The organism is Microbacterium sp. SS28 (assembly GCF_022761035.1).
Lineage (GTDB): Bacteria > Actinomycetota > Actinomycetes > Actinomycetales > Microbacteriaceae > Microbacterium.
Genome location: NZ_JAKWJP010000006.1, coordinates 1 through 113392 on the forward strand (window position 1 = coordinate 1; position 113392 = coordinate 113392).

Here is a 113392-nt window from a genome sequence, read left to right on the forward strand (position 1 = left end):
ACCACGAGGTAATTTGGCATTTGACAAGTGCACGCTGTTGAGTTCTCAAGGATCGGATGCTCCCGCGCCAGCCTCTCGGCCGTCCCGCAGGGCAACTTCTCTATCTTATCCCTTGCCTCGCGCTTGTCAAATCGGCCTCCGTGACGATGTTCCACGTCTACGGCAGCACTCTTCGACAGTTTCGAGGAGGGAAACCTCCATCCGAACCCGAAGGTGTGAACCCTCAAGGAGGATCAGGATGGGGGGTGGTTCTCCACTTGAGGGGGGTGAGGCTCTCGGCCTCTCCGCTTCCCTGTGGGGCGAACAAGTAATAAGTTACGTGGCTCCCCACGGTTCGGCAAATCCTGCCCGCATCCCGGGCGTGTCACGGCGTTGCGAACGCCCACCACACCAGGAATGCCGCGGCCAGAGCGAGCACCCAGCTCACGAGGCTGCCGATCAGGAAGTACTCCGCACGGTTGCCCGCGGCGCTGTCGCGAGAGATCTCGGGAAAGCGCACGATCCCCTTCGCGGCGAGCACGGCAGCGAGGAGCGGATACATGCCGGCGAGCGTGAGCGCGAACACCATGAGTCGCTCGAGCGGGCCGATGAGTCGACCGCCCTTGAGCACCGCGACAGCCTCTGGGTGCTCTCCAGACTCGGCGAGCCCCGCCGATTCGAGTGCACCCCGCGCGGGGTCGGAGGATGCGACGCCTGCGGAATCCACAGCGGCAGCGGAGTCATCGGGGGCAGCGGCATCCGTCCCCTGCTCGTCGACGGCGACGGCAGCGGGAACCTGCACGACCTGTACGTGCTCTTGAGCGAGCGCAGCGCGCACCACGACGTTCGCCGACTCGAGCAGGAAGACCGCGGCGCCCGTCAGGAGCACGACGTGGTCGAACGTGAGCGGGCCGAACGGGCTGTCGAGATTCCAGATCTCGCCGATGAGCCCCGCATCGGGGCGCGGCGGGAAGAAGCCCACGGACAGTGCGCTCACGGCGCCGACGGCGACGACGGGCCAGAAGCCCGCGCGCGGACGACCCGCGACGGGAGTGAGCACCACCCAGCCGGCGGCGACGGCGAGCGCGAGGAGCGCGGCCGGGAGCGCCGCGGCGAAGGCTGCAACGACGAGGAGGACGAGCGCTCCGGCGGCGAAGCCGATCCAGCGGCGCCGCGCGGGAGCGAATTCGCGCACGAGATCGGCCGCGCCGATCGCGAGGAGCAGCAAGCCGGCCGCGATCACGAGGGCTCCCCCGCCCGCAGGAGCGCATAGCCCTCGACGATGGCGGATGCCCCAGCGGTCGCGAGCGACTGCGAGACAGCAGGCTGCGTGATGCCCTCGGCCTGTGCGAGATCGCGCTGCGTGACGCCGAGGCACCGGCCGAGCGTGAGCCGGCGGGTGCGCTCGTTCATCGAGCCCACGATCTGGTCGCGCGCGAGCAGATACGCATTGGCGTGACGGACGGCGATGTGCACTCCTGCATCTTCGCCGGGGGATGCGACAACCCACGTGCGCGCGCTCGGCGCGGCGCGCTGCTGCTTGGCATGGACGTGCTCGATGGCCTCGCGGGCCGCCCACCATCCGGGGCCGTCATGCAGCGCCCCGCCAGCCGACGGGAAGGTGTCGATCGCCCCGACGCCGAGACCGAATCGGCACTCGACGGTGTCTGGGAGCGAGAGCTGCAGCAGCAGCAGCCAGGCGAGCGCGTCATCGAGTGCCTCGAAGACGCCCTGCTGCTCATCGCCGACCGTGGGGCGCAGCGGCTCGCTCGCAAGGGGAAGCGACTGCTCGAGCTGCGCGATCGTCGAATCGAGCAGCTGCTGCGCCTCGGCGCGATCGGAGAGACGACGGGATCCGACGATGTCCGCGATGACGGCGACGACCATTGGATAAGCGTATCACTTATCTCGTGGATGAATAAGCGAAAGCCTTATTTGTTGGATCGATAAGCGGGGGTCACAGGCCCAGCGCGTGCGCCGCGGCCTGTGTGCGCGCCACGAGCTCCGCGCGCTGCTCGGCGACCCGGACCGGCGCGGTGCCCCCGGCACCCGTGCGCGAGCCGACCGATCCCTCGATCGTCAGCACGTCGCGCACCTCGGGCAGAAGAGCCGGCGAGAGGGAGGCGAGATCCTCGTCCGTCGCCTCGTGCAGCTCGATGCCGCGCTCCTCGCACAGTTTGACGAGGGCGCCCGAGATCTCGTGGGCATCGCGGAACGGCACGCCCTGGCGCACGAGCCAGTCCGCGACATCCGTCGCCAGCGAGAAGCCGAGCGGCGCGAGATACGCCATGCGCTCCGTGTCGAAGCGCAGCGTCGCAATCATGCCCGCGAAGGCGGGAAGGACGACCTCGAGGGTCGCGACCGAGTCGAAGACGGGCTCCTTGTCCTCCTGCAGGTCGCGGTTGTACGCGATGGGAAGCCCCTTGAGCGTCGTGAGGAGCCCCGCGAGATTGCCGACGAGGCGGCCCGCCTTGCCGCGCGCGAGCTCGGCGATGTCGGGGTTCTTCTTCTGCGGCATGATGCTCGACCCCGTCGAGAACCCGTCGTCGAGCGTGACGAACCCGAACTCCCGCGTATTCCAGAGGATGACGTCCTCGGCGAAGCGCGAGAGGTCGATGCCGATCTGGGCCGCAATGTAGGCGAACTCCGCGACGACGTCGCGCGCGGACGTGCCGTCGAGCGAGTTCTCGGAGGGACGTGCGAGTCCGAGCTCGCGCGCGACGAGCTCGGGGTCGAGGCCCAGGCTGGATCCCGCGAGCGCTCCCCCGCCGTACGGCGACACCGACGCGCGCACCGACCAGTCCCGGATGCGCTCGAGGTCGCGCACGAGCGGCCACGCGTGCGCCTGGAGGTGGTGCGCGAGCAGGATCGGCTGCGCGTGCTGCAGATGCGTGCGGCCGGGCATGATGGCGTGCGGGTGCGCCTCGGCCTGCGCCGCGATGGCATCGACGAGACGCAGGATGTCGCGCGCGATCGTGCGGGAGTGGTCGAGCAGGTACATCCGCACGAGCGTCGCGATCTGGTCGTTGCGGCTGCGGCCGGCGCGCAGCTTTCCGCCGAGCTCGGGCCCGACGGCGCGCAGCAGCGCGGCCTCGAGGGCACCGTGCACGTCTTCGTCGCCGGGAACGGGACGCAGGGTGCCGTCCTGGATGCCGCGGGCGAGGGTGTCGAGACCCTCGTGCATCGCGCGCTCTTCATCGGCGGTGAGGTACCCGGCCGCGGCGAGCGCCTTGGCGTGCGCGTGCGAGCCCGCGATGTCGTAGAGCGCGAGGCTCCAGTCGAAGTGCGTCGAACGGCTCAGCGCGGCGAGCTCGGGAGACGGCCCCGATGCGAATCGTGCGCCCCAGAGTGCGCCCTCGTTCGTGCCTTCGCCCTTCGCATCGCTCATCGTTCCAGCCTATCGGGGCCGGCCTCGGGCGCCGACGGCGCGGGGGGCGCTGCGGCAGCCGTCGACGGGGCATCCGTCGAGGAAGCGGGCGGGGACGCGAGGCCCGGGCTGCCCGCGGTCCAGAACGACGCCCCGGGCACGATGAACCGGGCGACCTGATCCGTGACCCACTCGAGCGGGCCCCGCCCGAGCGTGAGCGCCCAGATCGTGCACGCGATGAGGATCCCGATCGTGAACGCCGGGAAGGGTTCGAGCGAGCGGAAGGCGAAGAGGCGGCCCGGGTCTCCGAAGACGAGCCACGCCACGACCGCCCACGCGAGGACCTGCGCCACGTAGGCGGTGAGCGGCATCGATCCGACGGCGCGCAGCGGCAGGACGATCCACACGACGAACGTGCGACACACGAGCAGGCAGATCCCGACGGCAGCGAGCGCGAAGCCGCCCGATCCCACGATCTCGAGGATGCCTCCGGTGTGGGCGCCGGCCAGCCAGATCGACTCCCACAGCGTCGCGGACCTCGAGTCGGACTTCGAACCCGTCGCGACGTCGATGACGGCCGAGAGCACGGCGAGGGAACCCCCGGCGACGACGAGCCACACCTGCACGCGCGTGCGACGCACGCCCGCGCGAGCGATGGCGAGGCCCGCGACGACGAACGTGATCCACGACACGAACGGGTAGCGCCATCCGAGTGCCATCTCGACGATCTCACCGACGTCGCCGTCCCAGAAGGGAAGGCGATCGATCGACTCGGCGAGCACGGGCGTCGCGAGCGCGAGCGCCCCCGCGAGGACGAACAGCGTCCGCGCCGTCAGCCGTGTGAGCGGGATCGCGAGCAGGAAGAGGATCGCGTAGGCGGGCAGGATCACGACGATCGGCGTGCCCGTCGCGATGAGGAGGATGCCGAGCACCCACAGGAGCGACGCGCGGACGACGAGGCGCTTGCGCGCCGTCGACATCCGCTCCCCCTCGTACGGCGTCCGCGCACCCGTCACGAGCCCGATCGAGACACCCGCGAGCGTCGCGAACAGGATCGACGAGCGGCCCTGCACGACCCCCGCCCACGTGGACGGGTCGGCCCACACGAGGCGGTCGATCGTGAAGAGGTGCGCCGCGAGCATGCCGATGACGGCGAGACCCCGCGCGAGGTCCACTCCCGGGATGCGCGCGGGACCGTTCAGCCGCTCCCAGCGGGACGCGAGCCACTCCCGCGTCGCCGCCGGGGGCGCCACCTCATCGGCCGGAGTCGAGCGGACCGCGTTCACCGGACGTGCCCGGTCAGGACTGCCGGAGCAGCCAGACCAGGAGCGCCTTCTGCGCGTGCAGCCGGTTCTCGGCCTCGTCCCACACGACGCTCTGCGGCCCGTCGATGACGTCCGCCTCGACTTCGTAGCCGCGATCGGCGGGAAGGCAGTGGATGAAGATCGCCTCGGGCTTCGCGAGAGCCATGAGCTCGCGCGTCACCTTGTAGGCGCCCAGATCGCGCAGGCGCGCGAGCTTCTCCTCTTCCTTGCCCATCGAGACCCACGTGTCGGTCACGATGATGTCGGCGCCCGCCGCGGCCTCGTTGGCGTCCGTGTAGAGCTCCACCGACCCGCCGGTCTCGGCGGCGCGGCGATCCGCGTCGGCCACGACGTCGTCGCGCGGCGCGTAGTCTTCGGGCGAGGCCACGCGCACATGCATGCCCGCCGTGACGCACGCGAGCATGTACGAGTGGGCCATGTTGGAGCGGCCGTCGCCGAAGAACGCCAGCGTGAGCCCCGCGAGGTCGCCCTTGTGCTCGCGGATCGTGAGCAGATCGGCGAGCAGCTGGCACGGGTGGAAGTCGTCGCTCAGGGCGTTGACGACCGGCACCGAGGTGCCCGCCGCCATCTCTTCGAGACCCTTCTGCGCGTAGGTGCGCCACACGATCGCGGCGACCTGGCGCTCGAGCACGCGCGCCGTGTCGGCGGGCGTCTCCTTGCCGCCGAGCTGGCTGTTGGCCGTCGAGATGATGAGGGGCACGCCCCCGAGGTCGGCGATGCCGACCGCGAACGACACGCGCGTGCGCGTCGAGGACTTGTCGAAGATCACGGCGACCGTCTGCGGGCCCTCGAGCGGCTTGAGCTTCCAGCGGTCCTTCTTGAGCGCGATCGCGAGATCGATGATCTCGTCCTGCTCGGCCTTGGTCAGATCGTCGTCGCGCAGCAGGTGGCGGGTCATGCGCGCACCTCCGCACCGGCCTGGGCGGGCTCGTCCTCGAGGACGAGGGCGTGCGCGACGGTCTCCAGCGACGCGGCGAACAGCTGCACGAATTCGTCGATCTCGACGTCTCCGATCGTGAGGGCCGGGACGAGCCGGATGGTCTCGTCGTTGGGCGCGTTGATGATGAGTCCGTGCTCCTGCGCGGCCGCGACGACGGCCTTGGCGACGGGATGCCGCAGCCCCACGCCGACGAGAAGCCCCTTGCCCCGGCATCCACTCACCAACGGCGAGCCGATCGCCTCGATCGCGGCGCGCAGCTGCTCACCGCGCTCCGCGGCGTTCGCGACGAGGTCGGCTCGCTCGATCTCGGCGAGGACCGCACCGGCGACCGCCGTGCCGAGCGCGTTGCCGCCGAACGTCGAGCCGTGCGTGCCGGGGTAGAAGAGCTCGCTCGCGGCGCCGAAGGTGATGAGCGCCCCGATCGGGAAGCCGCCGCCGATGCCCTTCGCGACGGTGATCGCGTCGGGCGTGATGCCGTCGTGCTGGAAGGCGAACCACTCCCCCGTGCGGCCCGCTCCGGTCTGGATCTCGTCGATGATGAGCAGCACGCCGTGCTGCTCCGTGAGCTCGCGCGCGGCGCGGAGGAATCCCTCCGGCAGCTCGACGACGCCCGCCTCGCCCTTGACGGGTTCGACGAACAGCGCCGCGACACGGTCGTCGATCGCGGCCTCGAGGGCCTCGATCGTCGAGTCGATGAACTCGACCCCGCCGGCCATGGGCAGGAACGGCTCCTGCATCCACGGCTTGCCGGTCAGGGCGAGCGTGCCCATCGTGCGGCCGTGGAACGCGTCGCGCAGCGACAGGATCCGCGGCCGGTCGGCGCCGCCGTGGAGCCGCGCGAGCTTGAACGCCGCCTCGTTCGCCTCGGCGCCGGAGTTGCCGAAGTAGACGCGGCCCGAAGGGCCCGTCCCCGCGAGCCGCTTGAGGCGCGAGGCGAGCGCGAGCTGCGGCTCGGTCGCGAAGTAGTTCGAGACGTGCGCGAGCGTCGCAGCCTGTGCGGCGACCGCCTCGACGAAGACGGGGTGCGCGTGGCCGAGCGAGTTGACCGCGATGCCCGCGAGGAAGTCGAGGTAGCGCCGGCCCTTGTCATCCCACAGGTAGGCGCCCTCGCCGCGCGTGAACAGCGCCATCCGCTCGCCGAAGCTCCGCACCAGGTCGCGCCCCGCGTCGTCTTTCCAGGTCGTCGTCATCCGACCACCACCTCCGTTCCGATTCCCTTGCTCGTGAAGATCTCGACCAGCACCGAGTGCGGCACGCGGCCGTCTATGATGGCCGCCGTCTCGACGCCGCCCTCGACGGCGTCGAGGCACGCCTGCATCTTCGGGATCATGCCCGACTCGAGCGACGGCAGCATCGTGCGCAGCTCGCTCGAGGTCAGATGCGAGACGAGCGAGTCGCGGTTCGGCCAGTCCGAGTACAGCCCCGGCACGTCGGTCAGGACGACGAGCTTGGCGGCGTCCAGCGCGACGGCGAGAGCCGCGGCCGCGGCATCCGCATTGACGTTGAGTGAGTTCCCCGGGTGATCGAGGTCGGGCGCGATGCTCGAGACGACCGGGATGCGGCCTGCCGCGAGCTGGTCGAGCACAGGCTGCGGATCGACCTCGACGACGTCGCCGACGCGCCCCAGATCGTGCTCGACGCCCTCGATCGTGACACCACGCCGGCGTCCGCCGAACAGGCCCGCGTCCTCGCCCGAGAGACCGGCTGCGAGGGGACCGTGCGCGTTGATCTTGCCGACGAGCTGAGGATTGATCTGCCCCGTGAGCACCATGCGCACGACCGAGATCGCCTCGGTGCTCGTGACGCGGTAGCCGCCCTTGAACTCGCTCGGGATCGCGAGGCGGTCCAGCATCGACGAGATCTGCGGGCCGCCGCCGTGGACGACGACGGGCTTGACCCCGACGTAGCGGAGGTACGCGATGTCGGCGGCGAAGGCGTCCTGCAACTCGTCGCTGACCATCGCGTTGCCGCCGTACTTGATGACGATGACCTGGTCGCGGAAGCGCCGCAGCCAGGGCAGCGACTCGATGAGCGTCGCGGCCTTGGCGCTCGCCTCTGCGGGGTCGGTGTCCTGCCGTTCGATGTCGCTCATGAGGCGTACGCGCTGTTCTCGTGGACGTAGTCGTGCGTGAGGTCGTTCGTGAGGATCGTCGCCTCGGCGTCGCCGACCTTGAGGTCGATCACGATGCTCGTCGCCCGCGGCGTGAGGTCGACCTCGTCGCGCGGGCGGTCGGGGCCGCCCGCGGAGCAGACGCGCACCCCGTTCATCGACACGTCGACGTCGTACGGATCGAACTCCGCCTGCGTCGTGCCGATCGCCGCGAGCACGCGCCCCCAGTTCGGGTCGTTGCCGAAGATCGCGGCCTTGAACAGGTTGTTGCGCGCGACCGAGCGGCCGACCTCGACGGCGTCCGCCTCGGAGGCGGCGTGCACGACCTGGATCGTGATGTCGTGGCTCGCGCCCTCCGCATCGCCCTGCAGCTGACGTGCCAGGTCGGCCGCGACCTCCGTGAGTGCCGCGCGGAACGCGTCGGGGTCGGGCGTGACGCCGGACGCGCCCGAGACGAGCAGCGACACCTGGTCGTTGGTCGACATGCAGCCGTCCGAGTCGAGGCGGTCGAAGCTCACGTTCGTCGCGGCCCGCAGATGCGCATCGGCCTCGGCGGCGGTGAGCACGGCGTCGGTCGTGAGGACGACGAGCATCGTCGCGAGGCCGGGCGCCAGCATCCCGGCGCCCTTCGCCATGCCGCCGATCGACCAGCCCTCGCCCGCGACGACGGAGCGCTTGGCGCGCGAGTCGGTCGTCATGATGGCTTCGGATGCCGCGTCGCCGCCGTCGGCGCTCAGCTGGGCGATGCCCTGCGTCGTGCCCTCGAGCACCTTGGCACGGAACACGTCGTCGCCCGTGCCGATGAGGCCCGTAGAGCAGACGAGGATGTCGCCCGCCGACACGCCGAGCAGCTCGGCGGCCTTCTCGGCTGTCTCGTGCGTCGTCTGGAATCCGAACGAGCCCGTGAAGCAGTTGGCGCCGCCCGAATTGAGGACGATCGCCTCGACGACGCCGTCCTGGATCGCCTGCTGCGACCAGATGATGGGATTGGCCTTCGCCCGGTTGCTCGTGAAGACGGCGGCGCCGACCTTGAGGGGTCCGCGGTTGACGACGACCGCGACATCCGGCTTTCCGGAGGACTTCAGGCCGACCGCGACTCCGGCGGCCTCGAATCCGAGGGGTGCGGTGACGGTCACGGCGCGACCTCCCCATTCCCGCTCTGCGTGTCCCGATTCGGCCGGACGGAGCGGGCCGGGATCCGGCCCGAGTGGGACACGGAGGAGGTTGTGGGGGTCACGGCGCGACTCCGTTCACAGTGAGGCCACGGCCCTCGGGGAGGCCGAGCGCGAGGTTCATGGATTGCACGGCGGCGCCCGCCGTGCCCTTGACGAGGTTGTCGACGGCGGCGACGACCGTGACGCGGTTCGCGTCGCGGTCGATCGCGAGCCCGAGGAGGGCCGTGTTGGCGCCGACGACGTCGGCCGTGCGCGGGAACTGGCCCGCCGGCAGCAGCTGCACGAAGGTCTCGTCGCCGTACGCGGCCTCCCACGCGCCGCGGATGTCGTCGTCGGTCGTGCCCGGCGCGATGGGCGCCGACGACGTCGCGAGGATGCCGCGCGCCATGGGGACCAGGACGGGAGTGAAGGAGATGCGGATGCTGTCGGCCGGTGCAGCGCCGGACGCGGCGAGCGCCTGCCGGATCTCGGGGATGTGCCGGTGCGTGCCGCCGACCGCGTAGGGGTTGGCGGTGCCGAGGATCTCGCTCGCGAGGAGGTTCGTCTTGAGGCTCTTGCCGGCGCCCGAGGGCCCGACGGCGAGGACCGTGACGATGTCGGACGGGTCGATGACCCCCGCCGCGACACCCGGGGCGAGACTCAGGCTCACGGTCGACGCGTTGCACCCCGGAGCCGCGATGCGCGTCGCGCCGACGAGGTTCTCGCGCTGCTTCGCCCCTGCGACGAGAAGCTCGGGAACGCCGTACGTCCACGGCTCGTGGAAGGCGCCGCCGTAGAAGCGGTCCCAATCGGCCTGCGACGTGAGCCGGTGGTCGGCGCCCGCATCGATGACGAGCGCCGCGTCGGCGAGCGCATCGGTGTACTGGCCGGACTGCCCGTGCGGCAGCGCGAGGAAGACGATGTCGTGGCCCGCGAGCACCTCGGGCGTCGTCTCGGAGAGAATCAGGTGCGCGAGCGATCGCAGGTGCGGCTGGTGCTGGATGAGCGGCTGCCCCGCGTTGGCATGCGCCGTGACGGTGCGCAGCTCGATGTCGGGGTGTGCGGCGAGGATCCGCAGGATCTCGCCGCCCGCATAGCCGGATGCGCCGGAGACGGCGACCGAGTACGTCATGGATTCCACCTTAAGGTCTGGGGGTCTGCGCGAAGTTCATCCGAGGTCCGCAGAGCGGACATCGGGAGAGGCGGCGACGCCGGCTCGGGGTCCACGACAGGACCGCGCGCAGGGTCGCCTAGAGTCGGCGGTCGCCCAGACGTCGGCGCGCGGGAGCGACGCTCGGAACGAGCGTCGTGAGTCCCTGGGTCGCCGAAGGCATGCGCCGACGATATCCGCGGGGACGCGGCATCCGCAAATCGCGTGACGCTCTCGGAGTGCTCCCGTGACCGGCGCGTGCCGCGGTCAGCCCGTCAGCTCGGCGAGCAGCGCGCGCTCCGCGGCGCGTGTGAGCCCCGCACGCCGCTCGCGGTCGAGCCCGCTGCGCGCGATGTGCCCGCTGAGCCAGCCCGTCCCGCCGAGGACGAGGACGGTGGTCATCGCGAGGCGACGTGCTCGTCGAGAAAGTCGAGCGCTCGCGCCCAGGCTTCCATCGAGTGCGCCGGGCTGTACCGCCGCCCTGTGTCATTGAAGAATGCGTGCTCGGCGCCGGGGTAGACGACGGCCTCGAACTCGACGTCCGCGTCCGCCATAGCCTGCCGCACGCCGGGCAGCGCGTCGATGAGAGCGCGGTCCTCGGAGCCGTAGAGGCCGAGGATCGGCGACTCAATCCGACGGATGACCTCGGGCGCGGGCGCCGTCCCGTAGAACGGGATCGCGGCGCGGATGCGGCCGTCCGCCGCGGCGAGCGCGAACGAATACGTGCCTCCGAAGCAGAAGCCCGTCACGGCGAGGCGATCCTCGACACCCGGCTGCGCCTCGAGCCAGTCGACGACGGCGCGGAGCGCGCCGAGGGCCCAGTCCGCGTACTCCGGTGCACGCATGCTCGAGAGCGCGTCGCGCAGGCGCGGCTGCGCCGCCGTGCGCACCTCCTCGTCGGGGTCGTTCATGAGCGCGAAGAGTTCGGCCCCGAGGTGCGGCTCGACCCCCGCGCTGCTCAGGATGTCGGGCGCGGCGACGAGCCAGCCCTCCTCGGCGAACCGGTCCGCGACATCGCGGATGTGGTCGACGAGCCCCCAGATCTCGTGGATCAGGACGAGCCCGCCGATGGGCTCGTCCTCGGGTCGGGCGACGTACACCGGGAAGGGGGCGGCCGCGGCATCCTGGAGCGTCACATCGGGCATGGCGCCACGCTACCGCCTCGTCCGCGTGACTCTTGTGGGGGTTCCCCTGGACGGGTATATCTGGTGCGACCAGGTGGGGGTCTGTCGATCGGGGGGTCGTTCCGAATGCCGAAACCAGGACCGCTGTTCACGTTCCCGTCGATCGGCGGGGTGGAGTCGCCGTTCTACGCGCTCCGCTTCGACAAGTTCGGCGCACTCATCTCGCCCGAGACGACGCAGGACCTCATCGAGAAGCTCGAGAGCGGCGAGTTCACGGACGTCATCGTGTGCGCGCACGGGTGGAACAACATCTGGAAGACGGCGCTCGAGAACTATCGCGGCTTCATCGACAACCTCGGCGTCGTGCACCGGCGGACGGGCGTGAAGCCGAAGCATCCGTATCGTCCGCTCGCCATCGGCATCTTCTGGCCGTCGACGTCGCTCGTGCTCCCGTGGGAGCAGCCGCCGCGGATCGCCGGCGGCGACCCCGCGGAGAGGCCCGCCCTCGACGCGTGGGAGGTCGAGGACCAGCAGACCATCGCCGAGCTCCTCCCCGACGAGCAGCTCGAGGAGTTCTATGCGCTCACCGACGCGGCGGAGCTCGACGCGCAAGAAGCCGAGCGCCTCGCGGAGCTGCTGCTGAGGATCAGCTCTGCCGACGACGAGGATCTGCACGACCCCCACGCGGCGACCGTCGCGGATCTGCTCGCGGCGTGGAAGGCGTACGAGGCTCCCGAGGCCGTCGCCGTCGCGCCGGGCCGAGGCGGAGTGCGCGTCGCCGCCGACGAGGAGGCCGACGAGGAGGACGACGGGGAGGATGCCGCAGCCCCGGCGGCGCCTGTGGCGGCGGGCTCGTTCCCGAGCGATCCGCGGCAGCTGCTGCGGCTCACGACGGTCCGCGTCATGAAGGACCGCGCGGGGAAGGTCGGAGCGAGGGGCGTCGGGAGCGTCCTGCGCCGCGCCATGACGGCGGCCCCGCAGGCGCGCTTCCACCTCGTGGGCCACTCCTACGGCGCGCGGCTGCTGCTCAACGCCGTCTCGCGGCCCGTCGACGGGCCGCTCCCCGGCAGCGTGCGGAGCCTCCTGCTCCTCCAGCCGGCCGTCAACCACCTGTGCTTCGCCGACGCCCTGCCCGGGTTCGAGGGGACTCCCCCCGGCGGCTACCACGAGGCGATCGCGAAGGTCGAGCTGCCCATCCTGACGACGGTCTCGGTACACGACTTCCCGCTGCGCAAGGTGTTCCACCACGCCCTCATCCGGCCCAAGGACATCGGCGAGATCCTGATCGCGGGCGGCGACGACCCGCCGCCCAGCATCTACGCGGCGCTCGGCGGCTATGGCCCCCGCGGCATCGAGCCCGTCGCGAAGGTCGCGAAGGTCGAGATGATGGATCCGGCCGCCGCACCCAGCCCCGGCGACTTCTACGACCTGCGGCGCGACGGTCCCGAGATCATCGTCCTGGACGGCGACGACAAGATCGACGATCACGGCGATGTCGTGACGACGGCGACCGCCTGGGCGCTTCTGAACCTGATCGCGCAGGAGTGAGGACCGGCCGTGGCCGACTATCTGCAGCGGGAGTTCAGCCTTCCCGTCATCCGAGTCGTCACGACCCAGCGGAAGTCCGGTGCACTCGTCTCGGTCACGGCGCTGCTCAACCGGAACGGCCAGCGGTCCGAGGTCGGATCGGTCGAGGTGCCGCTCGCCCGCTTCGGCTATCGCGCCCACGGCAGCCCCGACCTCGCCGTGCCGCGCGAGATCATCGACATGCTCGCGGCCCTCGACCGCGAGGGCACGTGGCCGCAGGCGTCGCCCGAGTGGGAGGCGTGGCTGCACCTCGGGAAGCCGTACGGCACCCTCGGCGCCGTGCCGTGGGAGCGGGACCTCACAGAACCGCTCGGGAGGCCCATCGCGCGCCTGCCCGACGTCCTTCCCGTCCCGCGTCCTCCGCACGAGCGGTTCAACGTCGCGATCCTCGCGGCCGCCCCCCGCGTCGGGCCGGCCGGCATCGCGCGGATCGCCGACATCCTCGCGAAGGGCGTCGGCCCCAGCCTTCGTGTCTCGATCGTGAGCACGACCGAACAGCGGGGCGCCGTCGCCGCGGAGCTCGAGGGCAGCGCCATCGACCACGAGATCGTCCTGCTCCCGACGAGCCGGACCGCCGGATCGGTGCTCGACCGCACGGCGCAGGCCCTCGCAGGACGCCCCCTCGACGCCGTCCACTTCGTCATGCGGGCCGTGAGCATCGGGAGCCAGGGCGTCCTCGTGCCCGAGAAGCTCCCCGGGCCGTCGGCACTCACGACGAGCGACGTGTCGTCGTTCCTCACGAGCATGGGCGCCGGCATCGCGGGCTTCTCCCGGCCGCCCGGTCACTGGTCGGACTTCGGCCTGCGACTGCTCGTGGACGAGCTCGGCAGCACGCGCGCCGGCCCCGTCGTCCTGCACGATCAGCGCGGCGATCGCGACGGCAGCGGACTCGCGGGCGCCTATTCCGTCCTCGCGGCACCCGCCACCGATCGACTCGTCGCCTCGCGCGGTGTGTCGATCTACCTGCAGCCGGCCATGCTCGAGACCGACTACTACTCGACGCGGCGCGTCACCGACAACACGTGGCTGCCCGCTCAGGGGGCGATGTCGGCGCCGCCCGAGTCCTCCGACCTCTACGGCGCGACGCCCGCCTCGCCGGAATCCCCGGCCTCCCCCGCCGATCCCGCCGAGCCGCCCGCCGAGATGCCCCAGTGGGTGGCCGCGGCCCAGCAGTTCTTCGATCAGAAGAACACCGACCTCGCCCGGTTCGAGAGCGCCTCCTCTGCGCGCGACGTCACCGACGTCGAGAAGGCGCGCTTCGCCGGGATCAAGCGCGGCCTGGCCGACGCCGAGGAGATCCTCAAGCGGTACTCGAGGGGCGTCGATCAATGAGCGGCGTCATCATCCGGCTCGAGCCGGCCCAAGCGGAGCGAGGTCTCGCGCGGCTCGGCGGCATCCTGTGCAGTGTCGATGAGTCGCCCTTCCCGGGGATCGCGCGCAAGACGGGCCGATTGCGCGTCATCGCGGCCAAGCGGTCGTCGGGGGGCGTCGCGCCGGTCGAGAAGGAGGGAAAGCGGCTCGCCGAATGGATGCGGCGGGACGACGCCATCCGCAGCGTCATCGACCAGGTCCGCCTGAAGGGCGGTCCGCCGAGTGTGCCGATCCACCTCCTCGTCCTCGACAAGGACGCCCACACCCTCGCGTGGGAGACGCTGTTCGTGGAGGGGTTCCTCGCCCTCAACGAGCTCTCGCCCATCGCGCGCATCCCGCGGAATCTGCGCACCGACGTGCGGGATCCCGTCCGCCCCCTCGCCCTGCCGCTCCGCGTCACGTGCGTCATGTCGGCGACGGGGGTCTCGGCGCTCAAGCAGTGGACGGCCGTCCACGACTCCGTCTCGGCCGTGCGCGACCGTGTCCCCGTGCAGCTGACGATCATCTCGGGCGACAAGGACGTCCTCCAGGCGGCCAAGGAGAAGGCCGCGGCCGATCCGCTCCTGGTCGTGCATCCCGTGCCCGGCCCCAACGCCCCCGTCCCGCTGCTCGAGCTCATCCGCCGGACCGAGCCGCACGTGCTGCACTTCTTCGCGCACGGAGACGTCGACCGCAACAGCGCGCAGCGCATCCTCGTCGCGACCGTGAGCGACGTCGACACCGACTCGGGCATCCTCGACGCGGACGAAGTGGGCCGGATGGCCGCGCAGGTCGGCACGTGGTGCGTCGTGCTCACGATCTGCGGTGGAGCGGATGCCGCGACCACGGCGCAGCTCACCCACGCCGAGACGATCGTCACGCACGGCGTGCCCGCCTCGATCGCGATGCGCACCGAGATCACGAGCGCCGACGCCGACCGGTTCACGCAGTCCTGGTTCCCCGTGGCCCTGGACGCACTCGCGGCCGTCGCCGTCCCCGCCGCGCAGGCGACGGAGCGGCGGCCCCTCCAGTGGGCCGACACCCTCACCCGCGCGCGACGAGATCTGCGCGACCGCAACGGCGCCGATGCGGGCGCCAACGGCGTCTGGTCGCTTCCCGTGCTGTACGCCGTGCCCGGCACGTTCCTGCTCGAGGTGCCGGGCGGCGCGCACGGGGTCATCGCCGAGACCGTGCAGCAGGACCGTCTCGGGTCTCAGGACACGATCGAGCAGCTCATCGCGATCCTCGTGCAGAGGGGAGCTCCGCCGGAGGCCATCGCGCAGCTGCGCGAGCGTCTCGCGCAGGACGGGCCGGTGGCCTGATGAAGGTCCCGGCGACGATCCGCATCAACGCCGTCGACGATCAGGGCAACCTCGGGTCGAGCGACTTCGGCGACGGTGCCTTCGAGTGGGCGAAGCGGCAGGGTCTGCTCGAGGGCCAGGCGGTGCTCAAGCCCGAGGAGCGCGCCAGCCTCAACGACTGGGAGCGACGGGATGTCGGGTGGGGCGTCGTCCTGCCGTGGCGCAAGGGTCTCCGCGGGCGAGAGCTCGCCCGCGCGGACGACGCTCAGCCCGGCATCCGGAAGCTGCTGGAAGCCCGTCCCGACGCACCCGTCCTGCGCTACGTGCGGGAGAAGACCGCCGCGGGCACGCCCCCGCGTCACGACAAGCTCACGCGCTACTACGCGGACGGCACGAAGCAGGTGCTCACGATCGGCAACGGTCCGTTCGGCGTGGAGGACGGGCAGCTGCCCCGCTACCTGCTCATCGTCGGCGGGCCCGACGAGATTCCGTGGGCGGTGCAGTTCGCCGCCAATCGTCGCCACTTCGCCGGCCGCCTCGCCCTCGACGACGCCGCGCTCGAGCGCTACGTCGAGCATCTGATCGCGGAGTGGAAGGGCACCGCGCCCGATACGGCGGCCTCCGTCGTGTGGAACACATCCGACGACCCCATGTCGCTCGCGATGCAGACCGCGATCGCCGAGCCGCTCTCGATCGCGCTGGGCGAGGACGCCGACATGAGGGTGACCCGCGTCACGGGAGCGCACGCCACGGGCGCCCAGCTCGTCCAGACGCTCACGACGTCGCATCCCGGGACGATCGTGACGGTGAGCCACGGCCGGACGGGACCGCTGCACGACGCAGCCGCCATGCGCGCGGCCCTCGGGGTTCCCGTCGGCGCGGACGGCGCCGATCTCGACATGCTCGCCGCGTCCGCCGCGCAGATCTCGGGATCCGTCTGGCTCGCGTACGCGTGCTGCTCGGCCGGCTGCGACGAGGGCAGCCGGTTCTCGGGGCTCCTGCCGGCCGGCTCCTCCGCCGCCGAGATCGTCGCGGGGGTCGCCTCGCTCGGCCCGACGATCGCGCCACTCCCCCAGCGTCTGCTCTCGGCCGAGCACCCCGTCGCGGCGTTCATCGGCAAGATCGAGCCGACCTTCGACTGGACGCTCGCCGAGCCCGACACGGGCGAGAACGTCGTGCTCGACCTCGTCGACGCCGTCTACCCCAACCTGATCCGCGCCGAGACGATCGGCTTCGCCCTCGCCGAGTACTTCAGCGGCGTCGGGCGGCTGTACGGCTCGTTCTCGGACGCCAAGATCGCCGTCGACGCGCTCGAGGAGGGCGCGGAGGACCGCGCCGTCTACTACGCCCTGACGGCGCGCGACCGCGAGAGCCTCGTCATCCTCGGCGACCCGACGGTGCGGCTGCCGGCACTCCCCTGACCGTCCTGCGCGGCTACTCGCGCAGCGTCGCGCCGAACGACCGCGACGCGACCTCGACGCCCGCGAGCTTCGCCTCGGTCGCCTCCGCGGCCGTGAGCGTGCGGTCGCCCGCACGGAAGCGCAGCGCGAACGTCAGGCTCTTGGACCCCTCGGGCAGACCCTGCCCGCGGTAGTCGTCGACGAGTCGCGCGGATTCGAGCAGTGCGCCCGAGCCCTCGACGAGCGCCGCGCGCACGGCGGCCGCGGGGATCGCGGCATCCAGCACGAGCGACACGTCCTGCGTCGCCGCGGGGAAGGTCGACAGCGAGGCCGCCACGACCTTCTCGCCGGCGAGCGACAGGATGAGGTCGAGATCGAGCTCCGCGACGAGAACACGACCGGGAAGATCGGATGCCTCGGCCACGGCGGGCAGCACTTCGCCGACGTAGCCCACCTCGGTGCCGCCGACCGAGAGCACGCCCGTGCGTCCCGGGTGGAGCGCGGCGCGCTCGGCCTGCGCGACGTCGATCGCGACGCCCGCGGCCGAGGCGATGACGCGCACGGCGTCCAGGGCGTCTGCGAGGTCGGCCGCGACGGGCTGCTGGCCCGGCTGCTTCGCCACGACGTTGCCCGTGACGAGGATCGCGACGTGGCGATGCTGCGGCGGGATCGACGCATCGAGCTGCGCGAGGGTCGCGGCATCCGGACGCACGGCGAGCGGCGGGACGAACGACGTGCCGTACTGCACCCCCGGCTCGGGCAGGAAGACGCTGCCGCTCTCGAAGAGCGACAGATCCGTCAGTCCGCGCGACAGGTTGCGGTGCGCGACCTGCAGGAGCCCCGGGACGAGCGAGCGACGCAGGAACGGCGACTGGCCGTCGAGCGGGTTCGCGAGCTTGATGCTCGGCAGGCGCTCACCCGAGGGCGAGCCGTGCAGGTCGTTCTGGTCCTCGGTCGTGAAGCCGAACGACGGGGTCTCGACGAAGCCGGCGGCGGCGAGCGCGTTGGCGACGCGACGGCGGCCCTGCTGCGCGAGCGTCAGACCGCGCCCCGACGGCGGAGTCGGCAGCACCGAGGGGATGCGGTCGTAGCCCTCGATGCGGGCCACCTCCTCGGCGAGCGTCCACTTGTCGGTGAGGTCGGGACGCCAGGTCGGCGGGATCGCGATCCAGCCGCGGGGGTTCTCGCTCACCTCGCAGCCGATCATCTCGAGCGCTGCGACGATCTCGGCGTCGGTGTACGCCACGCCGATGAGCGCGGGCACGAAGGCCCGCGGAAGCTCGATGCCCGCGGTCGAGAACGCGTTCATCAGCGCACCGCCGGCACGCGTGTCGGTTCCGCCGGCATACGTCACCATCAGCTCGGCGACACGGGCGGCGGCGATGAACGGGATCGCCGGGTCGACACCCCGCTCGAAGCGACGGGATGCCTCGGACGGCAGCTTGTGGCGCCGGGCTGTGCGCGCGATCGACACGGTGTCGAAGGTGGCCGCCTCGATGAGCACGTTGCGCGTGGCATCCGTCATCTCGGTGGTGCCACCGCCCATCACGCCGGCCAGGCCGATGGGGCCGGACTCATCGGTGATGAGCAGGTCTTCGGCGCTGAGATCGCGCACCTTGCCGTCGAGGGTCTCGAGCTTCTCGCCCGCCGTCGCGCGGCGCACGGTGATCCCGCCGGTGAGCTTGTCGAGGTCGTAGCCGTGGATGGGCTGGCCGAGCTCGATCATCACGTAGTTGGTGATGTCGATGAGGATGCCGAGCGAGCGGATGCCGGCGAGCGTGAGGCGCGCGATCATCCAGGCGGGCGTCGGCTTGGTGGGGTCGACGTCGCGCACGATGCGCGCGACGAACTCCGAGGCGCCGACGCGGCCGCGGAGAGGTGCCTGATCGTCGACGGTGACGGCGAACGCGCTCTCGTCGTGGAGGTTGACCTCGCCCCAGACCTTCGCACCCGGATCGCGGAACTCGGCGCCGGTGGAGTGGGAGTACTCGCGCGCCACCCCGCGGATCGACAGCGCGTAGCCGCGGTCGGGCGTGACGTTGATGTCGACCGCGACGTCGTCGAGGCCGAGGAGAGCGATCGCGTCGGTGCCGACGGGCGCGTCGAGGCCGAGCTCGACCAGACGCAGGATGCCCGAGTGCTCATCGCCGAGGCCCAGCTCGCGGGCCGAGGCGATCATGCCGTCCGACACGTGTCCGTACGTCTTGCGCGCCGCGATCGGGAACGGCCCGGGGAGCACGGCGCCGGGCAGGGTCACGACGACCTTGTCGCCCGCGAAGAAGTTGCCGGCGCCGCACACGACGCCATGGACCGCGGGGCCGCCATCGGCGGCGACCTCGTCGCCGGGCGCGACGCGCACCTGGCACCAGCGGATCGTCTTGCCGTTGGACTGCGGCTCCTCGACGAACTCGAGGACCTCACCCACGACGATCGGACCCGTGAGGTCGAAGCGGTGGACGTCCTCCTCTTCGAACCCGACCGAGACGAGCGCCGCGAGGACGTCCTCGGGCGAAGCATCCGCCGGCACGTCGACGAACTCACGGAGCCACGAAAGCGGGACGCGCATCAGACCACCATTCCGAACTGCTCGCTGAAGCGGACGTCGCCCTCGGCCATGTCGCGCATGTCCTGCACGTCGGAGCGGAACATGAGCGTGCGCTCGATGCCCATCCCGAACGCGAAGCCCGAGTACTCCTCGGGGTCGATCCCGGCCGCGCGCAGCACGTTGGCGTTGATCATTCCGCAACCGCCCCACTCGATCCAGCGGGCTCCGCCCTTGAAGGTCGGGTGCCACAGGTCGAGCTCGGCGGACGGCTCTGTGAAGGGGAAGTAGTTGGCGCGGAAGCGCGTCTTGGCCTCGGGACCGAACAGCACGCGCGCGGCGTGGTCGAGGGTGCCCTTGAGGTGCGCCATCGTGATGCCCTTGTCGACGACGATGCCCTCGAACTGCGTGAAGACCGGGAGGTGCGTCGCGTCGAACTCGTCAGTGCGGTACACCCGACCCGGGCACAGGACGTAGAGCGGCAGGTCGCGCTCGAGCATCGACCGCACCTGCACGGGCGACGTGTGCGTGCGCATGACGAGGTGGCGCTCGACGGGATCGACGAAGAACGTGTCCTGCATCTGCCGCGCGGGGTGGTCCTCGTCGAAGTTGAGCGCGTCGAAGTTGAACCACTCGTGCTCGAGCTCGGGCCCCTCCGCGATCTCCCAGCCCATGCCGACGAAGATGTCGGCGATCTGCTCCTGCAGGAGCGAGATGGGATGCCGCGCCCCGACCCGCGCACGCTCGGCGAGCGCCGTGACGTCGACGCGCTCGGCCTCGAGGCGCGCCGCGGTCTCGGCCGACGCGACGTCGGCCTCACGGGCGGCGAGCGCCTGGCTCACACGGCCGCGGGCCTGCCCGATGAGCTTGCCGAACTCGGCCTTTCGCTCGGGGGCGACATCGCGCAGACGCGCGTTGAGCTTCGCGAGCGGCGACCCCTCGGCGGTGTGCGCGCTGCGCGCCGCCTTCAGGTCGGCCGTCGTGGCGGCATCCGCGATCGCTGCGAGAGCCGCCGCGACCGCGTCTTCCACCGCCTCAGGGGTGATCTCAAGTACGTCGGACACGAGGACCGAGTCTACCGGCGGCCGGAGGGCAGCCCCGTCTGGCCGCGAGGGGGCACCCGCCGTGGGTCAGGAGCCGCCGGCGTCGCGGTCGCGGATGATGTCGGAGGCGCGCTGCGCCGCGAGCGTCTCGGTCGCGGTCGTGGGGGCGTCGAGCGCTGCGGGAACGCCGGCGACGGCGACGGTGCGGGGCGAGCGGCGCAGGCGCCGCTCGACGACGTACGCGGTGTACGACAGGGCGAGGCACAGGGCGACGTAGATCGTGCCCGCGACGAGGGCCGCGGGGATGAGCGGCGAGCCCAGGACGGCGTTGGAGCCGAGGAGCCGCGCGAAGTAGAGCAGCTCGGGGTAGGTGATGATGAAGCCGAGCGCCGTGTCCTTCAGGCACACGACGAGCTGCGAGATGATGACGGGCATCATGGCGCGGATCGCCTGCGGCAGGAGGATCAGCCGCAGGACGCCGGCCTTGCGCAGCCCCACGGCATAGCCCGCCTCGCGCTGCCCGCGCGGCAGGGATTCGACGCCAGCCCGGATGACCTCCGCGAGCACCGATCCGTTGTACGCGATGAGCGCGATCACGACCGCCCAGTACGACGGCATCTTGATGCCGATGACGGGGAGCCCGTAGTACAGGAAGATCATGAAGATCAGAACGGGGATGGCGCGGAAGACCTCCGTCACGCCCGTGATCGGCATGCGCACCCAGGCGTGATCCGAGAGCCGCCCGATCGCGAGCACGAAGCCGAGAGCGATCGCGCCGACGGCGGCGACGGCGAACGCCGCGAGCGTGCGCAGCGTCGCGAGGCCGAACTGCTCCCAGATGCGCACGAACGTGAAGGCGTACCACTTCTCGGCGCTGAACTGGCCCGTGACCCAGAAGCGGTAGACCACGAAGCCCACCAGCACGAGCACGACGAGGATCGTGACGATGCCCAGGATGCGGTTGCGGACGACGGCGCGGGGCCCGGGGACGTCGTAGAGGACGGAACTCATCGCGCGATCCTCCACTTGTTCTCGAGCACGCGCTGCAGCCACGCGAGCAGGAACACCATGAGCACGAAGGCGGCCATGACCCACAGGATCGTCACGAGCTGGTTCTCCCCGTTCTCGCTCATTTCGGCGCGGATGTTGCCGAGGTTCACGACCGAGAATCCGGCCGCGACAGTCGTGTTCTTCAGGAGCGCGATGAAGACGCTCATCATGGGCGGGATGACGGACCGCGCCGCCTGCGGAAGCACGACGAGCGACATCACCTGGCCGAAGGTGAGGCCGATTGCTCGGGCCGCTTCGGCCTGCCCGACCGGCACCGTGTTGATGCCGGAGCGGAGCGTCTCGGCGACGTACGTGGCGGTGTAGATGCCGAGCGCCCAGATCGCCAGGACGAGGAAGTTCGCCCGCCCCGGCAGGAGGAGCGGCACGCAGAACGCGAAGAAGAACATCACGAGCGTCAGCGGGGTGTTGCGGATCCAGTTGACGTAGACCCCGCCCACCGCCCGCGCGACGGGGATGGGCGAGACGCGCATGGCGCCGACGATGAGGCCCAGCACGAGGGCGATCACGCCGCCCGCGAAGAACAGGATCAGTGTGCCCCACAGCGCGGCGGCCCACACATCGGGATAGTCGGTGATCAGGCCCACCGTGACGTCCTCTCTCGCTCCGGACCGGGGAGCGGCGCCCGCGCGAGGCGGGCGCCGCTCGGAACTCAGCTGACCGGGTCGACCTCGGGCTGCTCGCCCTCGACCCCGGCCGGGCCGAGGTTCTTGTCGAAGATGGCCTGCCAGATGTCGCCGCCGTCGGTGAACATCGTGTTGATGTACTCCTGCAGCGCCGTGTCGCCCTTCGTGAGGCCTACGCCGTAGCGCTCCTCGCTGAAGACGTCGCCGACGACCTTGAGGTTGTCGGGGTCCTGCGCCGCGTAGCCGATGAGGATCGCCTCGTCGGTCGTGACGGCGTCGACCTGTCCGTTCTTGAGCTGCTCGACGCACTGCGAGTACGTGTCGAACTCCGTCGTCGAGGCCTCCGGGTGCTCATCCTTGATCCGCTGGATCGAGGTCGACCCGGTCGCCGAGCAGACGTTCTTGCCCTCGAGATCGTCGACGCTCGCGATGTCGCTGTCCGCGCCGACGAGCAGGCCCTGGCCCGTGATGAAGTACGGCCCTGCGAAGGAGATCTGCTCCTTGCGCTTGTCGGTGATCGAGTACGTGCCGACGTAGTAGTCGATGTCGCCGTTCAGGATCGCCTGCTCGCGGTTGGCCGACGGGATCGCGGTGAACTCGATCTTGTCCTCGTCGTAGCCGAGCGATGCCGCGATCCACCGTGCGATGTCGACGTCGAAGCCCGTGCGGTCGCCCGTCGTCGGGTCGAGGTAGCCGAGGCCCGGCTGGTCCTCCTTGACGCCGACCTTGACGGAGCCGCGGTCGGTGATGGCGTCGAACGTGGGGCTGCCCTCGAGCTGGACGTCTTCGGCGACGGTGAACCAGGTGCCTTCCTCTGCACCGTCTCCCGTCGACTCCCCCGTGGGCGATCCGCCCGGTGTGCCGCTGTTGCACGCCGTGAGCGTAAGGAGGGCGGCGGCGGCGAGGCCGAGCCCTGCGATGATCCGTGACTGTCTCATGTGAACTCCTCGTGGTTGCGCATGTGCCGTGCTGGTACGCATGACGTTCGGGTCCGTCCGTGATGCATCCGGTGGTGTGGGGTCCTTTCTCCAGTGGTGACGGCGAGGGTCAGTGGGTCAGCAGCTTGGAGAGGAAGTCCTTTGCGCGGGCGGACTGCGGGTTCGTGAAGAACTGCTCGGGGCTGGACTCCTCGACGATCTGGCCGTCCGCCATGAAGACGACGCGATCGGCGGCTTTGCGGGCGAATCCCATCTCGTGGGTCACGACGATCATCGTCATGCCCTCCTGGGCGAGGCTCACCATGACGTCGAGGACCTCGTTGATCATCTCGGGATCGAGGGCGCTCGTGGGCTCGTCGAAGAGCATGACCTTGGGGTTCATCGCGAGGGCGCGCGCGATCGCGACGCGCTGCTGCTGACCGCCTGAGAGCTGCGCGGGCAGCTTGTTGGCCTGCTGGGCCACCCCGACGCGCTCGAGCAGCTTGCGGGCCTGGGCCTCGGCATCCGACTTCTTCATCTTGCGGACCTTGATCGGGCCCAGCGTGACGTTGTCGAGGATCGTGAGATGCGCGAAGAGGTTGAACGACTGGAAGACCATGCCGACGTCGGCGCGCAGTTCGGCGAGCCCCCTGCCCTCCTTCGGCAGCTCCTTGCCGTCGATCGTGATGCCGCCGCTCGTGATCGTCTCGAGCCGGTTGATCGTGCGGCACAGCGTCGACTTGCCCGAGCCGGAGGGCCCGATCACGACGACCACCTCACCGCGGTTGACCGTCAGATCGATGTCTTTGAGCGCCTGGAAGTCGCCGTAGTGCTTCTGGAGATCGGTGATGACCACGAGTGGATCACCGCGTCGCACGTTGATGTTCGACGTCGGAGGGGCGGGGCCGTCGAGTGTCGCCATAACGGCACCCTAGAAGCGTCCGGCCTGCGCGGCCAGGCCTTGCGGCGAGCTTTACCGACCTGTAACAGAGCCGGAATGCGTCACGCGGTGCGGCCGGCGCGCTGCGCGAAGGCGCTCTCGTAGAGGCATACGCTCGCGGCGGTCGCAAGATTGAGCGACTCCGCCGAGCCGTAGATGGGCAGACGCAGCGACAGGTCGGCGTGGGCGAGCGCCTCTTCCTCGAGACCGCGCGCCTCGTTGCCGAAGAGCCATGCGGTGGGCTCGGCGAGCAGGTCGCGGTTCGCGAGGAAGTCCCCGCCCCCGACGTCGGCCGCGATGACGCGCAGCCCCGCCGCACGCGCCCGCTCGACCGTCGTGGCAAGGTCCGCGGCGACGGCGACGGGAAGGTGGAAGAGCGAGCCCGTCGTGGCGCGCACGACCTTCGGGTTGTAGGGATCGACCGTGCGGCCCGTCAGGACGACGGCGTCGGCTCCCGCAGCGTCGGCTGCGCGGATGATGGTGCCGAGATTGCCCGGATCGCGCACCTCTTCGCAGATCGCCACGAGCCGCGGTGCATCGGCGAAGACATCGCGGACGGATGTCGGGGTCTGGCGTGCGACGGCGACGATCCCCTGCGGAGTGACGGTGTCGGCCATCGCCTCGAGCACTGCCTCGGTCGTGTACTCGATTTCTATCCCCGCGTCACGCGCGGCGGAGCGCAGATCGGGATGCCGCTCCAGCGCGGTCGGCGTCGCGAACATCTCGACGAGGGTGTCGGGCCGGTAGGCGAGCACTTCGCGCGCCGCCTGCGGACCTTCGAGGAGGAAGAGCCCCGTCTCCTGCCGCGCGCTGCGCTTGACGAGCTTCGCGACGGCGCGGACACGCGGCGATCGCGGATTCTCGAGCACGGATTCAGCATAGGGGCGCGGCATCCCGTTCCCCGGATCGACCCACGCGCCGATCGGCGGGCGCGCGTCGGCCCGCGCGGGGGTTACGGGCACGCGAAAGGGCGCCCTCCCGAAGGAGGACGCCCTTTCCGAACCCGGTCGCGCTTACGCGGACTTGGGTGCGTTGACGTTCTCGGGCAGAGCCTTCTTGGCCGTCTCGATGAGCGACGCGAAGGTCTTCGGCTCGTTGACCGCGAGGTCGGCGAGGATGCGACGGTCGACCTGGACACCCGCGAGGCCGAGGCCCTGGATGAAGCGGTTGTACGTCATGCCGTTCTGGCGGCTCGCAGCGTTGATGCGCTGGATCCACAGGCGGCGGAAGTCGCCCTTGCGCTTGCGACGGTCGCGGTACGCGTAGACGAGCGAGTGGGTGACCTGCTCCTTCGCCTTGCGGTACAGACGCGAACGCTGACCCCGGTAACCGGAGGCGCGCTCGAGGATGACGCGACGCTTCTTGTGGGCGTTGACGGCCCGCTTGACTCTAGCCATTTCGTTTGGTTCCTATTCCTGCGTCGGCGGTCAGATGCCGAGGAGCTTCTTGGCGACCTTCGCGTCACCCGGGGCCAGGACCTGCTCCTGGTTGAGGCGGCGCGTGCGGACCGACGACTTGCCCTCGAGGTTGTGGCGCATACCGGCCTGCTGCTTCATGAGCTTGCCGCTTCCCGTGACCTTGAAGCGCTTCTTGGCACCCGAGTGGGTCTTCTGCTTCGGCATCTTTCTTCCTTCGTTGTGTGTCCCGCCCAAGCGGGAGTCGGTGTCCCGCCGGGGCGGGAGTCTGTGGGGGCCTTACTCGGCCGGAGCCGGTGCGGCCGGAGCCGGTGCGGCGGGAGCCGGTGCGGCCTGGTCCTGCTCGAGGTCTTCCTCGGCGTGTTCGACCGTGGCACCGCCGCTGCGGGCGGAACGCGCTGCCTCTTTGTTGGCGGCGCGCTGAGCGTTCTGCTCGGTCTTCACTTCGGACTTGTTCTTGTGCGGAGCGACGACCATGACCATGTTGCGACCGTCGATCGTGGGGTTGGACTCCACGGTTCCGAACTCGGCGACGTCCTCTGCGAACTTGCGCAGGAGGCGGACGCCCTGCTCGGGACGCGACTGCTCGCGGCCTCGGAACAGGATCATGGCCTTGACCTTGTCACCCGACTGCAGGAAGCCCTCGGCGCGCTTGAGCTTGGTTATGTAGTCGTGAGCCTCGATCTTCAGACGGAAGCGGACCTCTTTGAGGACCGTGTTCGCCTGGTTGCGGCGGGCTTCCTTGGCCTTCTGCGCGGCTTCGTACTTGAACTTGCCGTAGTCCATGATCTTGACCACAGGCGGCTTGGAGTTGGGAGCGACCTCGACGAGGTCGAGGTCCGCTTCCTGAGCGAGGCGCAGCGCCACCTCGATGCGGACGACGCCGACCTGCTCACCCGCGGGCCCGACGAGGCGGACCTCGGGGACGCGGATGCGGTCATTGGTACGGGGATCGCTGATGCGGAACTCCTCTTTCATGCGGGTGGCGGCCACCGCGACACGAGGAGCGTCGCGGGCGAAAGAGGATTCATTCCACCCGGCACGACGCGAGCGCCGGCTCTCATCCGCCCGATCCCCGCAGTTGCTGTGCAATGGGGGCTGCCCCCTCCGCAAGCGGAAGAGGTGGAGCGTGTGGACCCGGTAGCCTTGATCGGCAAGCGCGGGTGGGATGTGATCCTCTTTCGTTCCGGAGCAGAGCGCTCCGGAGCCCGCCAAAGTCTAGCAGAGAGAGCGGCGTGGACACGATTCGAGGCGACCGGGGCGATTCCGACACGGCAGGCGGGGCGGCCGACGCCGAGCGCCTGGCCCGGTGGGAGCAGGAGGAGCAGGCCGCGGCGAGCGCGACGCGCGACATCGCGGACGTCCCCGCCGTCGAGGTGATCACGACCACGGCGGTGCACCTCATGAGCGCAGCCGCCGTCAAGGTCGGGCTCGCGGACGACCCCGAGACGCAGAAGGACCTCGACGAGGCCCGCAAGCTCATCAACGCCCTCGCGGGCCTCATCACGGCCGGCGCCCCCGAGATCAGCGACATGCACGCACGGTCGCTGCGCGACGGCCTGAGGTCATTGCAGCTCGCGTTCCGCGAGGCGTCCGTCATCCCCGACCCGATCGGCAAGGGGCCCGGCGAGAAGTGGACCGGCCCGGTCAACTGACGGATCGGTTCGGGATGCCGCGTCACGCGCGGCCCGAACGGTCAGGTCTGCCGGCTCAGCTCGCCTCAGCCTGAGATGCCGAGCTCCGCGGCGCCGCGGGCGACGGCGTCGACTGTGCGCCGCACGGCCTCGGCGTCCGTTCCGCGGTTGCTGACGGCGAACCGCACGACAGTGCGTCCGCGCCACGACGACGAGGACGCCCACACGGTGCCTTCGGCGCGGAGCCACTCCCCCAGCGCCGCCGTCGTCGGGTCGTCGGGCGCCGCGAGGCACACCTGCGTGAAGACGACGTCGTTGACGACGCTCATCCCGGGGATCGCGCGGAATCCGTCGGCGAGACCCGTCGCGGCATCCACGAGTCCGTCGACGAGCTCCGCGACACCGCGACGGCCCAGGAACCGCAGCGCCGCCCAGACCGGGACGCCGCGCGCGCGGCGCGACATCTCGGGCACGTGGTCGTACGGGTCGGCAACCCCGTCGATCGACGGCAGATACGCGGCGCGCGCGCCGAGGGCAGCCCTCATCGCCGCTTCGTCCCGGACGATGGCGACCCCGCAGTCGTAGGGGACGTTGAGGGTCTTGTGCGCGTCGGTCGCCCACGAGTCCGCGTCGGCGAGACCTGCGACGAGATCCTCGAAGCGCGCACTCGCGGCCGCCCAGAGTCCGAACGCGCCGTCGACATGCACCCACGCGCCCGCGAGATGCGCGACCTCGACGGCCGCCGCGAAGTCGTCGAACGCGCCGGAGTGCACGTCGCCGGCCTGCAGCGCGACGATCGCCGGCTCGTCACCGTGCTCGTGCAGCGCGCGGGCGAGCCCGGCGACGTCGATGCGCCCCTGCTCGTCGGCGCCCACGGTGACGGGAGAGCCGAGCCCCGACATCCGTCCCGCCAGAACGACCGAGGCATGCACGGCGTCACCCGCGAAGAACCGGACGGGCGGCGCGCTGTGCAGCCCGAGCGTCGGGTCGCCGCCGCGCTCGCGGATGACGGCGTCCCGCGCCGCGAGGAGGCACGCGAGGTTCGCGCTCGTCGCGCCGGTCGCGAAGCCGACGCCGCTCTCGGGCGGGAGGTGCAGGAGATCGAGGAGCCAGCGCCCGGCGGTGTCCTCGATGGCGGCGGTCGCCGGCGTCGGCTGGCGGGGTCCCGTGTTCTGGTCCCACGCCGAGACGAGCCAGTCGGCCGCGAGCGCCGACGGATAGGCCCCGCCGATGACGAGACCGAAGAAGCGCGGCGAGCCCATCGCCATGAGACCCGGCTCCGCTGCCGCAGCGAGCTCATCGACGACCTCCGTCGCGTCGCGCCCCTCTTCCGGGAGGTCCTGATCCAGGCGGTCGAGCATCGCACCCGCGTCGAGCTCGGGACGGACGGGCCGCTCGTCGAGTGTGCCGAGCCAGGCCATCGCGTGGCGATGCGCCCTGTGCAGCGGCGATCCGTACTCGCCGTGCGCCGCGGCGGCGGCGTGCGGCGTCTCGGCCTCGTGTCGCGCCCAGTCGTGGGTCGCGTTGTGCTGCCGCGCGTCATCGCGCGTGACGCCGTCGTCCATCGCCCACCTCCCGAGCCGATCGCCGAGGCCGATCCTCCGCTCGTCGGATCGTCGCCGCAAGGGCCCGATCGGCTCACGCAGGGAACGGCGCCGACGGATGCCGCGGCCGGGCTGTTCAGCCGCGGACGAGCTTGACCGTCAGCGAGTCGACGAGCACCGCGATGCGGTCGTCGGCCGCCCAGCGCTTGGCGAGCCGCGCGAGGACCGTGTCGAGCTCGGCGCGGTCGAGGCCCGGCATGAGCTCGAGACGCACGATGAGCTCGGGCCCGCGCAGGCGCCCCGAGGGATCCCCAGGGGCGACGCCGAGGTCGAGCACAGCGAGCTCGCCGCCGACGCTCGCCTGCAGCCCCGCGAAGACCTCGGGCGAGGCATAGCTCGGCTCCCACGGCGTCCCCTGCGCGATCGCCCACACGGCGGGGCGGCGCAGGACGAACTCCGTCTCGGAACCGGGGTCGATCACGATGAGGTCTGTGTCGTCGTCGGCCGCGGCGAGCGCGGTGCGCACGCCGTCCGCGGGGACCGGGCGGGCCGCGGCATCCCACCGCGACAGCGCCTGCACAGAGGTGAAGACCGGCAGCACGCGCCGTCCGTCGGGGGCGGCGACCGTCACGATCGACAGCTCCTGCGTCTTGTCGACGGCGAGCCCGTGCGCGCCGACGCCCTCGTCGCCCTTCTCTGCCACGAGCGGGATCAGGAGCCGCGCCGAACGGTACGCCTCGACGATCGCGACCTGATCCCCGGCGCCGCTGCGGAAGTCCAGCAGCGCGGCGAGCAGACCCGGATCGGCCGATCCGTCATCGCCCGCGTGCGTGTTCGGCTCGAAGCGGCGACCCTCCCACGGCACGCCCGCCGAGTCCGCGGACCGGTCGCCGTGCGCGTGCGGGTGGTCAGTCGCCGGCGACATCCAGAGCCTCGGCGAGCGTGAACGCGCCCGCGTACAGCGCCTTGCCGACGATCGCGCCCTCGACGCCGAGCGGCACGAGATCGCGCAGAGCCGCGATGTCGTCGAGGCTCGAGATGCCGCCGGATGCGACGACGGGCTTGGGTGTGCGCTCGGCGACCTGGCGGAGCAGTTCGACGTTGGGCCCGCGCAGCGTGCCGTCCTTCGTGACGTCGGTCACGACGTAGCGGCTGCAGCCGGCCGCCTCGAGGCGGTCGAGGACCGTCCAGAGGTCGCCGCCCTCCTGCGTCCAGCCGCGCGCGGCGAGCGTCGTGCCGCGCACGTCGAGTCCGACCGCGACGACGTCGCCGTAGCGTCCGATGACGTCGGCCGCCCACTCGGGGTTCTCGAGCGCCGCCGTGCCGAGGTTGATGCGCGCGGCGCCCGACTCGAGCGCCGCTTCGAGCGACGCGTCGTCACGGATGCCGCCCGAGAGCTCGACCTGGACGCCGCGGACCTGCTTGATGACCTTGCGGAGGACGCCGGCGTTGCTGCCGCGCCCGAAGGCGGCGTCGAGGTCGACGAGGTGGATCCACTGCGCACCCTGTCGCGCCCACTCGAGGGCGGCGTCGACGGGGTCGCCGTAGCTGGTCTCGGAGCCGGCTTCGCCCTGCGTCAGACGCACGGCCCTGCCGTCTGCGACGTCGACGGCGGGGAGCAGGATCAGTTCGGGCCGGGAGGCGAAGTCGTTCATGAATCCTCGGTGCGTGTTCGTGATCGCGGGACGGTTCCCCGCGGGGGGCACGAGTTCAGAGGTTAGCCCCGTGGAGCCCGTCGATCCAATTGGACAGGAGCCGGATGCCCGCCTGCCCCGACTTCTCGGGGTGGAACTGCGTGGCTGAGAGGGGTCCGTTCTCGACCGCCGCGAGGAACGGCGAGGCGCCGTACGAGCACCACGTGAGCGTGGGCTCGGGGAACGGCGGCTGCACGTCCAGCTGCCAATGCTGGGCGCCGAAGGAATGGACGAAGTAGAAGCGCTCGTGCTCGAGTCCGCGGAAGAGACGCGAGCCCTCCCCCGACTCGACCGTGTTCCAGCCCATGTGCGGCAGGACGGGCGCGTCGAGCTCGGTGACGGTGCCGGGCCATTCGCCGAGACCCTCGGTGTCGACGCCGCGCTCGACGCCGCGTTCGAACAGCACCTGCATGCCGACGCAGATGCCCAGCACGGGACGACCGCCCGCCAGGCGGCGGTCGATGAGCTCTTCTGCACGGCTTGCGCGCAGGGCGTCCATGACGGCGCGGAAGGCTCCGACGCCCGGGACGACGAGCCCGTCGGCCTCCAGGACGAGGGCGCGGTCGGACGTCAGGCGCGCATCGGCGCCCGCCGCATCGAGCGCCTTGACGGCGGAGTGCACGTTGCCCGAGCCGTAGTCGAGCACCGCGACGAGCGGTCGCGTCACAGCGCGCCCTTCGTGCTCGGAATCCCCTCGACGAGGGGATCGAGCGCCTTCGCCTGCCGGAAGGCGCGCGCGAACGCCTTGTACTCGGCCTCGGCGATGTGGTGCGGGTCGCGCCCTCCGAGGACGCGCACGTGCACCGTGAGGGCCGCGTTGAACGTGATCGCCTCGAACGTGTGGCGGACGAGCGAGCCCGTGAAGTGGCCGCCGATGAGGTGGTGCTCGAATCCGGCGGGCTCGCCCGAGTGGACGAGGTACGGGCGGCCCGAGATGTCGACGACAGCCTGCGCGAGCGCCTCGTCGAGCGGGACGAGCGCGTCGCCGTAGCGCGCGATGCCCGACTTGTCGCCGAGGGCCTGACGGATCGCCTGCCCCAGCACGATCGAGACGTCCTCGGCGGTGTGGTGGGCGTCGATGTCGGTGTCGCCCGACGAGCGGACGGTGAGGTCTGTCAGCGAGTGCTTGGCGAATGCCGTCAGCATGTGGTCGAAGAACGGGACGGTGGTGTCGATGTGGCTGCGGCCCGTGCCGTCCAGGTCGAGTTCGAGCTCGACGGTGGACTCGCTCGTCGCGCGGCGCAGCGACGCGGTGCGTGCGGTCATGTCGCTGATTCTATCGACGCGAGGGCATCCAGGAACGCCGTGGTCTCGGCCTCGGTGCCCGCCGAGACCCGCAGGTGGTGCGGGATCCCGACGTCGCGGATGAGCACCCCGCGGTCGTAGAGCGCGCGCCATGTCGCGGCCGGATCGTCGACGCCGCCGAACAGGACGAAGTTCGCCCACGAGTCGTGCGGCTGGTAGTCGAGAGCGTCGAGCGTCGCCGAGATGCGGTCGCGCTGCATCACGATGTCGTCGACCATCCGCAGCATCGTCGGCGCGTGCCGCAGGGCTGCAGACGCCGCGGCCTGCGTGAGCGAGCTCAGGTGGTACGGCAGCCGGACGAGACGGAGCGCGTCGATGACCGCCGCGTCGGCGGCGAGGTAGCCGACGCGGGCTCCCGCGAAGGCGAAGGCCTTGCTCATGGTGCGCGAGACGACGAGCCGCTCGCGCCCCGGGAGCAGCGACACCGCGGACCGCTCATCGCGCGGCGCGAACTCCTGATAGGCCTCGTCGACGATCACGATCCCATCGGTCGCCTCGTACACGGCTTCGATGACGTCGAGCCCCATCGGCGTGCCGGTCGGGTTGTTGGGCGTGCAGAGGAACACGACGTCGGGGCGGGCGTCCGCGATCTGCGCGGCGGCGCTGCCCGCCTCGAGCGTGTAGTCGTGCTCTCTCGACCCGGCGATCCAGTTCGCGCCGGTGCCGGCGCTCAGGAGCGGGTACATCGAGTAGGTCGGCGCGAACCCGAACGCCGTCCGACCTGGACCCGCGAAGGCCTGCAGGAGGTGCTGGAGCACCTCGTTCGAGCCGTTGGCCGCCCAGATCTGATCCGGCGTCAGACCGTGCCCGAGGTAGTCGGCGAAGCCCTCGCGCAGTGTCGAGAACTCGCGGTCGGGATAGCGGTTGACGTCTCGCAGCGCCTTGGCGATCGAGTCGAGGATGTCGTCCGCGACCTCCTGCGGAACAGGGTGCGTGTTCTCGTTGACGTTCAGCGTCACGGGGAGAGAGGCCTGCGGCGCGCCGTACGGCGTCTTACCCCGGAGGTCGTCACGAAGAGGGAGCTGGTCGAGGCGAACGGTCACCCCTCCCATGGTAGGGCGCGGTCTCACCGACCGGGCGCGTACTCCGCCGGGATCGAGAGCCGCTCGCCGGCCGACACCGTGACGCCCTCGAGCGCGTTGAGCCGGATGAGCGCATCGACGACGTCGCGCGGATCGGCGCCGGGTGCGACCTCCTGAGCGATCGACCAGAGCGAGTCGCCGGGCGCGACCGTCACGGTCTGGAACGTGGCGGGGGCGGCACCGTGCTCGAGGGACGCGAGGGCCGCCGAGGAGCCCCCGATGACGGCGACGCTCAGCGCGACGACGGCCGGAACGGCGGCGATGGCCGCGAGGAGACGGCGGCCGCGCTTGGTCAGTCGCAGGCGAGTCCTCGTCATGACGTGGCTCGTGAGGTCGGGGGTGAAGCCGATCGCGCTCATGCGTCCTCCTGGTGATGAGAGATTCGCATCCGCCCCTCGGCCGGGAGGGGCGGATCCGAATCTGTATTCCGAAGTTATCTTCGATAGAATGGGATGTCAAGATCCGATCGGGGAGGCCGACCGTCGAACGCGACACGCGGCTGGAATGCCGCGGAGCCCGCCTGCGACCGGATACCGTTTCGATGGAGACACCACATCACGGACCTCCGACATTCGAAGACGACTGCTCTTCGGAACCGCGAGACAGGAGCGCACATGAGCGACGCGATGGGCCGCGAGAGGCCCCAGACCCGCCGCCGCAAGAGCCTGAGCGACAAGCAGCTCGCGATCCTCGAGGTGATCCAGCGCTCGATCGCCCGCCACGGCTACCCGCCGAGCATGCGCGAGATCGGCGACGCCGTCGGCCTCAAGTCGCTCTCGAGCGTCACGCACCAGCTCAACCAGCTCGAGCTCAGCGGCTACCTGCGCCGCGATGCCGGCAAGACGCGCGCCATGGAGGTGCTCATCGACCTCCCCGGCACGGCGGCCGAGAACCCCGCCGACACGGCGCCCTCCGTCGGTGACGCGGCGCTCGTCCCCCTCGTCGGCAGGATCGCGGCCGGTGTGCCGATCACGGCCGACCAGCAGGTCGAGGAGATCTTCCCGCTCCCCCGTCAGCTCGTCGGCAAGGGCGATCTCTTCATGCTCAAGGTGTCGGGCGAGTCGATGATCGACGCCGCCATCTGCGACGGCGACTGGGTCGTCGTGCGCACGCAGCCGACGGCCGACAACGGCGACATCGTCGCGGCGATGCTCGACGGCGAGGCGACGGTCAAGACCTTCCGCCAGCGCGACGGCCACACGTGGCTGCTGCCGCGCAACTCCGCGTTCGAGCCGATCCTGGGCGACGACGCCACGGTGCTCGGCAAGGTCGTGGCGGTCCTTCGCGCCGTCTGACCCGCTCACCGCTCCTCGCCCGCGCCGGGCGAGGAGCGCACGCCCTCCATGGCCAAGCCTCGGACCGCCGGGCACAATAGCCGCAGGGCGCGGGGGTGCGCCCATGAGAGGTGACGACATGGCCACGTCCGAGATCGAAGACCTGCGCGCCGAAGTCGATCGGCTCCGCGCCGAGAACGACACGCTCAAGGTGACGGCTCCCGTCGGAGCCGGACCCGCTGCCGCGGCTCCGCGCGCCAAGGGCCGGTGGCGGGCGTTCGTCTCGGCGCTCATCATCGTGATCGCGGCGCTCCTCGTGCCCATCTCCATCGTGAGCGCGTGGGCGCGCGTGCAGCTCGTCGAGGAGGAGCAGTTCGTCAATACGCTGGCTCCGCTCGCCCAGGATCCGGCCGTGCAGGGCATGATCATCGACGAGACGATGGACGCCATCAATGCTCAGGTCGACTTCACCGAGCTCACGACGAACGTGTTCGACGGGATCGCCGATCTGGGAGTGCCCCCTCGTGTCGCACAGGCGCTCGACCTGCTGAAAGCCCCCGCGGCCGACGGCCTCGAGAACCTCGTCAACACGACGGTGACCCGCGTCATCGAGTCGGACGCCTTCGCAGACGTCTGGGCGACGACGACCCGGGCGGCCCACCGGGCCCTCACCGCGGCAGCGACCTCGGACGGCGGCGGGATCGTCGTCATGACCGACGACGGCGTCGGCATCCAGCTCGGCGCGATCGTCGAGCGCGTCAAGGCCAACCTCGTGGACCGCGGCGTCGGCGTCGCGCAGATGATCCCGACGATCGACAAGGTCATCATCATCGGCACGGGCGAGACGCTCGTCACCATCCGCACGACCTACGCCATCGCGTCGACGCTCGGCTTGTGGCTGCCCCTCATCACACTCGCCCTCTTCGCCCTCGGCATCCTCATCGCCCGCAGGCGCAGCGTCGCGGTGCTCGGCACCGGCATCGGCTTCGCCGTGGGCGGCGGGGCGCTCGCCCTCGGCTTCGCGGCGGGCTACCCGGTCATCGGGCAGGTCGCGGTGCAGCTCGACCTCTCGGTCGCGGGCCTCGACGTCGTCTACAGCGCGCTCATCGACTCGATGCGTCAGACCGCGACGATCATCGCGCTCCTCGGCGTCTTCATCGCGGTGCTCGGCTGGTTCCTGGGCCGCTCCTCGGCGGCCGTCCGCTCGCGGGGCTTCATCCGCGGCGTCAACTCCTCGGCACGACGCTGGTTCGCCTCGCGCGGCCTCAACACCGGCGGCTTCGGCGTCGGTCTCGCCCGCTACCGCGTCCTCATCCGGGTCGTCATCGCCGTCCTCGCCGTGATCTGGCTCTACGCCCTGCGCCCCCTCTCGGCGAGCGACGTCTTCCTCGTCATCATCGTCTCGTTCGCGGTCGCCTGGATCCTCGAGCTGCTGCAGAAGCGCCCCGACGAGCTCCCCGCGCCCCGCACGGAGGACTCGGCGCTCGTCGCCGAGGAAGCCGCGCTCGATGCAGAGGAGGCGGCCGCCGACGCCGAGATCGCGGCGGCGCGCGCCGAGGCGGCGGCCGTCTGGACGACCGACGCGACGGACGACGCGACGGCGGCGGCCGACGCGACCGCTGCCGACGCCGAGGCCGAGGCTGACGCCGACGCCGACGCCGACGCCGACGCCGAGGCCGACGCCGAGACGGCGGATGCCCCGGCCGCGGCTTCCGATGAAGCCGCGACCGAGGCATCCGGTCCCGCGAAGAAGCCTCGCGCTAGACGCTGACCGCGATCCCCTCGCGCACGAGACGCGTGGCCTCGACGAGGTTGCGGAGCGAGGCCACCGTCTCGGGGTAGGCACGGGTCTTGAGCCCGCAGTCCGGGTTGACCCACACCTGACGCAACGGCAGCTCCGAGGCGGCACGGCGCAGGAGGTCGGCGACCTCGTTCACGGACGGCACGCGCGGCGAGTGGATGTCGTAGACGCCGGGGCCGATGCCGTGCGCGAAGCCCGACGCGGCGATGTCGGAGATGACCTCGCCGCGACTGCGCGCAGCTTCGATGGAGGTGACGTCGGCGTCGAGCGCCGCGATGGCGTCGATGACCGTGTCGAACTCCGAGTAGCAGAGGTGCGTGTGCACCTGCGTCGCCGCCGCGGCGCGCGCCGTCGCGAGACGGAACGAGCCGACCGACCACTCGAGGTACGCGGGCTGAGCCGCCGACTTGAGCGGCAGCAGCTCCCGCAGCGCCGGCTCGTCGACCTGGACGATGCCGATCCCGGCAGCCTCGAGGTCGGCGATCTCTTCGCGCAGCGCGAGGGCGACCTGCTCCGCCGTCTCGCCGAGCGGCTGGTCGTCGCGGACGAACGACCACGCGAGGATCGTGACGGGGCCCGTCAGCATGCCCTTGACGGGCCGCTGGGTGAGCGACTGCGCGAACTGCGCCCACGACACAGTGATGGGCGCGGGTCGCGAGACGTCTCCCCAGAGGATCGACGGTCGCGTCGCCCGCGAGCCGTAGGACTGCACCCAGCCGTTACGGGTGACGGCGAAGCCGCCGAGGTGCTCGGCGAAGTACTGCACCATGTCGTTGCGCTCAGGCTCGCCGTGGACGAGGACATCGAGCCCGAGTTCCTCCTGGAGCCCCACGACCGAGGTGATCTCGAGGCGCAGCAGCTCCTCGTACTCGGCCGTCGTCAGCTCGCCGCGATCGTGCTGCGCGCGGATGCGGCGGATGTCGCCGGTCTGCGGGAACGACCCGATCGTCGTGGTCGGCAGGACCGGAAGACCGAGCGCCTCCTCCTGCGCCGCGCGCCGCGTCTCGTAGTCGCCGCGCTCGAGGTCGGCGGGGGTGAGCTGAGCAGCACGTGCGCGCACCTCGCCGTCGCGCACGCCGGGCGCGCTGCGGCGGTCCGCGAGGGCGTCGGATGCTGCGTCCAGCGCGGTCTCGATCGCGGCGCGGCCCTCGGAGAGGCCGCGCGCGAGGGCCGCGACCTGCTCGACCTTCTGGTCGGCGAACGCGAGCCACGAGCTCAGCCGCGCTCCCAGGTCGGGGTCGTCGGCGACGTCGTGCGGCACGTGCTGCAGCGACGTCGAGGTGCCGACGGCGATCCGGCGCGCCGGGAGCGCCGCGAGCGCCTCGAGCCGGCTCCATGCCGCCGCGAGGTCGCCTCGCCACACATTGCGTCCGTCGACGACTCCGCCCACGAGGGTCTTGCCCTCGAGGCCCGGCACGACGGCCGGGACGGTGCCGCGGGTGAGGTCGACCGCGATGGCCTCCACCGGCGCAGCGGCGAGGGCCGTCCAGGCCTCGTCCGACAGCTGCGCGTAGGGCGCGGCGACGAGGATCGCGGGACGATCGGCGGCCGCGCCGAGCACGGCGTAGGCGCGCTCCGCTGCCGCGGCGAGCTCGGCGGTCGACAGCGGGAGGCTCTCGCTCACGAGCGCGGGCTCGTCCAGCTGCACCCACTCGGCGCCTGCCGCCCGGAGCGAGGCGAGCAGCTCGACGTACACGGGCACCACGTCGTCGAGGCGGTCGAGCGGCCGGAAGCCGGCGGGAGCTTTATCCGTCGCCTTCGACAGCGCGAGCAGAGTGACGGGGCCCACGACGACGGGGCGCGTCACGAACCCGTCGGCCCGCGCTTCGGCGACCTGTCGCCCGAAGCGGTCGGTCGAGAGCGAGAACCGCGTCTCGGGGCCGATCTCGGGCACGAGGTAGTGGTAGTTCGTGTCGAACCACTTCGTGAGCTCGAGGGGCGCGCGCTCGCCTTCGCCGCGCGCCGCCGTGAACGTCGCGGCGAGCCCGATCGTGCCGTCCGCGTCGCGGAGGTGGGAGAACCGCTCGGGGAGCGCGCCGACGGCGAGCGCCGCGTCGAGCACCTGGTCGTAGTACGAGAACGACTCGGGGATCGACGAGTCGTCGCGTCCCAGACCGAGCGATGCGAGGCGCTCGCGGGTCGTGCGGCGGAGTCCGGCGGCGGTCGCCTCGAGCTCGGCCTCGGTCTGCGAACCCGCCCAGTGGGCCTCGACGGCGCGCTTGAGCTCGCGGCGGCGGCCGATGCGCGGGTAGCCGAGGATCGTGCCGGAGGGGAAGGCTGCGGCGTTGTCGGTCATCGTGTGGGCTCCATTTCGGTCGTCTCGGTGAGGATCCCGGCCTCGCGGAGGACCGCGAGGACGGTGTCGTGATGGTTGAACGCGTAGAGGTGCACGCCGGGCGCGCCGCCCGCGACGACGTCGCGGGCGAGCGCGGAGGCGTGCTCGAGGCCGACGATGCGCTGCGCCTCGGGCGTGGCTGCGGCGTCGAGGGCCGCCGCGAGGTCTGTCGGAAGCTGCTCCCCCGTGAGCTCGAGCACCCGTCGCAGGCGCACGGGCGAGACGATCGGCATGATGCCGGGCAGGATCGGGATGCCGACTCCCGCCGCCCGCGCGCGCTCGACGAACCCCAGGTAGTCGTCGGCGTGGAAGAAGAGCTGCGTGATCGCGAAGGTCGCGCCGGCCGCCTGCTTCGCGAGGAGCGCGTCGATGTCCTCCGTGGCGTGGCGCGAGCGGGGGTGGCCGTTGGGGAACGCCGCGACGGCGATCTCGACCTTGCGGCGGCGGTCGACGCGCGCGGCGCCCGGGACGCCGGGGATCGAGTACTCCGTGTACGGCGCGCGCTCGATCTGGGCGCGCTGGATGAGCTGGACGAGCTGCGCGGCGCTCTCGAGATCGCCGAGGAAGTGGTCGTCCTCCGAGACGCCCTCGGGGGGATCGCCCCGCAGCGCGAGGAAGCTCGTGATGCCGGCATCCAGGAATTCGCGGATGAGCCGTGTCGCGCCCTCGTAGGTCGTCCCGACGCACGTGAGGTGCGCGAGGGCCTCGACGTCCGTCGTCTCCCGGATGTGCCGCACGAGCTCGAGCGAGCGCCCGCCCGTCGAACCGCCCGCCCCGTACGTGACGGAGATGAAGCGCGGACCCGCCGCGGCGAGGTGCCGGATCGTCTCGTGCAGGTTCGCCGTCCCCGCGTCGGTGCGCGGCGGGTACAGCTCGAACGAGAAGGGGACGGCGTCGAGGATGCTCGGAGGCATGGCGCGCATTTCGCTAGAGGGACGAGAGGCCGGTCGGCCGCGGACGGTGCTCCTCGCGGGGAGGGCACTGTGTCATCGCGGGCGGGTGCCGGGCTCGGCTGTCGCTCCACGCCCGGGGTGACCGGGCGTCTTCCTCCACGGTAGAGGACGCCGCCTCGGTGGTCGACGCAATGTGACGATGTGTTTCGCCGCGGCTCGCATGGGGCGGATGTCGAGGCGGCGGCGTCGCGGGCGTAGCGTGGGGGCATGGACCATGCCATTCCCTACGGGTCCTGGCCGTCGCCCGTGACCGCCGCCGCCGTGTCCTCCGCCTCGCCGCGCATCGAGGGCGCCCGCTTCGTCGGCGACGAGATCTGGTGGGGCGAGGGCGTGCCGACAGAGGGTGGACGCACGACGGTGCGGCGCCGACGTCCTGACGGCGTCGTCGAGGACCTCCTGCCGGCGCCGTGGAACGTCCGCTCCCGCGTGCACGAGTACGGCGGCGGGTCGTGGACGACGTCGGACGACGGGACGCTCTACTTCGTGGAGAAGACCGACCAGCGCATATGGGCCCTCGCGCCCGGCGGCGTGCCCATACCGCGCACGCCAGAGAGCGACGGGACGCGGTTCGGCGGCCTCTCCTGGCAGGAGGGGCGGCTGCTCGCGATCCGTGAGATCCACGGCGCGACGCTCGTGCCACGGCGCGACATCGTCTCGATCGCGACGACGGGCGCGTGGAGCGTCGTCGACCTGATCGCGGGCAGCGACTTCGTCGCGCAGCCGGCTCTCTCCCCCGGCGGGCACCACCTCGCGTGGGTCGCGTGGAACCACCCCGACATGCCGTGGGATCGCACGCAGCTGCGCGTGGGCCGCATCGAGGGCGGCGTCGTCGCGGAGTGGACGACCGTCACGAGCGGTGAGACCGCTGCGCTGCAGCCCGTCTGGCTCGACGCCGACGACCTGCTCTACGCCGACGACCCCACGGGTCGCTGGAACATCTGGCGCCTCCGCCTCGACGCGGGCCTCGACCACGAGGACCTCGCGCCCGCCGACGCAGACACGGGCGGCCCGCTGTGGGTGCTCGGCGCCCGCTGGTTCGCCCGGCTCGGCGACGGCCGGCTCGTCGCGGTCCGGACGAACGGCGCAGACGACGTCGTCGTGATCGACCCGACGTCCGGTGAGGCGCGGTCCCTGGGTCTCGAGGCGACGGCAGAGGTCGTCATCGAGCACGTCTCGGGACAGCGTGTGCTCGTCTCGGGCTCGGGTGCGGCATCCACTCCCGGAATCCACCTCGTCGACACGGAGACGGGCACGGCGGAGCGGGTCGTCGGCGGCGGAGCCGATGGGGACGCCGAATGGATGCCGCGTCCTCGCGCCGTCACGTTCGAGGGTCCGCACGGACCTGTGCACGCGTTCGACCATCCGCCGACCAATCCGGGCGCCCACGCTCCCGAGGGTGAGCTGCCGCCCTACGTCGTGCTCGTGCACGGCGGGCCGACGGGACACGTCGCGGGTGCGGCATCCGCCAAGATCGCGTACTTCACGAGCCGTGGCATCGGCGTGCTCGACGTCAACTACGGCGGCTCGAGCGGCTACGGCCGGTCGTATCGCGAGCGCCTGCGCGGGCAGTGGGGCGTCGTCGACGTCGACGACGTCGTCGCCGCAGCGCGCGGACTCGCGGCCGAGGGACGGGCGGATGCCGCGCGCCTCGCGATCGAAGGAGGCTCGGCAGGCGGCTGGACGGTGCTGTCGGCACTCGTCGCGACCGACGTCTTCGCGGCAGGGATCTCACGGTACGGGGTCGGCGACGCGCGGGCCCTCGCAGCCGAGACGCACGACTTCGAGGCGCACTACCTCGACGGCCTCATCGGGCCGCTCCCCCGCGACGAGCACGTGTACCTCGAGCGGTCCCCGCTCACGCGGGCCGACCGGTTCCGCGTGCCGCTCCTGCTGCTGCAGGGCTCGGACGACGAGGTCGTCCCGCCCGCGCAGTCCGAGGCCATCCGCGACGCCCTCGCGGCGCGCGGCGTGCCGCACGCCTACGTGCTGTACGAGGGCGAGGGGCACGGCTTCCGGCGCGCCGAGACGATCATCGACGTGCTCGAGAAGGAGTACGCCTTCCTCGGCGCCGTCTTCGGGTTCGAGACGCCCGGCGTTCCGCCCATCGCGCTCGACTGAAGCGCCCGCCCGGCGCTCCGGCGTCAGTGCGCGCCGCGCACGACGAACGGCGCGAACTCGGCCGCGAGCCGCTCCGAGACGTAGGCGTGCAGCGCCGTGCCCTCGACCTCGTGCGACTGCGAGACGATGTGCCCCGAGTCGTGGGCGGCCGAGATGAGGTCGCCGCGGCCGTAGGGCACGAGCGCGCGCACCTCGACGGCGGGAAGCGGCAGCGCCGCCTCGACGGCGGCCCGCAGCTCCTCGATGCCCTCGCCCGTGCGGGACGAGACGAACAGCGCATCCGGCTCGAGGCCACGCAGCACGAGCCGCTCGTCCTCACCGACGAGGTCGGCCTTGTTGAAGACGACGATCTCGAGAGTGTCGCGGGCCCCGACATCGCCGATGACGTCGCGCACGGTCCGCAGCTGGGCGACGGGGTCGGGGTGCGAGCCGTCGACGACGTGCAGGATGACGTCGGCGTCGCCGACCTCCTCGAGCGTCGAGCGGAATGCCTCCACGAGCTGGTGCGGCAGGTTGCGCACGAACCCGACGGTATCGGTGAGCGTGTAGACGCGGCCGTCCGCGGTCTCCGAGCGTCGCACCGACGTGTCGAGCGTCGCGAAGAGGGCGTTCTCGACGAGGACCCCCGCGCGCGTGAGGCGGTTGAGCAGACTCGACTTGCCGGCGTTCGTGTAGCCCGTGATGGCGACCGCCGGGATCGTGTTGCGCTTGCGCTCGGCGCGCTTGGCGTCGCGCGCGGGTGCGAAGTCGCGGATCTGGCGGCGCAGCTGCGCCATCTTGGTGCGGATGCGACGGCGGTCGAGCTCGATCTTGGTCTCACCGGGACCGCGCGAGCCCATGCCCGCGCCGCCCGCACCGACCTGGCCACCGGCCTGGCGGCTCATCGAGTCACCCCAGCCGCGCAGGCGCGGAAGGAGGTACTCGAGCTGCGCGAGCTCGACCTGCGCCTTGCCTTCGCGGCTCTTGGCGTGCTGGCTGAAGATGTCGAGGATGACGGTCGTCCGGTCGATGACCTTGACCTTGACGACGTCCTCGAGTGCGCGGCGCTGGCTCGGGGCGAGCTCCGTGTCGGCGATGACGGTGTCGGCGCCGACCGAAGCGACGATGTCGCGGAGCTCCTGCGCCTTGCCGCGGCCGACGTAGGTCGCGGGGTCCGGGTGCGGGCGGCGCTGCAGCACGCCGTCGAGCACGACGGCGCCCGCGGTCTCGGCGAGGGCCGACAGCTCCCGCAGCGAGTTCTCGGCGTCCTCGGTCTCGCCCTGCGCGTGCACGCCCACGAGCACGACGTTCTCGAGCCGCAGCTGCCGGTATTCGACCTCGGTGACGTCCTCGAGCTCGGTGGACAGGCCGGGCACGCGACGCAGGGCGGCGCGCTCTTCGCGGTCCCACTGGTCGCCGTCGGTGTCGGCGCGCGAGATCGTCGACTCGTCCTGCAGCGCCTGAGCCGCGCCGAAGACCCGCACTCCCGAGTGCGCGTCCGCGCGCGACAGGACGCGATCCACCGGATCGACCGGCGTCTCGTCCGTGCTCGGAGGTGTCGTGGTGTCTGTCATGTCTTCCTTCCGGGATGCCTCGTGCCCGGTTCCCGCGTCGAACGGGTTGCCAGGCCCCCGAGGCATCCGTAAACAATACGCTTTCTGGACGCGGGGAGGTCCGCGCGTGGACTCGCAGACGCTCGTCGGCGGCTTCGCCGCACCCTGTTCATTCTGATCGCGGGGAGATCCCCGCGAGGACTCGCTGACGCTCGTCGGCGGCTTCGCCGCACCCTGTTCATTTTGATCGCGGGGAGATCCCCGCGAGGACTCGCTGACGCTCGTCGGCGGCTTCGCCGCACCCCCTTACCCTCCCCTGCTGGTGAGGTCCTCCGCTAGGCTTCTCAGCCATGGATGGGGACCACTACTTCAGCGCGTCGCCAGTCAGCGCTGAGAACCTCCGGCGTGTGCGGGTGCGCCTTGCGGGGCGCGATCTCGAGGTCCTGACGGCGGGCGGCGTGTTCAGCCCGGATCACGTGGACTCGGGCACGAGCGTGCTGCTCGCGAACACCCCGCCGCCACCGCCGGGCGGTCACCTGCTCGATCTCGGCTGCGGCTGGGGGCCGGTCGCACTGAGCCTCGCGCTCGAGGCACCGCACGCGACGATCTGGGCGGTCGACGTCAACGAGCGCGCGCTCGATCTCACGCGTCGCAATGCCGCTGCCCTCGGCCTCGTGAATGTCAACGCCGTCCTGCCCGACGGTGTTCCCGACGACGTCTCGTTCCGCACGATCCGCTCCAATCCCCCGATCCGCGTCGGCAAGAACGAGCTGCACGGCCTGCTCGAGCGCTGGATCCCCCGGCTCGACGAGCGCTCCGACGCCTGGCTCGTCGTGCAGCGCAACCTCGGATCCGACTCGCTGCAGCGCTGGCTCGGCGCGACGTTCGACCACGGATACAGCGTGCACCGCGCCGCGACGGGTCGCGGGTTCCGCGTCATCAAGGTGCGCCGTCACGGCACGCCGGAGACCGGATCGATCCCGCTTCCATAACCGCTGGGTCGCGTGGCGGACGGATGCCGCGCTTGAGGCGTCAGGCCAGCGCCACGTCGCCCGAGAACACGAGCGTCGCCGGGCCTGACAGCAGGACCCGGCCTTCGCGCATCCGCACACCCAGGCGGCCGCCCGGCACGTCGACTGTCCAGTCGTCCGGTGCGCCTCGCCCCGCCCAGTGGCGCACCGCGAGCGCCGCGGCCGCGACTCCCGTGCCGCAGCTGAGCGTCTCGCCCACGCCGCGCTCGAAGACGCGCATGCGGATCGACCCCACGCCGCCCTGCACGAGCGGATCGGCCGGCACGACGAACTCGACGTTCGCGCCGTGCGGCGGGACGGGCTCGAGGACGGGCTGCACCGTGAGGTCGAGCCCCTCGAGCTCCGCCGGAGTGAACAGGGCGACGACGACGTGCGGATTGCCGACGTCGATGCCGACTCCGGGGCGCGCGACCCCGAGTCCACGGGCCCGCACGAGCACTTCGGTCTCGTCGACCCGGAACACCCCGAGATCGACTTCGAGGCCGAGGTCGCTGCGCGTGAGGGTCTTGACGCCCGCGCGCGTGCCGATCGCGAGGGGACCCGCGTCGAGCGACGCCAGGCCCGTCTCGTCGAGATACCGCGCGAAGACGCGGATGCCGTTGCCGCACATCTCGGCCTTCGAGCCGTCGGCGTTGCGATAGTCCATGAACCACTCGGCACCGGATGCCGCGGCATCCGCTCCCTCGTCGATCGCCGTCGACCGCACGACCCGGAGGATCCCGTCGCCGCCGATCCCGAATCGACGGTCGCACAGCGCAGCGACCTGATCGTCGGTGAGCGCGAGCGCCCCCTCCGCGTCGGGGAGGATGACGAAGTCGTTGCCCGTGCCGTGTCCCTTGGTGAAGGCGAGGGTCTGCGGCATCCCTCGATTCTACGGACCGTGGGCCGTTGGCGGACTCAGAAGGCGAACGGCTCGTAGCAGTCGAACGTCTCGTGCGCGGCGACCCGTCCGTCGCGCACCGTGACGAACCCCGCCATGTGGGCGACGATCTCGGTCTGTCCGACCACACCCCGCCAGGTCGAGCGGACAGCCGCACGATCGCCGACCACGAGCACCTCGTGGATCTCGATGGACTGGGCGGCGAGCCGCCCCTTGCCCGCCTCGAAACCCGCGACCGTCTCCTCGAGGGTGCGCACGTGCCCGCTCGGCGAGATCGGGTTCGGGCGCTCCGTGAAGACGGCGTCGGGCTGGACGATCGCGCGCAGGTCGTCGGCGCTCGATCCCAGGTCGGCGACGATCCCGAAGTATCGCCGGACGATGTCCTCCGTGGTCGACATGCGTCCGAGCGTATAGCCGCCCCCGGCTCAGCGGCAGGGGATCACGCGGGGCCGTCTGCGATGAGCCGACGCCCCGTCGCCCACGTCTCGAACGGCTCGTACCCGAGCGCGTCGTAGAAGCCGCGCGCCGCCTCGTTGTCGGGACGGACCATGAGCTGCACCTTGGGGCAGCCCATCGCGAGCAGGCGTGCCTCGGCGTCGGCGACGAGCGTCCGCGCGATGCCCTCGCCGCGCCGGTCCGCGGCCGTCGCGAGGTAGTACAGCCAGCCGCGATGTCCGTCGTAGCCCGCCATGACGGTGCCGACGACGTCGTCGCCGTCCGCCGCGACGAGGAACAGCTCGGGCTGCACCGCGAGCTTGCGCTCGATGTCGAGGTGCGGGTCGTTCCACGGGCGCGTGAGCCCCGCCGCGTGCCACAGCGCGACGACGGCCTCCGTCTCGGCGACCCGGAACGGACGGACGGCGATCGTCATGAGGCCTCCTCGATGAGTCGGGATGCCGGCTCCTCCGGTCCCACCCAGTGCACGCCGTCGTAGCGGCGGAACCACGAGACCTGCCGGCGCGCGTAGCGACGCGTCAGCTGCTGCGTCTGGGCGATCGCCTCTGCTTCGTCGATCTCGCCGGTCAGCTCGGCGAGCGCCTGCGCGTACCCGATCGCGCGCCGCGCCGTCACGCCGTCCTCGAGCCCGCGCGGGCGCAGCGCCGCAACCTCGTCGAGGAGCCCGTCGCGCCACATGCCCCCGACTCGCGCGTCGAGGCGCACCACGAGCTCGTCGCGCGGCACCTGCAGGCCGATGATCCGGGTGTCGGGATGCCACAGGACGGGTGCCTCCGGAAGAGCTGCGCCGTGCGTCGCGGCGCCCTGCTCGAGCACCTCCAGCGCACGCGCGATGCGCCGCCCGTTGCGCGGGTCGATGCGCGCGGCGGTCGCGGGATCGGCGTCCTGCAGGCGGGCGAAGAGCACTCCCGGCCCATGCTCGGCGAGCTCCGTCTCGATGCGCGCCCGCACGTCCGCGTCGCGCGGCGGGAAGCGGAAGTCGTAGAGGACGCTCGAGACGTACAGCCCCGAGCCGCCCACGAGCACGGCGTCGGCGCCGCGCCCGTGGATCTGCGTGATCGCGGTGCGCGCGGCATCCTGATACCAGGCGACCGCCGCGTCGTCGGTGACGTCCAGGACGTCGAACAGATGATGCGGGATGCCGCGCCGCTCGCTCTCGGGAAGCTTCGCCGTGCCGATGTCCATGCCGCGGTACAGCTGCATGGCGTCGGCGTTGACGACCTCGGCGGGCCGTCCGCGCGCCGCGAGAGCCTCGGCGAGGTCGAGCGACAGCGCCGTCTTGCCCGTGCCGGTCGCGCCGACGACGGCCCACAGGACCGGACCCGCCGCCACGGGGGTCAGACGCCGATGCGGAGGGTGGGGAGCCCGAGCGAGACGGCGCGCTTCTCGCCCGCTGAGCCTGCCGGATCGCCTGCCGGGGCGGGGACGGCGCACGACTCGGCCAGCGAGCGGTCCCACGCATCGCCCGCACGGGTGCGGCGGATCCGCAGCGGCGCGCCGTCGGTGGAGTCCGCGAGCAGGTGGAAGGGCGCCGCGTGGGTCACCGTGACGCTCACGACATCACCGGGGCGCGGGACGGCCGATCCCACGGGCACCTCGAAGTGCACGAGCCGGTTGTCCTCCGCGCGGCCCGTGAGGCGGTGGGTCTCGGCGTCCTTCTTGCCCTCGCCCATCGAGACGAGCACCTGCAGCTCGCGGCCGAGCTGCCGCTCGTTCTCCTCGAGCGAGATGCGATCCTGGAGCGCCGCGAGGCGCTCGAAGCGCTCCTGCACGACGGCCTTCGGCACCTGGTCGGGCATCGTCGCGGCGGGCGTGCCCTCGCGGATCGAGTACTGGAATGTGAAGGCGCTCGAGAACCGCGACGCCTCGACGACCCGCATCGTCTCCTCGAAGTCCTCGTCGGTCTCGCCGGGGAAGCCCACGATGATGTCGGTCGTGATCGCGGCATCCGGCATCTTCTCCCGCACGCGGTCGAGGATGCCGAGGAATCGGTCGCTCCGGTAGGAGCGGCGCATCGCCTTGAGAATGCGGTCGCTGCCGGACTGCAGCGGCATGTGCAGCTGAGGCATGACGGCGGGCGTCTCGGCCATCGCGTCGATGACGTCGTCGGTGAAGGCCGCGGGGTGCGGGCTCGTGAAGCGGATGCGCTCGAGCCCTGGGATCTCGCCGGCGGCGCGAAGGAGCTTGCCGAACGCCTGCCGGTCGCCGAACTCGACGCCGTACGAGTTGACGTTCTGGCCGAGCAGCGTGACCTCGACGGCGCCGTCTTCGACGAGCAGGCGGATCTCGTTCAGGATGTCGCCGGGGCGGCGGTCCTTCTCCTTGCCGCGCAGGCTCGGGACGATGCAGAACGTGCACGTGTTGTTGCAGCCGACCGAGATCGACACCCAGCCGCTGTAGATCGAGTCGCGCTTGGTGGGCAGCGTCGAGGGGAAGGTCTCGAGCGACTCGAGGATCTCGAGTTCGGCCTCGTCATTGTGGCGCGCCCGCTCGAGCAGGCTCGGCAGCGACCCCATGTTGTGCGTGCCGAAGACGACGTCGACCCAGGGGGCCTTGTCGAGGACGGTCTGCTTGTCCATCTGCGCGAGGCACCCGCCGACGGCGATCTGCATGCCCTCGTGGTGGTCCTTGCGGCCCTTGAGGTGCCCGAGCGTGCCGTAGAGCTTGCCGGCGGCGTTGTCACGTACGGCGCACGTGTTGATGACGACGACGTCGGCCTCTTCGCCGGCCGTCGCGCGCAGGTACCCCGCGCTCTCGAGCGAGCCTGAGAGCCGCTCCGAGTCGTGCACGTTCATCTGACAGCCGAACGTGCGCACTTCGTACGTGCGCGCCCGCCCGTCGCGGCCTGTCGCCGCGGGCGAGAGCGCGATGAGCGTCGGTGAGGAAGAGGGGGAAGACATGATGGGGATATTCTACGAGCCGCGACCCGAGGGGGATCTGTGGACGGTCCCCACGCCCACTCCACGCGGCGCTGACGCGCCGCGCGGAGCCTCGGGGCGCGTGGGCCCGGCCGCTCCGCCGGTCAGCGGGCGGGAGCCGTCGCCTCGAGGATCTGGAGGGCGTGCTCGATGTTCGCGCGCGCTGTCGCCTCGTGCCCCGCCGTCCAGTCGCCTTCGTAGCCGCGGATCGTCGGCTCGCTCGCGAGGATGAGCGAGAAGTAGAGGCGGTACAGCCGCAGGCGGATCTCTCCCGTCGGTGACGAGAGCTCCCGGGCGAGGTCGCCCCTGGCCTCGGCGTCTCCGAAGAGCACGTCCGCGTCAGGCGCGCCCGTCGCGAACTGATCCGTGCCGACGACCTCGAGGATCGGATCGCCCCACACGGTGCGCTCCGTGTCGATGACCCCGACGATCTCGAGGGTCTCGGGGTCGACGAAGATGTTCCCCTCCCACAGATCCGTGTGGACGATGCGAGGATGTGTGACCGCCCCGAGCGCGCCGGAGTGGGTCGCGAGCACCGCGCGAGCGCGGGCCGCGGGGAGTTCCACCTGCCACCGCTCCGCGTCGGCGAGAACGGCTTCGACCATGAGCCGGAACGCCGCGCTCCATGTGTCCGCGGCGAGCCCCGCCTGGGCTGCCGGGTAGCCGAAGGCCGGCGCGGGCTCCTGCGCGATGCACGCCATGACGGCACCCAGGTTGCGCCGCACCGTCGCCGTCGCCGTCTCATCGAGCTCGAGCGAGAGCCACGGCGTTCCCGGGAGGTGGTCCGCGACGACGATGTCCGCGTCGAGGATGCTCCGCGTGAAGTCTGTGTGCAGCACCTCGGGAACGGGCACGCCCGTCGATGCGAGCATCCGGTAGGTCAGCGCTTCGGTGGCGAGCAGTCCCCGCTCGTAGGTGAACAGACGGGTCGCGTCGGCGCCGACGATCTTGGCCACGGCACGCCGACCATCCGTGAACGTCACCCGGTACGCCGTCGCGAACATGCCGCCGGTCAGCGGCTCCAGCGAATCGACGGACCCCAGGGGCTCGAGAACCGAGGAGAGGAGTGTCTCGTCCACGACGAACTTGGTCAGCACCCCGTCACCCTAGGGCACATCGGCGGGCCGGCCGGTGCGGCGCGGCGCTCCTCGACGCGCGCCGCAATCCGGTGCCCCACCTCAGTGCCCGTCGCCGCCCCGCCGCCTGCGCCGAGCCTCCGCACTACTCGAAGCGGACGCCGCTGCTCCCCCGCGCCGTCTCCTCGAGCGCCTGCCGCGCGACGTCGTGGGCGAGCGAGCCGCCGTAACCCCGGCGGGCGAGCTGACCCGCGAGACGGCGGAGGGCGGCATCCCGCTCGACCGACGCGAACGAGCGCGCCTTCGACCGCGCGAACTCGAGAGCCCGCTCCCGATCGTCGTCGGGGAGGGCGAGCAGCGCCGCGTCGGCCACGTCGCGCGGAATGCGCCGTTTGGCCAGGGACTGCGCGATGACACGTCTGCCCTGGCCCTTGCGGTCGAGGCCCACGTGGACGACCTGCTCGGCGAGCGCGGCGTCGTCGAGGTAGCCGCGCTCTTCGAAGCGCGTCAGGATCTCGTCGATCTCGGCGTCGTCGAGCTGCGCGGCCACGAGGACGTCGCGCGCCTCGGCGATCGAGAGCGACCGGCCTCGCAGCTTCTTGAGCAGCGTCTTCTCGGCGAACTCCGATCCCGACGGGGCTTCGGGCTGCTGCCGAGCAGCGCGGCGCTGCTCGGTCTGCTGTGCGACAGTCCGCTCACTGGACTGTTCACTCGAAGCCGGCTCGTCGGCCCACGTCGAGTTCCAGTCCGTCGGGCGCTGCGGCGCGCCTCCGAAGAGAGGGATGACGGGGGCGAGCCCTTCCGCATCACCCGAGGGAGTGCCCCCGGGCTCGCCCTCGTCTTCGCTATGCATAGCTCGCCCCGGTTGTTGAGCGACGTCGAAACATCACGCCGGGCGGCGCTTGGCGAGCTCGTCCTCGGCGGGAGCGGCATCGCGCGGCACGCCGATGCCGAGCTTCGCCTTGATCTTCGATTCGATGTCGGCGGCGACGTCCTCGTTCTTGAGCAGGAAGTTGCGCGCGTTCTCCTTGCCCTGCCCGAGCTGCTCGCCGTCGTAGGTGTACCAGGCGCCGGACTTCTTGACGATGGCGTGCTCGACACCGAAGTCGATGAGGCTGCCCTCGCGGGAGATGCCGACGCCGTAGAGGATGTCGAACTCGGCCTGCTTGAACGGCGGCGCCATCTTGTTCTTGACGACCTTGACGCGCGTGCGGTTTCCGACGGCTTCGGCACCGTCCTTGAGCGTCTCGATGCGGCGGATGTCGAGACGCACCGACGCGTAGAACTTCAGCGCCTTGCCGCCGGCGGTCGTCTCGGGCGAGCCGAAGAACACGCCAATCTTCTCGCGCAGCTGGTTGATGAAGATCATCGTGGTGTTCGTCTGGTTGAGACCACCCGTGAGCTTGCGGAGCGCCTGCGACATGAGTCGGGCCTGCAGACCGACGTGCGAGTCGCCCATCTCACCCTCGATCTCGGCCTTCGGCACGAGAGCCGCGACGGAGTCGATCACGACGAGGTCGATGGCGCCCGAGCGCACGAGCATGTCGGCGATCTCGAGCGCCTGCTCACCCGTGTCGGGCTGCGAGACGAGAAGCTGATCGATGTCGACACCGAGCTTCTGCGCGTAGTCGGGGTCGAGCGCGTGCTCCGCGTCGATGAAGGCGGCGATGCCGCCCGCGCGCTGCACGTTCGCGATCGCGTGCAGCGTCAGGGTCGTCTTGCCCGACGACTCCGGGCCGTAGATCTCGATGATGCGGCCGCGCGGAAGACCGCCGATGCCGAGCGCGACGTCGAGTGCGATGGAGCCGGTCGGGATGACCTCGACGGGAGCGCGCTCGTCGCTGCCGAGGCGCATGACCGAGCCTTTTCCGAACTGCCGGTCGATCTGGGCGAGGGCCGATTCGAGGGCCTTCTCGCGGTCAACGGGTGAGGGCATGGCGTGCTCCTTCTGCACTCTGTCCGCGGTCGGCGCTGCCGCTCACGGAGACTCTGTCGCCTGTAGGCTGTCGGGCTCCGCCCTGGATAGGACGGGTGATGCGACAAGGCGTGAGGTGTCGTTCGACGTGTTCCACGCTAGGGAGGGGCTCCGACATCCGTCATCGCTCCTTCTGCTGCCGTGGACAGACACGTCCTCGATACCTGCTGTGCAGAAGACTATGCGTTCATCGAACACTCATTCGAATGACACGCCGCGAAGCGGCTCCACCAGGTTCCTGAGTAGCGCCGCGAAGCGCCGCGTATCGAAGGGCGATAGGACACGCCGCGAAGCGGCTCCACCCGGTTCCTGAGTAGCGCCGCGCAGCGCCGCGTATCGAAGGGCGATAAGACACGCCGCGAAGCGCCGCGCACCGAAGGGCTGGAAGCACGCCGGCCGCGGCGCGATCGATGCGGGATCAGCTGCGACGCGGCTCGAGGCGTCCTGCGCCGTAGCGGCGGTCCAGCGGGACGTCGGCCTCTGCGCACAGCGCGAGCCACACGTCGCGCGGCGGAACGCCGGCGGCGATCGCCTGCGCCGCCGTCCGATCACCGACCCCGGGCAGCGCGAGGTCTACCAGGAGAGCGCTCGCGCGAGGCCCGAACTCGGCCGCGACGGCACGCTCGAACTCACTGCGACGCATGTGTGAAGGTTCCTCAGCTCCGTCGAAGGCTCAGCGCAGTGAGAGCTCGACCTGAAGATCGGATTCGAGGCCCGCGAGGTCGTCGGGAACGACATCCGGGAACGTCTGCATACCCTCGAGCACGGAGATGCGGTCGCCCACTTCGCGCATGATGGTCGAGATGGGAACGTCGAGCGCATCGGCGACGGAGGCCAGGATCTCGCTCGAGGCCTCCTTCTGCCCGCGCTCGACCTCACTGAGGTAGCCGAGGGCGACACTCGCGCGGCCTGCGACCTGACGCAGCGTGCGGCCCTTCTGGAGGCGGAAGTCACGCAGGACCTCGCCGATCTCGTGCCGAACCAGGATCATGCGAGCCCCCTCTTCCCCTCAGCAGTCGTCCGGGTGGACAACGGTACAACATCGACTACGGCCAATCTAATCCCGCGCGCTGGATAACGGGTGGGAATCGCGGAATGTAACCGTCCCGAAACGGACTTCATTCCCGCCCGACGCATACGTGTCACATTCGGGTCTCAAAGGGCCTCGAGCGCCGTCCGCACGGCCAGCCTGACGGTCTCAGCCCGGATCTGCTCGCGCGTGCCCTTCAGCTCGAGCGACTCGACGCGCGTGCCGAGAGGCGTCGCGACACCGATGTGGACGGTTCCGACCGGCTGCCCGTCGGGTGAGTCGGGGCCCGCGATGCCCGTCGTGGAGATGCCGACGTCGCAGGGGGCGTCATCGTGCCCGAGTCGCACGCGGACTCCCTCGGCCATCTGGCGCGCGACGCGCGGATGCACGGGGCCGTGCGCGTCGAGCAGTGTCACATCGACACCGAGGAGGGTGTGCTTGAGCTCGGTCGCGTAGGCGACGATCCCGCCGCGGACGACCGCGGAGGCCCCCGGCACGCTGACGAGGTCGGCCACGACGAGGCCACCTGTCAGGGACTCCGCGATGCCCACCGTCCAGCCGAGCTCGGAGAGCCGGTCGAGCAGCCGCTCCGAGTCCGTGCGGCGTGCGCGCTGGAGGGTCACCTCCAGCTCGTCGGGGAGGCCGCCTTGCGCGGCCTCGTGATCGCTCACGACGTGCTCCCGCGCTTCTGCGCGCGGGCGGCGCGCCGCTCGCTCACGACCACGTCGATGCCGCTCGTGATCGTGAGGATCACCGCGATCGTCATCGTGATGCCGTTGACCCACCAGATCCACTCGCCCACGAGCGTCCACAGCGGGAGGAGGGCGAGCGAGAGCGCCACGCCCTGCGCGAGGGTCTTGAGCTTGCCCATCCACGCCGCCGCGAGCACGTGGTCGCTCACGACCATGAAGCGGTAGACCGTGATGCCGATCTCGCGGATGAGGACGATGATCGTGACCCACCACGGGAGTTCGCCCAGGATCGAGAGTCCGATGAAGGCGAACCCCGTGAGCACCTTGTCGGCGATCGGGTCGAGGAGCTTGCCGAGGTCCGTGACGATGTCGTTGCGGCGGGCGATCCAGCCGTCGATGCCGTCCGTCGCGATCGCGACGATGAACAGCACCGCCGCCCACCAGCGCAGCGGGCCGTCGGCGCCGCCATCCGCGAGGAGCATCCAGAGGAACACCGGAGCGCACAGGATGCGCACGATCGTGATGGCGTTCGGCAGCTGGCGTGGAATCGCCATGTCAGTCCCGTCCTGTCAGGCCCCAGGCATCCTCATCGCCGTCGCTCTCGACCACCGGATAGCCCTCGTACTGCGACTCTACGGCGTCCGGGTCGTAGTCGATGGGTGCAGGAGGGGACGGGGATGCCGCGGGGGCGGCATCCGGGACATCCTCGCCACGCAGCCGTGCGAGCACCTCGGGGAGCTGCTCGGCGGTCACGAGCACGTCGCGCGCCTTGGATCCCTCGGAGGGCCCGACGATCTCGCGGGACTCGAGCAGGTCCATGAGACGGCCGGCCTTCGCGAAGCCGACGCGGAGCTTGCGCTGGAGCATCGAGGTCGAGCCGAACTGCGTCGAGATGATCTGCTCGGCCGCGGCCAGGAGCAGGTCGAGGTCATCGCCGATGTCAGCGTCGATCTGCTTCTTCTCGGCCTCGGCCGCGACGTCTTCGCGGTACTCGGGGCGCGCCTGCTGCGTGACGTGCTTGACGACCTTCTCGATCTCGACCTCGCTGACCCACGCGCCCTGCACGCGCAGCGCCTTGGACGCGCCCATCGGCAGGAAGAGGCCGTCGCCCTGGCCGATGAGCCGGTCGGCGCCGGGCTGGTCGAGGATGACGCGGGAGTCCGTGACGCTCGTCACGGCGAACGCCAGGCGCGACGGGACGTTGGCCTTGATGAGACCCGTCACGACGTCGACCGACGGACGCTGCGTCGCGAGCACGAGGTGGATGCCGCTCGCGCGGGCGAGCTGAGTGATGCGCACGATCGAGTCCTCGACGTCGCGCGGCGCGACCATCATGAGGTCCGCGAGCTCGTCGACCACGACGAGGAGGTACGGGTAGGGCTTGAGCACGCGCTGGCTGCCGGGCGGCAGGTTGACCTCTCCCGCGACGACAGCGCGGTTGAAGTCGTCGATGTGGCGGAAGCCGAACGACGCGAGGTCGTCGTACCGCATGTCCATCTCCTTCACGACCCACTGGAGCGCCTCGGCGGCCTTCTTGGGGTTCGTGATGATGGGCGTGATCAGGTGCGGCACGCCCGCGTAGGAGGTGAGCTCGACGCGCTTGGGGTCGATGAGCACCATGCGCACGTCGGCGGGCTTCGCGCGCATGAGCAGGCTCGTGATCATCGAGTTGACGAAGCTCGACTTGCCCGAGCCCGTCGAGCCCGCGACCAGGAGGTGCGGCATCTTGGCGAGGTTCGCCACGACGTAGCCGCCGCCGACGTCCTTGCCGACACCGATCGTCATGGGGTGGGTGGCCTGCTGCGCGACGGGCGAGCGGAGGATGTCGCCGAGCGTCACGATCTCGCGGTCGGCGTTGGGGATCTCGACGCCGATGGCGCTCTTGCCCGGGATGGGGGCGAGGATGCGCACCTCGTTGGAGGCGACGGCGTAGGCGATGTTGTTCTGGAGCGCCGTGATCCGCTCGACCTTGACGCCGTGGCCGACCTCGATCTCGTACTGCGTGACTGTCGGACCGCGAGAGAAGCCCGTCACGCGCGCGTCCACCTGGAACTGCGAGAGGACGCTCGTGATGGCGCGCACGACTTCGTCGTTGGCGGCGGAGCGCGCCTTGTGCGGGGTGCCCGCGGCGAGCGCGTTGACCGACGGGAGCCGGTACGGCAGGGCCGGCGCGTCGTGCGGCGCGTCGAACCCGATGCCCGACAGACCGGGAAGCTCGTCGTCCGCTCCCCCGTCGTCGTCGCGCAGCGACGTGTCGGGACGCGCGCCGTGCGGCGTCGCGGCGGCCGGCACGATGATCTCGGTCAGCGCGTCCGGCTCGACGACAGCGGGCGTCGGCGTCGTGAGCGCCTGCTCGAAGCCGCCCTGCGATGACCCGGGTGGAAGCAGCTCGGTGAGGTCCTGCGATCCGATCCCGCCGTCCGGGTCCTCTTCGCGACCCGTCCGGTTGCGTCGCCACCACGGCAGCGAGGGGTCGGCCGTCTCGTCGGTCGAAGGCGCCGCGGCGGCCTTCTCGCCCGGCTCGGCGCGCTCCTCGCCGAACATCCACGCGTACAGATCGCCGAGACGGCGACCGATGCGGTTGGGCGGAGTCTTCGTCAGGATCAGGATGCTGAGCAGCGACAGGATGCCGAGCACGATGCATGCGCCGACCTGTGTCAGGAGCAGCGCGAGGGGCTCGCCGACCATCCAGCCGAGCACGCCGCCGGCCTCGCTCAGCGCAGGAAGGCCCTTACTCGGCTGCGGCCTCCCGCCCAGGACGTGGCAGAAGCCCGCGAGCGTGAGGACGAAGAGCCCGAAGCCGATCCCGATGCGCCCGTTGTCATGGACGGACGACGGATGCCGGAACAGCCACCCAGCGAGCAGCATGAGCAGCACCGGGAGGACGAACGAGACGCGACCGACGAGGCCGCCCGCCGAGTAGGCGCTGATGGTGCCTGCGACCTCGGAGCCGATGAAGAACCACTCGACGACGGCGCCCGCGATCGCGAGCAGGACGAGCAGGAACGGGAAGCCGTCGCGACGCTGCTCCTTCTCGAGCGTCTCGGGCCCGAACGCGCGGAAGAGCCCGCCGGTCGCATGGGCGAGGCCGAGCCACGCGCGGACCGCGACGGGCGGCTTCTGCTGCTCGCCGACGTACTGCTTGGGGGTGGGCGCGGGCTTCCGTGCACGCGACGTAGACCCCTTCGCGGGCGCGCGACCGTTCGCGGTCGGGCTGGAACTCCTGGCCATGCCTTCCACGGTACGGCGAGCCGCCGACTTCCGCTGGGAACGACGCGACCCTCAGCGCAGGCGCTTGACCATCGTGTCGCGCCCGATGCCGCTCTGCGTCACGGCGAATCCTTCGCTGCGGTACAGCGTCGCGGCGAAGTTGTCGCGCTCGACGCTGAGGCTCAGCCTCGCGTAGCCCTGCGCCCGCGCCTCGTCGCACAGGCGCTGCAGCAGCATCCGCCCCACGCCGTGCGCGCGCCAGATGGGCCGCACGCCGATGATGAGCTCAGGCACGCCTGTGCCGACGTAGCCGTGTCCGGGATCGCTGCGGGGCAGCATCCGGTACCAGGCGGCCCCCATCGGCTGGCCGTTCGCGTCCACGGCGATGAATCCCGTGTCGCCCGGGCGCATCCACCCCGCGATGTAGCGACGGTGGTCGTCGCTCGTGAGCACCTCGTGCCGGGGACGCGCTCCTCCACGCCGCCAGTTGGCGGCCTCGACGACCATGTCGCCGAGGAACGCGCCGTCCGCCTGTGTGGCAGGGCGGATCTGGAACGCAGAGGGCATGCTCGGAGTTTACCGAGCGCCCGGAACGCGCCGTGTCGCCGGTGTTACGCCTCGATGACGAGCGGCACGATCATGGGCCGGCGACGCAGCGACTGGTTGACCCAGCGCCCGATGGTGCGGCGCACGATCTGCGACAGCGCGTGCTGGTCGCGCACGCCCGAATGGGCCGCCTCGGCCAGCGCGGCCGCGATCTTGGGCTTGACGCTCTCGAACACCGCGTCGTCCTCGGCGAAGCCGCGCGCGTGGATCTCGGGACCCGAGATGATCTTGCCGGTCGACGCGTCCACGACGACGATGACCGAGATGAAGCCCTCTTCACCGAGGATCCGGCGGTCCTTGAGATCGGCATCCGTGATCTCGCCGACGGTCGATCCGTCGACGTAGACGAAGCCGATGTCGAGCTGGCCGACGACCCGCGCCGTGCCGTCGCGCAGGTCGACGACTGTGCCGTTCTCGGCGATGATCGTGCGGTCCTCCGGGATTCCGGTGTCCTGCGCGAGGCGCGCATTGGCCATGAGGTGGCGGTACTCGCCGTGCACGGGCAGGACGTTGCGCGGCTTGAGGATGTTGTAGCAGTACAGCAGCTCGCCCGCGGCGGCGTGGCCCGAGACGTGCACCTTGGCGTTGCCCTTGTGCACGACGTTCGCGCCGAGCTTGGTGAGCCCGTCGATGACGCGGTAGATGGCGGTCTCATTGCCCGGGATGAGGCTCGACGCGAGGATCACGGTGTCGCCGGGCCCCGGCTCGATCTCGTGGTCGAGGTTGGCCATGCGGCTCAGGACCGCCATCGGCTCGCCCTGCGACCCCGTCGACATGTAGACGATCTGGTCGTCGGGCAGGTCGCGCGCCTTCTTGTAATCGATGAAGACGCCCTCGGGCACGTGCAGGTAGCCGAGGTCTTCGGCGATCGTCATGTTGCGCACCATGCTGCGGCCGAGCAGCGCGACGCGGCGCCCGTGGGCCGCCGCGGCATCCAGCACCTGCTGGACGCGGTGGATGTGACTCGAGAAGCTCGCGACGATGACGCGGCGCGGCGCCTTGCCGATGACCTGGTCGAGTACGGGCCCGATCGAGCGCTCGAGCGGCGTGAAGCCGGGCACGTCGGCGTTCGTCGAGTCGACGAGGAACAGGTCGACCCCCTCTTCGCCGAGGCGTCCGAACGCGCGCAGGTCGGTGAGGCGGCCGTCGAGCGGCAGCTGGTCCATCTTGAAGTCGCCGGTCGCGAGCGCGAGGCCCGCGGGCGTGCGGATCGCGACGGCGAGCGCGTCGGGGATGGAGTGGTTCACGGCGACGAACTCGAGGTCGAAGGGCGCCAGGCGCTCCTGCTGCCCCTCCTTCACCGTGAGGGTGAAGGGCCGGATGCGGTGCTCCTTGAGCTTCGCCTCGACCAGCGCGAGGGTCAGCCCCGAGCCGATGAGCGGGATGTCGGGCTTGAGCCGCAGCAGATACGGAACGGCCCCGATGTGGTCTTCGTGGCCGTGCGTCAGGACGACGCCCACGACGTCGTCGAGCCGCTTCTTGATGGGCTCAAAGTCGGGGAGGATCAGGTCGACGCCGGGCTGGTGCTCCTCGGGGAAGAGGACGCCGCAGTCGACGATGAGCAGCTTGCCCTCGTACTCGAAGACCGTCATGTTGCGACCGACCTCGCCGAGGCCGCCGAGCGGGGTCACCCGCAGGGTGCCCTGCTCGAGTGCGGGCGGGTCGTACAAGGTGCTGGGCATGTCAGCCTTCTTCCGGATGCTGAGGCGCAGGCCTCGCGGATGTCGATGCGGCGCGCCGATCCCTGGGTGCGCCGGCGGATCTCACCTCGTCGTGCCCGAGACCTTGGGCAGCGCGCCGCCGGCGGCGGCGTTGCGGTCGGGGCGGAAGTTCGAGAAGTCGACGCCGGGCACATCGCGCACGAGCGCGAGCTCGTCCTCGATCTTGGCGGCTTCCCACTCCTCCGGCCCGACGAGGGGCAGGCGCACGCGCGGGCTGCCGATGCGGCCGAGCCCGTGCAGGATGTACTTCGCCGAGACCGTGCCGGGGACGTGCGTCATGACGGCGCGGACGAGCGGCTCGAGCTGCTTGTGCGCGGCCGTCGCGGCGGTCAGGTCGCCCTTGTTGACGGCGTCCACGATGACGCGGTACGGCTGCGCCGCGATGTTGGCCGTGACGCCGATGAGCCCCGTCGCGCCGATCGCGAGGTGCGGCAGCACGTTGGCGTCGTCGCCCGAGAAGTACATGAGGTCGGTCTGGTTGAGCACGCGGCTGACCTCGCTGAAGTCGCCCTTGGCGTCCTTGATGGCGAGGATGTTGGGGTGCTTCGCGAGGCGCAGGATCGTCTCGTAGCGGATGGGCACGCCCGTGCGGCCCGGGATGTCGTAGAGGATGACGGGCAGATCGGTCGCGTCGGCGACGAGCCGGAAGTGCGTGAGGATGCCCGCCTGCGTCGGCTTGTTGTAGTACGGCGTGACGATCATGATGCCGTCGGCGCCGACCTTCTCGCTCGCCTTGCAGAGCTCGATCGCGTGCGCCGTCTCGTTCGAGCCGCCGCCCGTGATGATGGCGGCGCGGCCCGCCGCGACATCCTTCCCGACCTCGACCAGCCGGATCTTCTCGGCGTCCGTCAGCGTGCTCGTCTCACCGGTCGTGCCTGTCACGACGATGCCGTCGGCTCCGTCGGTGATGACGTCGTCGATGTGCTTCTCGACCGCGGGCCAATCGACCTCGCCGTCGGCCGTCATGGGAGTGACGAGCGCGACGAGCACCTGACCGAAGGGATTGCCCGAGTGCGTCATGCTCCCAGGCTATCGGCTCGAAGGGCCCGGATTCAGCGGCCCCGCTGGCCCAGCCGCGCCGACACGCGTGCGGGCAGGACCCGCACGACGCGCGTCAGGACCTTGTAGCGGACGGAGGGGATCGAGACGCCCTTGCCGCGGGCGGCGTCGCGCAGCGAATCGGCCACGACGTCCTGAGCCTGCAGCCACAGCCCGTCGGCGATGCCCTCCCTGCCCGGCTCGAGTCCCATCCGCTCGTGGAAGTTCGTGTGGGTGAAGCCGGGGCACACGGCCGTGACCGAGACGCCGCGCGGGCCGTACTCGGCGTTCGCCCAGCGGCTGAAGTCCACGAGCCAGCGCTTGCACGCGCCGTACGTCGAGCGCGGCATGAAGGCGGCGACGGATGCCACGTTGATGATGCGTCCGCGACCGCGCGCGAGCATCGGGGCGAGCGCCGCGTGCGTGAGGCGCATGGGCACCTCGACGTGCAGGGCGAGATGCCGCGCCTCGTCCTCGATGTCGTTGCGCGCGAACGCGAGCGGCAGCCCGAAGCCCGCGTTGTTCACGAGCAGGTCGACGGGACGCTGCGGATCGGCGACGCGCGCCTCGACCTTCTCGCGCTTGCGGGGCCGCAGCAGGTCGGCGGCGAGGACCTCGACCTGCCGTCCGTAGCTCCCGCGCAGCTCGGCCGCGCGCGCCTCGAGCGCCTCGCGGTCGCGCGCGACGAGCACGAGGTCGAAGCCTCGCATCGCGAGCTGGCGTGCGTACTCGGCGCCGAGGCCCGAGCTGGCACCCGTGATGAGGGCCGTCCGCGCCATTGTCAGGGGGCTACGCGCCCGTTGGCGTTGAAGGCGGCGTGGGTCAGCGGCATCCGCTCACGCCAGAACGTCTCCATCTTCTCGGCGCACATCTCGATCTCGCGCTGGGGGAAGGACGGGAAGTGCGTGCCCTCGACCTTCGTGCGCAGCGACAGGAAGTTCATGAGCGCGCGGGCGTTCATCGTGACGTACATCGACGAGTAGATGTTGAGCGGCAGGACGATGCGCGCGACCTCGCGCGCGACGCCGGCGGCCAGCATCCGCTGATATGCCTCGAAGGCGTGGACGGATGCCTCGCGCGTGGCTGCGTCGACGAGGGCGGACTGCTCCTCGGTGCCGGGGAGGAACTCGTACGCGCCCGGCTTGCCCACCTGCACGAGGTTGCGCTCGCGAGCCGGGACGTAGAAGACGGGGCGCAGCTCGCGGTAGCGGCCCGACTCCTCGTTGTAGGACGCGATGCGGTGGCGCATGAACTCGCGGAACACGAAGATCGGCGCCTGGATGTAGAACGTCATCGAGTTGTGCTCGAAGGGCGAGCCGTGGCGGTCGCGCATGAGGTAGTTGATGAGACCGCGGTCCTTGGCGCCTGCCTCGGTGCCCGCTGCCGCGTCGTCGAGCGTCTGCTCGCCCTGCGTCGAGACGCGGGCGGCGAACAGGACGTCCGAATCGGCGGCGCTCGCACGCACCATCTCGACCGTCACGTCGCTGCGGAACTCGATCTGGGGGGTCTCTGCGGCGTCGCTCACGCCTGCCACCCTATCCGTGCGACGTCGGGTGCCTGTCCGTGGATCGGCGCGCGGATTTGTTACGACGGCTGCGTCATACAGAACGCGCACCGGATCCATTCAGTTGAAAAGGGTTAGGCTGATGGGCTATGACTCTCGTCGGCGCCCTGATCGTGCTCGCCGTCCTCCTGACGGCGACGATCGGGCTCGGCGCATACCTGCAGTGGCGGCAGAATCGCCCGCAGCGCGACATCCCGCACGAAGTCGTCCAGCCCGAGCGTCTCGGGGCCGACGGGCTGGGTGCCACGGCGACGCTCCTGCAGTTCAGCACCGAGATGTGCGCACGCTGCCCCGGCGCGCATCGCACACTCGCGTCCGTCGCCGACGCGCACGACGGAGTGCGGCATCTCGACATCGATGTGACGCACCGCCCCGACATCGCGAAGCACTTCCACGTCTTGCAGACGCCCACGACGCTGATCCTCGATCGCGACGGCGTCGTCCAGACGCGGTTCGGCGGTGCCCCGAACCGCGACGTGCTCGAACTCGAGCTGACCAGACTCACCGAGGAGGCGGCCGATGTCCGCTGAGACACTTCACGCAGACGGCCTCGCGACGCCCGCCGGCGGGGTCGACCCGCGCGGCCTCCGCTTCGCGGCAGGGATCACTGCGCTCCTGCTCCTGCTCGATGTCCTCCTGGGGCTCACGGGCCTCTCAACGGCGCAGGCCGCAGACGGCACGTGGCTCATTGCGCAGGCCTCGATCGCCGAGCGCGTCGCCGACCCCGCATTCCTGCTCCTGCTCGTGACGGCTCTCCTGTTCCTGTGGGGCGTCCTCTCGCCGCGGACGGCGCCGTGGGGCGTCCTGTATCGCAAGGCCGTCCAGCCGCGCCTGGCTCCGCCTGCCGAGCTCGAGGACCCCCGGCCGCCGCGCTTCGCGCAGGGCGTCGGACTCTTCGTCGTGGCGATCGGCCTCGTGCTGCAGATCGCGGGCGTGCCGTGGGCCCTGCCCATCGCGGCCGGCGCCGCGTTCGTCGCGGCCTTCCTCAACGCGGCCTTCGGGCTGTGCCTGGGCTGCCAGCTGTACCTCCTGCTGCAGCGCATCGGCCTCGTCGGCCGCCGGCGCCCCCTCGCGGCCTGAAGCTCCCGCCGGACGGTCGCTGCGCCGTTCCGCCATGTCGAGGCGGCCATTAGGCTGACGCGTGGGCCTCGACGGCCCGTCCGCGAGACACGGAGGAACACGATGAGCGTTACGAGCGAAGCAAGCACCTCCTGGAAGGGCAGCCTCACGGAAGGGTCCGGTGAGGTCGCACTCGAGAGCTCGAACCAGGGGCCCTTCGCCGTGAACTGGAAGGCCCGCAGCGAAGGCTCGACCTCGGTCACGACGCCCGAAGAGCTCGTCGCGGCGGCGCACTCGTCGTGCTTCAGCATGGCGCTCTCGAACGAGCTGACCCAGAACGGGACGCCGCCCGAGAGCATCGAGACGACGGCGTCGGTCACCTTCATCCCCGGCACCGGCATCACCGGGAGCCACCTCAACGTCGAAGCCGTCGTGCCGGGCCTGAGCCCCGAGGACTTCGCGACGATCGCCGAGAGCGCGAAGGCGAACTGCCCCGTCTCGAAGGCGCTCGCCGGGGTCGAGATCACCCTCGAGGCCTCGCTTGGCTGACCCCTCGGGGGATGATCGGATGCCGCGTCGCGTCGTCGTCGCGGGAGCGTCGGGCCTCATCGGCTCCGCGCTCGTCGCACGCCTGCGCGCCGACGGCGTGACGGTCACGACCCTCGTGCGGCGGCCCGCGGAGGCCGCCGACGAGGTCTCGTGGCTGCAGGGACCTCTCGACCCTGCTGTGCTCGAGGGGGCGGACGCCGTCGTCGGGCTCAACGGCGCGAGCATCGGCCGCTTCCCCTGGACGGCCGCATACAAGCACACGCTCGTGTGGTCGCGCATCACGCCGACGCAGGTGCTCGCGCGCGCGGTGCGCGAGCTCGGGGCCGATGCGCCCTTGTTCGTCTCGTCGTCGGCGGTCGGCTACTACGGCTCGGCGCCGCGCAGAGTGCTGACCGAGACGTCGCCGCGGGGCGAGACGTTCCTCGCCGATCTGTGCGGCGAGTGGGAGGATGCCGCGCTCGCCGCAGGAGCGCACGCACGCGTCGCACTGCTGCGCACGGCGCCCGTCGTGCACGCGCAGGGCGTCCTCAAACCGCTTCTGCTCCTCACGAAGCTGGGCGTGAGCGGACCCATCGGACGCGGGACCCAGGCGTGGCCGTGGATCTCACTCGAGGACGAGGTCGCCGCGATCCGGCACGTCATCGACCGCGGGCTCGAGGGACCCTTCAACCTCACGGGCCCGACGCGCGCGAGCGCGAACGACCTGGGGTTCGCACTCGCGATGCGGCTCAACCGGCCCTTCCTCGTGCGCGCGCCCGAATGGGGCCTGCGGCTCGTCCTCGGCCCCGACCCCACCGAGGCCCTGCTCACGACTGACGCCCACGTGCGCCCGGCCGCCCTCGAGGCATCCGGATTCCGATTCCGGCATACGACGGTCGAGCAGGCCGTCGAGTCCGCCGTGCCCGCAGCCGAAGCTGCGACCTTCCTGATCGGCGGGTCCGGGAGCGCGCTCGCCCGCGGCTGACGCGCCGGCTCGGGTCTAGCCTGCGCGGCGCTCGGCCGCCTCGAGGGCGATCGCCTTGCGGATCGCACCGCGGGCGCGGCGGCGGTCCCCCGCCGCGTCGTAGCCGAGCCCCAGGCGATACCAGGCGCGCCAATCGTCCGGATGAGCCTGCGCGTCGTCGCGGAGCGCGGGGAACGCGGCATCCCCGTCCTCGCGGACGACCCTCCCGCTGGGGCGCACCGCGACATCGTCCTGCGGGAGGCCCCCCTCGGCCTCCAGCCGGCGCCCGACACGCTCGGCGCGCACGCCGAACCACAGCTCGCGTCCGAGCGCCCACACGGCGATGACAGGGAGGACGAACAGCGCGACGCCCATCGCGACCGCGATCGGATCGCCGCTCACGAGCAGAAGCCACCCCCGCTGCGCGACGAGTGCGATGTACAGCGCGAGCAGCGCCGCCATGACGACGACGCCGACGCGGGCGGTCACGCGCTCGTGGCCCGCGCCACCTGACCGGGGACGCCCGCCTCTTCGACGGGCCGGTCGTCGCCCTGCCCCGGCACGCGCAGGCCGATGTCGAGGAAGCTGTCGAGCCCCACGACGACCCCGCGCACATCGCGGGCGGCAGCGAGGGCGAGACGGATGCCGGGGCCGTACGCGAGGGCGGGCTCCACGGTGTCGTGCACGATCGTGAGCGACTCGCCGGGACCCGACAGGATCACCTCCTGGCGCGCGACGACACCCGGACGGCGCAGCGAGTGGATCGGCACGCTCGCGACCTGCTGACCTCGGGCGCGCTGATCGACGTGCGGGGACTCGACGGGCCCGACAGACGCGCGCGCCGCCGCGATGAGCTCGGCGGTGCGCACCGCCGTGCCGCTCGGCGAGTCGATCTTGGTCTCGCGATGCGCCTCGATGATCTCGATCGAGGGGAAGAAGGATGCCGCGGCCGAGGCCAGCGCCGAGCCGACGACGGAGCCGAGCGAGAAGTTGGGGATGAAGACGGCGCCCGTGCCGGCGGCCTGGACGAGCGGGCGCACGAGCGCGATGCGCTCGGCCGACCACCCCGACGTGCCGACCAGGATGTTGATGCCGCGTTCGATCGCGGCGCGGACGACGTCGATCGACACGGCAGGCGTCGAGGCGTCGACGACGAGGTCGGCGCCGTCGAGGTCGGAGAGGGGCGACTGCGACGAGAGGCTCGCGACGAGCTCGTATCCCGGCTCGGCTTCGACCACATCGCGGATGATCCCGCCGAGCTTTCCGGTCCCGCCCACGAGGGCCACGCGCGTCGTCATGCGCACAAGCCTAGACGCGGGCGTCCGGCCCGACCGTCGAGGTTAGGCTCGTGGCATGGTCGAACTGCGCCCGCTCCCGGTCGACGAACCCGTCGCGCACGAGCTGCTCGCCGAGTACTTCGCGATGCGCGCGGCGGCCTTCCCCGGCCAGGCGTACACGACGGTCTTCCCCGCGCCGACCGTCTTCGAGGCACCCTCCGGCGTCTTCGTCGTGGTGTACGACGACGAGGGCATCCCCGTGGGCTGCGGAGGCATCCGGCGGATCGCGGACGGCCCGCTCGGAGTGCGCTACGAGATCAAGCACCTGTACCTGCGACCCGAGACGCGAGGGCGCGGCTGGGGGCGGCTGATCCTCGACGACCTCGAGCGCAGGGCGCGGGAGTGGGACGCCGCCGAGCTCGTGCTCGACACGCACCACACGCTGGAGGCCGCAGGCGGCCTCTACGCGAGCGCCGGCTTCCGCGAGATCGAGCCGTACAACGACAACCCGAACGCGACCCGCTGGTACGCGCGGCGCCTCGCGGGCGTCGACGACGCGCGGTGACCCGGGCCGCGCTCCTTACGGGATGAGCGCGACCTTCCCGCCGGGGTGCCCGCCGCGCACGAACTCCAGCGCGGCGATCGCCTCGTCCAGCGGATAGGTCCTCGCCATTGGCACGACGAGGGCGCCCTCGCCGGCGAGGCACACGAGCTCTCCGCGCACCTCGTCCCGGAATCTCCTGCTGTCGGGCATGGCTCCCCCGATGATGGCAAAGCCGTCCGCCTTCGCGCGGGGGCCGGCGACGATCGTGACGATGCGCGATCGGTCCGCGACGAGTTCGAGCGAGACGTCGACGGCCTCCTCCGTGCCGACGCAGTCGAGGGCTGCGTCGACACCGCCCGGCGCAAGGGCTCGCACCCGGTCCGCGAGGCCCGCACCGTAGGCCACGGGGGTCGCGCCGAAGCGCTCGACGACGTCGAAGCTCGCCGGGCTCGCCGTGCCGATCACGCGCGCCTCGATTCGGCGCGCCTGCTGAAGGATGCTCACGCCGACGGCTCCGGATGCCGCGTGCACGAGGATCGTCTCGCCCGCCGCGACGCGGGTCACGTGCAGCATCTCGGCGGCGGTGGACCCTGCGAGCAGCAGGTTCGCCGCTTCGGGGAACGTGAGCCCCGCGGGCTTGGCGTAGACATCGCGCGCGGGCACGGTCAGTTCGCTCGCGTACCCGCCCTTCACGCGGAAGGCGAGGACCTCGTCGCCGAGGGAGACCTCGCCCGAGCCGATGCCCGCCGAGCCGCCACCGTCCGGTGCGGGGCCGAGCGCCGTGACGACGCCCGCGATCTCGTAGCCGATCGGGATCGGCAGCTGATCGGCTCCCGGCGCGCGGGCGCTGCGGATGTGCTTGTAGTCCGCGGGGTTGACGCCCGCCGCACGCACGGCGATCGTCACCTCGCCCGGGCCGGGTGCGGGTGGCTCGTACGCGACGAGGCGCAGGACGTCGAGGTCGCCGAAGTCGGTTGCGATCCAGTGCGTGGCCATGCGTCCATCCTGGTCCTCTCCCGCCGAGCGAGGGCCGCGGGGAGACTTCCGGGCGCGCTCGGTCAGACGGAGTAGAGGTCGGGAAGGCCCGTGCGCAGCTCGACGGGCAGGTGCGCGAGATCGTTGTGGGACACCAGAGTCCAGGGACGGCCCTGCTTCTGCGCGAGCACCGTGAGTCCGCAGTGGGCCTGATTGAGGGTCATCCAGCGCCACTCGGGTGCCTGGAGAACCTCGCGGACGAACCAGGAGATGACGAAGTTGTGGGTTATGAGCAGCTCGTGCACATCCCCCTGTTTGCGAACGAGGAACTCCCCCACGGCATCGGCCATCTGCGCCCGGCCCGCCTCGACGTCCGCCTCGGTCACCGATCCGAAGAACGGCTCGAAGACGCCCGGCGTCTCGGGCGTCATCCCCGTGGGGATGCAGTCGAAGAGCAGCGCGGTCGGCTGCGGCGATACCGACGGCAGCCGCTCCGCGACGGCACGCGCCGTCTGCGCGGCGCGCTCGAGAGGCGAGTGCCAGACGGCATCCAGCGGCACGCCCGAGAGGCGATCCGCGATGAGCGAGGCCTGACGGCGGCCGCGCGGCGACAGCGGCCCGTCGACTAGGCCGTGCTCGGCATCCTGATGCTCCCCGTGACGCACCAGGTAGAGGTAGTGCGTCACAGAAGCTCGCTTCGTCGGGGGGATGGCGTACCTGCGGGCACTCTTCCACCCTATGTCACACGTGTGACGTCGCCTGGCCCGCCCGCGTCGGGCGCGGGATCACTCCGCGGCGCGAGCGATCTCGGCGAGGTGCGCGCGGCTGAGCCGTACGCCGACGCCCTGCACGAGCTCGTCGATGTGCTGCGGCGCGAACGCGTTGATGATGGGCGCCGTCACGAGCTTCTGCGCGAGCAGCCACGCGACCGCGACCGCCGCGTCGGGCACCCCGAGTTCGGCGCCGACGGAGTCGAGCGCGCGCAGCGTGCGCGTCCCGCGCCGGTTTAGGCTCGCGGCGAGCTGCGCGCCGCGAACCGAGAGGCTGCCGCGCATGCGCGCGCGGTGGCGACCCGCGAGGAAGCCGTGCTCGAGGCCGTGCGACGGCGTCACCGCCATCCCCTGCGCACCAGCGACGAGACGGAGGTCGGAGTCGAACTCGTGGCGACGCAGGACGTTGAAGGGCACGTCGAGCACCGTGAGGCGGGGGTAACCCGCCGACGCGTAGATGCGCGCTTCGACGAGCTGAGCCGCCGTGTAGCCGATCGCGCCGATCGCGCGGGCCTTGCCCGTGTCGACGAGCCACTCGGCGGTCGCGAGGGTGTCTTCGAGAGCCGTCTTGCTGTCGGCGGTCGCGTCGAGGTACAGCAGGTCGATGCGGTCGGTGCCGAGCCGCGTCAGCGATGCTTCGACGGCGCGCACGAGGTTGACGGGGCCGAGACCCGGGTTGTCGGGGTGCCCGCCGACGCGCGACGCGACGACGATCTCGTCGCGGAGCCCGCGGGACGAGAGCCACTGACCGATGATGTGCTCGCTGCGGCCGCCCGCGAAGCTGTCGGCCGTGTGCACGGCGTTGCCGCCCCGCTCGAAGTAGGCGTCGAGGATGTCGTGACTCGACTCGAGGTCGACGTTCCAGCCGAACTCGGCCGCACCCAGGATGAGGGGGAAGACCGAGGGCCCGCCTTCGCCGAGAGTCACGCGGACGAGGCTGCCGACGGGGGCTCCCTGGACGGGGATGGGTGCCGACGGGTGCAGCGCGGCGGCCGCGACCGGGGCGGTCTCGGGGCGCGATGAGGAGACGGCAGAGCCAACGCCGAAGAGAGCCATAGGTCACCCCCTCACGACGAACGTCCGTGGGACATCCTCGTGATCGCTTCTTCCGCACCCCCCGGCGCGGTACTCAAAAGGGTAGGCCAGGCGGCGCGAGCTTCCGGACGCGGAGGCGGCCCGGCGGTAAACATTCGATAACGCTTTCATCACGACACCCCGCGGGAGCGCTCCCGGGTCCCCCATTCGGCGGACATCTCTGCCATACACGCCGAATGCCCGCCCCTCGCGAAGAGGAGACGGGCATCCGGACAGTACTGTCAGGCGATCGTGCGATCAGCCCTCGGCGGGCCCCTCGGGGCCGGGGTTGGCCGCAGCGCGACCCTCCTGGTCGGCCGGCTCCTCGAGCACGGGCTCGAGCGAGAGCTTGCCGCGGTCGTCGATCTTCGTGATCTTCACGAGGATCTTCTGACCGACCGAGAGCACGTCGTCGACGTTCTCGACACGCTTGCCGCCGGCGAGCTTGCGGACCTCGCTGACGTGCAGCAGGCCGTCCTTGCCGGGCAGGAGCGAGACGAACGCGCCGAACGTCGCGATCTTGACGACGGTTCCGAGGAACTGCTCGCCCACCTCGGGGTTGGTCGGGTTGGCGATCGCGTTGACCTGGGCACGGGCGGCCTCGGCCGACGCGCCGTCGGTCGCGCCGATGTAGACGGTGCCGTCCTCCTCGATGGAGATCTGGGCGCCGGTCTCGTCCTGGATCGCGTTGATCGTCTTGCCCTTGGGTCCGATGAGCTCGCCGATCTTGTCGACCGGGATCTGCACGCTGATGACGCGCGGCGCCGTCGGAGCCATCTCGTCCGGGCCGTCGATCGCGGCGTTGAGGACGTTCAGGATCGTGATGCGGGCATCGTGCGCCTGCTGCAGCGCGGCGGTCAGCACCGACGACGGGATGCCGTCGAGCTTCGTGTCGAGCTGGATCGCCGTGACGAACTCACTCGTGCCGGCGACCTTGAAGTCCATGTCGCCGAGGGCGTCCTCGGCGCCGAGGATGTCGGTCAGCGCGGCGTAGCGCGTCTGGCCGTCGACCTCGTCGGACACGAGGCCCATGGCGATGCCGGCGACGGGTGCGCGCAGCGGCACACCGGCGTTCAGCAGCGACAGGGTCGAGGCGCAGACCGATCCCATCGACGTCGAGCCGTTGGAGCCGAGAGCCTCGGACACCTGACGGATCGCGTACGGGAACTCCTCGCGGCTCGGCAGCACCGGCACGAGCGCGCGCTCGGCCAGGAAGCCGTGCCCGATCTCGCGACGCTTGGGGCTGCCCACGCGACCGGTCTCACCGGTCGAGTACGGCGGGAAGTTGTAGTGGTGCAGGTAGCGCTTGCTCGTGATGGGCGACAGCGAGTCGATCTGCTGCTCCATCTTGAGCATGTTGAGCGTCGTGACACCCAGGATCTGGGTCTCGCCGCGCTGGAAGATCGCCGAGCCGTGGACGCGCGGGATGACCTGCACCTCGGCGTCGAGCGGTCGGATGTCGGCCAGGCCGCGGCCGTCCATGCGGACGCCCTCGGCGAGGATGCGACCGCGGACGATCGTCTTGGTGACCGACTTGTACGCGGCCGAGAACTCGCTCGCGGCGGACGCGGGAAGCTGACCGGCCTCGATTGCGGCGGTGAGCTCGGCCTTGACGGCATCCTTGAGCTCGTCGTCGGCGTTCTGACGTTCCTGCTTGTCGGCGATCTGGTAGATCGGGACGAGCTTGTCGTACGCGCGGCCCGCGACGAAGTCGTAGGTCTCCTGGCTGTAGGGCAGGAAGACCGGGAACGCCTTGATCTCCTTCGCCGCGGTGCTCGCGACGCTGGCCTGGGCCGCGACAAGCTGCTTGAGGAAGGGCTTCGAGGCCTCGAGGCCCTCGGCCACGACCTGCTCGTTCGGCTTGACGGCGCCGGCCTTGATGAGGTTCCAGCTGCCCTCGGTGGCCTCAGCCTCGACCATCATGATCGCGACATCTTCGTTGCCGTCGGCGTCGGTGACGACGCGGCCCGCGACGATGAGGTCGAACACGGCCTCTTCGAGCTGCGTGACGGTCGGGAACGCGATCCACTGGTCGGCGTTCTCGCCGTGGCCCGGGATGAGCGCGAGGCGCACACCGGCGATGGGGCCCGAGAACGGCAGACCCGAGATCTGCGTCGAGAGGGATGCCGCGTTGATCGCGAGCGCGTCGTAGAACTCGCCCGGCGCGATCGAGAGGACGGTGACGACGATCTGGACCTCGTTGCGGAGGCCGTCGACGAACGACGGGCGCAGCGGGCGGTCGATGAGGCGGCACACGAGGATCGCCTCGGTCGAGGGGCGACCCTCGCGACGGAAGAACGAGCCGGGGATCTTGCCGGCGGCGTAGGAACGCTCTTCGACGTCGACCGTCAGCGGGAAGAAGTCGAAGCCCTCGCGCGGCGACTTGCCTGCGCTCGTGGCCGAGAGGAGCATCGTCTCCTCGTCGAGGTACGCGGCGACGGCGCCCTGCGCCTGCTGGGCGAGACGTCCGGTCTCGAACCGGATCGTGCGGGTGCCGAAGCGTCCGTTGTCGAGGACGGCTTCGGCGGCGGTGATTTCAGGACCTTCCAAGAGGTCTCTCCTTCTTTGTTTAGGCTCGCGCGCGCGTATCGCGCACGAGCTTGATGCGAAGGAGCGAGGAACAGGCAGATATGGGCGCGCGGGAATGCCCGCGAGGTCCGCCTGCGCTGGCCACCAGTCGAAGATCACCCGGCGAACTCGCGTCGGGGAACCCACCACAGGGGACCAGCTTCCTGCCGGGCCTGCTCCATGAGCTCAGTGTTGAATTGAGCGGATGCCGCAAGGCAACCCTCAAGAGCCTATCAGTCGGGGCTGCGCATCCCCCTGGGCCGCCGGACTCGATGCGCGCGGAGCACGAGTGCGGTCATCACCGGCACGGAGAGCATGAGTGTTGCGAGAGTGATCGTCACCGACTGGCGCTCAGGCGCGATCGTGGCGAGCATGGTCCCGGAGAGGGCGAACAGGACCGCGAATGTCGCGCCGGAGACCACCGCCGTATGGCGCACCGGATCGGCCGCGACCGGCGGCAGGAACAGCAGGATGACCGCAGCCAGAAGGCCGACCGCCACGAAAACCTGCACGGGCCCGTCCAGGAACGCCGGCAGCAGGTCGACGGCGTGCAGCACGATCACGGGGTAGACCGCGAGCCGCACGAGCGCTGTTCGCGGGATGCTCCGCCAGACGCCGAACGATTGGCCGGCCGTGATCACGCCCACGATGACGATCACCGCGAGTGCGATGGGCGCGGGACTCGCCCACCACGCCGGACCGCCGGGCAGCAGCACGTCGATCGTCGGAGCCGCCGTCCCGGCGAGCAGGTACGGCACCGACACGATCGCGGCGGCACGCGCCGTCGTCCCCCGCCAGGTCGGCACGACGAGGAAGACGGTGAGGCTGGCCGCGGCGGCGAACCAGACGAAGCTGAAGCAATTGAAGGGACCGCACTCGATCCATCCGTCCAGGATGGGTGGCGTTGTGCCGAACAGCGTCTCGAGCAGGGAGCCCACGGCACCGGACGCTTGAATGATCGAGGGGTACGCGAACGCGACGACGAGGATGCCGATCAGCGTTCCGAATCCGCGATCGTCAAGCGGCCGACGCTCGGAGCGCAGGGTTATGAAGACGATCGTCGCGGCCAGGATCGCCGTCATCGGCCAGGATGCGGGCGTTCGCAGTGACCAAAGATCGTACGGGTCGGGGAAGAGATCCTTACCGACAGTCAGTCGGAAGACGATGACGGCGGCCGCCGCGATGACGGCAACGGTGACCCAGCGTCGGTCCGCGCTCGCCCCGAGCACAGGCCGACTGGTGTCGACGCGGCTCCGGGCTGCCGTCGCGAAGCCGTAGAACGCCGCAAGGGTCGCGACCTCGACGCCGAGCGTCGAGACGACCGCCCACAGCGGAGCGGCGCTCCCCTCCGATTCGGGAGCCGTGGTCACGGCGGCCGCGAGCCACGGAACCGAACAGAGGAGGGAGGCGACGAGGATGAGAGGCCCGCGGTCGAATCGTCGCCGAGCGGTCTCGACCACCGCCGTCGCCGTGCCGATCAGCGCGGCGAGCGCAGCCGCGGCGCCTACCCACGCCGCGCTGCCCGCGAAGAACACGACGATCGGGGCGGAGCTCGACGCACCGATCGCGATGGGGAGCCAGATGACCGCCCAGGGGAAGCGTGTGCCGCTCCGCGCGGAGTCTGCGACTGCCGCGACCACTCCCACGGCCGTGAGCACCGCGATCCCCGCGTAGAGGAGAACCCGCAGCCAGGCGGCCGGCGTCTGCCCGGCCCCGATGGGATTGAAAGGGAGCGTCGCCACCCAGGCGAGCGCGAAGCATGCGACCCAGGCGGCGACCACGATGAGGCGAGAGCCCGGCGGGATACGGCCGGGCCGCGCGCGCTGAGATCTCGCGACGATGCCGGCCGCGAACGACGCGAGCGGGGACCGCCCTCGGGACATCGACGTCGCGCCCGTGCCGGGCGCCGCCTGCTGCGGACCCGGAACCTCCCCGGGTCCTGCAGGCGTGTCAGCAGGCGCCACTGACGGAGTCGGCGGCTGCGAAGGCGCGCTCCAGCGCGGCGTCGGACCCGTCGACGTCGCCTGCCAGAAGCATTTCCAGCGCGTCGTACATGTTCGCAGCGGCGGATTGGGCGAACCCCAGATCTGCGCGGCACGTGTCCAGCTCGGCCAGCAGCGCAGCCTTCTCCGCCGCGAGGGCGTCGCGTTCCGCCGTCGCGGCGTTGCGAGCGGAGACGGCCGCGTCGCGATCCGTCAGTGCTCCGTCGCGCTCCGCGCGAAGCGCCTCGACCTCGCCTCTCAGGGCATCGTTCTCCGCCCGGAGCGCCGCGTCTGCGTCGGCCAGAGCGGCGTCCCGCTCCTCGATCGCGGTGTCGCGCTGAGCGATCGCCTCGTCCCTCTCGACGAGCGCGGCGTCGCGCTCTGTGATCGCCACATCCCGATCCGCCCGCGCGGTGTCCCGCTCGGCACGAAGCGGACCCGTCACGGCCAGGGCTGCGTCGCGCTCTGCAACCGCGACATTCAGCTCCGACAGGATCATGTCGCGCTCGAAGCCCGCCTGATCGCAGTCCGAGCGGTCTGCGCCGGGATCTTCGCGCAGGCTGTTGTACCAGTCGAACATCTGACACACGAGTGCGAGCGCCTGGACGGCAGTCGATCGCAACCCGACGGCGGAGGTCCGCAGCCGGGCGTTCTCGCCATCGAGCAGCAGCACGGCGTCGATCAGCGCTCTGTTCTTGTACGCCGCGATATCGAGTTGGGTCTGGGCCGCCGCGAGAACCGTGTCGGTCTCCTCGAGCAGCGCCGTGGCTTCGACCAAGACGATCTGGGCCGCGTCGTAGATCTCGTCGTACGCGTCCCATCCGCGATCCGCCTCCGCGATCGCGGCGTCTCTCTCATCGAGCGCGAGCAGGAGGTTGGCGCGATAGTCGTCGCGCACGGCGATGGTCTCGTCCAGCTGCTTCTGCTGCTCGGCGAGCGTCGCCGCATTCTCGGCCGAGACGCGATTGCTCTCGGCGATGACGTCCGACGTCTTCTGCTGAGCCTCGTCGGCCTCGGCCTGCGCGGCACTGGCGTCCTGCTCCGCGGCGACGACCTGCGGCTCGTACGTCGCCGTCGCGGCGGCCGCGCCCAGGTTGCCGCCGACGACCGCTCCGACGGTCACGGCAATCGCCCCCGTCGCGACGATCGCCACCCACAATCGTCCAGCCATGCCGACTTCCCTCCGGCCATGTCGGCGCCTGCCCCCAGTGCACTGACTCCCACCGGCGACACTGCCGGTTGCGGCGGAGCATACTCCTTCGCGTCCTCGCCCGACAGGGATCGGCTCACACGAGCGTGGACCTGGCGAGCGCGAGGCGCCGAAAGGGGTGGCGGGTGCCGCGAACCCGCGCCTATCGTGGGGTGCATGAGCACCGACGATCAGGCGACGAGTGCGCCCTCCGATGAGATGAAGCGCAAGTTCAAAGAAGCCCTCGACAAGAAGAACGCGCAACACCGGGACGGAGAATCGCACCTCGACACGGAATCGGCGATCCATTCGACGCATGGCGCCATCACGAAGCGCGAGTTCCGCCGCAAGAGCGGCTGAGGAAAGGAGACGGCATGTTCGGCCGCCACGACAAGAAGGACGAAGGGGAGCAGGCCGCCCCGAGCCCCGACAGGGTCGCCTCGAGCGACGACTCCGGCGACGAGTCAGAAGAGCTCTCGGAGTGGGAGCAGATCGAGATCCAGCGCAGGCTGCAGCTCGAAGTCCAGTCGTTCGAAGGCGGCATGGAGGGCTGAGCCCTCACCGCGAGGAGGAGACATGAGCGACTTCCGCGAACGCAACCCCGACGACGAGCGGGAAGTGCCGCTCGACGACGAACAGCTCGAGTCCCCACCGCCGACCCTCGACCCGCTCGAAGCGGTCGAGGAGGACGTCGACGAACTGCAGGGGGAAGAGCGCGCGTCGGCGATCGAAGCCGGCGAGATCGAACCCTGACACGGAAGAGGTCCGGGGCCGTCCCGATGGACGACGCCGGACCTCTTCGCGCGTGTGCGCGCTCCGTCAGCGGATCACCGCGCGAGGGACGCCTCGCGCTCGCGAGCCCGCTCCTCCTTGGCTGCGGCCTCGGCGATGGCGGCCTCTTCGAGACCCTGCGTGCCGACGGCATCCTTCGCCTGCGACATCCCGTCGTGGTCGTCGCCCTGCAGCGTCGTCTCGTCGAAGGGGATCTCGCCGCGCAGCACCGACTTGGCGCGGGCGCTGTCGATCTCCTTGACCCACGTCCCGATGAGGATCGTCGCGACGGCGTTGCCGGTGAAGTTCGTGAGCGCACGGCCCTCGGACATGAAGCGGTCGATGCCGACGATCACTCCGACGCCGTTCACGAGGTCGGGACGGTAGGCCTGGAGTCCGCCGGCGAGCGTCGCGAGACCCGCACCCGTGACTCCGGCCGCACCCTTGGACGCGATGATCATGAAGACCAGCAGGCCGATCTGCTCGGGGATCGACATCGGCGCACCCATGCCCGAGGCGATGAACAGCGACGCCATGGTGAGGTAGATCGCCGTCCCGTCGAGGTTGAAGGAGTAGCCGGTCGGGACCGTGATGCCGACGACGGCCCGCTGGATGCCGAGGTGCTCCATCTTCGCGATGAGGCGCGGCAGCGCCGACTCGCTCGAGGACGTGCCGACGATCAGGAGGTACTCGCGGGCGAGGTACTTCATGAGGCTGAAGATGTTGATCCGCGCGACGGCGTACAGGAGCGTCCCCAGGATGCCGACGATGAAGAGGATGCACGTGATGTAGAAGGCGACCATGAGGACGCCGAGGCTCCAGATCGCCGCGGCCCCCGTCGCTCCGACCACGGCGGCGATCGCTCCGAACGCGCCCACCGGTGCGAGCCACAGGATCATGCCGAGGATGCGGAACACGAGCGACTGCAGGTGCTTGACGGCGCTCATGATGGGCGCGCCCTTCTCGCCCATGCCCTGCAGCGCGAACCCGACGAGCAGCGCGATGAACAGCACCTGCAAGACGTTCTCGCCCACGAAGGCCGAGAAGAACGTCGTCGGGATGATGCCGAGGAGGAACTCCTCGGTCGTCTTGGCCTCGACGGCTGTCGCGTCGTACGTCGCGCCCGCCATGTTGAGGCCCTCGCCCGGGTGGATGATGTTGCCCACGACGAGGCCGATCGCGAGGGCGAACGTCGACATCACCATGAAGTACAGGAGCGCGAGGCCGCCGATCTTGCCGACCGTCGCGGCCTTCGCGATCGAGCCGACCCCGACGACGATCGTGCAGAAGATGATCGGCGCGATCATCATCTTGATGAGCGAGACGAAGGCCGTGCCGAGCGGCTTCAGCGCGACGCCCACCTCGGGCCAGATGAGGCCGACCGCGGCTCCCGCCACGACGGCGATGATGACCGACACGTAGAGCCACGTGTGCTTGTCCCACGCGTGCTTGCCGCGTCGCCAGTTGTAGCCGGGGAGTTTGAAGCCCGTTGTACGTGTCGAGAGAGCCATCGTCGCCTCCTTGAAGTGGACGTCTTCGTCGCCGCCACGATGGCGGTGATGCAAGAGTGCGCGGCATCGTGCGCGGCGCCGAGTTGTGGTCGTATTGGTCGCGACGGGATCGACCTCTTCCGGCCGGGCATGTGGTCGGATGGGGACACGGTTTCGGAAGGGACGACGCGATGGCGGGTCGGCGCGGTGCGACGAGCGCGGCTTCGCGCGTGTTCCTCGTGCTGCTCGGCGCCGTCCTGGTCGTGGGGGCGATCGTCGCGCTGCTGCTCGTCTTCGAGGCGCAGCGCGCCGTGCGATCCGAGGCCGAGCGCGTCACGCGCGCGCTCGCCGAGACGATCGCGACGACGGATGCCGTGGGCGAGGCGCTCCCGGGCGACGACGCGTCAGCGCTCCTCCAGCCCTACGCCGAGCGGGTGATGGCCGAGGCGGGCGTCGACTTCATCACGATCATGACGCCGGACGGCATCCGTGTGACGCATCGCGACCGCGACGAGATCGGCCGGCACTACCTCGGGACGATCCCTGCCCGCCCCGCGACCCTCACGGAGGAGTTCGAGGGCACGCTCGGCTCGTCGGTGCGCACGATCGCGCCCGTCGAGTCCGATGGCGAGCTCGTCGGCTGGGTCTCGGTCGGCGTCACGATCGGCTCGATCTCGTCGGCGCTCGTGCCGCGACTCCCCTTCGCGATCGTGATCGCGCTCGCCGTCGTCGCCGCCGGGTTCGCCGGGGCCCTCTTGGCCGGCCGCATCACGAAGCGCGTCACGGGCGACCTCCCGGCCGGGAGCGTGCGCGACGCGGTGTCGTCCTACGAGTCGATGCGCACGCTCGGCGAGGCGCTGCGCGCGCAGACGCACGAGCACGGCAACCGCATGCACACCGCCGTCGCTCTGCTCGAGCTCGGCCGCACGGACGAGGCGATCGAGATCCTCACCGAGACATCCCGTCAGAGCCAGGCGCTCGTGGATCAGGTGACGGCGCGGCGCGACGGCGATCCCACGGTGGGCGCGCTGCTGCTCGGCAAGGCCGCACAGGCGCGCGAGCGCGGCATCGACTGGATCGTCGAGATCGACCCCGCCGCTCCGCGGAGCACTCTCCCGCCCGTCGATGCCGTCTCGGTGGTCGGCAATCTCATCGACAACGCCCTCGACGCCGCCGCCGCCGGCGCGGAGCCGCGCTGGGTCCGCGTCGAGCTCTCCCCCGCACCGCGGGACTCGCTCGCGATCGTCGTCTCCGACAGCGGCGACGGCATCCCGTCGGCGATCGCCGACCGCGTGTGGGAGCACGGGTTCTCGACGAAGCCCGCCGACGCCGAGGGCCGCGGCGTGGGGCTCGCCCTCGTCCGGTCGATCGTGCAGGGTGCCGGCGGATCGGTCGAGGTGACGGCATCCCCCACCGCCTTCCGTGTCGTGCTGCCCCGGAGGCCTTCGTGATCAGCGTCCTGCTCGTCGACGACGACGCCCTGACCCTCGAGCTGCACCGCTCGTACCTCGAGCGGATCGAGGGATTCCGCGTGGTCGGCGAGTGCACGGGCGCGCGGGCCGCCGTGACGGCGATCCTCGAACAGCCGCCGCGCGAGGGCATCGACCTCGTGCTGCTCGACATCACGATGCCCGACGGCACCGGGCTCGACGTCCTGCGGCACGTCCGCGCACGGGGCGGCGACGTCGACGTCATCGCCGTGACGGGTGTGCGCGACGCGGAGGCCGTTCGCCAGATGGCGTCGCTCGGCGTCGCGCAGTATCTCGTGAAGCCGTTCTCGTTCGGCGTCTTCCGGGAGCGCCTCGAGCAGTACCGCACGTTCCGGCAGAAGGCGCAGGATGCCTCGGGCCAGGCGACGCAGGCCGAGATCGACGCGATGCTCGGCGCGATGCGCACGGCGGCACCCGTCGCGCTCCCCAAGGGCCTGTCGTCCGAGAGCCTCGAGCGCGTGAGCGCCGAGGTGCGCGCGCACGGACCGCTCTCGGCGAGCGAGGCGGCAGAGCGGCTCGGGATGTCGCGGGTCGCCGCCCGCCGCTACCTCGAGCACCTCGCCGAAGCGGGACGCGTCAACCGGTCGCCGCGCTACGGGACGGCGGGAAGGCCGCAGTCGGAGTACCGCTGGCGCGGCTGAGGCCTCAGCGGCTGAGGCCTCAGCGGGCGGGCGCCGTCACCGGCTTCGTGCCGCGACCGGGCAGCTCGATGTAGCCCGTGTGCTTCGCACGTCGCCCGTCGCCCGCCGTGCGCCCCCGGAGGCGCCGCCACACCCACGGCAGCGCGTCGCGCGCGAGCCACGACGACGAGGGCTCGGCCTCGTCGTCGGCGTGCAGGGCGGCGTCGAGCTCGCCGAGCGCCTCGGCGTCCCGGACCCCGAGCGCCTCCGCGGCGCGGTACGCGAGGAACCGGTGCCCGCGCGAGCGCAGGTGAACCTTGTCGGACGCCCACAGCGCGACGTCGCCGATCGCGGGCTGCGCCTCGAGGTCGAGGAGGATCGCGCCGGTCTCGCGCGCGATGCGCCGCAGCTCGCTGTTGAAGACGGCGAAGCGCCGGGCGAACAGCATTGCGGCGCGGCGGCGCGGCAGGAACGGCGTCACGAGCAGGACGTCGGCGCCCGTCGCCCGCAGGGCGCGGACGGCTCCCTCGAGCTCCGCCGCGAGCGCGATCGGCGCTGCCCGGCGGGCGACGAGATCGTTCGAGCCCATGAGGATCGAGACGAGGTCGGGTCGCAGAGCCAGCGCCTGCGGAAGCTGCTCCGTCGTCAGGTCGCGGATGCGCCGGCTGCGCACGGCGAGATTGGCGTACCGGAATCCCCTCGCGCCATCGGCGGCGAGCAGCTGGGCGACGCGGTCGGCCCATCCGCGGTACTGTCCGGGGAGCATCCGCGAGGTGTCGCACAGCCCCTCAGTGAGCGAGTCGCCGAGAGCGACGAAGCGCCCGAAGCGGCGCCGGGCCATGCCTTCCACGGCAGGAGGGACCGACGGCCGCGTCGCGCCCCGGGCGAGCAGGGCGTCGTCGATGGGACGCAGCATCCGTGCCTCTGCATAGTGCTCGACGAGCTGACCGGAGAGCGCGTGCCACGTGCGGTCGCGAACGGATTCGCGCGCCGCACGGCCGAAGGCGCGGCGCTTGGCCTCGTCGCCTGTGAGGTCCTCGACGCGGGCGCGCAGGTCGACGAGGTCGCCCGGACGGTAGAGCCAGCCGTCGATGCTGCTGCGAACGAGGTCGACGGGACCGCCAGTGCCCGTCGCGACGACCGGGACGCCGCTCGCGAGCGCCTCCTGGATCGTCTGGCCGAACGTCTCGCTCTCGCCCGGGTGGACGAAGACGTCGAAGCCGGCGACCGCCTCGGCGAGCGCCTCCCCCGAGAGATGGCCTGTGAAGACGGCGGTGGGCAGGAGGCGCTCGAGAGCGGCGCGCGAGGGGCCGTCGCCGACGATGACGAGCCGCGCACCGGGGATCCCGACGAGCGCCCGGAGGTCCTCGACCTGCTTCTCGGGTGCGAGGCGTCCGACGTAGCCGACGACGAGCTCGCCGGCGGCGACGGACTGCCGCCACGCGTCGCTGCGGCGGGCGGGTGCGAAGCGCTCGGCGTCGACCCCGCGCCCCCAGCGCCGCAGCCGGTCGACGCCGAGCGCCTCGAGCTGGCGCGCCGACGCCGACGACGGCACGAGCGTGAGGGTCGCGCGTCGGTGCAGCCGCGACACGTGCGCCCCCACGAGAGCCGTGGCCCGCGGCATCCCGTACTTCTCGGCGTATGCGACGACGTCGGTCTGGTACACCGCGACCGACGGGATGCGCAGCGCATGCGCGGCAGCGATGCCCTGCCAGCCGAGAACGAAGGGCGATGCGAGGTGTACGACGTCGGGGCGGAACTCGCGCAGAATCGCCGTGAGCCGCGCCGCCCGCGCGAACACGACGCGCACCTCGGGATACGACGGGAGCGGCACCGAGCGCAGGAGTTCTGCACGGGCGCCGTGGAGCTCGCCGCCGGGGTCGCCCGCGCGGGGAGCGATGACGAGGGTCTCGTGGCCGGCGTCGGCGAAGTGCCGCAGGATCTGGAGCACCGATCCCGTCACGCCGTTCATGTGCGGGAGGAAGGATTCTGCGAGGATCGCGACTCTCACGCCTCCAGCGTGGCGGTCAGGAAGACGACGGATGCCGCGAAACGGCCCGCGGCGCGGACTGTTCATCCGATGCACCACGCCGCGTCACCTGTCGTGCGCCGTTGGGTAGCCGTTCACGCTCGACTGGTAGCCACGACGCGTGACCGATGACTGGCTCACGGCGCTCGCGGGGAGTCCCGTCGCGCTGCCGCTGCTGTTCGCGCTCGTCCTGGGGGACGCCTTCCTCGTGCTCGTCCCCGGCGAGGCGGCCGTCACGGCGTTCGGCGCGCTCGCGGTGTCGACGGGCGCTCCGCCGCTCGTCGCCGTGGTGACGGTCGCCGCCCTTGCCGCCGGGTGCGGGGACGCCTGCTGCTACCTCGTGGGCCGGCGCGTCGGCCTGCACCGGTGGCGCTGGATGCGCGCGGCGCGCACGCAGGCGGCCTTCGCGTGGGCGCGCACGCGCCTCGACGAGCGCACGGCGCTCGTGCTCTTCACAGCGCGGTTCATCCCCTTCGCGCGCCTCGCCGTCAATCTCGTCGCGGGTGCCTCGCGGCTGCCCGCACCCCGCTATCTCGCCGTCGCGGGCGGCGCCGCCCTCGCGTGGGCGCTCTACCAGGCGCTGCTCGGGGCGGCCGTCGCGGCGATCCTGCCGGGCGGCTCGGTGGTCGCGGTCGCCGTCTCGGTCGTCGTCGCGGTCGGGATCGGGCTCGGGCTGGACGCGGTGCTCGCGCGCAGCCGGAGGCGCTCGACCGAACCGTGAGCGGATGGTGTCACCGGCCCACGGCAGGATGGGAGCCATGGCGGAGCCGAGCGACGACTGGACCGGATACGATCCCGACTTCCTCGGGGCTGCGGTGCCCCTCCCCACTCCGCTGGGCGATGAGGAGGTCGTCGCCCTCACCTACCCCCGCTTCACGGTGCTCGTCGAGACGGCGCGGCGGTTCGCGATCTCGACCGGGGTCAACATCGACGGAGCCGCGCTGCGCGACCTCGCACGGCGCGGCGACTGGGATCTCGACCCGCGCCTCCCCGCCTCCGATCAGGCCGGCCCCGGCGTCTACACGGCCAACGACCTCGACCGCGGGCACCTCGTGCGGCGGCGCGACCCGGGCTGGGGAACCGAGGCCGAGGCCCGCGCGGCGATGGGCGCGACCTTCTTCTACCCCAACGCCGCGCCGCAGGCCGCGGGCTTCAACCAGTCCAAGGAGCTCTGGCTCGGACTCGAGGATCACGTCCTGGCATACGCCGACGCGACGGATCAGCGCGTCTCGGTGTTCACGGCGCCCGTGCTCGCGGCCGGCGACCCGCCGTACCGCGGCATCCGGGTGCCCCGACGGTTCTGGAAGATCGCGGCCTGGTCGACGGGCGACGGGAACGGAGAGCTCGCGGCGGCCGGCTTCGTGCTGGATCAGACCGAGCTCGTCGATGCCGCGATCGGGCAGGGCGCCGTCGCGCCGCTCGGCGGCTTCCGCACCTTCCAGGTGCCGATCGCCGACATCGAGCCGCTCGCGGGGATCGATCTCGGCCCTCTCGTCGCGGCGGACGTGCTGCCGAACGCCGAGACGGCGCGCCCCACGGCATGGAAGCCGCTGAGCGCGCCGTCTGAGATCGAGCTGAGCTGAGCCCTACTCCCCCGCGAGACCGCCGAGCAGGTGGCCGAACGAGCGGCCCTCGCCGAGGTAGCTCGCCGGGTCGAAGGGGTCGAGGGATGTCTCGGCCTCACGCCGCGCGATGGCGTCCGCGAGCTCGCGGGCTCCGCGCGAGATCCGCTCGCCGAGCGGAGCGACCTGGTCGGCCGACCCGCCCCAGTCCGCCGAAGCCGCGAAGACGCCGGTCGAGACGGCCTCGGCGTGCAGGTAGGCGAACAGCGGCCGGATCGCGTAGTCGATCGCGAGCGAGTGCCGCGGCGTTCCCGCGTTCGCGCCGATCAGGACGGGCTTGCCCGTGAGGGCGTCGGGGTCGATCACGTCGATGAACGACTTGAAGAGGCCCGAGTAGCTCGTCGAGAAGATCGGCGTCACGGCGATGAGGGCGTCGGACGAGACGACGGTGTTGATCATCGAGTCGAGCGCGGGCGGAGCGAACCCCGTCAGCATGTTGTTCGTGATGTCGTGCGCGTAGTCGCGCAGCTCGAACACGTCGACCTCGGCCTCGATGTCGCGCTCCGCGAGAGCCTTGACGGTCGCCGCCGCGAGGCGGTCGGCGAGCATGCGCGTGGACGAGGGGTTCGAGAGTCCCGCCGAGACGACGGCGATCCTGCGAGCGGTCATGTCACGCCTCCTTACGGCCGAGGCCGAACGCCGCGCCGGCCGGCGCGGGGGTGTCCTGATAGGGGCTGTCGCCGACGAGGTTGTCGCCGCGGTTCGCACCCGGAACAGCCTGGCGCGGGGCCTCGTCGCCGTACTTGGCGGCCACGAGGTTCGCGTGGGTCGGGGCATCCGGAATGTTCTCCGGGCGGTTCTTCGCGAGCTCGCGACGCAGCACCGGGACGACCTCGCCGCCCAGGATGTCGAGCTGCTCGAGCACCGTCTTCAGCGGCAGACCCGCGTGGTCGACGAGGAACAGCTGACGCTGGTAGTCGCCGTAGTAGTCGCGCATCGAGGCGTAGCGGTCGATGACCTGCTGCGGCGAGCCGACCGTGAGGGGCGTCATCTCGCTGAAGTCCTCGAGGCTCGGGCCGTGTCCGTAGACGGGCGCGTTGTCGAAGTACGGGCGGAACTGCGTGACGGCGTCCTGCGACTTCGCGGCCATGAAGACCTGGCCGCCGAGACCCACGATCGCCTGCTCGGGCGTCCCGTGGCCGTAGTGCGCGTAGCGCTGACGGTAGAGCGCGATGAGGCGCTGGTAGTGCTCCTTGGGCCAGAAGATGTTGTTCGCGAAGAAGCCGTCTCCGTAGTACGCGGCCTGCTCGGCGATCTCGGGGGTGCGGATCGAGCCGTGCCACACGAAGGGGGCGACGCCGTCGAGCGGGCGGGGTGTCGAGGTGAAGCCCTGCAGCGGAGTGCGGAATTTGCCCTCCCAGTCCACGACGTCCTCCCGCCACAGACGGTGCAGCAGGTTGTAGTTCTCGATCGCGAGCGGGAGTCCCTGGCGGATGTCCTGGCCGAACCAGGGGTAGACCGGACCCGTGTTGCCGCGGCCGATCATCAGGTCGGCGCGGCCGCCCGAGACATGCTGCAGCATCGCGAAGTCCTCGGCGATCTTCACCGGGTCGTTCGTCGTGATGAGGGTCGTCGCGGTCGACAGGACGAGTCGCTCGGTCTGGGCCGCGATGTAGGCGAGCGTCGTCGTGGGTGAAGAGGACCAGAACGGCGGGTTGTGGTGCTCACCGACGGCGTAGACGTCGAGGCCCACCTCCTCGGCGTGCTTCGCGATGGTCACGGCGGCGCGGATCTTCTCCGCCTCGCTGGGGGTGCGTCCCGTCGTCGGGTCCTCGGTGATGTCGCTCACCGAGAAGATGCCGAACTGCATTCCGGGCCACGTTGTGGTCTCGCTCACGATCTCTTCCCGCTTCCCGGATGTTCGTGACATCCGTTTCTATGCATCTGAATGTATCTCGTGCAACGCATCCCCTGCAAAGTTATTCCCGAGATCTGCGGAGGATCTGAGAACTATCGCGCGGGGAGGCCCCGCAGCTCGTCCGCCCTCGGCGCGTACTCGGTTGCCCCGCCCTGGCCGTCGAAGACGCGCACGGGCCGGCGCGACGACCACGCCTCCCACCCCGGATCGCCGTCTGCGACGAACGCGACCCAGGCTGCGTGCATCTCGCGACCGAGATGTCTCGGGCCGTCCGTGCCGCCGAGGGCGACGGCATCCGGGATGTCGAGGTTGTCGAAGACGAAGCCGAGCTCCATCGCATGCGCCGCGCCGAGCCCGTCGACGGGGCTCCGCCAGCGGAACTCGTAGACGTGGGTCGAGGCGGGAGCGCCGATGCGGCTGTCGGCGAATCGCGTGTGCGGGCCGCGCAGGATCATGTCGGTCACGACCTCGCCGAGGATCTCGCCCGGCAGCGCCTCGGGGCGGCGGCGCCGGTGGGCCGCCACGATGCGCCGGGGCACACGCGCCGACGCGCGGGCGATCTCGAGCGTCGCGCGCCCGACCTTCGTCAGCACACCCGTCGGAACGAACCAGAGGCGGTACTCCTCGCTCGTCGTGCCGATGAGTACCGGGATGCCGCGGCCCGCGCCGCGCAGCAGCGTCGTGTACGGATCGGCGGGCACTGCCTCGCCGCCGATCGCGAGGGCGACGGCGGGGCCGCCTCCGATCGGCGACCCGCCGGACGACAGCGCCGTCTGCGCGGCGACGAGGACGGCGGGTTCGACCGACGAGAAGCCCGCCCGCGTCGCCGCGATGCGCAGCCGTTTGGCGACGAGGCGCGAGAAGCGGGCGGCCTTGCGGAGCGGCTGGGCCTTCATGGGGCCGCTCTGCAGGATGACCTGGTCGAACAGCTCGCGGGCCTGCGGCAGCGCAAGCAACGCCGTGAGCGTCGCGGCGCCGGCGGAATGCCCCATGGCCGTGACCCGGGCGGGGTCGCCGCCGAAGGCCGCGATCTCGCGGCGCACCCAGCGCAGCGCCGCCTGCTGGTCGAGCACACCGAGATCGAACGGCGCGTCGTCGAGCACGGCGAAACCCTCCTGCCCGACGCGATACTGGATCGAGACGTAGACGACGCCGTCGCGCGCGAAGGTCGAGCCGTCGTAGCCCTCGAGCGCGGCAGACCCTCGAGTCAGGGCTCCCCCGTGGACGAAGACGAGCACGGGCAGCGCGGTCCCCTCGGCGCGATCCGCGGGTGTCCAGACGTTGACGGTCAGGATGTCGTCCCCCGCGATCTCGACGGTCGGCAGGTACTTCTCGAGTCCTCCCCTGTACGGCGCCTGCGGGGCCGTGGGACCGAAGGCCGCGGCATCCCGGACCCCCTCCCACACATCGGGCGGCTGGGGCGGCGCGAAGCGCCGGTCGCCGAACGGCGGGGCCGCGTACGGGATGCCGAGATAGCGGTCGACCGCGCCCTCCCGCGTGCCGCGCACCTCGCCGGTCGACACGGTCACGACGGCTGCGTCGACTCGGGGCATTCGGGCTCTCCTTCGAATCCGCAGAGGGTCGGGATGCGACGCTCCCCGCGGGAGTCGCGCGCATCCGGCTCTCGGACGACGTGACGCCAAGGTCCCCAGGATAGGGTGGCCATCGCCCTCATGAGCGAGAAGAACGATCCGCCGCCCGACGCGAAAGCTCCGCCCGTCGCCCCCGCGACCGGGTCGGTCGGAGTGCCGCGACCCAAGCGCCGCGTGCCGTTCTGGGACAACGCGCGCTTCGCGTGCATCGTGCTCGTCGTGCTGGGGCACGCGACGCAGCGTCTGACGTACGACTCCGATATCGCGCTCGGGCTGTACCTGCTGATCTACGCGTTCCACATGCCGGCGTTCGCCGTGATCTCGGGCTATTTCTCACGCAGTGGCGCGCCCACCCGCACGCAGATGGCGCGCGTGATCACCGACATCCTGCTCCCCTACTTCATCTTCGAAGCTGTCTGGACCCTCACGAAGTGGATCGTCGAGGGGCAGGCGAACCCCAATCCGACGCAGCCGTCGTGGACGCTGTGGTTCCTGCTCGCGCTCGGCATCTTCCGTCTCGTGCTGCCGTACCTCGCGCTGCTGCGCTGGCCGCTGCTGTGGACCGTCGTCATCTCGATCGGCGCGGGCTATCTGCCCAACATCGATTCGACGCTCTCGCTCTCGCGGACGCTGGGGCTGCTGCCCTTCTTCACGCTCGGCTGGTGGCTGCACGAGCACGACGTCGTTGCGCGCTTCCGGCTCCTCGGCCGGCGGCCGTGGTGGGTCTTCGCGGCGTCGATCGCCGTGTTCGCCCTCGCGGGGCTGAGCGCGTGGCTCTTCGTCGACGACTGGCGCGCCATGAACCTGCGGGAATGGCTCTTCTACGACGAGAACTACTCGGCGATCGGCGGGACGCAGTGGTGGGCCGGCGGCGTGCGCCTCGCCCTCATGATCGTCGCGATCGTGCTGGGTACGGCGTTCTTCGCACTCGTCCCGCGCGGCTCGCACTGGTGGACCCACTTCGGCCAGTACACGATGTACGTCTACCTGCTGCACTCGTTCGTGCTGTACCCGTTCCGCGAGTCGGGGCTCCTGCGCGATCTCGAACCGACGTGGCTGTGGCTGCCGATCGTCGTGGTCGCGTCGGTGCTCGTCGCGCTCGCGCTCGCGACGAAGCCCATGCGGCGCGTCTTCCGGCCGCTCGTCGAGCCGCGACCCGCGTGGCTGTTCGCCGATCCGGGCCTCGCGCGACGCGAAGGACACCGCAGCGACCCGACGGGGTCGAGGCGCCCTCGCGGCGCTGAGCCGAGGCATCCGGATCCGCGCCGCAGCAGCTGATCAGCGGCGCGGCACGGGCACGACGCGGCGCAGCAGTGCGTCGAACGCGACGTCGGGAAGCACCCGGCGGGCCGTCAGCAGGATGTGCGCGGAGGGCGCGACGCGATAGCGCGTACGCGGACGACCGGGGGATGCCGCGGCCTTGACGATCACGCGCGCGACGTCGCGCGGCTCGCACGCAAGGGCTGACATCGGCTGCTCGGAGGCGGCGAGCGCCGACGCGACGACGTGCGCGTTGTAGTCGGCCCACACGCCGTCGGCCGCGGGATCGCGTCGCGCGACCGCCGTCTCGGCGAGCGGCGTCTTGACCATGCCGGGTTCGACGAGCACCACGTCGATGCCGAAGGGCCGCACCTCGAAGCGCAGGGCGTCGGTCACCGCCTCGATCGCGTGCTTCGTCGCGCTGTACGCGGACATGCCCGGGAAGGCGAAGCGGCCATTCATCGAGCCCACGTTGACGATGAGCCCCGCGCGCTGTGCGCGCATGCCGGGCAGGACGAGCTGCGACAGCCGCATGAGGCCGAAGAGGTTCGTCTCGAACATCGCGCGGACGCGGTCGATCGATACCGACTCGAACGCGCCGAGCTCGTTGAAGCCCGCGTTGTTGACGAGCACGCCGACCGCGCCCTCCACTGCCGTCACGGCCTCGACGGCCGCCGTGCACGAGGCCTCGTCGGTCACGTCGAGGGCGAGGATGCGGCATCCCTCGTTCTCGAGATCCGCGATGGCCTCGGGATCGCGCGCCGTCGCATAGACGGTCCAGCCCTGCCGCGCGAAGAGCGTCGCCGTCTCCCGCCCGATGCCGGACGAGCAGCCCGTGACGAGCACGGCGCGCGAGATCGAGGTCATGCTCCATGGGTAGCGCGGCCGGGCGCCCGAGCGCAACGGGTCGTCCGGTAACGCTCGGCAACATACGGCGACGGATGCCGCGACCCGCCTAGCCTCGGGAGCATGAGCGAGCTCAACCTTCCGATCCTCGACCTGTCGCTGCTGGACCAGGGCCCCGAAGCGGCCGAGCGGTTCCGCGACGAGCTGCGCGCCGCGACGCACGACGTCGGGTTCTTCTACCTGACCGGAACGGGCGTGACCCCCGAGCTCGAGGCGCGTCTGCACGGCGCGGCGCGGGACTTCTTCGCACTGCCGGAAGAGGACAAGCTCGCGATCGAGAACGTCAAGAGCCCGCACTTCCGCGGCTACACCCGGATCGGCGGCGAACGCACGCAGGGCAGAATCGACTGGCGCGAGCAGATCGACATCGGCCCCGAGCGCGAGGCGATCACAGACCCCGCGGCGCCCGACTTCGCCCGGCTGCTCGGACCCAACCTGTGGCCGGATGCGCAGCCCGAGCTGCGCGAGATCGTGGCCGAGTGGCACGCCGAGCTGTCGATCGTCGCGCGCAGGCTGCTGCGCGCGTGGGCGCTCGCGCTCGGTGCGGCCGAGTCCTACTTCGACGACCACTTCGGCGAGCCCTCGACGCTCATCAAGATCGTGCGCTACCCCGGCAAGGACGACCCCGAGCCGCAGCAGGGCGTCGGCGCCCACAAGGACTCCGGCGTCCTGACCCTCCTGTGGGTCGAGCCCGGCAAGGGCGGGCTGCAGGTGCAGCGCGACGGCGAGTGGGTCGACGCGCCCGCGGTCCCCGGCGCCTTCGTCGTCAACATCGGCGAGCTGCTGGAGTACGCGACGCAGGGGTATCTCATCGCGACGAACCACCGCGTGATCTCGCCGCGCTACCCCGACGACCGCATCTCGGTGCCGTTCTTCTTCAACCCCGCGCTCGACACGCAGCTGCCGATCATCGAGCTGCCGGCAGGGCTCGCGGCGCAGGCGCGGGGCGTGACGCAGGATCCGTCCAACCCCATCCACTCGCTCTACGGCGAGAACGCGCTCAAGTCGCGCCTGCGCGCGCACCCCGACGTCGCCGAGCGCTGGCACGCCGACCTCGTCGCTGCGCGGGCTGCTGCCGCCGTCTGACCCCCGGGGATCGCATGTCCCGGGAACGACGAAGGCCGCCCCACACCGTGGGACGGCCTTCTAAGAAGTGCGATGTACGCTGGGTCGCTCTAGCGGCGAAGACCCAGGCGCTCGATCAGCGAGCGGTAACGCGCGATGTCGATGTCCTGGAGGTAGCCGAGCAGACGGCGGCGCTGACCGACCATCAGGAACAGACCACGACGCGAGTGGTGGTCGTGCTTGTGCTCCTTCAGGTGCTCTGTGAGGTCCTTGATGCGCTGCGTCAGCATCGCGACCTGCACCTCGGGGGATCCGGTGTCACCGGGGTGCGTCGCGTACTCTTCGATGATCGCCTTCTTGGCGTCAGACTCGAGTGGCATAGATGGGATCCCCTTCCTCGTCGTTGCGCGGCGCCCGACGCCTGATGCGTGGGCTCTCTTTATCCGCGGCCGTTCAAACGGCAACCTCAAGAGTCTATCAGCGCATCGGCCCCCGGCGCGAACCGGGCGCCTGAGCGGCGGGTAGCCTCGAAGGATGCGCCTCGGGGATCCCTCATGACCGACGAGAAGCAGCGCAGGATCCCCCGGCTCCGCCGCGACCACTTCATCGATCTCACGCCCTTCCGGGTGAGCCCCGCGTTCACGCGGATGTGGATCGGCTCGACGCTCGCGGGCCTCGGCGGCCAGCTCACGATCGTCGCCGTCATGCTGCACCTGTACGACCTGACCGGCTCCACCTTCGCGGTCTCGATGATCGCGGTCGCCGGCCTCCTGCCGATGATCGTGGCCGGCCTGTACGGCGGGATGCTGGCCGACGCCTTCGACCGGCGCCGCGTCGCGCTCATCGCGGCGACCGTCACGTTCGCCTCGACCCTGCTGCTCGCGGCGCTCGCCTGGATGGGGGGCGAGACGGTGTGGTGGCTCTACGCCCTCAGCATCGTGAACTCGGCCGCCAACTCGATCGTCTTCGCGGCGAAGCAGTCGATCGTCCCCCGGCTGCTCCCCCGCGAGCTGCTGCCCGCCGCGTCGGCGCTCGGCGGCATCACCGTCGGCGTCATGGTCATGATCGGACCCGCGCTCGCGGGCGTCCTCGTGGCGCTCACGGGCTACGCCTGGACGTACACCCTCGACGTCGTGCTCATGACCTCGCTGTTCCTCGGGCTGTGGACGCTCCCGTCCATCCGGCCCGAGGGCGAGATCGTGCGCCCCGGTCTCGAGTCGCTGCGCGACGGATGGCGCTTCCTGCGACGCGCGTCGAACATCTCGCTGCAGTTCGGTCTCGACATCATCGCGATGACCTTCGGACAGCCGCTCGCCCTCTTCCCCGCGATCGGCGCCGTGCTCCTCGGCGGCGGGCCGATCACGACGGGCCTGCTCACGGCCTCGGTCGCGGCGGGCGCGTTCCTGTCGAGCCTCTTCTCGGGGCCCGTGGGACGCGTCCGGCGGCAGGGCGTCGGCATCGAGCGCGCGATCCAGGTCTACGGGGTCGCCGTCGCGGCGTTCGGAGTGGTCCTCCTCGTCGCGGCGCTCGGCGGGTTCGCGCCGGGCGTGGTCGACGAGCACACGCCGAACGTCGTCCTCATCGCGGCCGCGGCCCTCTTCCTGGCAGTCTCGGGCGCCGCCGACAACGTGAGCTCGATCTTCCGCAACACGATGGTGCAGGCGGCGGTGCCCGACAGCATCCGGGGACGCCTCCAGGGCATCTTCATCGTCGTCGTCACGGGCGGCCCGCGCCTCGGCGCGCTCTACGCCGGCACCCTCGCGACGCTCACGACGCTGTGGTTCCCGCCCCTCCTCGGAGGCTTCATCATCATCGGGCTCGTGACGCTGCTCGTCCGTCTGAGCCCCCGCTTCCGCGCCTACGACGCCGAGTCGCCGCAGCCATGAGAAGAGCGGATGCCCCGACCGAGGCATCCGCTCTCTCGAAGCTGTCGTCAGGCCTGCTCGAGGGCACCCTGCAGGTCGAGCGTGATGGTGACGTCCTTGCCGACCAGGACTCCGCCGGTCTCGAGCGCGGCGTTCCACGTGAGGCCGAAGTCCTCGCGGTTGATGACGGTCTTGGCCGTCGCACCCGCCTTGTAGTTGCCCCACGGGTCGGCGCCGAAGCCACCGAAGTCGAACTCGAAGGTCACGGGCTTCGTGATGCCGCGGATCGAGAGGTCGCCGTCGACGAGGAAGTCGCCGTCCTCGACGCGAACACCGGTCGACACGAAGTCGATCGAGGGGTGGTTGTCGACGTCGAAGAAGTCCGCCGAGCGCAGGTGCGTGTCGCGACCCTCGTCCTTGGTGTTGAGCGACGTCGCATCCACGTGCGCCTCGACCTTGGCCTCGAGCGGGTTCTCGGGAGCGATGAGGGTGGCGCTCTTCATCGCGAAGTGGCCGCGCACCTTCGAGATCATCATGTGGCGCACGCTGAAGCCGACCTCGCTGTGCGACGGGTCGAGCACCCAGGTGCCTGCGCGGTAGCCCGGAACGTCGATCGTGGGAGTGGTGTCGGTCATGTCTGTCCTTCGTCGATGGGGCCGGTGGGAGTGCCGGCGGCTTACGTGTGTCAACGTCGGGCGGCGCGCGATCTATTCCACTGAATAGAAAATTTCTTTGCGGATGACGCAGACGGCCACACATCGGCGGATTTCGGACGTCGCATCCACCCTCGGGTCGCAGCGTGCGCAGCGCGGTCTAGAGTCGCGGGGTGACCTCGACCACTCCCACCCCGACGACATCGCCCTCCACCGCGGCGAGCGTCTCGGTCGCGGTCGGGTTCGTGCTGACGGGGATCATCTGGGGATCCAGCTTCCTCTTCATCAAGGTCGCCCTCGGAGGCCTCTCCCCCGCCCAGGTCGCGTGGTCGCGGCTCGTGCTCGGCGCGCTCGCACTCGGGCTGTTCGTCGTGATCCGCCGGGAGGCGCTCCCTCGCCGGCTCCGGGTGTGGGGCCACATGACAGTCCTCGCTGTCTCGTTCTGCGTCGTGCCGTTCCTGCTGTTCGCGTGGGCGCAGCAGCACGTGACCTCGGGGCTCGCGAGCATCTACAACGCCACGACGCCGATCATGACGGCCGTCATGGCCGGGGTGCTCTTCCGCGTCGAGAAGCTCAAGGCCGCGCAGATCGCGGGCATCGTGCTCGGCATCCTGGGCGTCGTCGTCATCATCGCCCCGTGGCAGGGCCTGGATCTCTCGCAGAGCCTCGTCGCGCAGTTCGCGATCCTCGGCGCGACCGCGTGCTACGGCTTCAGCCTCGCGTACATGCGCAGGTTCGTGTCCGACACGGGGATGAGCGCCCTCATGTTCTCATTCCTCAACATCGGGATCGCCGCCGCCATCATGGTGCTGCTGACCCCCGTGCTCGTGCTCACGCCGGTGACGCTCGACCCGTGGATCGTCGTGAGCGTCGTGCTCCTCGGATGCCTCGGCACGGGTGTCGCCTACATCTGGAACCAGAACACGGTGCGCGCGTGGGGGCCGACCCGCGCCTCGACCGTCACGTACATCACGCCGCTCGTGGGCGTCGCGCTGGGAGCGGCCGTCCTCGGCGAGCGCCTCAGCTGGAACGAGCCGGTCGGAGCGCTCGTCGTGTTCCTCGGCATCCTGCTCGCACAGGACCGACTCCGGTTCGGCCGGCGATCCGAGACGGTGTCGGTCTCGGGTTGAGTCGCCGCCCGCAAGACGAAGGGGGACGGATGCTCCCCACGCCCACTCCACGCATCGCTACGCGCTGCGCGGAGCCTCGGGGCGCGTGGGCCCGAGCATCCGTCCCCCTCCTCCGTGCGTGGGGTCAGCCGACCTTGATGAGGTCGATGACGAAGATCAGGGTCTTGCCGCCGAGGAAGTGGCCGCCCGCGGGGCCGTAGGCGAGGTGCGGCGGGATGACGAGCTCGCGGCGTCCGCCGACCTTCATGCCGGGGATGCCGTCCTGCCAGCCCTGGATGAGGCCGCGGAGGGGGAACTGGATGCTCTCGCCGCGGTTCCAGGACGAGTCGAACTCCTCGCCCGACTCGTACTCGACACCGGCGTAGTGGACGGTCACGGTGTCGCCGGCCTTCGCCTCGGCGCCGTCTCCGACGATCAGGTCGCGGATGACGAGGTCCTCGGGCGCGGGGCCGGTGGGAGCGTCGATCTCGGGCTTGGTGCGGTCATCAGTCATGCATCCATCCAACCCGACGAGGTGGAGAGATTCAAACGGAGCGATCATGAGGATCTCGTGACGGACCGTATTGGGCCTTGACGGCGTGACGCGATCTTGACACGCTGGGTTGCAAGAGACCAGCTCAGCGCTCGGGAGTTACGCAGGCATCGCCGCGGCACCGAGCGCTGAGTTTTTGACGCGACGCGGATCAATGCGAGCGCAGCCCGCGTTGATGCGCGTCGGGTCAAGATCGAGTAGCCCCGCCGAAGGCGGCGCCTACAGCGAGAGGAGGGCCTGCCGCGCCGCCGCCGTCTTCGCGAGCAGCTCGCGCTCCTCCTCCGACGCCTGCGGGTCGCGCCCCGTGACGGCGCGCTGACGGGCCATCGCGAGGGCCGTGGCATCCGTGATGAAGCTCTTCATGATCGGGGTGCGATCGCCCTGCAGCGTCTTCGCCCAGCGCAGGCCCGCCTTGCGGCCCGCGGGGGTCGCGAGCATGTCGACCTCCTGCGGCGTGAACCAGCCCGCCGTCGCGTACTCCCCGAGGCGCACGCGCGTGAGCCGGGATTCCTCGCGGCGCAGGGCGAGCACTCCGATGATGAAGAGCACGAACAGCGGCACCTGCAGCATGAGGTACACCGAGAAGAAGTCGGTGAACACGGCGGAGCCGTTCCAGAACGCGTGCAGCAGGATCGCGCCCGACAGGCCCAGCAGCCACGGTCCGATCGCCTGTCCCGTCGTCGCGCCCCGCCGCGCCGCGAGGCCGAGCGCGAAGCCCGTCACGCTCGTGAACATGACGTGCGCGAAGGGCGACATGATGCCGCGGACGAAGAACGTCACCGAGGCCTGACCCGCGCCGCCCTCGATCCAGCTGATCGCGAAGTACTGGATGTTCTCGGTGAAAGCGAACCCCGCTCCGATGAGCGCGCCGTAGACGATGCCGTCGACGGGTCCGTCGAACGCACGCTTGGCCGTCGCGAAGATGATGAGGACGCCGAGGCCCTTCGCGAACTCCTCGACGATCGGCGCCTGCACGACGGTGCTGAACACTTCGGCCGCATACGTGTCGGGGCTGCCGAGCACGACCGAGAGCAGGAGGTCGACGAGGAGCGCTATCGCGACCGACGCGATCGCGCCCCACGCGATCGCGAAGATCACGAGTCCGCGCGGCTCGGGCTCCCAGCGGTCGACGATGCGGATCGCGACGAGCACGCCGGCGAGCGGGATGAGCGCGAGGACCGCGCCGAGCGCCGACGCCCCCGTGCCGATGAACGTCAGGAAGTAGCCCACGAGGGCGATGAGCAGCAGGACGAGGATGCCGATGATCCACACAGGTGCGCTGCGACCCGACCGCTTGGTCGCTGGTGCCGGAACGCGTGCCGGCGAGAAGGCGGGCGTCGTGATGGGAGCCGGCGGCGTGAGGCTCGGCTGGGCGAGCGGCGACGGGAACCCGCCCGCACCGGCGCCGGAGTTCTGGTCGTATTGGTCGGGCCCCGGGGCAGTCATGCACACAGCCTAGAGATCGGCACCCCTGTAGCGTGGAGGAATGCGCTTCGCCCACGTGACCCGTGCCGGGTCCGACGAACCGCGGCTCGCCGTGATCCAGGACGGCGAGGCCCTCGTCGTCGCGGACCTGTTCGAGGGCGCCCCTCGATTCCTCGAGGATCTCATCGCGGGCGGCGACGAACTGCTCGAACGGGTGCGGGAGGCCGCGGCCCGCGCGGAAGCCGGACAGCCGGTCGCCGATCTCGGCTTCGCCTCGGCGATCCTGCGCCCGCCCGTGATCCTCGCGATCGGCCTCAACTACGCGGCCCACTCGAGCGAGCTCGGGCTCAAGACGGACTCGACCCCCACGGTCTTCGTGCTGTGGCCCAATTCGCTGGGGGCCCACGACGACACGATCGCGTGGCCGCGGTCACTCAGCGAGTCGGTGGACTACGAGGCCGAGCTCGGCGTCATCATCGGCCGCCCGGCGAAGGACGTCACTCCCGAGGCCGCCCTCGCGCACGTGTGGGGCTACACCGTCGTCAACGACATCACGGCTCGCGACATCCAGTACTCCGAGGCGCAGTGGTCGCGCTGCAAGTCGTTCGACGGCTTCACCCCGACCGGCCCCTACGTCGTGACGGCCGACGAGGTGCCCGACCCGCAGAATCTGCACATCTGGACCGTGCTCGACGGGCGCACGCTGCAGGACGCCTCGACCGACCAGATGGTCCGGCCCGTCGCGACGCTCATCTCGCACCTGTCGCGCTCAGCCACACTCCTGCCGGGAACACTGATCTCGACGGGCAGCCCCGGCGGCGCCGGCTACTCCCGCGATCCGCAGGTGTTCCTGCGCGACCGCTCGACCGTGACGGTCGGCATCGACGGCATCGGCGAGCTCACGACCCACTGCCGCATCCTCGACTGACGCGAGAACGGCGGGCCCCGGTGGGGCCCGCCGTTCTGCCGCTGTCGCGGGTGTCAGTCGAGGACGTCGGAGCAGTCGACCGGGACGCCGCCGATCTCGTGGATGCCGGGGCCGAGCTCCTGGCACTGCCGCAGGATCTCCTGCGTCAGCTGAGCGGCCTGCGGAATGATGATCGCGATGATCACGATCGCGAGGATGATCCCCACGACGATGAGCACGCTGCTGATGATGATCGCGGCGACGGCGAAGCCGTTCTTCTCGCCGGCCTTCCTGCTCTGCACGAGGGCGACGATGCCGAGCACGATCGCGATGACCTGGGCGAAGAAGGACAGGACGAACGCGACGATGCCGAGCGTCCGGCCCGGGCGCGACGTCGTCGGGGGCGCCGCGTACTGGCCGGCGGGCGGCGGCGCGGCGGCATAGGACGAGTACGGCGAGCCCGCCGCGGGGGCACCGTAGGCGGGCGGGGGCGTGTAGGCGGGAGGCTGCGCGCCCTCCGGCGGCGGTGTGTAGGCGGGCGGCTGGGTGCCGTCGGGGGGCGGAGTGGTCATGCGAGCCTCCAGATGGGGGGAACGGTTCTTCTCGAACCTAGCGAGTCCCGGCCCCCGCCGCACCGCGGAACGTCGGCGGGTCAGCCCCGCCCGCGGGAGTCGGCGCGCGGCCCGGCCGCGGGAGCGCCATCCGGATCCGTCCCCCGCACGACGTCGGCGACGTCGTCCTCGTCGAGTCCCGCACCGGGGAGGATGATGGGGATCGCCTCCGTGATCGACTCGAGACCCGACAGACGCGCCGGCGAGAGCTGCTTGGCGACATCCTCGCGCGACATGAGACCCGCCTCCACGACGAGGTCGCCGACACTGTGCCCCGTGAGCAGCGCCGTCTTGGCGAGGGCCGCCGCCGCCGCGTAGCCGATGAACGGCGTGAGCGCCGTGATGACGCCGACGGACGAGCCGACCATCGCGCCGAGTCGCTCGTGGTTCGCCGTGATGCCGTCGACGCAGTTGATGCGCAGTGTCCGCATGCCGCGGCGCATCCACGTGATCGACTGGAAGATCGAGTGCGCGATGACGGGCTCGAACGCGTTGAGCTGCAGCTGCCCGCCCTCGACCGCCATCGTGACGGTCAGGTCGGCGCCCGCGACGGCGAAGGCGATCTGGTTGACGACCTCGGGGATGACGGGGTTCACCTTGCCGGGCATGATGCTCGAGCCGGCCTGGCGCGCCGGCAGGTTGATCTCGCCGAAGCCGGCCTGCGGTCCCGACGACAGCAGCCGGAGGTCGTTGCAGATCTTCGACAGCTTGATCGCGTTGCGCTTGAGCGACGCAGAGAACGACATGAACGAGCCCGTATCGCTCGTCGACTCGACGAGGTCGTCGGCCGTCGCGAGGTCGAGGCCCGTGATGCCGCGCAGGTGGCGCACGACGGCCGGCGCGTAGTCGCGGTGCGTCGTGATGCCCGTGCCGATCGCCGTCGCGCCCATGTTGACCTCGTAGAGGAGGTAGGCGTTCTCCTTGAGTCGCTGGTGGTCGTAGCCGAGCGTCGTGGCGAAGCCGTGGAACTCCTGCCCCAGCGTCATCGGGACGGCGTCCTGCAGCTGCGTGCGGCCGATCTTGAGGACGTCGCGGAACTCGACGGCTTTCGCGAGGAACGACCTGCGCAGCAGATCGAGCTCTTCGAGGAGCGACCGCAGGTCGAGGCTCAGGCCGATCTTGACCGCGGTCGGGTACACGTCGTTGGTCGACTGGCTGCGGTTGGTGTGATCGATCGGCGAGAGGAACGCGTAGTCGCCCTTCTCATGGCCCGCGAGCTCGAGCGCGATGTTGGTGATGACCTCGTTCGCGTTCATGTTGGTCGACGTTCCGGCGCCCCCCTGGATCACGCCGACGACGAACTGGTCATGGAACTGCCCGTCGATCACGAGCTGGGCCGCGCGGTCGATGAGGTCGGCTCGCTCCGGGTCGAGGACGCCGATCTCGCGGTTCGCGCGAGCCGAGGCCTGCTTGACCATCGCGAGCGCCTTGACGAGATCGGCGTAGACCGAGATGGGCCGTCGCGAGATCGGGAAGTTCTCGAGCGCTCGGGCGGTGTGGATGCCCCAGTACGCGTCGGCGGGGATCTCGAGGGATCCGAGGGAATCTGTCTCGGTGCGGGTGCGCGGCGTTGCGTCCAGAGCCATGGGATGAAGTCCTTGTGGGTCGATCACGGCGGTGTGCGGGATGCCACGAGCCTAACTCTGCAAGCCCTCGAGCGGTCTCGACACAGCGGACAGCCGAGCCGCTCAGGCTCGCCGCCGCGTACAGCGATGCTCAGGCCGGACGCTTGCGCGAGAAGGCCTCGAGCCGCTCCTCGGGCGTGAGCTGCGCCATGCTCTGCACCCACTCCGCGGAGAAGTATTCGCCCGTGGGTGCATCGACGACGGGCACGACGGCGTGCGTGATGGTCTCGTCGTAGACGTGCACGAGGTGGAACGACTGCCCGGCATCCATCCCGTTGACCTCGACCGCGGGGCGCGCGAGGTTCATCGTGTAGCACGTCGCGGCCGCGACGCTCACGGGGACCCCCGCGAAGGTGCCGCTCGTCGAGTAGTGCAGGTGCCCCGCGAGGATCGCCCGCACGTCCGTGCCGCGGACGACCTCGGCGAGCCGCGGCTGGTCGCGCAGTTCGAGGATGTCGAAGAGCGGGATGTGGCTCGGCAGCGGCGGGTGGTGCAGCGCCAGGATCGTCCCGAGCGGCGCGGGAGTGGACAGGATGCCGCGCAGCCACGTCAGCTGCCCCTCATCGAGATCGCCGTGATGCCAGCCGGGGACGGACGTGTCCAGCGCGACGAGGCGGAGCCCGTCGAGATCCCGGACGCTCGTCACGGGCTCCTCGCTCGGGTCCTGACCGAGGAGGTCGCGCCGCAGCGCCGTCCGCTCGTCGTGATTGCCCGCGACCCACACGATGGGGGCGCCGAGGCGTGCCGCGAGGGGCTCGACGGCGTCCTTCAGCGCCGCGTAGGCCTCGGGCTCGCCGAGGTCGGTGAGGTCGCCCGTGAAGACGATCGCGTCCGGCCGGATGCCCAGCCTCTCGACCTCGGCGAGCGTCCTGCGGAGGTTGGCGGCGGTGTCGTAGCGTCCGCCGAGCGGCCGGTTGCCCGCCATGAGGTGCGTGTCGCTCACGTGCACGATCGTGCGGCGCGCGGGCGGATACTGGCCGAACTGCACGGGCTCCATGCGCCCGAGTCTATTTCCGAGCGTCGGCGCCGTCGGGCGCGCAGGCGGGGTCGTAGGAGCGGCCTGGGAGTACACCGCGCCACTCCTCCTCGCTCAGAGCCCGCCCTGCGACGGCGCATGCGCGCTCGAGCCAGATCGCCGGATCGGCCGACACTCCGATCCGTCTGCCGTCCGAGAGGTCGTAGACGAGGGTGCGCTCATCCTTGGGCACCACCGTCAGGTCTGTCATGTCTCGAATCGAATCGCGGAACGAATCGGACCAATCACCGAGGGTCCAGGTGAACAGCGCCCCGTCCATTCCCGCCGTCACGAGTTCGTCGTTCGTACGGAACGCCACGGCGCGGACGACGTCGACATGCCCTTCGAGGGTCTCTTCGAGGTCCCCGCTGTCCGCGCCCCACACCCAGGCCCGATCGCCCGCCGCTGTGGCGACGTGTGTGCCGTCGGGGCTGAACGCGCCGTCCCACACGTCGTCCGGCATCTCAAGCAGTCGAGATCGAGCCGGATCCGCGATGTCGACGATGCGCGCCGCTCGATGGCCCTCGCGCAGGAGGAGGGATTGCCCATCGGGGCTCACGGCGAGGAGCCCGTCCCCCTCGATCTCGTCGAGGACGGCGCCGGTCGTGGTGTCGAAGACGGCGGTGGGCCCGAAACCGCTCGCGTAGAGTCTCGTGCCGTCGTGCGAGAACCGCACTCGTCCGAACGAGTTCGCCCAGCTCGGTGGCCCCGGATTGGTCCCCGCGTGCGGAAGGTGCAGCAAGAGCGGCTCGTCAGGGGATTCCACGTCCCAGACGGCGATGTTTGCCCCCTCTGCGGTCTGCGGCAACGGCGCGATCACCGCTCCCAACGACCGGTCCGGCGAGTACTCGACGTCGAGAGCCACCGCACCGAACGCGGGGAAGGTCAGTTGGCCGACGGTGAAGCCGCCGGAGTCGAGCGTGCGCAGATCGGGAGCATCGCACACGTCGACGGGCCAGCAACCCTCCTTCAGCACGCTGAGCGCGATCCTGCCGCCGGGTCCCTCGGCTGCGTCCAGGACGATGCCTCCGCCTACATCGGCCGAGCCGACCTGGATGCGACGATCGAGGTCGAACACTCTCGCATTGATCGCGTCGTCGATGACAAGCGCTGCGGAATCCTCCGCGCCGAGCATCATGGTCTCGATGCCCATGCCGTCGGACAGTCGCACCACGCTCACGATGCGCGGACTCCGGCCCATGACATCCAGGAGAGCCCGTCGCGTAGGTCCCCCGTCCCAGAGACGAATCGCTTCAACTGCCATGAGCAGGGCGCGCTCGAAGACGGGCTCCGCCGTGGCGAGCGCGGCCACACGTCCTGCGTCGTCCATCACGGCCCGCTTGCTGGCCTCGGACGCCTGCACTGCTGCGAAGGCACCGGTCGCGAACGCCACCACCGCGAGCGAAGCGGTCGCTCCCGCCAGCCATCGCAGACGCCGCACGGAGCGCTGCTCCCGACGCAGCTGATGTCGCGTGGCGTCGAGATCCGCCACCTCCCGTTGGACCGAGGCGTCCAGGAACTCCATCTCCACCTGCGCGAGCACCGGCCTCGCCGACTCTCGCCACTGGACGGCGGCGCTCAGGCGCGTTCCGCGATACAGCTCGCTGTCGGGTCGCCCCATCCCTTCCCACGCGGTCGCCGCGGAGTTCAGGTGGCGCATGATCCGCTGACCGGCGACGTCGTCCGCGAGCCATTCCCGCAGACGCGGCCATTCGCGGGCGACGGCCTCATGTGCCAGCTGGAGGGACTCCTCGTCGCTGGTCACAAGGCGGGCGTCCACCAGTCGCTCGGCCACGCGCGCGTGCGCCTCGTCGATTGCAACGGTCGCGCGGTTCACGCGCTGACAGATGACCCCTCCACCGCGAGAAGGCTCGACAAGTCGAAGGAGGATGTCGCGCACGTTCTGTGCGGCCTCCTCGGACAGATCCGCGAACAGCTCCTCGGCCGACTGAGCGACGGCACCGTGGATCTCTCCCGACGCGCGGTAGCCGTCAATGCTCAGCACGCGCCCTTCGCGGCGCTGCCACACCTGGTAGAGCGCATGCGAGAGAAGCGGCAGGTTGCGCCCATCCGCGTCACGCGTCAGGACTTCCACCAGCCCCGGTTCGAGGATGAGTCCTGCCTGCCGCGCAGGCTTCTCGATGACGGCGCGCAGGCCATCGGCCGTGAGCGGGCCCAACATCAGCAGGTGGGATTGGATGAGGCCGGCGAATCCGTGGTGGTCTGCGAGGTCACCGAGCCGATCCGCGCGGACCGCCACCACGACGGTGCAACGGAAGACCATCGCCCGCAGCTCCTCGAAGAACCGTCGGGTTTCGTCAGGGTCGTCGTTCGCGAAAGCCTGCTCGCACTGGTCGACGATCAGGAGCGAATCGCGATCGGCCGCATCGACGTCTCGCAGGGTCTCGACGGGACGCTCCCCCGGTGTCACGACGATCACTCGGCAACCGCGAGCGGCGAATCGCGAAGCGATTCCGGCGCGGACGAACGACGACTTGCCGACCCCAGAGGAGCCGGAGACCACGAGGACGCCGTGCTGCTCCAGCTCTTTAGTCGCACCATCCAATTCCGCCTCGCGTCCGAAGTACCGCTCTCCATCCTCGATGCCGGCGGACGGCAGGCCGAAGTACGGGCATTCGACGCTCTCTGCTCGGAACGGAGCTCCCGACGCCAGCGCGGGATCCTGCACCAGGATCGCCCGCTCGAGCGAGGCGAGCTCAGCGCACGGATCGAGACCCAGCTCTGTCGCGAGGAGCGCCCGTCCACGGCGGACCGTCGCGAGCGCTTCGGCTTGCCGGCCTTGCCGATACTGCACGAGGCCGAGGATGACCCACCGGCGTTCGCGCATCGGCGCTTCGGCGACTCTGGCTCGAGACCCGGCCGCCGCCTCGACGAGGTTGCCCGATTCGAGCAGCGCCTCGAGAAGCGACTCCTCCGCGGCGAGGCGGATCTCGTCGAGACGCGAGGAGGCTATGCGGGCCGGTGCCCAGTCGTGAAGCTCCGCGAAGGGCTGCCCCCGCCAGAGGGCGAGCCCTTCGGATAAAGAGTGGACCGCGCGATCGGGCTCGCCGAGTTCGATCAGCTGAACACCGCGCTCAACGAGCCGCTCGAATCGCTCCGCATCCAGCTCGACGTTCCCCGGCACGAGCCGATAGCCGAGTGACGTGGTCTCGATCGCGGCCGGAGGCAGTTCGCGCCGCAAGCGCATGATGCAGCCGGGGATCACCTTCGGCCAGGATGCCGGGAGGTCGTCGCCCCACAGGGCCGCCGCGATGGACTCGATCGTGACAGACCGGCCGATGTGTGCCGCCAGTGCGCCGAGCACAAGTCGATCACGCGGAGCCGGTGCGACCCGGCCGTCGTCCAGGGTCAGAGCCCCCAGCACCCCGATGTTCATGACGTCACTGTGATCTTCGTCCCGATATGCGTCAAGTGCGCTGATATCGCTCTGATATCACCGCCCGTCGTGCTGATATCGGCCTGACAGCGGCTGGACGCGTGTGGGGAGACCGGGCACGTGCACCCTCATGTCGCAACCCGCAGGCTGCGGCATCCGGTGGCCGCGGCATCCGTCGTCAGTGGTTGAAGAGGATCAGCAGCAGGCCGCCGAGGACGGCGAGCGCGCACACGCCGAACGAGCCGTATGCGGCCCACAGGGCGAGGCGCTTCTGGCCCTCGGTGAGGGGGCTCTTCCTCGCGGCCTTGGCGGCCGCCTTCTCAGCGCGGGCGAGCTCCTTGGGCGTCACGACGGCGATCGCGTCGGTGAAGTCGGCCGGCGCCACGACGGGGGCGCGGCCCGCGCGCACGAGGAGACGCAGGCCGAGGGCGTAGAAGCCCACGACGAGGACCGCTGAGATCATCGCCGCGACGAAGACCTGCCCGAACGCGAGCCAGTCGATCGTGATGCTCACTTCGAGGCCTCCTTGTCACGACGCTCCTGCTCGCGCTTGATGGCACGCGACCGGCGGGTGGGCGGCGGATTGCGCTTGACCTTGACGGCCATCCCCGAGTCGGCGACCTCGCTCATCGCGTTGGCGGCCGTGACCGAGTCGCGGCGCGAGCGCAGGAACAGGCCCACGATGATGAGCACGGCCGCGATGGCGTCGATGAGGATTCCCCAGTCGCCCAGCCACACGACTACGAGCGCCGCGAGTGCGCCGACGGCGCCGGCGGCGGGCAGCGTCAGGAGCCAGCCGATCATGATGCGCCCGACCGTGCGCCAGCGGACCTTCGATCCACGACGCCCGAGTCCCGATCCGATGACCGAGCCGGACGCGACCTGCGTCGTCGACAGGGCGAAGCCGAGGGCGCTCGAGGCGAGGATCGTCGAGGCCGTCGAGGCCTCGGCCGAGAAGCCCTGTGCGGGCTTGACCTCCGTCAGACCCTTGCCGAGCGTGCGGATGATGCGCCAGCCGCCCATGTAGGTGCCGAGGGCGATCGTGATGGCGCACGCGAAGATGACCCACGTCTGCGGCTCGGGGCTCGTCTGCCAGCCCACCGTGATGAGCAGCAGCGTGATGATGCCCATCGTCTTCTGCGCGTCATTGGTGCCGTGCGCGAGTGCGACGAGCGACGAAGTGAAGATCTGGCCGAAGCGGAAGCCGTCGCGGCCGTCGGGCCTGGTGTCGTAGCGACGCGTCAGGACGTAGGCGAGCTTGGTCGACGTGAAGGCGATGATCCCCGCGGTCAGAGGCGCGATGACGGCCGGCAGGATGACCTTCGAGATGACGACGCTGAAGTCGATCGCGTATGCGCCGACACCGACGATGGTCGCGCCGATGAGGCCGCCGAAGAGGGCGTGGGACGAACTCGACGGCAGGCCCAGGAGCCACGTGAGCATGTTCCACGTGATGGCGCCGATGAGGCCCGCGAAGATGACGGCAGGGAAGATCGCCGCGGATATGTCGTCCTCGTGGATGATGCCGTTCGAGATCGTCTTTGCGACCTCCGTCGAGAGGAAGGCTCCGGCGAGGTTCAGCGCCGCCGCGAGCAGCACCGCGGTCTTCGGCTTGAGGGCGCCCGTCGCGATGGGCGTCGCCATCGCATTCGCGGTGTCGTGGAAGCCGTTTGTGAAGTCGAAGAAGAGGGCCAGTGCGATGACCAGCACCACGAGCAGGGCTGCGGTTTCCACCGTTCGCTTTCCGTCAAGTGAATTCAGAAGGGGTGCCGACGCGATCGGCGTGCGAACGAACAGTTCAGCGGGGGTTCTTGCTCCGTTTACCGAGCCAGGAGGTATCCTCGCACATCCTCCCGAGAATCCGATAACCCTCGCGACCCATGGTCAGGACGCCTCGGCTAGCGTGAAGTGGTGACTCTGACAGACGCGCAGGGCGCGGCATCCGTCGTCCCTCCCATCGCTTCTCGCAACCCCGTCCCGCGCAGCCATCACGGCGACTCGTTCGACGACCCGTACGAGTGGTTCCGGGCGAAGGAGGACGCCGCCGTCATCGGTCATCTCGAGGCCGAGAACGCCTACACGGAGGCCCGTACGGCGCACCTCGCGGGACTGCGCGAGCGCATCTTCGACGAGATCAAGGGGCGCACGCTCGAGACCGATCTGTCGGTGCCGAGCCGCCAGGGCGACTGGTGGTACTACGGCCGCACGATCGAGGGCAAGCAGTACGGCATCCAGTGCCGCGCACCGCTCGCGTCGCCCGACGACTGGACGCCGCCCGTGCTCTCGACCGATGCGCCCGTGCCCGGCGAGCAGGTGCTCCTCGACGCGAACGTCGAGGCCGAGGGTGGCGAGTTCTTCTCGCTCGGCAGCTTCGAGGTCTCCAACGACGGCCGCCTCATGCTCTACGGCGTCGACGTCGCGGGCGACGAGCGCTACACCGTCCGCGTGCGGGACCTCGAGACGGGCGAGCAGCTCCCCGACGTCATCGAGGGCACCTTCGCGGGTGCAGGTTTCTCGCCCGACGGACGGTTCGTCGTCTACAGCACCGTCGACGACGCGTGGCGCCCCGACACCGTGTGGCTGCACGAGCTCGGCACGCCCGTCGAGGACGACGCCAAGCTCTTCCACGAGCCCGACGAGCGGTACTGGGTCGGCGCGGGCTTCACGCGCAGCGACCGCTACCTCGTCATCGGGCTCGGGTCGTCCATCACGAGCGAGGAATGGCTGCTGGATGCCGACGACCTGCGCGCCGAGCCGCGCATCGTGTGGCCCCGTGTCGAAGGCGTCGAGTACGAGGTCAACCACGCGGTCGTCGACGGCGAGGACGTCCTCTACATCGTGCACAACGACGGAGCCCTGGACTTCGAGATGGTGCGGGTCGCGGCATCCGACCCCGCAGGCCCCCGAGAAGTCGTGCTCCCCCACGAACCCGGCCGCCGGCTGCTGGGTCTCTCGACGTTCCGCGACTGGGGCGTCGTCGCATACCGCCGCGGCGGGCTCGCGCGCCTGGGCCTGCTCTCGTACGAGACGGGGACCGTCGACGAGCTGCAGTTCGACGAGCCGCTCTACGCCGTGGGCGGCGGCGGCAACCCCGAGTGGGCTCCCCCGCTGCTGCGGATCGGGTACGGCTCGTTCACGACCCCCGGCACGGTCTACGACCTCGACATCGCGACGCGCGAGCTGCTGCTGCGCAAGCGGCAGCCCGTGCTCGGCGGCTACGACCCAGAGGACTACGCGCAGGCCCGCGTGTGGGCGACGGCGCAGGACGGCACGCAGATCCCCATCTCGCTCGTCTGGAAGCGCTCGTTCGGCGATGCCGGCTCCGCTCCCCGCCCCGTGCACCTGTATGGCTACGGCTCGTACGAGCACTCGATCGAGCCCGGCTTCTCGGTCGCCCGCCTCTCGGCCCTGGATCGCGGCGTCGTCTTCGCCGTGGCGCACGTGCGCGGCGGCGGCGAGATGGGCCGTCAGTGGTACGAGGACGGCAAGCTGCTCAGCAAGCGCAACACGTTCACGGACTTCGTCGACTGCGCCCTGCACCTCGTCGACAACGGCTACACGACGCCGTCTCAGCTCGTCGCTGAGGGAGGCTCGGCCGGCGGGCTCCTCATGGGCGCCGTCGCCAACCTTGCGCCGGAGCTCTTCGCCGGCATCCTCGCGGATGTGCCCTTCGTCGACGCGCTCACGACGATCCTCGATCCGTCGCTGCCGCTCACCGTCATCGAGTGGGACGAGTGGGGAGACCCCCTGCACAACGCCGACGTCTACGCGTACATGAAGTCGTACTCGCCGTATGAGAACGTGCGGACGGATGTCGCCTACCCGCGCATTCTCGCCGTCACGTCACTCAACGACACGCGCGTGCTGTACGTCGAGCCCGCCAAGTGGGTCGCGCGGCTGCGCGAAGTCGGCGCCGATGCCCTGCTCAAGTGCGAGATGGTCGCGGGCCACGGGGGCGTCTCGGGGCGGTACAACGCGTGGCGCGAGCGTGCGTTCGAGCTCGCGTGGCTGCTCGACGTCCTCGGGGTCGCCGACGCCTGACCCTCGCGGGCGATGTCGCGCGGCATCCCAGCCGGTTCGGCCTGTCCCCGTTCCCTCTCGGTCGTGTCCCGCTTCCTCCCTGTGGTGTCCCGCTTTCTCCCCTTCGTGTCCCACTTTCCGCTGGATGGATGCCGCTATCTGAACGAAAGTGGGACATGCGACGCATGACCCGGACGCCACCCGGCCCGGATCAGCGCCTCACGCACCCTCGCGACGGCTGAGCGGCCGCCATCCCGCATGTGGTGGTTGAGGATGCGGACATGGTCCCAGCCGAGATCTCGGATCAGATCCCAGCGATCGGCGTCCTTCGCGAACTGCAGCGTGTCTTCGGCGTGCGCTCGCCCGTCGTACTCGGCCGCAACTCGCCATCTCGGGTAGGCAAGGTCCAATTCGAGGATCGCGGAACCGCGATGATCTCGGATGGTCACGTTGACGTCGGGCTCAGGAAGACCCGCCCGGACGAGGCGTAGACGCAGGTGCGTCTCTCTCGCTGACCGTGTGCCAGCCCGGACCTCGACGAGCGCTTTGCGCAGTATGCCGCCGCGCGTGTCACCCATCGCCTCGACTTCCGCGGCGAGGTCGTCGAAGGAGGCGATCGCCGTTCGTCCTCGATCCGAAATCAGAAACTCGGCGGTGGCGATGAGATCATCGAGCGCCCATTGCCTGCCCGTCTGCCGCCACGCCCGAACAGGATGCTCGATCGGCAGCCCGTTCGGCAGCAGCAGGGTCGCGGGCTCGCGCAACTGCAGACGATGGCCGGCGACTCCCGCTGTGCGCGGTTCCCGCGCGGGTCGGTGGGCTGAGATGTGGATGCCGGGGCGATAGGGCCACTCGGGCGTGGGCGCACCCAGGAGCGCGAAGACAGTCTCATGACTGAAGAACTGCCAGGGCGCCAGCCGTGGCGCGTAGTCGAGACACAACTGCAGGAGTGTCGAGTCCCCGCCGCCCTGGACGGCGCGCACGCCATGGAAGGGCCGACGGATGTCGCCGCGGGTCAGCCTCGACGGTGAGACGCCGAGCGCGACCGCCTCTGACACGCTGAAGCGGGACGGCAGTTCCGGGGGCAAGGGCGAGCGACGCGGCATCCGTTCACTCTCCCTGGGAGGCGCCGGACCGCGCCCTTTCACGGACGATCTGTCAGCGGACTCGGCAAGGGAAGGAGCGAGGGAGGAGAGGGCGGAGCACCCCGCGCGAGCGCGGAACAACCATGTCCCGATTTCGGCTGCTCAGCGGCTCGCAATCAGATGATCTTGGGACACGACGGCGATAGATCGGGACATGCGTGACTCGCCGGGACGAGATCGACGGGGCCCACCCAGAAGCAGACGCAAACGAAGACGGGATGCCTCGAGCCGAGGCATCCCGTCCGTCGAAAGCGGCTCAGCCGAAGAGGGCGGCGGCCTCGTCGTAGCGGTGACGCGGCACGGTGTTGAGCTCGCCGAGGGCGTCCTCGAAGGACACCCGCACGATGTCGGTGCCCTTGAGCGACACCATCTGCCCCCAGGCTTCCGACACGACGGCATCCGCCGCCGCGAGACCGAGGCGCGTCGCGAGGACACGGTCGAAGGCCGACGGCGACCCGCCGCGCTGGATGTGGCCGAGCACCGTCGCGCGGGTCTCGATGCCCGTGATGCGCTCGATCTCGGGCGCGAGCATCTCGCCGATGCCGCCCAGGCGCGGGCGGTTGAAGGCGTCGAGGCCCTTGTCGCTGTAGGCCTCGTCCATGCCCGTGAGGGTGAAGCCCTCGGAGACGACGACGAGCGGAGCGCGGCCGCGGTCGTGGGCCTTCGAGACCTGGTTCGCGACCTCGGTGATCGACAGCGGCACCTCGGGGATGCAGATGACGTGCGCACCCGCCGCGATGCCCGCGTGCAGCGCGATCCAGCCGACGTGGCGGCCCATGACCTCGGCGACCATGCAGCGCTGGTGCGAGTCGCCCGTCGTGCGCAGGCGGTCCATGGCGTCGGTCGCGATGTTGACGGCGGTGTCGAAGCCGAATGAGTAGTCCGTGGCCCGCAGGTCGTTGTCGATCGTCTTGGGGACGCCGAGGACGTTGATCCCGTCGCCTGCGAGTCGGTTCGCGGCCGCGAGGGTGCCCTCGCCGCCGATCGCGATGATGCCGTCGATGCGGTGGCCGTAGAGGGTCTTGGAGATGTTCTCGGCGCCGCCGCGCGGACCCTCGTAGGGGTTGGTGCGGCTCGTGCCGAGGATCGTGCCGCCGACCTTCGAGAGGCCCTTGACCTCGTGCCTCGAGAGGGGGAAGAAGTCGCCGTCCACGACACCCCGCCAGCCGTCGCGGATGCCGACGAACTCGAGGTCGTAGTGCGTCGTCCCCTTCAGGACGACGCCGCGGATGACCGCGTTGAGTCCCGGACAGTCGCCGCCGCTGGTGAGGATGCCGATCTTCATGTGTGGTCCTTAGGTCGGGAGGTTTCGAGCGGCGTCGCTGCCTCTCCCGACACTATCGCCGGATGCATCGGCCGTGCCACACACGCGACCGTCAGTATCCGCGCGCCGCGCGAAGAGACGGCCGCCCCTCGGGGACGGCCGTCTCGGGTCGCTCAGATCTCGCCTTCGGGCAGACCCTTCGTGCCTTCGCGCGCCGCCTGCTCGTCCGCGGCCGCGCCGTCCACGAGGTCGCCGTCGAGATCCTCGTCGAGCGGCTCGTCGCGGTCGCCGTCGAGCGCGCCGTCGTAGGCGTTCTCGAGCGCGGCGTCGATCGTGCCGGCGACGGTATCCTCGTCGGCCCGCCCACCCTGCTTCGGATCGGACATCTCTGCCTCCTTGCCTCGGTGGCTCGACGGTACGAGCCCACGGAGCACCGAGGCGAGGGGTTGACGTCGTCTCTCGCGCGGTCTACGCGGCGCGAGAGAGGCAGGCGAGGCGCCTGACTCCCTATGCCGCGCCGAGCGCCTTCCGCAGAAGGTGCATGAGGGCCGACAGCTGCACCGAGTCGCTCGACTGCGGATCGACGGCCTCACCGTCGAGCGCGCGCGCCGCGAGACCCTGCTTGGAGTCGATGAGCTCGGCGATCTTGGTGTCGATCGTGTGCGCCGCGATGATGCGCCACGCCGTGACGGGCTCGTCCTGGCCGATGCGGTGCACGCGGTCGATGGCCTGCGTCTGCTCGGCGGCCGTCCACGACAGCTCGGCGAGCACGACGTTCGACGACGCCTGCATGTTGACGCCGACGCCCGCCGCCGTGAGCGAGCAGACCGCGACGCCGACCGCGGGGTCGTTGTTGAACGCGTCGATCGCCGCCTGACGGGCGAGAGTCGTCTGGTCGCCGCGCAGCGACACCGTCTTCAGCCCTGCCGACGCGAAGTGCGCCTCGGCCTGGTCCATGACGTCGATGTGCTTCGCGAAGAACACGACCTTGCCGACCGAGCGCTGCAGCTGCACCGTGTAGTCGGCGGCGAGCTGAGCCTTGGCCTGACCGATTCTGCGGACCATCGTGAAGACGTTCTCGGCGCCCGTGCCTGCCGCCTTGGACTCCTCGAGCTCGTTGTGCGCGACGAGTCGCACGATGTCCTCGTCGATCTCACCGAAGGCCGTGCTCGAGCCGGACCGTGCCGAGCTGCGCGCCTCGATGATACGGCGGTACTTCGCCGCGAGCCGCTCGCCGAGCTCGCGCTCGGCCTGGCGGATCGAGCGTCCGAACTCGTCGTCCAGCTCGACCGGCAGGTCGGCGATGAGCTTGTCGGGCAGATCCGCTGCGACGTCCTTCTTCTTGCGACGGACGATCCCCATCGAGATGACGGCTTCGCGTGCCTCGGGGTAGAACGCCTTGTCGGCGGGCGTGAGACCCGTCTCGTCGAGCTTCTCCATGAGCAGCGGGCCGGGCTTCTCGCCGTTGGTCCACCCGAGGAAGCGCCAGATGGCGTCGAAGTCCTCGACGTCGTTGATGAGCGGCGTACCCGTCAGTGCCAGCAGCAGCGGGTTGCGCACCTGCTGACGGATGCGGTTCGCGAGCGCGAGCACGTTGCGCGAGCGCTGCGAAGTGAGGTTCTTGATGAAGTGCGCCTCGTCGACGACGAGGCCCTTGAGCCCCAGGTCGCCGAGCCACGAGAGGTGCCGGTCGAGGATCTCGTAGTTGACGATGAAGACGTCCGCGAACGCGTCGACTCCCTCGCCGTCGCCGTGGATGACCGTCGCGCGGCGCTGCGGCGTCCACCGCTCGACCTCGCGCGCCCAGTTCATCTTGACGACGTTGGGCACGACAGCGAGCAGCGGGTAGGCGTCGGCGACGGATGCCGCGAGCACCGACTCCGCAGTCTTGCCGAGGCCCGGCTCATCGGCGAGCAGGAACGTGCGGTGCCCCTCGCGGACAGCCTCGAGGAACCGCGACTGGTGCGGCATGACGTCAAGGCCCTTGGGCGAGAGACGGTCGAACTCGGGGACGGGCGGAAGCGGCATCGTCGCGGAGCCGCCGCCCGCGCCGGTCTCGAAGGCCTTGTAGAGCGGCCCCATGATCTCCCACCCGTCGAGGCGCCGACGGGGCGTCTCCTTCGCGGTGCGCATCGTGAGATCGGGCGCGAGGAACGGGTTGGACTCGCGGCGCGACACGACCTGGGGCGGCACGACCTGCCGCTCGGCGAGTGCCGCGGGGACGACGGGTGCCGCGGCGGGCGCGGCGTCGGTGATGATGAGCTCGTCCGGCGGCAGTTCGGCCCCCGACTCGAGCAGCCAGTCGCGGCGCATGCGCCGTGCGACGGGGGACGTCGCCTGGTCGACCTCGAGCAGCTGGATGAGGCTCGTGTCGCGCGCCGCGGTCTTGGCGAGGATCGTCGCGACGCCGTCGAGGCGCTTGAGGAGCTCCGCGCGCGCCGCGTCGGTGATGGCGGTGTCGGCCTTCACACGGGCGCGCTCTTCGCGCACGAGGAACGCGATGACCTGGAACTTGACGCGGTTCGTGGGCCCGAGCTTTCCGCGCTGGGCCTTCGCCTCGACCTCGCGCACCTTGCGGGCGAGGATCGGGATGACGGGCGCCTCGTCGTCGCGACGCGACGTCGTGGGCTTCCTGCGCCGCTGAGCCGAACGGGCGGACTGAGCGGCGGATGCCGTGGGCGGCATGCTCCTCCTGAGCGTAGGTTGCCGGATACTCCGGCCAGGCGACCGGTCTGACGACCGGCTGTGGTCTGCAACAGCTCCCGCGGGCGGCGCGCGCGCCGTCACGGACGCGGGACGGGAAACCTTTGTCCCCGGTCGCTGGCACTCGCTTCTGCGAGCCGCGACCCCGGGATCGGGATTCCCCGCCGCCAGTCTAGCGGCATGCGCGCGGTTCAGCCCCAGAGCGTGTCGGCGATGTCTTCCGTGTACCCTTCGGGCGCGAAGTTGAGCCAGGATGTCGAGACCCAGCCGTTCCCCCTCAGGAAGTGGGTCTCGCCGAAGGCGACCTCTTGATCGTCGAAGTCGAGCCGCTTCTGCTCGATGCGGCAGATCGTGCCTCCCGCGTAGTCGGCGCAGCCCAAGCCTGAGCTCTGCACCGCCGCGAGGATCGCGGCCGACTGCCCCGCATCGATGATCGATACGTTGGTCGCCAGGCCGAATTCACTCGGCCCGCCCCACGAGCAGCGGATCGTCGGGATGCCGGAGCCCATGATCTCGAGCAGCTCGGCGTTCTGCGTCGAGAGCATCGTGACGCCCGGGTCGTTGAGCGGCGGCGCCTGCGCCATGAGCGTCGCGAGCATGGCTGCGGAGTAGATCTGCTCGCACGCCGCAGGGAGCGCGATGTCGTCCGCTGCCGACGATGTCTCACTGGGCGAAGGCTCGGGCGTCGCGGACGCGGAGCCGCTCGACGAGGGCGACGGGCTCGACGAGCCGCTCGGAGCGGGATCCGCAGGTTCTGGGGCGCATGCCGAGAGCGCCAGCAATGCCGTGAGTGACGCGACGGCCACGATCACGGACGGACGACTTCCCACGGTTCACCCACCCTCGCTCGGTGGTTCAAGGCTACTCGTCGCCGCTCGCGATCGCGTCCTGCCATTCGAGAAGGCGTCCGGGTTCGTCGGTCACGATGCCGTCCACGCCCGCGGCGATCGTGTCCTTCCACTCGCCGTCGCTGTTGAGCGTGTAGACGACGACCCGCAGGCCCAGTTCGTGCATCTCGGCGACGACCTCCGGGCGACGGGCGACGGCCTTCCAGTCGACGATGATCCCACGCGCATCGGCGCCCTTGACCGCCTGCTCGATGTCGCGGGGCAGTCGGCGCAGGATGAGGAGCCGGAATGCCAGCTCCGACGCGCCGCTCGTCGTGAGCAGCGCGCGCGGGTCGAAGCTCACGATCGCGACGCGGCGCTCGAGGTCATGCCGGCGGAGCGTCTCGATGAGCGCGGCGCCGGCCGCGGCATCCCACTCCCCCTTCAGTTCGAGCATCGCGCGACGGCCCGAGGGCGCGAGCACCGTCAGGAACTCCTCGAAGGTCGGCACGGGCGTGCCGGCGTACTCCGCGGCGAACCACGACCCGGCGTCGAGCTGCTGCACTTCGGCGAGCGTGAGGTCGGCGATTCGGCCGTGTCCGTCGGTCGTGCGGTCGACGCTCTTGTCGTGCATGAGCACGGGGACGCGGTCGGCGGTCAGGGCGATGTCGACCTCGAGGTAGTCGAAGCCCGCGTCGATGGCCGCCGTGACGGCGGGGATCGTGTTCTCGGGGGCGAGGGCTCCCCCGCCGCGATGGCTCACGACGAAGGCGCGTTCGGCGGGTGCGCGCTCGTCGCCCATGAGCTCGGTCGCGCTGACCCGTGCGGGGGCTGCCCCCAGGAACGCGATGACGAGGCTCACGACGGCGAGCACGCAGACGGTCACAAGGGCCTGGATCCGATCTCGGGTATCGGATGCCGGGTGGGCGGGCATCGGGCATGTCCTCCGGGTGGTCACGTCCTCTTCGACGTGGAGACCACCCTACATGCACCGTTACCTTTTCGTTACCTCGAATTCACCAGGTGGTCAGACGAGGGATTTCGGATGCCACACCGTCTTGATCTCGGTGAACGCCGCGATCCGCTGCAGGCTGGGGGCCGCGGCATCCGGACCCTGCTCGGGCGGCAGGACGCGCGTGACGGAGTCCGCCGCCGCGATCTGCAGATCGACCCAGTCGAGGTCGCCCGCGCCCACGAGGTCGAGCGCGTGCACCTCCGGGTGCGAGGCGAGCCACGGCGCGATCTCGGCGGGAGATCCCGTCAGGACGTTGACGACTCCGCCGGGGACGTCCGACGTCGCGAGCACCTCGGCGAGGCTGATGGCGGAGAGCGGATACTGCTGCGACGCGATCACGACGACCGCGTTGCCCGTCACGAGAGCCGGCGCGATCGCCGAGACGAACCCGAGGAGCGCCGTGTCCTGCGGGGCGACGATGCCGACGACGCCGGTCGGCTCCGGCACCGAGATGTTGAAGTACGGACCCGCGACGGCGTTGCCGTTGCCGGCGACCTGCGCGAACTTGTCGCACCAGCCCGCGTACCAGACCCAGCGGTCGATCGCCTCGTCGACCTCGGCCTGCGCGACGGCGGACGACGCCCCGGTCTGCTGCACGATCTCGTCGACGAACTGCGCACGGCGCCCCTCGAGCAGCTCCGCGACGCGGTACAGCACCTGCCCGCGGTTGTACGCGGTCGCACCCGACCACCCCTTGACGGCGCCTCGGGCTGCGACGACGGCATCGCGGGCGTCCTTGCGCGACGCGAGGGCCGCGTTCGCGAGGAACTCCCCCTTCGCCGAGACGACCTCGTAGATGCGCCCCGACTCGCTGCGCG

107 protein-coding genes (1 of these 107 cut by a window edge) are annotated in these 113392 nt (G+C 70.7%); 27 read left to right on the plus strand and 80 right to left on the minus strand.

Annotation, left to right across the window (positions count from 1 at the left end):
• Positions 1–364 precede the first annotated feature (364 nt).
• The 11 genes from MJ607_RS16515 to MJ607_RS16560 form a co-directional block, all read right to left on the minus strand.
• Entirely contained in the window at positions 365–1222 is an 858-nt protein-coding gene (locus MJ607_RS16515; protein WP_243076715.1) for a hypothetical protein, read from the minus strand.
• Complete coding sequence (locus tag MJ607_RS16520) at positions 1219–1866, minus strand: SatD family protein (protein ID WP_243076716.1); 648 nt, start codon at positions 1864–1866, stop codon at positions 1219–1221. Before MJ607_RS16520 ends, MJ607_RS16515 begins: the two co-directional genes overlap by 4 nt.
• Before the next feature lie 70 nt (positions 1867–1936).
• The gene (argH, locus tag MJ607_RS16525; RefSeq protein ID WP_243076717.1) at positions 1937–3367 is read right to left on the minus strand and encodes an argininosuccinate lyase; all 1431 of its coding nucleotides are present in this window, start codon (positions 3365–3367) and stop codon (positions 1937–1939) included.
• The gene (locus tag MJ607_RS16530; RefSeq protein WP_243076718.1) at positions 3364–4632 is read right to left on the minus strand and encodes a heparan-alpha-glucosaminide N-acetyltransferase domain-containing protein; all 1269 of its coding nucleotides are present in this window, start codon (positions 4630–4632) and stop codon (positions 3364–3366) included. The genes argH and MJ607_RS16530 overlap by 4 nt, the downstream gene beginning before the upstream one ends.
• A 13-nt stretch (positions 4633–4645) precedes the next feature.
• Entirely contained in the window at positions 4646–5569 is a 924-nt protein-coding gene (gene argF, locus MJ607_RS16535; protein ID WP_243076719.1) for an ornithine carbamoyltransferase, read from the minus strand.
• Complete coding sequence (locus MJ607_RS16540) at positions 5566–6801, minus strand: acetylornithine transaminase (RefSeq protein ID WP_243076720.1); 1236 nt, start codon at positions 6799–6801, stop codon at positions 5566–5568. The genes argF and MJ607_RS16540 overlap by 4 nt, the downstream gene beginning before the upstream one ends.
• Positions 6798–7703, minus strand: coding sequence for an acetylglutamate kinase (argB, locus tag MJ607_RS16545; protein WP_243076721.1), 906 nt, complete (start codon positions 7701–7703; stop codon positions 6798–6800). The genes MJ607_RS16540 and argB overlap by 4 nt, the downstream gene beginning before the upstream one ends.
• Positions 7700–8857 carry a bifunctional glutamate N-acetyltransferase/amino-acid acetyltransferase ArgJ gene (gene argJ / locus MJ607_RS16550; RefSeq protein WP_243076722.1) on the minus strand — a complete coding sequence of 386 codons (1158 nt, stop codon included), beginning with the start codon at positions 8855–8857 and terminating at the stop codon, positions 7700–7702. Before argJ ends, argB begins: the two co-directional genes overlap by 4 nt.
• A gap of 97 nt (positions 8858–8954) precedes the next feature.
• Positions 8955–10007 carry an N-acetyl-gamma-glutamyl-phosphate reductase gene (gene argC, locus MJ607_RS16555; protein ID WP_243076723.1) on the minus strand — a complete coding sequence of 351 codons (1053 nt, stop codon included), beginning with the start codon at positions 10005–10007 and terminating at the stop codon, positions 8955–8957.
• A gap of 285 nt (positions 10008–10292) precedes the next feature.
• Positions 10293–10427 (minus strand): hypothetical protein, encoded by a 135-nt coding sequence (locus MJ607_RS20080; protein WP_279234805.1) that lies wholly within the window; start codon positions 10425–10427, stop codon positions 10293–10295.
• Positions 10424–11170: a dienelactone hydrolase family protein gene (locus MJ607_RS16560; RefSeq protein WP_243076724.1), complete on the minus strand. Its 747-nt coding sequence runs from the start codon at positions 11168–11170 to the stop codon at positions 10424–10426. The genes MJ607_RS20080 and MJ607_RS16560 overlap by 4 nt, the downstream gene beginning before the upstream one ends.
• Before the next feature lie 105 nt (positions 11171–11275).
• On the opposite strand from MJ607_RS16560, the gene MJ607_RS16565 reads away from it, so the two are divergent.
• From MJ607_RS16565 to MJ607_RS16580, 4 genes are read left to right on the plus strand one after another with little or no spacing between them, the layout of a single operon-like run.
• On the plus strand, positions 11276–12697 hold the full coding sequence (locus tag MJ607_RS16565; RefSeq protein WP_243076725.1) for a hypothetical protein: 1422 nt from the start codon (positions 11276–11278) through the stop codon (positions 12695–12697).
• A 9-nt stretch (positions 12698–12706) separates the two neighbouring features.
• The gene (locus MJ607_RS16570) at positions 12707–14068 is read left to right on the plus strand and encodes a hypothetical protein (RefSeq protein WP_243076726.1); all 1362 of its coding nucleotides are present in this window, start codon (positions 12707–12709) and stop codon (positions 14066–14068) included.
• Complete coding sequence (locus MJ607_RS16575) at positions 14065–15408, plus strand: CHAT domain-containing protein (protein WP_243076727.1); 1344 nt, start codon at positions 14065–14067, stop codon at positions 15406–15408. Before MJ607_RS16570 ends, MJ607_RS16575 begins: the two co-directional genes overlap by 4 nt.
• Positions 15408–16808 (plus strand): hypothetical protein, encoded by a 1401-nt coding sequence (locus MJ607_RS16580; RefSeq protein WP_243076728.1) that lies wholly within the window; start codon positions 15408–15410, stop codon positions 16806–16808. The genes MJ607_RS16575 and MJ607_RS16580 overlap by 1 nt, the downstream gene beginning before the upstream one ends.
• A 13-nt stretch (positions 16809–16821) precedes the next feature.
• Here the strand turns inward: MJ607_RS16580 and pheT are convergent, their stop codons facing one another.
• The 10 genes from pheT to infC all read right to left on the minus strand — a co-directional run bounded on the left by pheT (position 16822) and on the right by infC (position 26316).
• Complete coding sequence (gene pheT, locus MJ607_RS16585) at positions 16822–19353, minus strand: phenylalanine--tRNA ligase subunit beta (RefSeq protein WP_243076729.1); 2532 nt, start codon at positions 19351–19353, stop codon at positions 16822–16824.
• Positions 19353–20393, minus strand: a complete 1041-nt coding sequence (pheS, locus tag MJ607_RS16590) for a phenylalanine--tRNA ligase subunit alpha (RefSeq protein ID WP_243076730.1) — start codon at positions 20391–20393, stop codon at positions 19353–19355. Before pheS ends, pheT begins: the two co-directional genes overlap by 1 nt.
• Before the next feature lie 66 nt (positions 20394–20459).
• Positions 20460–21383, minus strand: coding sequence for an amino acid ABC transporter permease (locus MJ607_RS16595; RefSeq protein WP_243076731.1), 924 nt, complete (start codon positions 21381–21383; stop codon positions 20460–20462).
• A complete protein-coding gene (locus tag MJ607_RS16600; RefSeq protein ID WP_243076732.1) occupies positions 21380–22027 on the minus strand; it encodes an amino acid ABC transporter permease in 648 nt (215 codons plus the stop codon). The genes MJ607_RS16595 and MJ607_RS16600 overlap by 4 nt, the downstream gene beginning before the upstream one ends.
• A gap of 65 nt (positions 22028–22092) precedes the next feature.
• Complete coding sequence (locus MJ607_RS16605) at positions 22093–23004, minus strand: glutamate ABC transporter substrate-binding protein (RefSeq protein WP_243076733.1); 912 nt, start codon at positions 23002–23004, stop codon at positions 22093–22095.
• A 109-nt stretch (positions 23005–23113) separates the two neighbouring features.
• Positions 23114–23905: an amino acid ABC transporter ATP-binding protein gene (locus tag MJ607_RS16610; protein WP_243076734.1), complete on the minus strand. Its 792-nt coding sequence runs from the start codon at positions 23903–23905 to the stop codon at positions 23114–23116.
• Between the two features lie 80 nt (positions 23906–23985).
• Positions 23986–24792 (minus strand): RNA methyltransferase, encoded by an 807-nt coding sequence (locus tag MJ607_RS16615; RefSeq protein WP_243076735.1) that lies wholly within the window; start codon positions 24790–24792, stop codon positions 23986–23988.
• A gap of 144 nt (positions 24793–24936) precedes the next feature.
• Positions 24937–25320 carry a 50S ribosomal protein L20 gene (gene rplT, locus MJ607_RS16620; protein ID WP_243076736.1) on the minus strand — a complete coding sequence of 128 codons (384 nt, stop codon included), beginning with the start codon at positions 25318–25320 and terminating at the stop codon, positions 24937–24939.
• A gap of 30 nt (positions 25321–25350) precedes the next feature.
• Positions 25351–25545: a 50S ribosomal protein L35 gene (gene rpmI, locus MJ607_RS16625; protein ID WP_243076737.1), complete on the minus strand. Its 195-nt coding sequence runs from the start codon at positions 25543–25545 to the stop codon at positions 25351–25353.
• A gap of 72 nt (positions 25546–25617) precedes the next feature.
• Positions 25618–26316, minus strand: a complete 699-nt coding sequence (gene infC / locus MJ607_RS16630) for a translation initiation factor IF-3 (protein WP_243077053.1) — start codon at positions 26314–26316, stop codon at positions 25618–25620.
• Positions 26317–26573: 257 nt separating this feature from the next.
• Here infC and MJ607_RS16635 point away from each other — a divergent pair, with 257 nt between their 5' ends.
• Positions 26574–26993, plus strand: coding sequence for a DUF1844 domain-containing protein (locus MJ607_RS16635; RefSeq protein WP_374238068.1), 420 nt, complete (start codon positions 26574–26576; stop codon positions 26991–26993).
• 65 nt (positions 26994–27058) lie between these two features.
• On the opposite strand, the gene MJ607_RS16640 is transcribed toward MJ607_RS16635, so the two are convergent.
• The 7 genes from MJ607_RS16640 to MJ607_RS16670 all read right to left on the minus strand — a co-directional run bounded on the left by MJ607_RS16640 (position 27059) and on the right by MJ607_RS16670 (position 32956).
• Entirely contained in the window at positions 27059–28393 is a 1335-nt protein-coding gene (locus MJ607_RS16640; RefSeq protein WP_374238077.1) for an aspartate aminotransferase family protein, read from the minus strand.
• A 259-nt stretch (positions 28394–28652) separates the two neighbouring features.
• Entirely contained in the window at positions 28653–29441 is a 789-nt protein-coding gene (locus MJ607_RS16645; protein ID WP_243076739.1) for an SseB family protein, read from the minus strand.
• Complete coding sequence (gene priA / locus MJ607_RS16650) at positions 29425–30171, minus strand: bifunctional 1-(5-phosphoribosyl)-5-((5-phosphoribosylamino)methylideneamino)imidazole-4-carboxamide isomerase/phosphoribosylanthranilate isomerase PriA (RefSeq protein ID WP_243076740.1); 747 nt, start codon at positions 30169–30171, stop codon at positions 29425–29427. Before priA ends, MJ607_RS16645 begins: the two co-directional genes overlap by 17 nt.
• A 55-nt stretch (positions 30172–30226) precedes the next feature.
• Positions 30227–30877 carry an imidazole glycerol phosphate synthase subunit HisH gene (gene hisH, locus MJ607_RS16655; RefSeq protein WP_243076741.1) on the minus strand — a complete coding sequence of 217 codons (651 nt, stop codon included), beginning with the start codon at positions 30875–30877 and terminating at the stop codon, positions 30227–30229.
• A complete protein-coding gene (hisB, locus tag MJ607_RS16660) occupies positions 30874–31476 on the minus strand; it encodes an imidazoleglycerol-phosphate dehydratase HisB (RefSeq protein ID WP_243076742.1) in 603 nt (200 codons plus the stop codon). Before hisB ends, hisH begins: the two co-directional genes overlap by 4 nt.
• Positions 31473–32567 carry a histidinol-phosphate transaminase gene (locus MJ607_RS16665; RefSeq protein ID WP_243076743.1) on the minus strand — a complete coding sequence of 365 codons (1095 nt, stop codon included), beginning with the start codon at positions 32565–32567 and terminating at the stop codon, positions 31473–31475. Before MJ607_RS16665 ends, hisB begins: the two co-directional genes overlap by 4 nt.
• Before the next feature lie 14 nt (positions 32568–32581).
• A complete protein-coding gene (locus MJ607_RS16670; protein WP_243076744.1) occupies positions 32582–32956 on the minus strand; it encodes a LysM peptidoglycan-binding domain-containing protein in 375 nt (124 codons plus the stop codon).
• Between the two features lie 255 nt (positions 32957–33211).
• On the opposite strand from MJ607_RS16670, the gene lexA reads away from it, so the two are divergent.
• Positions 33212–33892, plus strand: a complete 681-nt coding sequence (lexA, locus tag MJ607_RS16675) for a transcriptional repressor LexA (RefSeq protein ID WP_243076745.1) — start codon at positions 33212–33214, stop codon at positions 33890–33892.
• Between the two features lie 118 nt (positions 33893–34010).
• Positions 34011–35642 (plus strand): hypothetical protein, encoded by a 1632-nt coding sequence (locus MJ607_RS16680; RefSeq protein WP_243076746.1) that lies wholly within the window; start codon positions 34011–34013, stop codon positions 35640–35642.
• Here the strand turns inward: MJ607_RS16680 and metE are convergent.
• Positions 35632–37968, minus strand: coding sequence for a 5-methyltetrahydropteroyltriglutamate--homocysteine S-methyltransferase (metE, locus tag MJ607_RS16685; protein ID WP_243076747.1), 2337 nt, complete (start codon positions 37966–37968; stop codon positions 35632–35634). The two genes, MJ607_RS16680 and metE, sit on opposite strands and share 11 nt — an antisense overlap.
• Positions 37965–38921, minus strand: coding sequence for a methylenetetrahydrofolate reductase (locus MJ607_RS16690; protein ID WP_243076748.1), 957 nt, complete (start codon positions 38919–38921; stop codon positions 37965–37967). Before MJ607_RS16690 ends, metE begins: the two co-directional genes overlap by 4 nt.
• A gap of 246 nt (positions 38922–39167) precedes the next feature.
• Between MJ607_RS16690 and MJ607_RS16695 the strand changes: the two genes are divergently transcribed.
• Positions 39168–41078: a prolyl oligopeptidase family serine peptidase gene (locus tag MJ607_RS16695; protein WP_243076749.1), complete on the plus strand. Its 1911-nt coding sequence runs from the start codon at positions 39168–39170 to the stop codon at positions 41076–41078.
• Positions 41079–41101: 23 nt separating this feature from the next.
• Here MJ607_RS16695 and hflX read toward each other — a convergent pair whose 3' ends face one another.
• A complete protein-coding gene (gene hflX, locus MJ607_RS16700) occupies positions 41102–42631 on the minus strand; it encodes a GTPase HflX (RefSeq protein WP_243076750.1) in 1530 nt (509 codons plus the stop codon).
• 329 nt (positions 42632–42960) lie between these two features.
• Between hflX and MJ607_RS16705 the strand changes: the two genes are divergently transcribed.
• A complete protein-coding gene (locus MJ607_RS16705) occupies positions 42961–43602 on the plus strand; it encodes a class I SAM-dependent methyltransferase (protein ID WP_243076751.1) in 642 nt (213 codons plus the stop codon).
• Positions 43603–43642: 40 nt separating this feature from the next.
• Here the strand turns inward: MJ607_RS16705 and dapF are convergent, their stop codons facing one another.
• The 18 genes from dapF to thyX form a co-directional block, all read right to left on the minus strand.
• On the minus strand, positions 43643–44503 hold the full coding sequence (dapF, locus tag MJ607_RS16710; protein ID WP_243076752.1) for a diaminopimelate epimerase: 861 nt from the start codon (positions 44501–44503) through the stop codon (positions 43643–43645).
• Between the two features lie 35 nt (positions 44504–44538).
• Positions 44539–44919, minus strand: a complete 381-nt coding sequence (locus MJ607_RS16715; RefSeq protein WP_243076753.1) for a nuclear transport factor 2 family protein — start codon at positions 44917–44919, stop codon at positions 44539–44541.
• Between the two features lie 41 nt (positions 44920–44960).
• Positions 44961–45392 (minus strand): GNAT family acetyltransferase, encoded by a 432-nt coding sequence (locus tag MJ607_RS16720; protein WP_243076754.1) that lies wholly within the window; start codon positions 45390–45392, stop codon positions 44961–44963.
• Complete coding sequence (gene miaA / locus MJ607_RS16725; protein WP_374238078.1) at positions 45389–46318, minus strand: tRNA (adenosine(37)-N6)-dimethylallyltransferase MiaA; 930 nt, start codon at positions 46316–46318, stop codon at positions 45389–45391. Before miaA ends, MJ607_RS16720 begins: the two co-directional genes overlap by 4 nt.
• On the minus strand, positions 46315–47877 hold the full coding sequence (miaB, locus tag MJ607_RS16730; protein ID WP_243076756.1) for a tRNA (N6-isopentenyl adenosine(37)-C2)-methylthiotransferase MiaB: 1563 nt from the start codon (positions 47875–47877) through the stop codon (positions 46315–46317). The genes miaA and miaB overlap by 4 nt, the downstream gene beginning before the upstream one ends.
• Before the next feature lie 122 nt (positions 47878–47999).
• A complete protein-coding gene (locus MJ607_RS16735) occupies positions 48000–48992 on the minus strand; it encodes a phosphotransferase family protein (protein WP_243076757.1) in 993 nt (330 codons plus the stop codon).
• A gap of 124 nt (positions 48993–49116) precedes the next feature.
• Complete coding sequence (locus tag MJ607_RS16740; RefSeq protein ID WP_243076758.1) at positions 49117–49824, minus strand: regulatory protein RecX; 708 nt, start codon at positions 49822–49824, stop codon at positions 49117–49119.
• A gap of 33 nt (positions 49825–49857) precedes the next feature.
• Positions 49858–50907, minus strand: a complete 1050-nt coding sequence (recA, locus tag MJ607_RS16745; protein ID WP_243076759.1) for a recombinase RecA — start codon at positions 50905–50907, stop codon at positions 49858–49860.
• A gap of 457 nt (positions 50908–51364) precedes the next feature.
• Positions 51365–51589 (minus strand): DUF3046 domain-containing protein, encoded by a 225-nt coding sequence (locus MJ607_RS16750; RefSeq protein ID WP_243076760.1) that lies wholly within the window; start codon positions 51587–51589, stop codon positions 51365–51367.
• Between the two features lie 30 nt (positions 51590–51619).
• A complete protein-coding gene (locus tag MJ607_RS16755) occupies positions 51620–51937 on the minus strand; it encodes a helix-turn-helix domain-containing protein (RefSeq protein WP_243076761.1) in 318 nt (105 codons plus the stop codon).
• Between the two features lie 164 nt (positions 51938–52101).
• Positions 52102–52647: a CinA family protein gene (locus MJ607_RS16760; RefSeq protein WP_243076762.1), complete on the minus strand. Its 546-nt coding sequence runs from the start codon at positions 52645–52647 to the stop codon at positions 52102–52104.
• The gene (gene pgsA / locus MJ607_RS16765) at positions 52644–53222 is read right to left on the minus strand and encodes a CDP-diacylglycerol--glycerol-3-phosphate 3-phosphatidyltransferase (protein WP_243076763.1); all 579 of its coding nucleotides are present in this window, start codon (positions 53220–53222) and stop codon (positions 52644–52646) included. The genes MJ607_RS16760 and pgsA overlap by 4 nt, the downstream gene beginning before the upstream one ends.
• 1 nt (position 53223) lies before the next feature.
• Entirely contained in the window at positions 53224–55899 is a 2676-nt protein-coding gene (locus tag MJ607_RS16770; protein ID WP_243076764.1) for a DNA translocase FtsK, read from the minus strand.
• A 51-nt stretch (positions 55900–55950) separates the two neighbouring features.
• Positions 55951–56445: a GNAT family N-acetyltransferase gene (locus MJ607_RS16775; protein ID WP_243076765.1), complete on the minus strand. Its 495-nt coding sequence runs from the start codon at positions 56443–56445 to the stop codon at positions 55951–55953.
• Between the two features lie 44 nt (positions 56446–56489).
• The gene (locus tag MJ607_RS16780) at positions 56490–58166 is read right to left on the minus strand and encodes a ribonuclease J (RefSeq protein ID WP_243076766.1); all 1677 of its coding nucleotides are present in this window, start codon (positions 58164–58166) and stop codon (positions 56490–56492) included.
• An 81-nt stretch (positions 58167–58247) separates the two neighbouring features.
• Positions 58248–59225: a 4-hydroxy-tetrahydrodipicolinate synthase gene (dapA, locus tag MJ607_RS16785; protein ID WP_243076767.1), complete on the minus strand. Its 978-nt coding sequence runs from the start codon at positions 59223–59225 to the stop codon at positions 58248–58250.
• A gap of 32 nt (positions 59226–59257) precedes the next feature.
• A complete protein-coding gene (locus tag MJ607_RS16790; RefSeq protein ID WP_243076768.1) occupies positions 59258–60022 on the minus strand; it encodes an SDR family oxidoreductase in 765 nt (254 codons plus the stop codon).
• Positions 60023–60024: 2 nt separating this feature from the next.
• Complete coding sequence (gene thyX / locus MJ607_RS16795; protein WP_243077055.1) at positions 60025–60711, minus strand: FAD-dependent thymidylate synthase; 687 nt, start codon at positions 60709–60711, stop codon at positions 60025–60027.
• Between the two features lie 185 nt (positions 60712–60896).
• Here thyX and MJ607_RS16800 point away from each other — a divergent pair, with 185 nt between their 5' ends.
• From MJ607_RS16800 to MJ607_RS16815, 4 genes are all read left to right on the plus strand, one after another.
• Entirely contained in the window at positions 60897–61337 is a 441-nt protein-coding gene (locus tag MJ607_RS16800) for a thioredoxin family protein (protein WP_243076769.1), read from the plus strand.
• Positions 61327–61887, plus strand: a complete 561-nt coding sequence (locus MJ607_RS16805) for a DUF4395 domain-containing protein (RefSeq protein WP_243076770.1) — start codon at positions 61327–61329, stop codon at positions 61885–61887. Before MJ607_RS16800 ends, MJ607_RS16805 begins: the two co-directional genes overlap by 11 nt.
• Positions 61888–61989: 102 nt before the next feature.
• Positions 61990–62415, plus strand: a complete 426-nt coding sequence (locus MJ607_RS16810; RefSeq protein ID WP_243076771.1) for an OsmC family peroxiredoxin — start codon at positions 61990–61992, stop codon at positions 62413–62415.
• 19 nt (positions 62416–62434) lie between these two features.
• Positions 62435–63379 (plus strand): TIGR01777 family oxidoreductase, encoded by a 945-nt coding sequence (locus MJ607_RS16815; RefSeq protein WP_243076772.1) that lies wholly within the window; start codon positions 62435–62437, stop codon positions 63377–63379.
• 15 nt (positions 63380–63394) lie between these two features.
• Here the strand turns inward: MJ607_RS16815 and MJ607_RS16820 are convergent, their stop codons facing one another.
• Positions 63395–63847, minus strand: coding sequence for a hypothetical protein (locus MJ607_RS16820; RefSeq protein WP_243076773.1), 453 nt, complete (start codon positions 63845–63847; stop codon positions 63395–63397).
• Entirely contained in the window at positions 63844–64656 is an 813-nt protein-coding gene (dapB, locus tag MJ607_RS16825) for a 4-hydroxy-tetrahydrodipicolinate reductase (protein ID WP_243076774.1), read from the minus strand. The genes MJ607_RS16820 and dapB overlap by 4 nt, the downstream gene beginning before the upstream one ends.
• 55 nt (positions 64657–64711) lie before the next feature.
• Between dapB and MJ607_RS16830 the strand changes: the two genes are divergently transcribed.
• Entirely contained in the window at positions 64712–65200 is a 489-nt protein-coding gene (locus tag MJ607_RS16830; protein ID WP_243076775.1) for a GNAT family N-acetyltransferase, read from the plus strand.
• Between the two features lie 15 nt (positions 65201–65215).
• Here MJ607_RS16830 and MJ607_RS16835 read toward each other — a convergent pair whose 3' ends face one another.
• The 6 genes from MJ607_RS16835 to MJ607_RS16860 all read right to left on the minus strand — a co-directional run bounded on the left by MJ607_RS16835 (position 65216) and on the right by MJ607_RS16860 (position 73719).
• A complete protein-coding gene (locus MJ607_RS16835; RefSeq protein WP_243076776.1) occupies positions 65216–66175 on the minus strand; it encodes an NADP-dependent oxidoreductase in 960 nt (319 codons plus the stop codon).
• Positions 66176–66237: 62 nt separating this feature from the next.
• Positions 66238–66840, minus strand: a complete 603-nt coding sequence (locus MJ607_RS16840; RefSeq protein WP_308193852.1) for a histidine phosphatase family protein — start codon at positions 66838–66840, stop codon at positions 66238–66240.
• A gap of 99 nt (positions 66841–66939) precedes the next feature.
• Entirely contained in the window at positions 66940–67980 is a 1041-nt protein-coding gene (locus MJ607_RS16845) for an aldo/keto reductase (protein WP_243076777.1), read from the minus strand.
• A gap of 276 nt (positions 67981–68256) precedes the next feature.
• Positions 68257–70548: a polyribonucleotide nucleotidyltransferase gene (locus tag MJ607_RS16850; protein WP_243076778.1), complete on the minus strand. Its 2292-nt coding sequence runs from the start codon at positions 70546–70548 to the stop codon at positions 68257–68259.
• Between the two features lie 251 nt (positions 70549–70799).
• Positions 70800–72530 (minus strand): hypothetical protein, encoded by a 1731-nt coding sequence (locus MJ607_RS16855; RefSeq protein ID WP_243076779.1) that lies wholly within the window; start codon positions 72528–72530, stop codon positions 70800–70802.
• Complete coding sequence (locus MJ607_RS16860; protein ID WP_243076780.1) at positions 72517–73719, minus strand: hypothetical protein; 1203 nt, start codon at positions 73717–73719, stop codon at positions 72517–72519. Before MJ607_RS16860 ends, MJ607_RS16855 begins: the two co-directional genes overlap by 14 nt.
• A gap of 195 nt (positions 73720–73914) precedes the next feature.
• On the opposite strand from MJ607_RS16860, the gene MJ607_RS16865 reads away from it, so the two are divergent.
• Genes MJ607_RS16865 through MJ607_RS16875 form a run of 3 tightly spaced genes read left to right on the plus strand, consistent with a single transcriptional unit; the run spans position 73915 to position 74490 of the window.
• The gene (locus MJ607_RS16865) at positions 73915–74097 is read left to right on the plus strand and encodes a DUF5302 domain-containing protein (RefSeq protein WP_243076781.1); all 183 of its coding nucleotides are present in this window, start codon (positions 73915–73917) and stop codon (positions 74095–74097) included.
• A 14-nt stretch (positions 74098–74111) separates the two neighbouring features.
• Positions 74112–74291: a hypothetical protein gene (locus tag MJ607_RS16870; RefSeq protein ID WP_243076782.1), complete on the plus strand. Its 180-nt coding sequence runs from the start codon at positions 74112–74114 to the stop codon at positions 74289–74291.
• 22 nt (positions 74292–74313) lie between these two features.
• Positions 74314–74490 (plus strand): hypothetical protein, encoded by a 177-nt coding sequence (locus MJ607_RS16875; RefSeq protein ID WP_243076783.1) that lies wholly within the window; start codon positions 74314–74316, stop codon positions 74488–74490.
• Positions 74491–74564: 74 nt separating this feature from the next.
• On the opposite strand, the gene MJ607_RS16880 is transcribed toward MJ607_RS16875, so the two are convergent.
• Positions 74565–76019: a cation:dicarboxylate symporter family transporter gene (locus MJ607_RS16880; protein ID WP_243076784.1), complete on the minus strand. Its 1455-nt coding sequence runs from the start codon at positions 76017–76019 to the stop codon at positions 74565–74567.
• Between the two features lie 170 nt (positions 76020–76189).
• On the opposite strand from MJ607_RS16880, the gene MJ607_RS16885 reads away from it, so the two are divergent.
• Both MJ607_RS16885 and MJ607_RS16890 read left to right on the plus strand, forming a co-directional pair.
• Positions 76190–77449: an ATP-binding protein gene (locus MJ607_RS16885; RefSeq protein WP_243076785.1), complete on the plus strand. Its 1260-nt coding sequence runs from the start codon at positions 76190–76192 to the stop codon at positions 77447–77449.
• Positions 77446–78129, plus strand: a complete 684-nt coding sequence (locus MJ607_RS16890) for a response regulator (RefSeq protein ID WP_243076786.1) — start codon at positions 77446–77448, stop codon at positions 78127–78129. The genes MJ607_RS16885 and MJ607_RS16890 overlap by 4 nt, the downstream gene beginning before the upstream one ends.
• A gap of 19 nt (positions 78130–78148) precedes the next feature.
• On the opposite strand, the gene MJ607_RS16895 is transcribed toward MJ607_RS16890, so the two are convergent.
• Positions 78149–80119: a glycosyltransferase gene (locus MJ607_RS16895; RefSeq protein WP_243076787.1), complete on the minus strand. Its 1971-nt coding sequence runs from the start codon at positions 80117–80119 to the stop codon at positions 78149–78151.
• A 139-nt stretch (positions 80120–80258) separates the two neighbouring features.
• On the opposite strand from MJ607_RS16895, the gene MJ607_RS16900 reads away from it, so the two are divergent.
• The gene (locus MJ607_RS16900) at positions 80259–80858 is read left to right on the plus strand and encodes a DedA family protein (RefSeq protein ID WP_243076788.1); all 600 of its coding nucleotides are present in this window, start codon (positions 80259–80261) and stop codon (positions 80856–80858) included.
• 37 nt (positions 80859–80895) lie between these two features.
• Positions 80896–81720 carry a DNA/RNA non-specific endonuclease gene (locus MJ607_RS16905; protein ID WP_243076789.1) on the plus strand — a complete coding sequence of 275 codons (825 nt, stop codon included), beginning with the start codon at positions 80896–80898 and terminating at the stop codon, positions 81718–81720.
• Positions 81721–81723: 3 nt separating this feature from the next.
• Here MJ607_RS16905 and MJ607_RS16910 read toward each other — a convergent pair whose 3' ends face one another.
• From MJ607_RS16910 to MJ607_RS16920, 3 genes are all read right to left on the minus strand, one after another.
• Positions 81724–82368, minus strand: coding sequence for an FMN reductase (locus tag MJ607_RS16910; RefSeq protein ID WP_243076790.1), 645 nt, complete (start codon positions 82366–82368; stop codon positions 81724–81726).
• A gap of 1 nt (position 82369) precedes the next feature.
• Positions 82370–83569: an LLM class flavin-dependent oxidoreductase gene (locus MJ607_RS16915; RefSeq protein WP_243077057.1), complete on the minus strand. Its 1200-nt coding sequence runs from the start codon at positions 83567–83569 to the stop codon at positions 82370–82372.
• A gap of 140 nt (positions 83570–83709) precedes the next feature.
• Positions 83710–85170, minus strand: coding sequence for a carboxylesterase/lipase family protein (locus MJ607_RS16920; protein WP_243076791.1), 1461 nt, complete (start codon positions 85168–85170; stop codon positions 83710–83712).
• Positions 85171–85290: 120 nt separating this feature from the next.
• Here MJ607_RS16920 and MJ607_RS16925 point away from each other — a divergent pair, with 120 nt between their 5' ends.
• Complete coding sequence (locus MJ607_RS16925) at positions 85291–86487, plus strand: acyltransferase family protein (RefSeq protein ID WP_243077058.1); 1197 nt, start codon at positions 85291–85293, stop codon at positions 86485–86487.
• Here MJ607_RS16925 and MJ607_RS16930 read toward each other — a convergent pair whose 3' ends face one another.
• Positions 86488–87336: an SDR family NAD(P)-dependent oxidoreductase gene (locus MJ607_RS16930; RefSeq protein ID WP_243076792.1), complete on the minus strand. Its 849-nt coding sequence runs from the start codon at positions 87334–87336 to the stop codon at positions 86488–86490.
• Positions 87337–87438: 102 nt separating this feature from the next.
• Here MJ607_RS16930 and MJ607_RS16935 point away from each other — a divergent pair, with 102 nt between their 5' ends.
• Positions 87439–88461 (plus strand): isopenicillin N synthase family oxygenase, encoded by a 1023-nt coding sequence (locus tag MJ607_RS16935; protein WP_243076793.1) that lies wholly within the window; start codon positions 87439–87441, stop codon positions 88459–88461.
• A gap of 89 nt (positions 88462–88550) precedes the next feature.
• Here MJ607_RS16935 and rpsO read toward each other — a convergent pair whose 3' ends face one another.
• Positions 88551–88820 carry a 30S ribosomal protein S15 gene (rpsO, locus tag MJ607_RS16940; protein ID WP_019180606.1) on the minus strand — a complete coding sequence of 90 codons (270 nt, stop codon included), beginning with the start codon at positions 88818–88820 and terminating at the stop codon, positions 88551–88553.
• 174 nt (positions 88821–88994) lie between these two features.
• Between rpsO and MJ607_RS16945 the strand changes: the two genes are divergently transcribed.
• The gene (locus tag MJ607_RS16945; protein WP_243076794.1) at positions 88995–90326 is read left to right on the plus strand and encodes an MFS transporter; all 1332 of its coding nucleotides are present in this window, start codon (positions 88995–88997) and stop codon (positions 90324–90326) included.
• Between the two features lie 47 nt (positions 90327–90373).
• Here the strand turns inward: MJ607_RS16945 and MJ607_RS16950 are convergent, their stop codons facing one another.
• Positions 90374–90940, minus strand: coding sequence for a YceI family protein (locus MJ607_RS16950; protein WP_243076795.1), 567 nt, complete (start codon positions 90938–90940; stop codon positions 90374–90376).
• 191 nt (positions 90941–91131) lie between these two features.
• On the opposite strand from MJ607_RS16950, the gene MJ607_RS16955 reads away from it, so the two are divergent.
• Positions 91132–92088 carry a DMT family transporter gene (locus MJ607_RS16955; RefSeq protein ID WP_243076796.1) on the plus strand — a complete coding sequence of 319 codons (957 nt, stop codon included), beginning with the start codon at positions 91132–91134 and terminating at the stop codon, positions 92086–92088.
• A 124-nt stretch (positions 92089–92212) separates the two neighbouring features.
• On the opposite strand, the gene MJ607_RS16960 is transcribed toward MJ607_RS16955, so the two are convergent.
• Together MJ607_RS16960 and MJ607_RS16965 are read right to left on the minus strand one after the other, a co-directional pair.
• Entirely contained in the window at positions 92213–92581 is a 369-nt protein-coding gene (locus MJ607_RS16960; protein ID WP_243076797.1) for an FKBP-type peptidyl-prolyl cis-trans isomerase, read from the minus strand.
• A gap of 258 nt (positions 92582–92839) precedes the next feature.
• Positions 92840–94066 carry a PrsW family intramembrane metalloprotease gene (locus MJ607_RS16965; RefSeq protein WP_243076798.1) on the minus strand — a complete coding sequence of 409 codons (1227 nt, stop codon included), beginning with the start codon at positions 94064–94066 and terminating at the stop codon, positions 92840–92842.
• A gap of 40 nt (positions 94067–94106) precedes the next feature.
• Between MJ607_RS16965 and MJ607_RS16970 the strand changes: the two genes are divergently transcribed.
• Positions 94107–94973, plus strand: coding sequence for a fumarylacetoacetate hydrolase family protein (locus MJ607_RS16970; RefSeq protein ID WP_243076799.1), 867 nt, complete (start codon positions 94107–94109; stop codon positions 94971–94973).
• Between the two features lie 53 nt (positions 94974–95026).
• Here MJ607_RS16970 and MJ607_RS16975 read toward each other — a convergent pair whose 3' ends face one another.
• The 6 genes from MJ607_RS16975 to MJ607_RS17000 form a co-directional block, all read right to left on the minus strand.
• Positions 95027–95524, minus strand: a complete 498-nt coding sequence (locus tag MJ607_RS16975) for a DUF4190 domain-containing protein (protein ID WP_243076800.1) — start codon at positions 95522–95524, stop codon at positions 95027–95029.
• 80 nt (positions 95525–95604) lie between these two features.
• Complete coding sequence (locus MJ607_RS16980; protein WP_243076801.1) at positions 95605–97149, minus strand: aspartate ammonia-lyase; 1545 nt, start codon at positions 97147–97149, stop codon at positions 95605–95607.
• Positions 97150–97279: 130 nt separating this feature from the next.
• On the minus strand, positions 97280–98185 hold the full coding sequence (locus MJ607_RS16985; RefSeq protein WP_243076802.1) for a phosphodiesterase: 906 nt from the start codon (positions 98183–98185) through the stop codon (positions 97280–97282).
• A gap of 10 nt (positions 98186–98195) precedes the next feature.
• Complete coding sequence (locus tag MJ607_RS16990) at positions 98196–101600, minus strand: BTAD domain-containing putative transcriptional regulator (protein ID WP_243076803.1); 3405 nt, start codon at positions 101598–101600, stop codon at positions 98196–98198.
• 178 nt (positions 101601–101778) lie between these two features.
• Entirely contained in the window at positions 101779–102114 is a 336-nt protein-coding gene (locus MJ607_RS16995) for a peptidase (protein ID WP_243076804.1), read from the minus strand.
• The gene (locus MJ607_RS17000) at positions 102111–103334 is read right to left on the minus strand and encodes an inorganic phosphate transporter (protein ID WP_243076805.1); all 1224 of its coding nucleotides are present in this window, start codon (positions 103332–103334) and stop codon (positions 102111–102113) included. Before MJ607_RS17000 ends, MJ607_RS16995 begins: the two co-directional genes overlap by 4 nt.
• A 177-nt stretch (positions 103335–103511) precedes the next feature.
• Between MJ607_RS17000 and MJ607_RS17005 the strand changes: the two genes are divergently transcribed.
• Positions 103512–105641 (plus strand): S9 family peptidase, encoded by a 2130-nt coding sequence (locus MJ607_RS17005; RefSeq protein WP_374238069.1) that lies wholly within the window; start codon positions 103512–103514, stop codon positions 105639–105641.
• 134 nt (positions 105642–105775) lie between these two features.
• Here the strand turns inward: MJ607_RS17005 and MJ607_RS17010 are convergent, their stop codons facing one another.
• From MJ607_RS17010 to MJ607_RS17040, 7 genes are all read right to left on the minus strand, one after another.
• Complete coding sequence (locus tag MJ607_RS17010) at positions 105776–106726, minus strand: hypothetical protein (protein ID WP_243076806.1); 951 nt, start codon at positions 106724–106726, stop codon at positions 105776–105778.
• A gap of 295 nt (positions 106727–107021) precedes the next feature.
• A complete protein-coding gene (locus MJ607_RS17015) occupies positions 107022–108050 on the minus strand; it encodes a 6-phosphofructokinase (RefSeq protein ID WP_243076807.1) in 1029 nt (342 codons plus the stop codon).
• 152 nt (positions 108051–108202) lie between these two features.
• Entirely contained in the window at positions 108203–108415 is a 213-nt protein-coding gene (locus MJ607_RS17020) for a hypothetical protein (protein WP_243076808.1), read from the minus strand.
• A gap of 121 nt (positions 108416–108536) precedes the next feature.
• The gene (locus MJ607_RS17025) at positions 108537–110714 is read right to left on the minus strand and encodes a DEAD/DEAH box helicase (RefSeq protein WP_243076809.1); all 2178 of its coding nucleotides are present in this window, start codon (positions 110712–110714) and stop codon (positions 108537–108539) included.
• Positions 110715–110923: 209 nt separating this feature from the next.
• A complete protein-coding gene (locus MJ607_RS17030; protein ID WP_243076810.1) occupies positions 110924–111544 on the minus strand; it encodes a hypothetical protein in 621 nt (206 codons plus the stop codon).
• 49 nt (positions 111545–111593) lie between these two features.
• Positions 111594–112493 (minus strand): glycerophosphodiester phosphodiesterase family protein, encoded by a 900-nt coding sequence (locus MJ607_RS17035; protein ID WP_243076811.1) that lies wholly within the window; start codon positions 112491–112493, stop codon positions 111594–111596.
• A 93-nt stretch (positions 112494–112586) separates the two neighbouring features.
• Positions 112587–113392, minus strand: the 3' portion of a protein-coding gene (locus MJ607_RS17040) for an aldehyde dehydrogenase family protein (protein ID WP_243076812.1). It continues 58 nt past the right edge of the window; only the last 806 of its 864 coding nucleotides appear in the window; its start codon lies off the right edge, out of view; its stop codon occupies positions 112587–112589.

Coding starts and splice junctions, on each gene's coding strand:
- MJ607_RS16520 (WP_243076716.1), bottom strand. CDS start 1,866: ATGGTCGTCGCCGTCATCGCGGACATCGTCGGATCCCGTCGTCTCTCC.
- argH (WP_243076717.1), bottom strand. CDS start 3,367: ATGAGCGATGCGAAGGGCGAAGGCACGAACGAGGGCGCACTCTGGGGC.
- argF (WP_243076719.1), bottom strand. CDS start 5,569: ATGACCCGCCACCTGCTGCGCGACGACGATCTGACCAAGGCCGAGCAG.
- MJ607_RS16540 (WP_243076720.1), bottom strand. CDS start 6,801: ATGACGACGACCTGGAAAGACGACGCGGGGCGCGACCTGGTGCGGAGC.
- argB (WP_243076721.1), bottom strand. CDS start 7,703: ATGAGCGACATCGAACGGCAGGACACCGACCCCGCAGAGGCGAGCGCC.
- argC (WP_243076723.1), bottom strand. CDS start 10,007: ATGACGTACTCGGTCGCCGTCTCCGGCGCATCCGGCTATGCGGGCGGC.
- MJ607_RS20080 (WP_279234805.1), bottom strand. CDS start 10,427: ATGACCACCGTCCTCGTCCTCGGCGGGACGGGCTGGCTCAGCGGGCAC.
- MJ607_RS16560 (WP_243076724.1), bottom strand. CDS start 11,170: ATGCCCGATGTGACGCTCCAGGATGCCGCGGCCGCCCCCTTCCCGGTG.
- MJ607_RS16565 (WP_243076725.1), top strand. CDS start 11,276: ATGCCGAAACCAGGACCGCTGTTCACGTTCCCGTCGATCGGCGGGGTG.
- MJ607_RS16575 (WP_243076727.1), top strand. CDS start 14,065: ATGAGCGGCGTCATCATCCGGCTCGAGCCGGCCCAAGCGGAGCGAGGT.
- MJ607_RS16580 (WP_243076728.1), top strand. CDS start 15,408: ATGAAGGTCCCGGCGACGATCCGCATCAACGCCGTCGACGATCAGGGC.
- pheT (WP_243076729.1), bottom strand. CDS start 19,353: ATGCGCGTCCCGCTTTCGTGGCTCCGTGAGTTCGTCGACGTGCCGGCG.
- MJ607_RS16595 (WP_243076731.1), bottom strand. CDS start 21,383: ATGAGTTCCGTCCTCTACGACGTCCCCGGGCCCCGCGCCGTCGTCCGC.
- MJ607_RS16605 (WP_243076733.1), bottom strand. CDS start 23,004: ATGAGACAGTCACGGATCATCGCAGGGCTCGGCCTCGCCGCCGCCGCC.
- MJ607_RS16610 (WP_243076734.1), bottom strand. CDS start 23,905: ATGGCGACACTCGACGGCCCCGCCCCTCCGACGTCGAACATCAACGTG.
- rplT (WP_243076736.1), bottom strand. CDS start 25,320: ATGGCTAGAGTCAAGCGGGCCGTCAACGCCCACAAGAAGCGTCGCGTC.
- rpmI (WP_243076737.1), bottom strand. CDS start 25,545: ATGCCGAAGCAGAAGACCCACTCGGGTGCCAAGAAGCGCTTCAAGGTC.
- infC (WP_243077053.1), bottom strand. CDS start 26,316: ATGAAAGAGGAGTTCCGCATCAGCGATCCCCGTACCAATGACCGCATC.
- MJ607_RS16640 (WP_374238077.1), bottom strand. CDS start 28,393: ATGGCCTGGCTCGGCACACTCGACGAGCGGCCCGTCCGTCCCGAGCTC.
- MJ607_RS16645 (WP_243076739.1), bottom strand. CDS start 29,441: ATGTCGCCGGCGACTGACCACCCGCACGCGCACGGCGACCGGTCCGCG.
- priA (WP_243076740.1), bottom strand. CDS start 30,171: ATGAACGACTTCGCCTCCCGGCCCGAACTGATCCTGCTCCCCGCCGTC.
- hisB (WP_243076742.1), bottom strand. CDS start 31,476: ATGACCGCACGCACCGCGTCGCTGCGCCGCGCGACGAGCGAGTCCACC.
- MJ607_RS16665 (WP_243076743.1), bottom strand. CDS start 32,567: ATGGGAGGGGTGACCGTTCGCCTCGACCAGCTCCCTCTTCGTGACGAC.
- MJ607_RS16670 (WP_243076744.1), bottom strand. CDS start 32,956: ATGAGCGCGATCGGCTTCACCCCCGACCTCACGAGCCACGTCATGACG.
- lexA (WP_243076745.1), top strand. CDS start 33,212: ATGAGCGACGCGATGGGCCGCGAGAGGCCCCAGACCCGCCGCCGCAAG.
- MJ607_RS16680 (WP_243076746.1), top strand. CDS start 34,011: ATGGCCACGTCCGAGATCGAAGACCTGCGCGCCGAAGTCGATCGGCTC.
- metE (WP_243076747.1), bottom strand. CDS start 37,968: ATGACCGACAACGCCGCAGCCTTCCCCTCCGGCACGATCCTCGGCTAC.
- MJ607_RS16690 (WP_243076748.1), bottom strand. CDS start 38,921: ATGCCTCCGAGCATCCTCGACGCCGTCCCCTTCTCGTTCGAGCTGTAC.
- MJ607_RS16695 (WP_243076749.1), top strand. CDS start 39,168: ATGGACCATGCCATTCCCTACGGGTCCTGGCCGTCGCCCGTGACCGCC.
- hflX (WP_243076750.1), bottom strand. CDS start 42,631: ATGACAGACACCACGACACCTCCGAGCACGGACGAGACGCCGGTCGAT.
- MJ607_RS16705 (WP_243076751.1), top strand. CDS start 42,961: ATGGATGGGGACCACTACTTCAGCGCGTCGCCAGTCAGCGCTGAGAAC.
- dapF (WP_243076752.1), bottom strand. CDS start 44,503: ATGCCGCAGACCCTCGCCTTCACCAAGGGACACGGCACGGGCAACGAC.
- MJ607_RS16715 (WP_243076753.1), bottom strand. CDS start 44,919: ATGTCGACCACGGAGGACATCGTCCGGCGATACTTCGGGATCGTCGCC.
- MJ607_RS16720 (WP_243076754.1), bottom strand. CDS start 45,392: ATGACGATCGCCGTCCGTCCGTTCCGGGTCGCCGAGACGGAGGCCGTC.
- miaB (WP_243076756.1), bottom strand. CDS start 47,877: ATGTCTTCCCCCTCTTCCTCACCGACGCTCATCGCGCTCTCGCCCGCG.
- MJ607_RS16740 (WP_243076758.1), bottom strand. CDS start 49,824: ATGCATAGCGAAGACGAGGGCGAGCCCGGGGGCACTCCCTCGGGTGAT.
- recA (WP_243076759.1), bottom strand. CDS start 50,907: ATGCCCTCACCCGTTGACCGCGAGAAGGCCCTCGAATCGGCCCTCGCC.
- MJ607_RS16750 (WP_243076760.1), bottom strand. CDS start 51,589: ATGCGTCGCAGTGAGTTCGAGCGTGCCGTCGCGGCCGAGTTCGGGCCT.
- MJ607_RS16755 (WP_243076761.1), bottom strand. CDS start 51,937: ATGATCCTGGTTCGGCACGAGATCGGCGAGGTCCTGCGTGACTTCCGC.
- pgsA (WP_243076763.1), bottom strand. CDS start 53,222: ATGGCGATTCCACGCCAGCTGCCGAACGCCATCACGATCGTGCGCATC.
- MJ607_RS16770 (WP_243076764.1), bottom strand. CDS start 55,899: ATGGCCAGGAGTTCCAGCCCGACCGCGAACGGTCGCGCGCCCGCGAAG.
- MJ607_RS16775 (WP_243076765.1), bottom strand. CDS start 56,445: ATGCCCTCTGCGTTCCAGATCCGCCCTGCCACACAGGCGGACGGCGCG.
- MJ607_RS16780 (WP_243076766.1), bottom strand. CDS start 58,166: ATGCCCAGCACCTTGTACGACCCGCCCGCACTCGAGCAGGGCACCCTG.
- dapA (WP_243076767.1), bottom strand. CDS start 59,225: ATGACGCACTCGGGCAATCCCTTCGGTCAGGTGCTCGTCGCGCTCGTC.
- MJ607_RS16790 (WP_243076768.1), bottom strand. CDS start 60,022: ATGGCGCGGACGGCCCTCATCACGGGTGCCAGCTCGGGCCTCGGCGCC.
- thyX (WP_243077055.1), bottom strand. CDS start 60,711: ATGGTGCGTGCGAGCGCCGCCGATTCGGACGTCCTGTTCGCCGCCCGC.
- MJ607_RS16800 (WP_243076769.1), top strand. CDS start 60,897: ATGACTCTCGTCGGCGCCCTGATCGTGCTCGCCGTCCTCCTGACGGCG.
- MJ607_RS16805 (WP_243076770.1), top strand. CDS start 61,327: ATGTCCGCTGAGACACTTCACGCAGACGGCCTCGCGACGCCCGCCGGC.
- MJ607_RS16810 (WP_243076771.1), top strand. CDS start 61,990: ATGAGCGTTACGAGCGAAGCAAGCACCTCCTGGAAGGGCAGCCTCACG.
- MJ607_RS16815 (WP_243076772.1), top strand. CDS start 62,435: ATGCCGCGTCGCGTCGTCGTCGCGGGAGCGTCGGGCCTCATCGGCTCC.
- dapB (WP_243076774.1), bottom strand. CDS start 64,656: ATGACGACGCGCGTGGCCCTCGTGGGCGGGACCGGAAAGCTCGGCGGG.
- MJ607_RS16830 (WP_243076775.1), top strand. CDS start 64,712: ATGGTCGAACTGCGCCCGCTCCCGGTCGACGAACCCGTCGCGCACGAG.
- MJ607_RS16835 (WP_243076776.1), bottom strand. CDS start 66,175: ATGGCCACGCACTGGATCGCAACCGACTTCGGCGACCTCGACGTCCTG.
- MJ607_RS16845 (WP_243076777.1), bottom strand. CDS start 67,980: ATGGCTCTCTTCGGCGTTGGCTCTGCCGTCTCCTCATCGCGCCCCGAG.
- MJ607_RS16860 (WP_243076780.1), bottom strand. CDS start 73,719: ATGGCTGGACGATTGTGGGTGGCGATCGTCGCGACGGGGGCGATTGCC.
- MJ607_RS16865 (WP_243076781.1), top strand. CDS start 73,915: ATGAGCACCGACGATCAGGCGACGAGTGCGCCCTCCGATGAGATGAAG.
- MJ607_RS16870 (WP_243076782.1), top strand. CDS start 74,112: ATGTTCGGCCGCCACGACAAGAAGGACGAAGGGGAGCAGGCCGCCCCG.
- MJ607_RS16875 (WP_243076783.1), top strand. CDS start 74,314: ATGAGCGACTTCCGCGAACGCAACCCCGACGACGAGCGGGAAGTGCCG.
- MJ607_RS16880 (WP_243076784.1), bottom strand. CDS start 76,019: ATGGCTCTCTCGACACGTACAACGGGCTTCAAACTCCCCGGCTACAAC.
- MJ607_RS16885 (WP_243076785.1), top strand. CDS start 76,190: ATGGCGGGTCGGCGCGGTGCGACGAGCGCGGCTTCGCGCGTGTTCCTC.
- MJ607_RS16905 (WP_243076789.1), top strand. CDS start 80,896: ATGGCGGAGCCGAGCGACGACTGGACCGGATACGATCCCGACTTCCTC.
- MJ607_RS16910 (WP_243076790.1), bottom strand. CDS start 82,368: ATGACCGCTCGCAGGATCGCCGTCGTCTCGGCGGGACTCTCGAACCCC.
- MJ607_RS16915 (WP_243077057.1), bottom strand. CDS start 83,569: ATGCAGTTCGGCATCTTCTCGGTGAGCGACATCACCGAGGACCCGACG.
- MJ607_RS16920 (WP_243076791.1), bottom strand. CDS start 85,170: ATGCCCCGAGTCGACGCAGCCGTCGTGACCGTGTCGACCGGCGAGGTG.
- MJ607_RS16925 (WP_243077058.1), top strand. CDS start 85,291: ATGAGCGAGAAGAACGATCCGCCGCCCGACGCGAAAGCTCCGCCCGTC.
- MJ607_RS16930 (WP_243076792.1), bottom strand. CDS start 87,336: ATGACCTCGATCTCGCGCGCCGTGCTCGTCACGGGCTGCTCGTCCGGC.
- MJ607_RS16935 (WP_243076793.1), top strand. CDS start 87,439: ATGAGCGAGCTCAACCTTCCGATCCTCGACCTGTCGCTGCTGGACCAG.
- rpsO (WP_019180606.1), bottom strand. CDS start 88,820: ATGCCACTCGAGTCTGACGCCAAGAAGGCGATCATCGAAGAGTACGCG.
- MJ607_RS16945 (WP_243076794.1), top strand. CDS start 88,995: ATGACCGACGAGAAGCAGCGCAGGATCCCCCGGCTCCGCCGCGACCAC.
- MJ607_RS16950 (WP_243076795.1), bottom strand. CDS start 90,940: ATGACCGACACCACTCCCACGATCGACGTTCCGGGCTACCGCGCAGGC.
- MJ607_RS16960 (WP_243076797.1), bottom strand. CDS start 92,581: ATGACTGATGACCGCACCAAGCCCGAGATCGACGCTCCCACCGGCCCC.
- MJ607_RS16965 (WP_243076798.1), bottom strand. CDS start 94,066: ATGACTGCCCCGGGGCCCGACCAATACGACCAGAACTCCGGCGCCGGT.
- MJ607_RS16970 (WP_243076799.1), top strand. CDS start 94,107: ATGCGCTTCGCCCACGTGACCCGTGCCGGGTCCGACGAACCGCGGCTC.
- MJ607_RS16975 (WP_243076800.1), bottom strand. CDS start 95,524: ATGACCACTCCGCCCCCCGACGGCACCCAGCCGCCCGCCTACACACCG.
- MJ607_RS16980 (WP_243076801.1), bottom strand. CDS start 97,149: ATGGCTCTGGACGCAACGCCGCGCACCCGCACCGAGACAGATTCCCTC.
- MJ607_RS16985 (WP_243076802.1), bottom strand. CDS start 98,185: ATGGAGCCCGTGCAGTTCGGCCAGTATCCGCCCGCGCGCCGCACGATC.
- MJ607_RS16990 (WP_243076803.1), bottom strand. CDS start 101,600: ATGAACATCGGGGTGCTGGGGGCTCTGACCCTGGACGACGGCCGGGTC.
- MJ607_RS17010 (WP_243076806.1), bottom strand. CDS start 106,726: ATGCCGCGTCGCTCGCCCTTGCCCCCGGAACTGCCGTCCCGCTTCAGC.
- MJ607_RS17015 (WP_243076807.1), bottom strand. CDS start 108,050: ATGAAGATCGGCATCCTCACCAGCGGCGGCGACTGTCCGGGACTCAAC.
- MJ607_RS17020 (WP_243076808.1), bottom strand. CDS start 108,415: ATGTCCGATCCGAAGCAGGGTGGGCGGGCCGACGAGGATACCGTCGCC.
- MJ607_RS17025 (WP_243076809.1), bottom strand. CDS start 110,714: ATGCCGCCCACGGCATCCGCCGCTCAGTCCGCCCGTTCGGCTCAGCGG.
- MJ607_RS17035 (WP_243076811.1), bottom strand. CDS start 112,493: ATGCCCGCCCACCCGGCATCCGATACCCGAGATCGGATCCAGGCCCTT.